We start from the raw sequence: 101,605 nt of genomic DNA, 5'->3' as shown, positions 1-101,605 counted from the left end.
GGCTTGTTTGACCATTGCAGCCAATACATCGATACCTTGCTCAGCATTAGCAGCAAGCCCTGATGTCAGGACTCTTTCGCATCCAAGTGTAATGATTTGTTCTAATGCTGCTTGGAAATCAGAGCTTTGATCGATGGCTCTGTGGAAGGTAATCCCAAGCTTTAACGAGTGCGCTTTGTCAGCCAGTTGTTGCATCTTTGGCATATCAATACTTCCGTTCGGCGCTAACACACCAAGTACGACCCCATCCAATCCTGCATTTGCGCAAGCTTCAATATCTTCAAGCATACAGAGCATATCGTCGTTATCGAAAATGAAGTCGCCTTGTCTTGGGCGTATCATAGCGTAGACCGGAACCGACGAAACTATTGCCGCTTGTTTCATCATTCCGAAGCTTGGAGTTAATCCGCCAAGTGCTAATGAAGAGCAAAGCTCAATTCGATTCGCGCCACCAGATAGTGCGGTATGAAGAGATTCTAAGTTATCGATACAGACTTCAATTTCGGTGTTCATCGTGTTTATCCGTTCAAAAAGATACTGATGAAATAATAGCAATCTAGGTGTGATTCTGAATAGATGGGGATAAGGGAAAATAGAGGTAAAGTTTAGGTTTATCGCTACCTCAATTATCTATTACAAGAGTCAGTCTAGGGGAGCGAGGAGAGGGAAAACAAAAAGCCCGAAGCGTTAACTTCGGGCTTTTAATAGGACTTTACTTCTTAACTGATTGGCGGTGCGCTTTGCGCTATTAGCTTATGCTTTATGTCTCTTTAAAGAGAATCTTCCAACCATTAACCCGCGTTGAGTTCGGGCTTAAGAGGTAATTACTTGCTTAGGTCGTCAGCGTGCTCAGATAGGAATGCTGCAACACCTTTTGGAGATGCGTCCATACCTGATTTGCCTTCTTCCCATTGTGCAGGACAAACTTCACCGTTCTTCTCGTGGAAGTTTAGTGCGTCTACCATGCGTAGCATTTCGTCGATGTTACGACCTAGTGGAAGATCGTTAACTACTTGGTGACGTACAAGACCGTCAGCGTCGATTAGGAAAGAACCACGGAAAGCAACGCCTGCTTCTGGGTGCTCAACATCGTATGCTTTGCAGATCTCGTGCTTAACGTCAGCAATTAGAGGGTATTTAACTTGACCGATACCGCCATCAGCGATAGCAGTGTTACGCCATGCGTTGTGAGAGAATTGAGAATCGATAGAAACACCGATTACTTCAACGCCTTTAGCTTGGAAATCTTCAAGACGGTTGTCGAAAGCGATTAGCTCTGAAGGACAAACGAAAGTGAAGTCTAGTGGGTAGAAGAAAACTACAGCTTTCTTACCTTTAGTGAATTCTGCGAAGTTGAAGTTATCAACGATCTCACCGTTACCTAGAACAGCTGCTGCAGTAAAGTCAGGGGCTTGACGACCTACTAGTACCATTTTGGAATCTCCTAAAAAATTAGTTGGCCCAACACATCTTTGTTTGGGCTCCGTTTCTACGGGACAAACTATAGTACAATCGGTACTATAGAAAAAAGCGAATTAAATAGATTAAGTTAATCGAAAAAAGCGATAAGCTTATTCTTTGTCCTGTCCTTAGGTCGAATGACCTTTACCTAACTTATCCTACTCATATTACAAAGTAATTTCATGAATAAATGGCCAAGTCTTAAGCAACTTCACTATCTTGTTACTCTTCACGAAACTCGTCATTTCAGTGATGCCGCAGATCGCTGTTTCGTCAGTCAATCTACGCTAAGTAAAGGCATTCAAAACCTAGAAGAGCTGATTGGTTGCCCGCTTTATGAGAAGAAAGATAAAAAGAGCCCGCTAGTTTTCACGCAAGCAGGTGAGCTAGTGGTCAAGCACGGTCGAGAGCTACTAGCGAAAGGACAAGATCTCGTAGAGCTTGGAAATCTATGTAACGGGGATGCGATGCAAGGGCAGCTGCGAGTCGGGTGTATTCCTACTATAGCGCCGTTCCTTTTGTGCGATTTGGTACAGGAAGCCAACCAGCGCTTTCCACAATTAAATTTGCTGTTACGTGAAGACACAACGACCAACCTATTGGCTGCGCTGCGTCATGGAGACTTAGATGTGCTGATTCTGGCTTTGCCTGTCGATATCGACAATATGGAAAGCCAAGTTGTTGGGCAAGACCCTTTCCGGATGGTGATCAGTCGCAATCAAGCTGATGGTATTCGCGTTCCGATTAAATACGATGACCTGCCAGACGAATCTGTATTTTTGTTGGAGAACGAGCATTGCTTAACCGAGCATGCTGTGTCGGCTTGTAAGTTAACGGATAAAGAGAAGATCAACCCGTTCACTGCGACGAGCCTTCACACATTGGTGCAAATGGTGGCCAATGGTTTAGGAACCACCTTTATTCCGCAAATGGCGATCGACCACGGTTTATTGGAAAACCAGAATCTCGTTGTGATCGATCCTCCTGGTCAGCAGGCCTACCGAGATATTGGCCTTGTCTGGCGACCAAGCTCTTCGCGTCGTGAGACATTCCATCAATTAGCGGATGTGGTATCTGAGCTTCTATAATAATCCGCTGCGACAACAATCCCTCTGAGCGGCTGAATTGGCCGCTCTTCTTTATATCAATTCCGAGCGTTACTCTACTTCCGCTTCTTCTGGCTCTACTTCTTCTTGCAGCTCCAGTAAATTGATCGCTATCGTGACAAAATCGCTGTCTGTAATAATGCCTACTAGTTCGTGGTTTTCTACGACAGGTAAACAGCCCACTTTATGTTTCTGCATGTAGATAGCCGATTCTTTTAATCCTGCACGCGGCTCTACCGACATAACACTTTTGTGCATGATGTCGTTGAGGGGAGTAGCAAGAGTAAAAGATTGAGCTTGTGGGATGTTTTGTAGGCTGGATTCTTGAGCGGCGAGAACGTCTCGCTGTGTGACGACACCTAGTAGTTGCCTGTCGGAATCGACGACCGGAATATGGCGGATATCAAGTGCTTCCATCATGTGCTTAGCATCGGCCAGTGAGTGTGAGCGCAATAGGGTATGAGGGTTGCGAGTCATCATATCTTCAACCTTGATCATACGAACCTCCTTCTTTTTTATTTGTTGCTATTACTATAGTTTTTTATCCAAAAAATAACTGAGATCTGACGCATTCTTGGGTGAGTTTTATGCAACTAATTCTTTAGCTTGAGGAGGTGAATCAGTCGCATTATTTTACGCCTCTTTACAATAATCCAGTGCTGTAAACCTTGCTATTGCGGCTCGTGTGCCTATACTAGCCCACTGCGAAATTTTTAGTCGTGTTTGCGATGTGTTTCTGGTAACGATTGACTTACCGTAACGATTATCCAGCAACTACGATTTATGATTCGTCAACGGCACAAATCTCATCAACTAAGACAAGACTAGACACATGCAAGTTTCAGATTTTCACTTTGACCTACCAGATGAACTTATTGCTCGTTACCCTCAAGAAGAGCGTACAGCAAGCCGCCTACTTAAATTAGACGGCAATAATGGCAACCTGACGGATGGTTCGTTTAAAGACGTTTTAGACTTGGTTGAGCCAGGCGATCTTGTTGTTTTCAATAACACTCGAGTGATTCCAGCTCGCGTGTTCGGTCGCAAGGCATCAGGCGGTAAGCTTGAAGTGCTGGTTGAACGTATGCTTGATGAGAAAAGCATTCTTGCGCATGTTCGTTGTTCTAAATCACCGAAGCCGGGTACCAAGTTGTTCCTTGGTGAGAACGATGAATATGAAGCTGAAATGGTGGCGCGTCACGATGCGTTATTCGAAATCCATTTCACATCTGATCAAAGCGTTTTAGAGATTCTTAACAGTGTTGGTCACATGCCACTGCCTCCTTACATCGATCGTCCTGATGAAGATGCAGATAAAGAGCGCTACCAGACTGTCTATAATGAAAAGCCCGGTGCGGTTGCAGCGCCAACAGCAGGCCTTCACTTTGATGACAAGCTAATGGCTGACATGAAAGAAAAAGGTGTTGAGTTTGCTTACGTGACGCTTCATGTTGGTGCTGGTACGTTCCAGCCAGTAAAAGTTGATAATATTAACGATCACCACATGCATGCTGAGTACGTTGAAGTGCCGCAAGAAGTGGTTGACGCCGTAGCTGCAGCAAAAGCCCGTGGCGGCCGTATTATTGCTGTTGGTACAACATCAGTACGCTCACTAGAAAGTGCAGCTCAAGATGCATTGAAGAAAGGCACTGAGTTCGTTCCTTTCTTTGGTGATACAGAAATCTTCATCTTCCCTGGCTATGAATACCAGTTGGTGGATTGCTTGATTACCAACTTCCACTTGCCAGAATCAACACTGATTATGTTGGTGAGTGCATTTGCAGGTTACGACAACGTGATGGGCGCATACGATCACGCAGTGAAGAGCGAATACCGTTTCTTCAGCTACGGCGATGCTATGTTCATCAATAAGAAAACGAGCTAATTTAAGCAGGTTTAAGCGATACAAAAATTTACGGGTGCTAGCAGTAAGCTAGGAGTCGGGCAGGGTGTCTGTCTAATCTCTCGCAAGGAATACGCGACCGCTCCTCATAGAACCCACTAGACTGAACTTTTGTTTGGCCTAAGGTTCTGAATTAACAGTCAGATTGTTTCTCTGGCATATTGGAGGCTTCGTGAAATTAAAATACGAACTTAAAAAAACTAATAGCGGCGCACGTCGTGGTCAACTTCAGTTTGAACGCGGTACCGTTGAAACCCCAGCATTCATGCCTGTAGGTACTTACGGTACTGTTAAAGGTATGACACCTGAAGAAGTAAAAGACACAGGTGCTGAAATCCTATTAGGTAACACATTCCACCTATGGCTACGTCCTGGTCAAGAAATCATGAAAATGCACGGTGACCTGCACGATTTCATGAACTGGCACGGTCCTATCCTGACTGATTCAGGCGGCTTCCAAGTATTCAGCCTAGGTGCAATGCGTAAAATCACTGAAGAGGGTGTTCATTTCCGTAACCCTGTAAACGGTGACAAGATCTTCATGGACGCTGAGAAGTCTATGGAAATCCAAAAAGATTTAGGTTCAGACATCGTAATGATCTTCGATGAGTGTACGCCTTACCCAGCGACACACAAAGAAGCAAAAGACTCCATGGAGATGTCTCTTCGTTGGGCTGAGCGTTCACGTAACCACTTCGACAAACTTGAAAACCCGAACTCACTGTTCGGTATCGTTCAAGGTGGCGTGTACGAAGACCTTCGTGATGTATCCGTTAAAGGCCTAACAGAAATTGGTTTTGACGGTTACGCAGTAGGTGGCCTAGCAGTAGGCGAACCAAAAGAAGATATGCACCGCATTCTTGAGCACACATGTCCTCAACTGCCAGAAGATAAGCCACGTTACCTAATGGGCGTAGGCAAACCGGAAGACTTGGTTGAAGGTGTTCGTCGCGGTATCGACATGTTTGACTGTGTAATGCCAACGCGAAATGCACGTAACGGCCACCTGTTTGTGACTGAAGGTGTGATCAAGATCCGTAATGCGAAGCATAAAACCGATACAACACCACTAGATTCAGAGTGTGACTGTTACACTTGTAAGAACTACAGCAAGTCGTACTTACACCATTTGGATCGTTGTAACGAAATCCTAGGTGCTCGACTGAACACGATTCATAACCTGCGTTTCTACCAACGAGTAATGTCAGACATTCGTCAGTCTATCGATGAAGACCGCTTTGAAGAGTTCGTTGCAGAGTTCTACGCAAGAATGGGGCGTGAAGTGCCACCACTAGGTAAAGAATCTTAGTATTTCTTTTTTGCGAGCCCTATCTCTCTTCCGAGTGATGGGGCTTGAAAATAAAGGGATGCAACCCAATTAGACAAACAATTACGAAAATATAAATAGAGGATGTTTTAAATGTTTATTTCTCAAGCTCACGCAGCAGCAGAAGGTGCACCAGCAGGCGGCGGTTTCGAAATGCTTATCATGCTAGGTATGTTCGCTGTGATCTTCTACTTCATGATCTACCGTCCACAAGCTAAGCGTGTTAAAGAGCACAAGAACCTTATGTCTTCTATGGGCAAAGGCGATGAAGTTCTTACAAGCGGCGGCCTAATCGGCAAGATCACTAAGATTGCAGAAGACAGTGACTACGTTGCTATCGAACTGAATGCAAACAACGAAGTAGTTATCAAGAAAGACTTCGTTACAGCAGTGCTACCAAAAGGTACTCTGAAATCTCTATAAACAGCTAGAGGATCCTCGCTGTGCTAAACCGTTACCCGTTATGGAAGTACCTGATGGTGGTGTTTACTATCGCCATCGCTGCGTTGTACGCACTTCCGAATATATACGGTGAAGATCCGGCAGTTCAAGTTACAGGGGCGCGCGGCGCCTCTGTAGATATGTCTACGCTGGATGCTGTCACCAATGCTCTTGAAGCTGAAAACCTTTCTACTAAATCCGTTGCTCTAGAAAACGGTTCCATTCTTGTTCGCTTTAACGATACAGACTCTCAAATCAGTGCCCGTGATGTCATCACTGAAGCATTAGATGAAGATGTAATCGTTGCTTTAAACTTAGCGGCTTCAACTCCTGATTGGCTTGAATCTATTGGTGCTGCACCAATGAAGCTTGGTCTTGACCTACGTGGTGGTGTTCACTTCTTGATGGAAGTGGATATGGACGCTGCGATGCAAAAGCTGGTTGGCCAACAAGAAGAAGCGTTCCGTAGTGAACTTCGTGAAGAGAAAATCCGTTACCGTGCAATTCGCCCGTCTGGTAAAGATGCGGTTGAAGTGATTCTACGTAACGCCGAGCAACTTGCTGAAGCTAAATCGCTACTGCAATCTAAGCACCAAGACATGACGTTTGTAGATTCTGAATCTAATGGTCGTTTTTCTTTGGTTGCTAGCTTCACAGAGACTCGTCTTCAAGAAATCCGCAACTATGCGGTAGAGCAAAACATTACCATTCTACGTAACCGTGTTAACGAACTTGGTGTTGCTGAACCTTTGGTTCAACGTCAAGGCTCTAGCCGTATCGTAGTGGAATTGCCTGGTGTTCAAGACACGGCTCGCGCTAAAGAAATTCTTGGTGCTACCGCGACGCTTGAGTTCCGTGAAGTGGATAGCAGTGCTGACTTAGCCGCTGCCGCTTCTGGTCGTGCCCCTGCGGGTAGCGAAATCAAGCAAGATCGTGATGGTCGTCCTGTGGTACTTAAGAAGCGCGTTATTCTAGGCGGCTCAAGTATTACTGATGCAAGCTCAAGTGTTGATGAATATGGTCGTCCTCAAGTTAACATCTCGCTAGACAGCGAAGGTGGTAGCAAGATGTCTGCATTCTCTCGTCAGAATATCGGTAAGCTAATGGCAACGGTATTTGCAGAGTACAAAGACAGCGGTCGTAAAACACCGGAAGGTCGAGTTATCTTGAGTAAGCACGAAGAAGTGATTAACCAAGCGACGATTCAATCTGCGCTAGGCCGTAACTTCCGTATTACTGGTATCGATTCAACGGCTGAAGCTCATAACTTGGCACTTCTACTGCGTGCTGGTGCATTGATTGCGCCTATCTCGATTGTAGAAGAACGTACCATTGGTCCATCTATGGGGCAGCAAAACATCGATATGGGTATCATGGCGATGGTTTGGGGTATGGCTGCTGTAATGCTGTTTACGCTGCTTTACTACCGTAGCTTTGGTCTGATTGCGAACGTTGCGCTAATGGCTAACTTGGTGTTGATTATCGGTGTTATGTCGATGATTCCGGGGGCTACCATGACCCTACCAGGTATTGCCGGTATCGTATTAACGGTTGGTATGGCGGTTGATGCGAACGTTCTGATCTTTGAGCGTATACGTGAAGAGCTTCGAGATGGACGCAGTCCACAACAAGCGATTCACCAAGGTTACGCGAACGCATTCAGCACAATCGCCGATGCCAACATCACCACACTACTAACAGCAATCATTCTATTTGCTGTGGGTACGGGTGCTATCAAAGGCTTCGCGGTAACGCTGTCTATCGGTATCTTGACTTCAATGTTTACAGCTATTATCGGAACACGTTGTATCGTGAACCTGATGTATGGCGGCAAACGCGTTAAAAAACTGTCGATCTAAGGCTAGGAATTAATATGTTTCAGATTCTAAAAGCAGACAAAATGATCGACTTTATGCGTTGGTCAAAGGTTGCCTTTGTTTTTTCTATCTTGATGATTGGTACTGCTATCTTCACCCTAACAACGAAATCGTTGAACTGGGGTCTAGATTTTACTGGCGGTACTCTGATTGAAGTTGGTTTTGAACAACCGGCACACCTTCCTGATATTCGTAGTGCACTAGAAGCCGAAGGCTTTGGTGATGCGACGGTACAGAACTTCGGTTCAGCTCGTGATGTGATGGTTCGTTTACGTCCACGTGATGGCGTAGCGGGCGAAACGCTTGGTAACCAAATCCTTTCTGCTATTGAGAATGGTACTGGTGAGCAAGTTGAAATGCGTCGTATCGAGTTCGTTGGTCCTAACGTGGGTGACGAATTAACAGAAGCGGGTGGCCTTGCTATCCTAGTTTCTCTTATCTGTATCTTGATCTACGTATCAGTGCGATTTGAATGGCGTTTGGCTGCGGGTGCAGTATTAGCACTGGCGCACGACGTTATCATCACTCTGGGTGTGTTCTCTCTAATGCAAATTGAGGTCGACCTTACCATCGTAGCAGCCTTGCTAACGGTCGTCGGTTACTCCCTCAACGATACCATTGTTGTATTCGACCGTATTCGTGAGAACTTCCGTAAGATGCGTAAGGGTGAAGCGCCTGAAGTACTGAACAGCTCAATCACACAAACATTGAGCCGTACATTGATCACTTCTGGTACCACGTTATTCGTAGTTATCGCACTGTTCGTTCAGGGCGGCGCTATGATCCACGGCTTCGCGACTGCACTTTTATTGGGTATTACGGTTGGTACTTACTCTTCTATCTACGTTGCATCTGCACTGGCTATGAAGTTAGGTATTACGCGTGAACACCTAATGCCACCACAAGTGGACAAAGAAGGTGAAGAGTTTGACGAGATGCCTTAGGCCTTGGCTTAATAAGTTTCGCTAAACCAAAAAAACCGCTAGGCAACTAGCGGTTTTTTTACGTCTGTATTCTAGGGAAGCTCAATACAATTTAGCGTTGAAGTATGTTGAACTTCATTTCACTAAGAGACATCCTGATCGTATCTCGTATCTCGTATCTCGTATCTCGTATCTCGTATCTCGTATCTCGTATCTCGTATCGCAGATACAAAAAAGCCTCGCTATAGCTATATAGCGAGGCTTTGGAATTTTTATGCGCCCTTAAAATAGGGAGCGTTAACGTAAGGTCTGAATTACTTCAGCATACCTTCGTTAGCGTTCTCACGAACGTGCTTAAGAATAGACTTAACACCACGTGCGCTTGAAGCAACAACATTACCAGAAGTCATGTAATCAGTACCGCCAGCAAAGTCAGTCATGATAGCACCAGCTTCACGAGCGATTAGATCGCCAGCTGCTAGATCCCATGGCTTAAGGCCAAGTTCTAGGTAACCATCAACACGGCCAGCTGCTAGGTAACATAGGTCAAGAGCAGGAGAACCTGTACGACGGAAATCAGCACAGTCGATGAATAGACCAGAGATGATCTTCATGAAAGATTCAGAGTGTTGTTTTTGCTTGAATGGGAAACCAGTCGCTAGAACAGTACCTTGAAGGTCTTTTAGTTGAGTAACACGCATACGAGCGTTGTTAAGTTGAGCGCCAGCGCCACGTTGAGCTGTGAATAGCTCGTTTAGCATTGGGTCATAAACACAAGCAACTTCTGTACGACCGTTCATGCGAACAGCGATAGATACAGAGAAGTGAGGGAAACCTTTTACAAAGTTGTTGGTGCCATCCAGTGGGTCAACGATCCATTGTACATCAGAGTCTTTACCTTCAGTCAGGCCTTTCTCTTCAGAAATAATGCTGTGCTCTGGGTAAGATGCTTTGATTGTCTCAATGATCATGTACTCAGCTTCTTGAGCAATGTTAGTAACGTAATCGTTGTTACCTTTTAGAGACGATTCGATCTTATCAGTTGTTTCTAGAGATTTAGCAATATGGTTGCCAGCTTTACGCGCAGCGCGTATCGCAATGTTTAGCATTGGATGCATATGGTTTTTCCCACAAGATGTTAAAGAACAATTTAAAGCGGCGGCGAGTATACCAAAGTTTTACCAAAAGGGAAGTGGTTATTTTTTGAACTCTTGGTTTCACATTACGCGAAGGGTCTGACCATTTTACTTTGCTATGTGTTAATATCTCGCGATTATTTTTAAAGTGGTGTCATATAGCATGTTAGACAATGTAAAAGTCGTTCTGGTTGGTACGTCTCATTCGGGAAATATCGGATCAGCAGCTCGCGCAATGAAAGTGATGGGTTTGAGTCAATTAGTTCTTGTAGACCCTCAATGTGAAGTTGACGAGCAGACCTTAGCACTGGCTGCGGGTGCAGGTGACATCGCAGAAAACGCGACCATCGTTTCTACATTAGACGAAGCCGTAAAAGACTGTGGTTTAGTGGTTGGTTCGAGTGCACGTTCACGTACGCTTGAATGGCCAATGCTTGAGCCTCGTGAGTGTGGACAAAAGTTTGCGATTGAAGGTCAAAAGCACCCAGTCGCATTAGTGTTCGGCCGTGAACGTACTGGCTTGACTAACGATGAGCTTCAGAAGTGCCACTTCCATGTATGTATCCCAGCTAACCCTGAATACAGCTCGCTAAACCTAGCAATGGCAGTGCAGACTCTGAGCTACGAAGTGCGTGTAGCTCACCTTGATATGGTCGCTAGCCAATATCAGCCACAGCAACAAGATGAGTACCCTCGTCACGAAGAACTAGAAATGTTCTATGAGCACCTTGAAAAAGTGATCATTGATACCCAATTTATCTCTAAGGATAAGCCAGGTCAGGTGATGAATAAACTACGTCGTCTGTTCAGTCGAGCTCGTCCAGAGTTGCAAGAGATCAACACTCTACGCGGCATTTTGACTTCAATTGAGAAGAGCAAAAACGACAAATAAAAACCACACAAACCCTAAGGGTGAATACTTGACTAAAATAGTCAACTAAATACTTGACCAATTTAGTCAGGTATGGGAAGATTCCAACCACATAAACAATGTGGATTCGGTGTGATATGAAACTTACATCTAAAGGAAGATATGCGGTAACAGCTATGCTAGATGTAGCACTGCATTCGCAAAAAAGCCCAGTTCCTCTGGCTGATATTTCAGAGCGACAGGGCATCTCATTATCTTACTTAGAACAGCTATTTTCTAAGTTACGTAAAGCTGGCTTAGTTGCTAGTGTTCGTGGTCCTGGCGGTGGTTACCGTTTAGGTGCTGAAGCGAGCGACATCGCTGTCGGAACTGTAATTGCTGCAGTAGACGAATCAGTTGATGCAACTAAGTGTCACGGTCGAGCAGATTGCCAAGGTGGTAGTCGTTGTTTAACTCACACTCTTTGGCGTGATTTAAGCTCCCGAATCAGCAGCTTCTTAAATGACATTACGCTCGGTGAGCTAATGAAAGATAACGAAGTTTTAGAGATTTCTGATCGTCAAGATATCGATCTTGCGGTTAATAATGGTTTTGCACATAAAAATACGAGCACTACAACGATTAGTGCAGCACCTCACGGTGTTAATGCCCGCTCTTAGCGGTCAGTTTTTACATTGGAGTAGAAAATGAAACTGCCTATTTACTTTGACTATTCAGCTACATGCCCAGTCGATCCACGTGTTGCTGAAAAAATGGTTCAGTGCATGACGATGGACGGTAACTTCGGTAACCCTGCATCTCGTTCACACCGTTACGGCTGGCAGGCAGAAGAATCAGTAGATAATGCTCGTGAGCAAATTGCTGACCTACTAAATGCAGACCCACGTGAGATTGTTTTCACGTCAGGTGCTACAGAGTCAGACAACCTTGCTATCAAAGGTGCAGCGCACTTTTACGAGAAGAAAGGTAAGCACGTAATCACGTGCAAAACAGAACATAAAGCGGTTCTTGATCCATGTCGCCAACTAGAGCGTGAAGGTTTTGAGGTTACATATCTTGAGCCAGAAGCTAACGGCATCATCGATCTAGACAAGCTACAAGCTGCAATGCGTGAAGACACTGTTCTAGTTTCTATTATGCACGTTAACAACGAGATTGGTGTAATCCAAGATATCTCTGCAATCGGCGAATTATGTCGTTCACGCAAGATCATCTTCCACGTTGATGCGGCTCAGTCTGCGGGTAAAATCCCACTAGATGTAAAAGAGATGAAAGTTGACCTTATCTCTCTTTCTGCACACAAAGCATACGGCCCTAAAGGCATTGGTGCTTTGTACGTTCGTCGTAAGCCACGTATTCGTCTTGAAGCACAGATGCACGGTGGAGGTCACGAACGTGGTTTCCGTTCTGGTACGCTTGCTACTCACCAAATCGTGGGTATGGGTGAAGCTTTTGCTGTCGCTAAACAAGACATGCAGAAAGATTATGACCACGCACTAGCACTTCGCGAGCGTCTATTGAAAGGGGTTCAAGATCTAGAAGCAGTAACGGTAAATGGCGACTTAGATCAACGTGTACCACATAACCTAAACGTGAGCTTTGCTTTCGTTGAAGGTGAATCTCTGCTTATGTCTTTAAAAGACTTAGCGGTATCATCAGGTTCTGCATGTACATCAGCAAGCTTAGAGCCATCGTACGTTCTACGCGCTCTTGGCTTAAACGATGAACTGGCACACAGCTCAGTACGTTTTTCATTCGGCCGTTTCACTACGGAAGAAGAAATCGACTACGCGATTGCACAAATCCGTGTAGCAGTAAATAAATTACGCGACATGTCTCCTCTATGGGATATGTATAAAGAAGGGATTGATTTGAACACTGTTGAGTGGGCTCATCACTAATCTCACGGAAATAGAGGATTCGAGGTAACTATCATGGCATATAGCGAAAAAGTAATTGATCACTACGAAAACCCACGTAACGTAGGTTCGTTTGATAAAGAAGATCCAAGTGTAGGTAGCGGCATGGTTGGCGCACCAGCTTGTGGTGACGTAATGAAACTGCAAATCAAAGTATCTGCAGAAGGTATTATTGAAGACGCAAAATTCAAGACTTACGGTTGCGGTAGCGCAATCGCTTCTAGCTCACTAGTCACTGAGTGGGTTAAAGGTAAAAGTATTGATGAAGCAGCTGCTATTAAAAACTCTGAAATCGCAGAAGAGCTAGAGTTGCCACCAGTGAAAGTTCACTGTTCAATTCTTGCTGAAGATGCAATCAAAGCAGCGGTTGCGGATTACAAAAAGAAGCACTAATCGTTTCTACAACGTAATCACTTCAAAAAAGTAATATTTGGGAGCACCCTTTGTGCTCCCCCTGAGTTCTCAATTTATATAAAACACAAGGTTGTAGTATGGCCATCACCATGACAGATACGGCAGCAAGCCGAGTTCAAGCTTTCCTAGATAACCGAGGTAAAGGTATCGGGTTGCGCTTAGCGGTAAAAACTACTGGCTGTTCGGGTATGGCGTATGTACTGGAATTCGTTGACGAGCTCAACGAAGAAGACGAAGTGTTCGAGCATTCAGGTGTTAAGGTCATCATTGATCCAAAGAGCCTAGTTTACCTAGACGGTACTGAGCTTGATTACGTAAAAGAAGGCCTAAACGAAGGTTTTGAATTCAACAACCCTAACGCGAAAGGCGAATGTGGTTGTGGTGAGAGCTTCAATGTATAAACGCCTCAATCGTTGAGCGTTTATAATGAGCGAAGAATAAAATTAGGCTCTAAGTAAAGAGCCTAAACTTAGGACCACCGTTACATGAATCATTTCGAATTATTTGGGCTACCACTTCAGTTTCAACTGGATGGTAGCCTTCTTTCTTCTCAGTTTAGAGATCTGCAACGCCAATTCCACCCTGATAAATTTGCCACGGCTTCTGAGCGAGATCGCTTGCTGGCTGTGCAAAAAGCTGCGCAAATCAATGATGCGTACCAGGTGTTGAAAAATCCAGTCAGCCGCGCTGAATACCTGTTAGTTCAACATGGTGAGGATATTCGTGGTGAGCAGCAGACTATGCAAGATCCTATGTTCCTGATGGAGCAAATGGAATTGCGTGAAGAGCTGGAAGATATCGCCGACAGTTCTGATCCTGAAGATGCTTTGTTTGCATTTGAAGGAAAGGTTAGCAAAATGTATAAACAACAATTAAGCGCTATCCAACAAGAACTCGACAGCGAAGCTTGGTTAGAAGCTGCAGACCGAGTAAGAAAGCTTAAGTTTATTGCAAAATTAAAGAATGAAATCGAGTTAGTTGAAGATCGTTTGATCGGCTAGTTCGTATAACAAGGACACATCCATGGCACTACTTCAGATTGCAGAACCAGGGCAAAGCGCCGCTCCTCACCAGCACAAGCTTGCAGTGGGTATTGATTTAGGTACAACAAACTCATTGGTTGCGTCAGTGCGCAGTGGTGAGGCAAGCACGCTTGTTGATCAACAAGGTCGCAGTATTCTCCCTTCCGTTGTTCACTATCAGTCAGAGTCGTACACCACTGGTGATGAAGCGCGTGTAAATGCACAAATTGATCCTAAAAATACCATTATCTCAGTTAAGCGATTAATCGGTCGTTCACTGTCAGATATTCAACAGCGATACCCATCTCTGCCATATCAGTTTGAAGAAAGTGATAATGGCCTGCCTGTGATTAACACAGCGCAAGGAAATAAGAACCCAATTCAAGTATCTGCAGATATTCTTCGTGCACTCGGTCAACGTGCTGAGTCGACGTTAGGTGGTGAATTGGCTGGTGCCGTGATTACCGTCCCTGCGTACTTTGATGATGCACAACGTGCAGGTACCAAAGACGCAGCGCAACTTGCTGGTCTTCATGTGTTACGTCTTCTTAATGAACCCACTGCAGCTGCGATTGCTTATGGCTTGGATTCAGGTAAAGAAGGGGTAATCGCTGTTTATGACTTAGGCGGTGGTACGTTTGATATCTCTATCCTACGCCTGTCTAAAGGTGTCTTCGAAGTTTTAGCAACCGGTGGTGACTCTGCATTAGGCGGCGATGACTTTGACCATTTAATTGCGGATCATTTCCAAGAGCAAATGGGCTTGTTAGAGCTGACAGCAGAACAGAACCGTATTCTTCTAGACGCAGCAACAGAAGCGAAGATTGGCTTATCTGAAGCTGAAAGCGTTAATGTTGAAGCACTAGGTTGGTCTGGCTCTTTAACTCGTGAAGAGTTCGAAGAGATCATCAAGCCACTAGTTAAGAAAACGCTGCTTTCGTGCCGCCGAGCACTGAAAGATGCGGAAGTTGACGCGGATGAAGTACTAGAAGTCGTGATGGTAGGTGGTTCAACTCGTACCTTACTTGTTCGTGAAATGGTCGGTGGCTTCTTTGGTCGTACTCCATTAACCAGTATTAACCCTGATGAAGTGGTTGCGATTGGCGCATCGATTCAAGCGGATATCTTAGTTGGCAACAAGCCTGACTCTGAGATGCTGCTATTGGATGTTATCCCTCTGTCACTGGGTATCGAAACCATGGGTGGCTTAGTCGAAAAGATCATCCCTCGTAATACCACGATCCCAGTTGCTCGTGCACAAGAGTTTACCACGTTCAAAGACGGTCAAACTGCAATGACAGTACACACCGTGCAAGGCGAGCGTGAGATGGTTGATGACTGTCGTTCACTGGCTCGATTTGCTCTGAAAGGCATCCCGCCGATGACTGCAGGTGCTGCTCATATTCGTGTTACTTACCAAGTGGATGCTGATGGCCTGCTATCGGTTACCGCAATGGAGAAGAGCACTGGCGTTCAAGCTGAAATCCAAGTTAAGCCTTCTTACGGTCTAAGCGACAACGAAGTGGCTAGCATGCTGAAAGATTCGATGACGTTTGCAAAAGAAGACATGCAAGCGCGTGCTCTTGCTGAGCAACGCGTAGAAGCGGATCGCGTTATCGAAGGCCTTATCGCTGCAATGCAAGCCGACGGTGACGAGCTACTTGATGAGCAAGGCAAACAACAACTTGTTCAAGCGATTGAAGCACTGATTGAAGTGCGTAATGGCGACAACGCTGATGCTATTGAACTAGAAATTAAGAATACCGACAAAGCGAGCCAAGACTTTGCTTCTCGTCGTATGGATAAATCAATTCGTGCTGCACTGTCAGGTCAGTCAGTCGATAATATTTAATAGTTAGAGAATAGATAAACATGCCAAAGATTATTGTTTTACCTCACGAAGATCTATGTCCAGAAGGCGCTGTTTTAGAAGCAAAAACTGGTGAGACGGTTCTTGATGTTGCACTGAAGGCCGGTATTGGTATTGAACACGCATGTGAGAAATCGTGCGCATGTACAACATGTCATGTTGTGATTCGTGAAGGTTTTGATTCTTTAGAAGAGAGTGATGATCTAGAAGACGACATGCTAGATAAAGCATGGGGCTTAGAGATGGAATCTCGCTTGGGTTGCCAAGCTAAAGTGGCTGATACGGATCTTGTTGTAGAGATTCCAAAGTACACATTGAACCTAGCGTCTGAAGATCACTAAGAACTTCTCTACAGTCATGGTGGTTTCGCCATGACTGAGATAACGGTTTAAAAAAACTGGCCTAGAATATAGAGCATAAAGGTGACCAAGCGTCGCTAATAAATATAAGGAAGTGTTATGAGCTTGAAGTGGATTGATTCGCGAGACATCGCAATTGAGCTATGTGATTTGTACCCTGATACTGATCCTAAAACGGTACGTTTTACCGATCTGCATCAATGGGTGCTAGACCTTGAAGAGTTCGACGACGAGCCTAACCACTCGAATGAGAAAATCTTAGAGGCTATTATTTTGTGCTGGATGGATGAGATGGATTAATCCTCTTGTCTAATGATTTGGTCGCGGGTTGGTATCAGTCCAATATAAAACGCAGCCAAGTTAACAATTCTTACTAAAAAAAGCGGACCTTATGGTCCGTTTTTTTATCAAAATGACATTTTCCTCCTACATAATGCTAACATCAGTGCGCTAATAAAAAATAATCAGAATCACACACTCACAGTGGTTCATGACAAGGAGAAATCATGTCTACACAGATGTCAGTATTTTTAAGTCAAGAAGCTGCCCAGCCTCAGTGGGGAGCAAGAGCTATTTTATCGTTCTCAGAAGCGGGAGCGACAATTCACATTGGTGAAGGCCACGATCTAGGCGCAGTTCAACGTGCGGGTCGTACGCTTGACGGACAAGGTATCGCATTCGTTTCACTTCGTGGTGAAGGTTGGGATCTAGAAAGCGTTTGGGCTTTCTACCAAGGCTACCGTGGACCAAAGAAAAAGAATGCATTGGAATGGGATGCACTTTCAGAAGCCGATCAAACTGAGCTTGAAGCTCGTATTCGCGCAACTGACTGGACGCGTGACATTATCAATAAAACCGCTGAAGAAGTGGCACCTCGTCAACTTGCGACAATGGCTGCAGAATACATCAAGTCAGTGGCACCAGCGGGCACTGTTAAAGCGAAGATTGTTAAAGACAAGGATCTACTAACCGAAGGTTGGGAAGGCATCTACGCGGTAGGTCGTGGCTCTGAGCGTACATCAGCAATGCTGCAACTGGACTTCAACCCAACAGGCGATGAAAACGCACCTGTATTTGCCTGTTTAGTCGGTAAAGGTATTACGTTCGATTCGGGCGGTTACAGTATCAAGCCAGGCCAATTCATGACAGCGATGAAAGCTGACATGGGTGGCGCAGCAACGATTACTGGTGGTTTAGGTCTTGCGATTGAACGCGGTCTTAACAAGCGCATCAAGCTTATTCTATGTTGCGCAGAGAACATGATCTCTGGTCGCGCATTGAAGCTTGGCGATATCATTACCTACAAAAACGGTAAAACAGTTGAGATCATGAACACTGATGCGGAAGGTCGCTTAGTGCTAGCTGATGGCCTGATGTACGCAAGTGCACAAAGCCCTGAGCTGATCATCGACTGTGCAACGCTAACAGGCGCGGCTAAAAACGCATTAGGTAACGACTACCACGCACTATTAAGCTTCGATGATGAGTTGTCTCACCAAGCGCTAACAGCGGCAAACCAAGAGAAAGAAGGCTTATGGCCACTGCCTCTTGCTGATTTCCACCGTGGTATGTTGCCTTCAAACTTTGCTGATCTTTCAAACATCAGCACAGGCGATTACACACCGGGTGCAAGTACAGCAGCGGCATTCCTTTCTTACTTTGTAGATGATTACAAAAAAGGTTGGATTCATATGGATTGCGCGGGTACTTACCGTAAGTCAGCAAGTGACAAGTGGGCGGCAGGCGCAACGGGTATGGGCGTTCGCACACTGGCTCGTCTTCTTATCGACCAAGCAAAATAATAATAAGGGTGAGCGGTATTTTGTGCCGCTCATTCATAAAGCTCAGATCGAAAGATCTCAGTAATTTCAGTATTTAATAACAAAAAAATGAAGTGAAGGAATCCCTATGGCTCTAGAAAGAACGTTCTCAATTGTTAAGCCGGATGCAGTTAAGCGTAACCTTGTTGGTGAAATCTACCACCGTATCGAAAAAGCAGGCCTAGAAATTATTGCTGCTAAAATGGTTCGTCTTACTGAAGAGCAAGCGAGTGGCTTCTACGCTGAACATGAAGGTAAAGAGTTCTTCCCAGCTCTTAAAGAGTTTATGACTTCTGGTCCTATCATGGTTCAAGTGCTTGAAGGCGAAAACGCTATCGCTCGTTACCGTGAGCTTATGGGTAAAACAAACCCAGAAGAAGCGGCATGCGGTACTATCCGTGCTGACTACGCAATCAGCATGCGTTACAACTCAGTTCACGGCAGCGACAGCCCTGAGTCTGCAGCTCGCGAAATCGAATTCTTCTTCCCAGAATCTGAAATTTGCCCACGCCCAGCTCAATAATCGGCACTGCAAATTATTCTAAAGGCTTCACCTCGGTGAGGCCTTTTTTGTAAGTGGATTTTACGCTCTCGATAATCAATTTAGTCGTCATTCTCGAAAGCGACGAAGGAGCGTAATCGGGAATCTGTTTTTGTTATTGGAGATTCCAGATACTTCGTTCCTCAGTTCTGGAATGACGGGGAACTTTGGAGCAACCATCTCGTGGTAAATATTATCGAGCAATTGGTGATTATTTACGTCATTCCCGAAAGCGACGAAGGAGTGTAATCGGGAATCTTTGTTTAAATTGGGTAATCTCAGGCCGATAAATACAATCGTTCAAATTTTAATCGCTTAAGTTTGAATGTCTTAATAAACACAGGGTTTTACAATGCTTGTTGAAGTTGCGTAAAGCCTGTACAATTCGCGCCCTTAATTATTGTTCCGTCATTGAGAGGCATCATGACCACAGCTAAAGTCAATCTACTCGATTTTGATCGTAAAGGTCTTCGTAAATTTTTCACAGAAGAACTGAATGAGAAAGCGTTTCGAGCAGAGCAAGTGATGAAGTGGATTTATCACTTCGGTGTCGATGACTTCGAACAAATGAATAACATCAACAAAAAGTTACGTGAGAAACTTCAACGTCGCTGTGAGATTGTTGCACCTGTTGTTTCTGAAGCTCAACACTCTTCAGATGGCACAATTAAATGGGCGATGAGCGTTGGCGACCAAGACGTTGAAACGGTATACATCCCAGATGGTGACCGTGCGACGCTATGTGTATCTTCACAGGTTGGTTGTGCACTTGAATGTAAGTTCTGTTCTACAGCTCAACAAGGCTTCAACCGTAACCTAAAAGTTTCAGAGATTGTTGGCCAAATCTGGCGCGCATCTCGCGAAATCGGCCTAGAAAAAGAAACCGGTCGTCGTCCAATTACTAACGTTGTAATGATGGGTATGGGTGAGCCTCTATTGAACATGAAGAACCTAATGCCATCATTAGAAATCATGCTTGATGATCTAGGTTTCGCACTGTCTAAGCGTCGTGTAACCGTATCAACTTCTGGTGTTGTTTCTGGCCTTGACCAAATGACAGACAACATCGATGTCGCATTGGCTATTTCTCTACATGCGCCAAACGATGCACTACGTAGCCAAATCATGCCGATCAACGACCGTTGGGATATCCAAGACTTCCTAGCATCTGTTCGTCGTTACATTGCATCTTCAAATGCTAACCGCGGTAAAGTAACGGTTGAGTACGTGTTATTGGATCATGTGAATGATGATATGGACCACGCACGTGAACTTGCTGAGCTAATGAAAGAGACGCCTTGTAAGATCAACTTGATTCCATTCAACCCTTACCCGGGGTCGCCTTATAAGAAGCCAAGCAACTCTCGTATTGATCGCTTCCAAAAAACGCTGATGGAATACAACTACACAGTAACCGTTCGTAAGACTCGTGGTGATGATATTGATGCCGCGTGTGGTCAGTTAGTCGGTGATGTGATTGATAGAACCAAGCGTACTAAAATGCTTAAAGCAGCCTCTGAAGCGAACTTGATTGCCGGTGGTGTGATTGAAGTAAAAGCGGTATAAAACGCGATTAGAACCTAAACAAGCCAGAAGTCTTACTTCTGGCTTGTTGCTTTTCTGGGGTGCAGTTTTTGATTTTTTGGACTTCTTGCCCACGCTTTCTTACATTTTTCGTCAAATTTTGGACAAAACCATGAGCTGACGGTAAATTTTGTTTAAAGTGTTTTTGCCTTGTAATGGCATTAGCTTATGATTAACTAATCTTAAATTAATTTAAGTGCTCGCTTGCTACTGATCATCAATATGTCTATTTAGGTTGGCTACTTGATAAACTAGCTTCCTGAGAAGGTCATCCATAACAAATGAATGATGTTCGCCTTTAAGGGTTGATGATTTAGATAGCAGGAAAAATTCCACATAACGTGGGTTGTTAGATTGAGCTTAAACGACAATAAGAAAACGCTCTCCTCAACCTGCGATAATACTTTAGAAGTTCACTCTCTATGAACACAGAACAAGATACACAAACGCAAGAAACCGTAGCTCCAGCTTTGGAAGCGGGAACGCTGCTTAAGAACAAACGAGAATCTCTTGGTTTAACGCAAAAGCAGATTTCTGATCGCTTGAAACTTCGCGTTACGCTGATCCAACAAATTGAAGAAAACCAATTCGAGTCAGATCAAGTGGCGACGTTTATGCGTGGCTATATTCGTTCATACGCGAAATACGTCAATCTTGACGAAAAAGTCGTATTGAGTGCGCTGCATCATGCCGGTGATGCTCAGCATCAAGAGCAAGAAATGTTGAGCTTTTCTCGTAAGACCAAAACCGAGAAGCACAACAGCCGTATTATGATCCTGACTTGGAGTATTTTTGCGGTCATTGCGGGTATCTCCTCACTTTGGTGGTGGCAGAACCAACAACAAGACACCCTATCTCAATCTTTAGCGAATACTGAAAGCTCAGAAGAGCTAGCGGTAGAAGAATCACTTGCCCCTGAATTCACCTCTTTAGAAGTGATTGAAGCTGAACAAAACGAAGCGGGTGCTTCTGTTGTTGAAGGTACTGAAGGCCTTGCTGCAATAAGCGACGCGGAAGATACTTCAGGTGCTGTTACTCCAGCTGACGAAACTCCTGCACAGCAAGCAACAGAGACTGAACCAACTGCTGAAGTTACTGCTAATGCAGAAGCGGTTGAAGCTAGCACGGCTCCTGAAGCTGTGGCTAACGAGCTAGTGATGCAGTTCACCGCTGATTGCTGGATCCAAGTAAAAGATGCAACGGGTAAAACCTTGTCGACTGGCATCAAAAAAGCAGGTCAGTCGTTAAATCTATCAGGAACTGCGCCATATAAAGTGATTCTAGGTGCGCCAGAAGGCGTATCAATGACATTTGCAAGTGAACCTGTCGACCTTTCTGGGTATACTTCAGGCAAAGTAGCTAGAATAACCTTACCTTAGAGTTAATATGCAACACGAATCTCCTATTATTCGTCGCAAATCAACCCGTATTTATGTGGGTGATGTGCCGATCGGTGATGGTGCACCAATTGCTGTGCAATCCATGACCAACACAAGAACAACAGATGTAGCCGCGACCGTTGCTCAAATTAGAGCTCTGGAAAAAGTTGGCGCTGATATCGTTCGCGTATCTGTACCGACTATGGATGCAGCTGAAGCCTTTAAGCTAATCAAGCAGCAGGTCTCTGTTCCTTTGGTTGCTGATATTCACTTCGACTACCGTATCGCACTTAAAGTGGCGGAATACGGCGTTGACTGTCTGCGTATCAACCCAGGTAACATCGGTAACGAAAGCCGTATCCGCTCAGTTGTTGATTGTGCACGTGATATGAATATTCCGATTCGTATTGGTGTTAACGGCGGTTCTCTTGAGAAAGAGATCCAAGAGAAATACACAGAACCTACAGCAGAAGCGCTTGTTGAATCAGCAATGCGTCATGTAGATATCCTAGACCGTCTGAACTTTGATCAATTCAAAGTCAGCGTGAAGGCTTCTGATGTATTCCTTGCTGTCGGTTCTTACCGTTTGCTGGCTAAGCAGATTGATCAACCTCTCCACCTTGGTATTACCGAAGCGGGTGGTGCGCGTGCAGGCTCTGTGAAGTCAGCGGTAGGTTTAGGTATGCTTCTTTCTGAAGGTATCGGCGATACGCTACGTATATCGCTAGCGGCTGATCCGGTTGAAGAGATCAAAGTTGGCTTTGATATTCTTAAATCTTTGCGCATTCGTTCGCGTGGCATCAACTTCATTGCGTGTCCGAGCTGTTCTCGTCAAGAGTTCGATGTTATTAACACCGTTAATGCCCTTGAAGAGCGCCTAGAAGACGTGATCACTCCAATGGACGTATCTATCATCGGTTGTGTGGTTAACGGCCCTGGTGAAGCTGAAGTGTCTCACTTAGGTTTAGCTGGTAGTGCACGTAAGAGTGCCTTCTACGAAGATGGTAAGCGTCAGAAAGAGCGCTTCGACAACGATGACCTTGTCGACAAACTTGAAGCTAAGATTCGTGCAAAAGCGTCAGTGCTTGATAAAGCAAATCGCATTGATGTAGAAAACTTAGAAGATTAATACAACGCGATGGGGTGTGATTGTCTATTCGCACTAACACCTGGTCGTGAGAAATTACGGAATAAATACTGTGGCTAAAAATATTCAAGCAATTCGAGGCATGAACGACTGCCTTCCAACTCAATCACCACTGTGGCAGAAAGTAGAAAGCGCAGTTAAAAACGTGGTGAGTGCATACGGTTACAACGAAGTACGTATGCCTATCGTTGAAGAAACAAACCTATTTAGCCGTGCAGTTGGTGAAGAGACAGACGTTGTTTCTAAAGAGATGTACACCTTTGACGACCGCAATGGCGATAGCCTAACGCTGCGTCCAGAAGGCACAGCAGGTTGTGTTCGTTCATGTATTCAAAATAGCCTTATCAACCGTGATGAACAGCGCCTATGGTACATGGGCCCTATGTTCCGTCACGAGCGTCCTCAAAAAGGTCGTTACCGTCAATTCCACCAATGTGGTGTTGAAGTGTTTGGTCTAGACGGTCCAGACGTTGACGCAGAACTTATCATGATGACAGCACGTCTATGGCGTGAGCTAGGTATCGATAAGCACGTTCGCCTAGAGCTGAACTCAATCGGTTCTCAAGAAGATCGCGTAAGCTACCGCACTGCGTTAGTGGCTTTCCTTGAGCAACATATTGATGTGCTTGACGAAGACTGCAAACGTCGCATGCACACTAACCCTCTACGTGTACTTGATACTAAGAACCCTGATGTTCAAGCTATCTTAGGTGACGCACCTCGACTATCTGAATATCTAGGTGAAGAATCGAAGCAACATTTTGCTGGTTTGTGTGAACTTCTTGACGCTGTTGGTATCGAATACCAAGTTAATGAGCGTCTAGTACGTGGCCTAGATTACTACAACCGCACCGTATTTGAGTGGATCACAGACAGCCTTGGTGCTCAAGGTACAGTATGTGGCGGCGGTCGTTACGATGGTCTTGTTGAGCAACTAGGCGGCAAAGCAACCAATGCAGTTGGCTTCGCAATGGGTCTAGAGCGTCTGGTTCTGATGATGGAAACGCTAGAGCTAACAGAAGTTCGTCGTAGCGTTGATGTATACGTAGTTGCTGCTGGCGAAGGTACTATGATCGCGGGCATGCAGTTAGCGAATCAATTACGCGACACCGTTGAAGGCGTGCGTGTAATGAACCACTTCGGTGGTGGTAACTTCAAGAAGCAATTCAAACGTGCTGACAAAGTAGGTGCTGTTGTGGCGCTGGTACTTGGTGAGAACGAAGTTGCTGACAATACAGTTGTGCTAAAAGATCTGGTTGGCGGCGAGCAAGAAACCGTGTCTCAAACGGAAGTTGCAGAGAAAGTTGCTGCGCTAATCTAATTAGCCATTGAGCAAACGCTCATAATGAATACTAACGTCAGCACTATGCTGGCGTTTAAAGAATTAAAGAGGACAGGAAGTGGAACTTTACGATAGCGAAGAGCAACAAGTTGAAGCCATTAAAGATTGGTGGAAAGAGAACGGTAAAGCCGTAATCTTTGGTGCGGTTATTGGTTTAGGTGGTCTATTTGGCTGGCGCTATTACCAAGATTCAGTAGTTGAAGCGCGTGAAGCAGCTTCAGAAAGCTACACCTCTGTAATTTCAGCTCTTGATGTTAAGGGTGTTGATGCTCAATCTGATATTCAAGCTTTCATCGACGCAAACAAAGATGCTGAGTACTCAGTACTTGCTGCTATGCAACTAGCAAAAGTACAAGTACAAGCAGGCGATCTAGCGGCGGCACTTGAACAGCTCGAGTGGGCAAAATCGGCAACTAAGGACGCGGCACTTGCGCCACTACTTACTTACCGTGTTGCACGTATTAAAGCTGAGCAAGGTGAATTTGACGCAGCACTGACTGATCTTGCTGCTATGACAGATGAATCTTGGAAAGGCCGTGTTGCTGAACTGCGTGGTGATATCTCACTTCGTAAAGGCGACACAGACGCAGCATACAGTGCTTACACAGAAGCACAGCAAGCTGTTGACGCTAGCCAAACGCTTAAAATCAAACTTGACGACCTAGCTAAATAAGGCGCTTTGAATGAAGAAGATGTTTCCAAAAGCGGCGTTGTGTGCGATTGCTCTTGGCCTACTAGCTGGCTGTGCGGGTGAAGAAGACACCGTAATCATGGCTCCAGTACCAACGGTAAACAGCGAGTTCACTCCTAGTCAGGAATGGTCTACGTCGGTTGGTGATGGTGTTGGTCACTACTTTTCAAAACTAACGCCAGAATTGGCTTACGACAAAGTGTTTGTTGCAAGCCGTGAAGGTATGGTTAAAGCGCTTGATCCTGATACAGGTAAAGCGCTGTGGAAAGTCGATCTTGAGAAAGACGTATTGGCTCGTTTATCGGGTGGCTTAACGGCGGCTTACGGTAAAGTTTTTGTTGGTTCTGAAAATGGCGAAGTGATCGCACTGGAAGAATCGACCGGTGAAGAGCTGTGGCGTGTATCAGTCAATGGCGAGGTGCTTGCATCCCCAGCAACTGATAGCAACATGGTCATTGTTCATACCAGTCGCGGTATGTTGATCGCGTTAGATCAAGCAAGCGGTGAACAAAAATGGACCATCAGTACGGAAGTACCAAGCCTAACACTGCGTGGCGATAGCTCGCCTGTTGCAGTTTCTGGTGGTGTATTCTGGGGTACAGCAAATGGTCGTCTAGCTGCGGCTATCGTTGATCGTGGTCAGCTTATTTGGCAACAGCCAGTAGGCACACCAAAAGGTGCAACGGAAATTGATCGTTTGGTTGATGTTGATGCATCTCCAATTGTTCTTGGTGGCACCCTGTATACCGTAGGTATCAATGGTCAGCTGATTGCTATCGACCTTCGTTCTGGTAAGCCAATTTGGAAACGTAACTACTCATCAGCGATTGATTTAGCAAGTGATGGTAGGCGTTTGTTCGTTGTTACCGACAAAGACCATGTGGTTGCGGTTGATGCGCGTAGTGGTACTGAACTGTGGAGCACTCCATTGTTAGAAAACCGCTTACTGACAGCACCTGCTATTATTAATGGTTATGTAGTCGTGGGTGATACTGAAGGTTATCTGCACTGGTTGGATCGTTCATCGGGTGAGTTTGTTGCTCAACAGCTTGTCGATGATAGCGGCTTTGCGGTTGCACCAATTGAACTGCCTGAAGGCTACTTAGTGACGACTCGCAATGGCGATGTAAAGAAACTAACGATTAGCCAATAAAAGCGTGATATAATTCACAGTCGGCTCCTGGTTGGTAACAGCCAGGAGCCGTTTTGTTGTTAAAAATTAATAAACCGTGTGGTTATAGGTAAGAGTTTAAACTTGCGAACAAGTGCTTACCTATAACTACATTTAGAGAAGAAATTGTAGAGGTTGTTATGGTACCTGTTGTTGCTCTAGTAGGGCGTCCGAACGTAGGTAAATCTACGTTATTTAACCGATTGACTCGAACTCGTGATGCATTGGTTGCGGATTTCCCTGGCTTAACGCGTGACCGTAAATACGGTCATGCTCATTTTAGCGAGCATGACTTTATTGTTATTGACACTGGCGGTATCGACGGTACTGAAGAAGGTGTTGAAACTAAAATGGCTGAACAGTCGCTAGCGGCGATTGATGAAGCTGATGTCGTTCTATTTATGGTAGATGGCCGTGCGGGTCTAACACCTTCAGACGTGGCGATTGCTAAGCACCTACGTCAACTAGAAAAGCCTTCAATGCTAGTAGTAAACAAGGTTGATGGTATCGACCCTGATGCTGCAAGTGCTGACTTCTGGCAACTAGGTGTAGAAGACATGTACCAAATCGCTGCGGCGCATGGTCGTGGTGTTACTGCACTTATTGACCTTGCTCTTAACCCATTCGCAGAAGCGCTAAAAGCTGAGAATGGCGAAGTAAGCGACTTAACTGAGTTTGAAGACGAAGAAGAAGAGCAGGTTGAATTTACAGAAGAAGAAGCTGAAGCAGAATTCAAGCGTCTTCAAGATCAACCGATCAAACTAGCGATCATTGGCCGTCCTAACGTAGGTAAATCAACGCTAACGAACCGTATTCTTGGTGAAGAGCGTGTGGTTGTTTACGATATGCCAGGTACGACTCGTGACTCTATCTATATCCCAATGCAGCGTGACGAGCGTGAATACGTTCTAATCGATACTGCGGGTGTTCGTCGTCGTAAAAACATCAACGAAACGGTAGAGAAGTTCTCAGTGGTTAAAACACTGAAAGCGATTGAAGATGCTAACGTTGTATTGCTGCTTATCGATGCTCGCGAAAACATCTCTGATCAAGATCTAAGCTTGCTAGGCTTTGCGTTGAACGCTGGTCGTTCAATTGTTATTGCCGTAAACAAGTGGGATGGCCTAGATAACGACGTTAAAGAACGCGTTAAGAAAGAGCTAGACCGTCGCTTAGGCTTCGTTGATTTCGCACGTATTCACTTTATCTCTGCACTTCACGGTACAGGTGTTGGTCACTTGTTTGAGTCTGTACAAGAAGCTTACAAATCAGCGACTACTCGTGTTGGTACTTCTGTGCTAACTCGTATCATGAAGATGGCGACTGATGATCACCAACCGCCTATGGTTCGTGGCCGTCGTGTGAAACTGAAATACGCGCACGCTGGTGGCTACAACCCACCGATTATCGTTATCCACGGCAACCAAGTTCGTAACTTGCCAGATTCATACAAACGATTCTTGATGAACTACTACCGTCGTTCACTAGAAATCATGGGTACACCTATTCGCATTCAATTCCAGAACAGCGAGAACCCATTTGAAGCTAAGACAAACAAGCTGACAATTTCTCAAGAACGTAAACGTAAGCGTATGATGAGCATGGTTAAAGGTCGTAAGTAAACCTTTCCAATAGATTTGATACCCGAGCCTGTCTCGGGTATTTTTTTAAGCAAAATTCACGTTAAGCCATAACAATACGTTTTTATCATCATGGCTCAACGAATCAGACTAGATTCCAGAAGAAGAACGATATGACTACTAGCGATTTGATTACACCTGTGTCAGCAATCACACCAACCATCACTCAATTTTGTCATCAGGCTTGGCAGCTCAATGCTAAAGCGCAGTACGTTGAAAGCGATGACAGCAAAACTTACCTGATCACCGACGTGACACCCTTCCACCCAGTGAGTCACATTTGGCCAGATCACCCTGCAGACCAAGGCTTTGTGAGTGTTGGTGACGTGCTATATCCAGTTGAAGACTGCCTTGTTGGTGCTATAGAACAATCTACTGGCAAGCTTCATATCGCAGCAGATATCCCTGTTAAGCGTGATACGGAAGGGTGGGCGTTTGTTGTTGTCCACCAGCTACCTACATCTGCTTCTATGATTAAGGTTAACGACGAAGTCGTGTTGTCGGTTGATAAAGAGTACCAAGCCAGTTTGAGCCGTGGTCACAGTGCTGGCCACATCGCTTTCCTAGCTTTGAATAAAGTATTGGCTGAGCGCTACTGGCGTAAAGATGCGGATAGAAAAGATCCGCTTGGCAGTTACGACTTCAATAGCTACGCACAAGTGACGAGCTTTGTGACTCCAGAGCTGTGTTCCGATAAGTATCGTTTAGGCAAAACCCTCAAGAAGCGCGGTTTGAACGTTGCAGACATGCTAGCAAATCTTGATGACATCGAAGCTGATATCAACCAGATGATTGCGGGCTGGCTTGCAGAGCCGACGCCAGTTGCAATGCGACTGGAAGGCGAAGCATTAACAGACTCTCGTTATTGGGAATGGCAGTTGGATGCCGACACTTTAGTGTCTATTCCGTGTGGTGGTACTCACATTGAGAACACCTCAGAGCTTAAGGCATTGTCCGTTAAGTTAACCCAGTTAGATGACCAGCATATTGAAATGCTGACGCATGTAATTCGATGATTTAGACTACAGATCGAAATGGCCTGTGCTGTTTATTTTGTTTTTACATGTAACTTTTAATATAAATGACTATTTAAAATTGAAATGCAGCACATGTAACTTATGCTTTCGGTATGTGGTGATATAAATATTCTTTTTGGGGTAGATCGCTGATCAAAATAGATAAAGCGAAAGATCAACCTATGATCTTCGATTGTGTGTCGTGGTAATTAAGTGTGTTATTATTAATCAATAACAGGCTTGCATAAGAACAGACTGTACCCGATTAAATAATTGAAAGCTTTAGTGAATGGAACAACAATTTTTATTAGAAGGCCACCGAGCAGTCAATAGGTTGCTTCGGAAGCTTGCCCTTGGGATGGATCGCAAGGACTTAAACCGCAAGATCATAGAGCTCACAGAGCAGCTTTTTGGTCAGCGTATGGCTTCAATTTTACTGCTCAACGCTGAGTCTCAGACTTTGCACCTCGAATATGCTCCGAATTTGCCTGATTTCTATAATCAACAGATAGAGGGCGTTGGTATCGGTGTTGGAATTGGTTCGTGTGGTGAGGCTGCTGCGCTTAAAAAAGCAGTGATGGTCTCAGACATCAATACCCACCCTAACTGGGCACCTTTCTTGGCGTTAACAAACCAGGCTAACCTGCATGCCTGTTGGTCGGTCCCCATTATCTCGTCGCGCGGTAATGTGTTGGGTACCTTCGCTATTTATAGTCAGTACATCTCTGAACCACATGAATTTGAGCTCGAGATCTTAGAACTACTGGCTTCCCTGTATTCGGTAGCACTAGAAAAGTTCGAGTTGGAGAATCAGCTTAACTTTTTCGCCAATCGAGATTCTCTAACCCATTGCTTGAATCGTCGTGCACTGTTCAATGAAGCTGAAAAAGTGTTGGCTAAGCGATGTTTTTCAGAAAAGGTGATGGCGTGTCTGTTTGTGGATGTCGATAAGTTCAAATCAATAAATGATACCTATGGCCATAGTTTCGGTGACGATGTGTTGCTGGCGGTTGCCGAAGTTCTTGATGAGGCAACCACAGCATGTGCCAAGATAGGGCGTTATGGTGGTGATGAGTTTGTGGTGTTCTCATGTTTTGATGATCAAGAAAGCGTTGTTAGCTTCTACCACAGCTTAGAGAAAGCACTGCAACAAGCGCTTTATATCAATGATGTGCAATTCTCGGTGAGTGTCGGGCTTTCTTGTGACAAAGATCCTCAAGGATTAGACCAGTTGATCGCACAAGCTGATAAGAACATGTATCAAATCAAGCAAGCCAAGTCTCAGCAGTAGTAGATTGTAAAAATAGTAGTAAATTAGGAAATGCTAATGAGTGAAAATATCTGCCCTAAATGCCAGTCTGAGCTAGCTTGGGATGGCAAGTATCACTGTGAAAGTTGTCAGGCTCACTTTACTAAAGTTGGGTTTTGTCCTGAGTGCAGCAGCCAACTTGAGAAGCTTCAAGCCTGTGGTGCGGCGAGCTATTTTTGCAACGGTGATTGCAACGAGTTGAAATCTAAGTCGAGAGTAAAATTCGAATTTAAACCAGCGGAATAGCCTTAAACTCATGGTTTGAACGACCATCGGTGATGTTATACCAGAGACTCAATACTAAAGTGTTGGGTCTTTTTTGTATCTGAAGAACAGGAATGTGTCATCTTGGTTCATTCTCACCGTCACTGCACCAGTATGAAACATAGTTACATGATTGCTATGCACTCTATTGGTGTGAGTTTCTTTTAAATTCTATTAATACAATTACTTATAAATAATTTCGTTGGTTTATAAGTTTGGCACTCTTCTTGTAACTCTGTAATTGAATAACAAAAATACAATTATGGAGTAATATCATGAACAAGGTGTTCAATTTATCGCTAGCTGCACTGTGTACAACACTTTCATTTTCTTCTGCAACAGTGTTTGCTGCTGATGAGACCATCAAGGTCGGTGTTCTACACTCACTCTCTGGCACCATGGCGATCAGTGAGACAACGCTAAAAGATACCGTGCTAATGCTCATCGAAGAGCAGAACAAAAAGGGCGGTTTGCTTGGTAAGAAGCTAGAGCCTGTCGTGGTTGACCCTGCGTCAAACTGGCCGCTATTTGCTGAGAAAGCGCGTGAGCTTATCGAAAAAGAGAAAGTGGATGTGGTGTTCGGTGGTTGGACATCGGTATCACGTAAATCCATGCTGCCAGTTTTTGAAGAGCTAAACAGCATCCTTTTCTACCCAGTACAGTATGAAGGCGAAGAGTCCTCTAAAAACGTTTTCTACACCGGTGCTGCGCCAAACCAACAAGCGATTCCTGCCGTTGATTACTTAATGGATGAACTTGAAGTGGAACGTTGGGTGCTTGCAGGTACCGATTACGTTTATCCACGTACCACCAATAAGATCTTAGAGGCCTACCTAAAAAGTAAAGGTGTCGCAGAAGAAGACATCATGATCAACTACACACCGTTTGGTCATTCTGATTGGCAATCTATTGTTTCAGATATCAAGAAGTTTGGTGAAGCTGGTAAGAAAACCGCCGTTGTATCTACTGTGAATGGCGATGCAAACGTACCTTTCTATAAAGAGCTTGGTGCTCAAGGTGTTTCATCTGAAGACATTCCAGTGATTGCATTCTCGGTTGGCGAAGAAGAGCTATCGGGCATGGATACTGAACCTCTAGTGGGTCACTTAGCGGCATGGAACTATTTCATGAGCGTCGATACCGAAGTCAATGAAGAGTTCGTTGAAACATGGCAGTCATTCATTAAGAGTGACAAACGTGTAACGAATGACCCGATGGAAGCACACTATATTGGTTTCAATATGTGGGCTCAAGCTGTGACTAATGCGGGCACAACCGATGCTGAAGCGGTGCAAGATGCATTGATTGGTGTGTCTGTTCCAAACCTATCTGGTGGCTACTCAACCATGCTACCAAACCACCACATAACTAAACCTGTATTGATTGGTGAGATTCAAGATGATGGCCAGTTTGACATCGTTTGGGAAACCACAGGCCTTGTTGCAGGTGATGCTTGGTCTAACTACTTACCTGAATCAGCAAAACTATTCTCTAGTTGGTCTAAGCCATTCTCATGTGGTGCGTTCAACGTTGAAACTAAAAAGTGTTCTGGTGGTAACTAGAGTTATTCGCTCTTAGCTGATAACTAGTTACTGGTTATCAGCTTTCGTTACTGGGTGTTACCTATTACCGGTAACTACTAGCTATGAATATTGAGCCTTCTCTTTAGGGAAGAGTGCTTCTGCATGGAGGCGCAACGAAAGAGAAGGCTCAAATTAGTTTCAAGTCACAACAACTATCCAAACATCCACCAAGTAAAAAATAACAATATCTAACTTGTTGGTTAAGGAAGCAGGGATGAAGAACGTATTAAACGTATTTAAGGCGCTGTTGCTCATGGCTATCAGTGCTCAGTTGGCTTTTGCTGGAATAACGGATGAAGCTAGCTTTACCAAGGCGCTAGTTGGTAAAAAAACATCGGATAAAGAGCTAGCCATCGATTGGATCATTGAGACACAAACGGAAGACGTGTCGAAGGCTATTTTATATGGATGGTTAAACGGCAATCTCTATTACTTCAATGATAAAAAAAACGAACATTATAAACAGCTCTATCTCATTCAAAACACCAAAACAGCCACTTCAGCTCAGTCTGTATGGGATGAATCAACTCTCAATATCGACAATGCTAAGCTGTTTAAAAAGGTGCGCGTAAACAACAAACTTCGCGGGATCTTACGGGGTGAAATTGCCTCTATTGGATTAAATAGCAGTAACCCAGATGTGCGTTATCAAGCGGTTCTCGATCTACTGGGAACTAAGGATGCCACTATCATCGATCGTTTATCCGAACTTAGAGAAAATGAGACCGATGGTAAAGTCGCTGAACTAATGGATTTGTCATTAGCTATTTTTACCTCGCTTGATAACAGTGCAACAACTGAAGCTCGAGTAACATCGATTGAACGAGTGGGCGACTTTAAGCATTCAGTCGTTCTAAAAACACTGAACCAACTACTTAACGGTGAGCAAGAACCAAGCATTACCGCTGCAGCAGAACGTGCGATGGATAGCTATCAACAAAGCCAAGCACTCTATTCGGGTGTAGAAACCGTATTCTTCGGTTTGAGCTTAGGCTCGGTATTGGTACTGGCAGGCATTGGCTTAGCGATTACCTTTGGTGTGATGGGCGTTATCAACATGGCTCATGGCGAGCTGATCATGATTGGCGCTTACACCACCTACGTATTGCAGTTGTTGATGCCGAATCATATTGGCCTAGCGCTGATACTTTCCATTCCAGCGGCATTCATTGTTTCTGGCTTAGTGGGCATTGCGATTGAGCGAAGTGTGATTCGTCATCTTTATGGTCGCCCATTGGAAACCTTACTCGCGACCTTTGGTATTAGCTTAATCTTGCAGCAGGCTGTTCGCTCGATTTTCTCTCCTTTGAACCGCTCAGTGAGCACGCCTGAATGGATGTCTGGCGCACTTCAATTGAACCCAATGTTGTCCCTGACTTACAACCGACTTTATATCATTCTCTTCTGTGGTTTGGTATTTATGGGCTTATTAATGGTTCTGAAAAAGACACCACTAGGTTTGCAGGTTCGTGCGGTTTCTCAAAACCGTGGCATGGCTCGTGCGATGGGTATTCGTTCAGAGCGAGTTGATGCGATGACCTTCGGTTTAGGCTCTGGCGTTGCGGGTGTTGCAGGCGTGGCACTGTCTCAACTGACCAACGTTGGCCCTAATATGGGACAGGCGTACATCATCGACTCATTCATGGTGGTGGTATTCGGCGGTGTTGGCAACCTATGGGGCACGCTAGTCGCAGGCTTAAGCCTTGGTCTGTTCAATAAAATTTTAGAACCATGGGCTGGTGCGGTTCTCGCCAAGATTCTGGTACTGGTTTTCATCATTCTATTTATTCAAAAACGCCCACGCGGACTCTTCCCGCAACGTGGTCGTGCGGCTGAAGGTTAAGGACAACATCATGCAGTCAAAATCATTTGTACTTTCGGCAATGCGTGGTGACAAAGGTGGCCAACTGACCATCCTTGCCATTCTAGCGGCCGTTATTCTTATCCCACTGGCTAACACCATGTTACCAAGTGGGCACCCGCTCCATGTAGAGACTTTTACTATCTCGCTGATGGGCAAATATCTGAGCTACGCAATGTTGGCGTTGGCGCTCGATCTGGTGTGGGGCTATCTCGGAATCTTGAGCCTTGGCCACGGTGCTTTCTTTGCGCTTGGTGGTTATGCGATGGGCATGTACTTGATGCGTCAGATTGGTGACCGTGGGGTTTATGGTGATCCAGTCCTACCTGACTTTATGGTGTTCCTTGATTGGTCTGCGTTGCCGTGGTTCTGGCAGGGTTTTGATCAGTTCTGGTTCGCCTGCTTGATGGTGGTGCTAGTGCCGGGCGCGTTGGCTTACTTGTTTGGTTATCTGGCTTTTCGCTCTCGTGTGTCAGGGGTTTACCTTTCTATCATGACTCAGGCATTAACTTACGCATTGATGCTGGCATTTTTCCGCAACGAAATGGGCTTTGGTGGCAACAACGGACTGACGGATTTCAAAGACATCATCGGTCTGAGTTTGCAGAGTGATGCGGTCAAGATAGGTCTGTTTGTCGCGACTGGTATTGCGCTTATTCTCAGCTACATAGCTTGTCGCATGGTGGTGACCAGTCGATTAGGTCGTGTGGCATTAGCGATTCGTGATACGGAATCACGCACTCGCTTTATGGGCTATGACGTCGATGGCATCAAGCTGTGGGTCTTCGTTCTTTCTGCGATTATCGCCGGTATTGCCGGGGCTTTATATGTCCCTCAAGTGGGTATTATCAATCCGGGAGAATTTGCTCCTCTTAACTCGATTGAGATTGTGGTTTGGGTAGCCTTAGGCGGTCGTGCCACTCTGTTTGGTGCCATTGTCGGTGCATTGATCATCAACTACGCCAAGAGTTGGTTTACGGTTGAGTTCCCGGAGGTGTGGCTGTTTGCTCTGGGTGGACTATTCGTACTCTCAACCATGTACTTCCCACAAGGTGTGATTGGCTTTGTCAGTGAAAAGTGGCAGCAGCTGCGCAAGGCATCAAATGGGAAAAACCAAGATAAAGATAAGGATGATCAGCACAAGGCCAAGGAGGTGATCGCATGACCACATTTAATAGCGTAAAGGAATCGGTTCAGGCGTTCACTCGTCGAGACGAAGTCTTTGATTACCTCAAACCCGATATTCATCCTGCCATCGATACTCGACATAACGTGCTGTTGTATGTCGAAGGCGTCAACAAAAGCTTCGATGGTTTCCAAGCGATAAACGACCTCAACCTCTACATCAAAGAGGGAGAGCTACGCTGTATCATAGGTCCTAATGGCGCAGGTAAAACCACCATGATGGACATTATCACAGGTAAAACTAAGCCAGACACCGGCGAGGTGTGGTTGGGTTCGAACATCAACTTATTGAAGATGAACGAAGCCGAAATCGCCAATGCAGGCGTTGGGCGTAAATTCCAAAAACCGACCGTGATTGAGTGTTTAACTGTGTGGCAGAACCTTGAATTAGCCATGGCCGGTGACCGCTCAGTGTGGGCGACGTTCACCGCTGTGATGTCTGGTGAACAGAAAGACAAATTGACCTCGGTACTTGAGCTGATTCATTTAAAAGACGAAGCGGCGAATTTGGCAGGTAACCTGTCTCACGGACAAAAGCAGTGGTTAGAGATCGGCATGCTATTGATGCAAAACCCTAAGCTGTTGCTGGTGGATGAACCCGTGGCAGGTATGACTCACCAAGAAATGGATCGCACCTCTGAGTTACTTAACTCACTGGCAGGTAAGCACTCGGTTGTGGTCGTTGAACATGATATGGATTTCGTTCGTTCTATCGCCAGCCATGTCACCGTGCTTCATCAAGGTCATGTGTTGGCTGAAGGCACCATGGATCAAGTGCAGGCTCACCCTGAAGTTAAACAAGTTTATCTCGGAGAATAGGATGCTAGAGGTTAAATCAGTTAATCAATATTACGGTGAGAGCCACACGCTGTGGGATTTGGATATGCAGATCCCAGAAGGTAAATGCACGGTGCTAATGGGGCGAAATGGTGTCGGTAAAACCACCTTACTGCAATGCATTATGGGGTTGGTGAAGGTTGAAAGCGGTGACATCTCCTTATCGGGTGAGTCACTTTTGAAAACCGATGCCGAGGACCGTCCACGCCAAGGGATCGGCTATGTACCGCAAGGTCGCCAGATCTTCCCAATGCTCACTGTTCAAGAAAATCTAGAGGTCGGTTTACCGATTCGTAAAAAGGGTGACCGCAAGATCCCTGAATTCATCTTCGATATTTTCCCAGTGTTAAAAGAGATGCTACATCGTCGCGGTGGTGATTTATCGGGTGGCCAGCAGCAACAGCTAGCGATTGGGCGTGCGCTGGTGGTTAATCCAAAGCTATTGATCTTGGATGAGCCGACGGAGGGTATTCAACCCAATATTGTGCAAGAGATTGGCGACATCATTCGCATGCTCAACGAGAAAATGGGGCTCACGGTTCTGTTGGTTGAACAGAAGCTGCCGTTTGCAAGAAAGGTCGGTGACCGTTTTTGCATTATCGACCGTGGACGCCAAGTGGCAGAAGGTGAAATGACAGGGCTCGATGAGTCCTTGATAAAGGAGTACCTAACCGTATGAATTCTCTCTTTTCTCCGAATGAAGTAAGCAAGGCTTCTTTAGTAGAAGCTTTATCTTTGAATGAGACCATCGAACAAGATATTCGTGATGGTTGGCAAGCGAGTTTAAACCTCACTTTTGTCGACCGCAGTGATAAAACCGTATTAAAGAATCGTCAGCAGTCTGGTCCGCTTGCGGTGCAACGCCCCCTGTATCCTGATGGGGAAACGTGTCACACCTATTTACTCCATCCCCCCGGCGGAGTGGTAGGTGGTGACACTCTCAATATTGAAGCGACCATCGAAAGCGGTGCGCATGCGTTGATCACCACACCCGGTGCGACCAAGTTTTATCGCTCAAACAACAAGTACGCCAAGCAGAAGCAGACCCTACGAGTGAAGAAAGATGCACGCTTGGAATGGATGCCGCAAGAGAACATCTTTTTCCCCAATGCACACGTTCGTTTAGATACTGAAATTCGCCTAGAAAAGGGTGCACAGTTTTGGGGTTGGGAGATGCACTGTTTTGGACGCCCTGCACAGAATGAGGGATTCGAGCATGGTCATCTCGTTGGGAAAACAGAAATCTATCTTGATAATCAAAGGCTTCTGACTGAAGGCTTTAATTTTCATGGTGGAGATAAGTTAATGATAAATATGGGGTTACTTGATTATTCAATGATGGGAACCTTTTATATCACCTCAAATGAGAAGCAAGATCTAGAGTTGGTACAGAGCTTGCTCATATCTATTACACAGCAAGCTTCACAGCAATCAGTTACATCAAAAACGTCGAGTGAACCCACATTAATATTGGGTGCTACTCAGATAGAAGGATTGATTGTGGTGCGAGCCTTGGGTAATTGGAGTGAAGATATTCTCCAAGCCTTTGGTCAGATTTGGCAAGCAACTCGCTCTCATTTATGTGGTACGACTCCTGATTTACCAAGGATTTGGGCGACTTAGCGATTAGCCCTTTTTGTACCTAGGGTGACTTCCGACCCTAGGTACATTTTTTCAAGCTTGCTGTGATTGAATCCCACTTACTGCTCATGCGTTTTTGAGCAATAAGAAAACAACACTAACAGCGGGCGGCTAAATGGAATTAACACCAAGAGAAAAAGATAAGCTACTTATCTTCTGCGCAGGAATGCTGGCACAGCAGCGCAAACAAAAAGGCTTAAAGCTCAACTACCCAGAATCTATCGCACTGATCAGCAGTGCCATTCTCGAAGGTGCCCGCGAGGGTAAAACCGTTTCAGAATTAATGGATTTTGGACGCACACTTCTTACTGTCGATGACGTTATGGAGGGGATCCCTTCCATGATCCCTGATGTACAAGTCGAAGCCACTTTTCCTGATGGCACCAAGCTGGTGACCGTTCATGAACCTATCGTGTAGGGAGAAGTAATATGGCTGGTTCCACAAAACAATACTCAGGATTCGTTCCCGGAAAAGTAGAAACCGCACCGGGTGACATCACTCTCAATGAAGGCCGAGACACAACGTCCGTTAAGGTGCAAAACATTGGCGATCGTCCTGTCCAAATTGGCTCTCATTACCACTTCTATGAAGCAAACCCTTCGCTGATCTTTAACCGAGAAGTCACTAAAGGCTTTCGACTCAATATTCCTGCGGGTACTGCAACCCGCTTTGAGCCGGGTCAGTCGCGCAGCGTCGAGTTAGTGCGTTACGCCGGTAACTTAGAGATCTATGGCTTCCAAGGAAAGGTGATGGGCAAGCTCTAAGCGCTCCCACGGAATAATGAAAATAACAAAGGATTGAACATGGCGACGATATCCAGACAGGCTTATGCCGAAATGTTTGGGCCAACAGTCGGTGACCGAGTGCGTCTTGCTGACACTGATTTATGGCTAGAAGTTGAAAAAGATTACACCGTATACGGCGACGAAGTGAAGTTCGGCGGAGGTAAAGTGATTCGCGATGGGCAAGGACAAAGCCAACGTCCAAGTGCCGAAACGCCAGACTTGGTGATCACCAACGCGATTGTGTTGGACTACTGGGGCATCGTAAAAGCCGATGTCGCCATCAAAGATGGTCGAGTTCAGGCATTGGGTAAAGCGGGCAACCCAGATGTTCAGCCGGGCGTTGATATTGTGATTGGTCCGGGTACGGAAATTTTGGCCGGCGAAGGTTCGATTCTCACTGCGGGTGGCATCGACTCTCACATCCACTTTATCTGTCCGCAACAGATTGAAGAAGCTTTGGCGTCGGGTGTGACGACCATGATAGGCGGTGGCACGGGGCCAAACACAGGGACTAACGCAACCACATGTACACCGGGTCCGTGGAACATGCATCGTATGTTGGAATCACTCGATCAATTCCCAATGAACTTTGGTTTGTTAGGAAAGGGCAATGCGAGCCAGCCTGAAGCACTGCGTGAGCAAGTAGCAGCGGGTGCTGTTGGCTTGAAGTTGCACGAAGACTGGGGAACAACACCCGCGTCAATTGATACTTGCTTAAGTGTTGCCGATGAGATGGACGTACAAGTTGCGATTCATACCGACACTCTGAATGAATCTGGTTTTGTTGAATCGACACTTGGCGCAATCGGCGACCGCGTGATTCATACCTATCACACCGAAGGTGCGGGCGGTGGTCATGCTCCCGATATTATTCGTGCTGCAGGTGAGCCGAACGTTTTGCCTTCCTCAACCAATCCAACACGCCCTTACACCATCAATACCGTCGATGAGCACTTAGACATGTTGATGGTGTGTCATCACCTTTCACCATCAATTGCAGAAGATGTCGCGTTTGCAGAGTCACGTATCCGCCGTGAAACCATTGCCGCAGAAGACATTCTTCATGACTTAGGTGCCTTTTCGATGATCGCTTCGGACTCACAAGCAATGGGACGTGTAGGCGAGGTGATCACTCGAACTTGGCAAACTGCGCACAAGATGAAAGTTCAGCGCGGCAGCCTAAAAGAAGATTCAGACTACAGCGATAACTTCCGATTAAGACGCTATGTCGCTAAGTACACCATCAACCCAGCGATCACTCATGGTATGTCTCATGAAATCGGTTCTATCGAAGCAGGGAAATTAGCAGACTTAGTGTTGTGGAAGCCCGCTTTCTTTGGTGTGAAACCTAGTGTGATTTTGAAAGGCGGCATGATCGCCATGGCGCCGATGGGTGACCCAAATGCTTCAATCCCAACACCTCAGCCAGTCCATTACCGTTCAATGTTTGGTAGCTACGGCAAGGCATGTCAAAACACATCAATGTTGTTTGTTTCTAAGGAAGCCAAGGCGCAGAACATTGATAAGCAATTGGGTTTGCAGAGCTTGATTGGTGTTGTGAGCAACTGCCGAAATATCAGCAAAGCCGACATGAAGCTCAACGATTGGATGCCAAAAATTGAGGTCGACTCTCAGACGTATCAAGTACGCGCCGATGGTGAATTGCTAACTTGTGAGCCTGCTGAAGAACTACCAATGGCACAACGGTATTTTCTATTTTAAGAGCTCGGCTGAAGGCTTTTATTTTAGCGCTGAGCTGAAGGCTCTTGTTCTAGCTCTTAGCTAAGGGCTTTTAGGCTGAAGGCTCCTAATTTAAACGTTATAAATCTCACAAGGAGATTGAGGTAATAGCATGATTGAACTGACTCAACTGAATACTCAAATACAAAATGCACCGGACGGCTACTTAAGCCTGCCGATCGATAGCCGCATTAAGAGCCGTCTTAAGGTGATGCTCGATGACGGGCGCAATGCCGGACTGTTTCTACCACGAGGTCATATCTTGCGTGGTGGCGAACAACTCTCAAGTAAATGCGGTTTAGTCGTAGAAGTGAAAGCGGCACCAGAAACCGTTTCGACTGTTTACTGTGAAGACTTGCTCCTGTTAACGCGAGTGGCGTATCACCTTGGTAACCGTCATGTTCCGCTGCAAGTGGAAGCGGGTTGGGTTCGTTATCAACACGACCATGTTTTAGATGAAATGGTTGAAGGCTTAGGCGCGAAAGTGACCACTGAGAAACAACCGTTTGAACCAGAAGGCGGTGCTTATGGCGGTCGCTCTGGTGGACATCATCACCATCATTAATCGAGTCATTTGAGACCCACCCATTTATAGATACAACCACGATATTAATAATTATAAACGCAAGGAACTCGCGATGAACTTTAAAACAGCTGCTGGCTTATGTACTTTCACAATAGCTTCTCTAACAACATCAACATTGGCTTTCGCTCACCCAGGACATGGAGCGCACTCAGTTCATGAGTCTCACTCATTTATGTCTGGCTTAACTCACCCTGTGACAGGTATGGATCACCTGATCATGTTGATCGCTTTTGGTCTGTTAATTGGCGCACTTTTATTCTCCACCAAGACAAAAGCCGCTCTGATTGGCGGCGGATTGGTGTCTTTGGTGGTAGGGCTTATCGCAGGCCAAGCCCTAGGCTTCTCTGTGATTGTTGAACCTGCAATCATCGCTTCTCTATTCGTTGTCAGCTTATGTTTATGGCACGTGTTCTCACCATCGACTAAGCGAGTGAACAGTGTATTAGCGGCTTCGATTGGTATGTTGTTTTTCCATGGTTACGCACACGGCGTTGAAGCCGCGAGCAACCTGACTCAGTTCGCAACAGGCATGAGTATCAGTGCTTTGGCTCTGATGGTTATCGGTACTTTTGTTGGTCGCGCGGTTTACTCTAAATGGTTGTCAGTCGGCGTGGCTTCAGCAAGCGCACTATTGCTGTTAGGCGCGTAGGCTCTCGAACTTATTTGATTCTGGAAGACTGAGGGCACGATTATGACCACAGCAGAAAATGTAGCCGTCTATCGTCTGTTTCAATTGATCAGTCCATCGTTGCCGATTGGTGGGTTCACTTATTCGCAAGGCTTAGAGTTAGCGGTTGAAGCGGGGTGGGTGACCGATCGCAACAGCATGGAACAGTGGCTTAATACCATCGTCAGTTCCAGTGTCGCAACTTTGGAATTACCTATCTTAGAGCGTCTTTATCACGCGCTAGAAAAGGGTGAAATCGATGAGATTGAGCATTGGTGTAACTACTTATACTCAAGCCGTGAAACCAGTGAATTGCGAGCGGAAGAAAAGCAGCGTGGGCATGCATTGAACACCTTGTTGAAGCGCTTGGATATCGATATTTCGCTGGTGGATTCTGTTGATAGTCATCCAAACCAATTGTTGGGCATGTGTATGGCGGCTCAGCATTGGGGTATTGATTTAGAGAGCCTCAAGCAGGGTTATTTATGGAGTTGGCTTGAAAACATCGTTACCGCAGGGGTCAAGTTAGTGCCTTTAGGTCAAACCGATGGTCAGTTGGCATTGATTAATATCACCAACACCTTTCCTGAGGTGATCGAAAAGGCCCGCACGATAGAAGATTGGATGATAGGCAGCTTTTCGCCTTCGATGGCATTAGCGAGTTCATTGCACGAAACACAATACACACGACTATTTCGTTCGTAGCGGTTAGCGCGAACGATGTAGCAAAAAGAATATAAGGAAGTAGACAATGGAAAGTTATAAGCAACCACTTCGAATTGGTATTGGCGGCCCGGTAGGGTCTGGTAAAACAGCGCTATTAGAAGTGCTTTGTAAAGCGATTCGCGACAAGCTCAATATCGCAGTGGTAACCAACGACATCTACACTCAAGAAGATGCCAAGATACTTACGCGAGCAGAGGCTCTAGAACCAGATCGTATTATTGGTGTTGAAACGGGTGGCTGTCCGCACACGGCGATCCGTGAAGATGCGTCGATGAACTTAGCTGCGGTAGAAGAGCTTGCCAAGCTGCATAAGAACCTCGATGTGGTATTCGTCGAAAGTGGCGGTGATAACTTGAGTGCGACGTTCAGCCCTGAATTAGCCGACCTTACTATCTACGTGATTGATGTAGCGGAGGGGGAGAAGATCCCACGTAAAGGTGGCCCGGGTATTACACGATCCGATCTGTTAGTCATCAACAAGATCGATTTAGCACCGTATGTTGGTGCGTCACTTGAGGTGATGGAGCAAGACACTCAACGCATGCGACCAACTAAGCCATACGTGTTCACCAACCTAAAAGAGAGCCAAGGTTTAGATTTCATCATCAACTTTATTGTGACGGAAGGGATGCTGACCATGAAGGAGCCTTCTACGACGGAGTCGTGAGTAAGGTTTGAATCAGGTTGTTTTCTTTTACAGCCAGTAGATATACAAAAGCCCTGTCGATTATCGATAGGGCTTTCTGGTTTTAAATGATTTTCAACGTTCTAGTCGAACCTAAAGCTCACTCTTAGCGACTCTTGTTGTCACTTGCGATTCAATCACACCGTCTTCAACTTGAGTGGTGATCACTTCACCGACTTCGACATCGTTAATCGATGATACCGTCTTGCTCGATTCTGAATGAGTAATGCTGTAGCCACGCTTTAGGGTTGCCAGTGGACTAACGGTCTCTAACTTCTCTGCAGCCATAGCGAGCTGGTGGCGAGTGGTTAGTAATGTCTTGTCCATTGCATCCAATAGCTTTTGCTCTGAACGTTGCAGATGCAGTTTCTGTTCGCCAAGGCGTTTGACTGGCGAGTTCAATTGAAGCTGGTGCTGTTTACGTTCAACACGCTGTGCATGCTGTTTTAGGTATTGAGTCATACCACGACGCAAACGCATATCTAGGTCATCAAGCTGCTGACTCTGCTTTTGAAGTTGGTAGCTAGGGTGTTGCTTCTCTAAGCGGTATTTCAACGTTTGAGTTGATTGCGCCTGTTTGATTAACACATGACGAATCGCACTGACTAAGCGAGCACGTTTAGACGCGAAAGCTTGTTCTTTATGACTGTTATCACGGCTAACCAATTCTGCGGCAGCTGATGGCGTTGGGGCACGCATATCGGCAACGAAATCAGCGATAGTGACATCCACTTCGTGGCCAACGGCGCTGATAATCGGGATTTGGCTTGCTGCGATTGTGCGAGCTACGATCTCGTTATTGAAGCACCATAGGTCTTCCAGTGAGCCGCCACCACGGCCGACGATTAACACATCACATTCATTGCGTTCGTTAGCGCGTCCAATCGCTTGGGCAATCTGAATCGCCGCCTCTTCGCCTTGAACCATGGTCGGGTAAACCACAACCGGTAGCGAAGGATCGCGCCTTTTTAGTACATCAAGAATATCAAACAGCGCTGCACCGGTTTTAGATGTGATAACGCCAACACGTTTTGGGTGTTCAGGAAGAGCTTGCTTACTTGATTGAGCAAACAGTCCTTCTGCGGCAAGGTTCATCTTCAGCTTTTCAAATTCTTGCTGAAGTTTACCGTCACCCTCTGGCTGCATGCTTTCGATGATCAGTTGGTAGTCACCGCGTGGCTCGTAAAGAGATAGGCGAGCTTTGACTAAAACTTGATTGCCGTTCTGAGGCTTAAAGGTCACACGGCGGTTATTGCCACGAAACATGGCGCATTTAACTTGAGCGCGAGAGTCTTTTAGCGTGAGGTACCAGTGACCAGAGACAGGTGCAGAGAAGTTTGAGATTTCACCAACGAGCCAGACTATTCCCATTTCGTTTTCTAATAGGAGACGAACCTCTGAGTTGAGGCGAGAAACAGTAAAGATGTTTGGATTAGTCATAGAAGCACTATCTTTCCTTGAAGGAAGGTCTTTCTTGGAATCTCACAGGGCGTGAGTATGGAAGATAGCGGCAATATAATACATAGCAAGGGGGTAAATGCAAATTAAAAATACAAAAATGTGTAGCCAAGCGATTTCGCCGTGCGTATAATCCGTCTGCAATATCAAATCCAAATCACTTTATTATGCGAAACGATAAAGTTGGGTTTACTCCTTTTAACACCTTTGTTGTGAGATATTGCAAATGCTACGAATCGCAAAAGAAGCTTTAACTTTTGATGACGTTTTACTCGTCCCAGCACACTCAACCGTTCTTCCGAACACAGCTGATCTTCGCACTCAGTTAACGAAAAACATTTCTTTAAACATCCCAATGATCTCTGCATCGATGGATACTGTTACGGAAGCACGCCTAGCAATTGCCCTTGCGCAAGAAGGTGGTATTGGCTTTATTCATAAGAATATGTCAATCGAGCAGCAAGCTGAAATGGTTCGCCAGGTTAAAATTTACGAAGCTGGTGTGGTTTCTCACCCAGTAACTGTAAGCCCTGACGCGACAATCGCTGATGTTGTAGCCCTTACTCAAAAACACGGCTTCGCCGGTTTCCCTGTTGTTACTGAAACAAACGAATTGGTTGGTATCATTACTGGCCGTGACGTTCGCTTTGTTACTGACCTTTCTAAGAAAGTTGATGTAGTAATGACGCCTAAAGCTCGCCTTGCTTCTGTTAAAGAAGGTGCAACTCGTGAAGAAGTTCAAGAGAAAATGCACGAAGCGCGTGTTGAAAAAGTTCTTGTTGTAAATGATGACTTCCAACTGACTGGAATGATCACTGCAAAAGATTTCCACAAAGCAGAACGTAAACCAAACGCATGTAAAGATGAGCGCGGCAGCCTACGTGTAGGTGCAGCTGTTGGTGCTGGTGCTGGTAACGAAGAGCGTGTTGCTGCTCTAGTTGAAGCTGGCGTAGACGTTCTACTTATCGACTCTTCACACGGTCACTCTGAAGGCGTACTTAACCGTATCCGCGAAACTCGCGCTGCATACCCTGATCTACAAATCATCGGTGGTAACGTAGCAACTGGCGCTGGCGCTCGTGCTCTTATCGAAGCGGGTGTTAGTGCGGTTAAAGTAGGTATCGGCCCGGGTTCAATCTGTACGACTCGTATCGTTACTGGTGTTGGTGTTCCTCAAGTAACAGCAATCGCAGACGCAGCTGAAGTAGCTAACGAATACGGTATTCCAGTAATCGCAGATGGCGGTATCCGCTTCTCTGGCGATATCTGTAAAGCTATCGTTGCTGGCGCATCTTGTGTGATGGTTGGTTCAATGTTCGCGGGTACTGAAGAAGCACCGGGTGAAGTTATTCTTTACAACGGTCGTTCTTACAAGTCTTACCGTGGTATGGGTTCTCTTGGCGCTATGTCTCAAGGTTCTTCTGACCGTTACTTCCAATCTGACAACGCTGCAGACAAGCTTGTTCCAGAAGGTATTGAAGGTCGTATCGCATACAAAGGTCGTCTAAAAGAGATCGTTCACCAACAGATGGGCGGTCTACGCTCAAGCATGGGCCTAACGGGTTCTGCAACTGTTGAAGATATGCGTACTAAAGCTGAGTTTGTTCGTATCTCTGGTGCGGGCATGAAAGAATCTCACGTACACGATGTTCAAATCACGAAAGAAGCACCTAACTACCGTTTAGGTTAATAATACGTCCAAACGTTTGAATAATGTGCTGATTTAGTCGGCACATTAATATACCAATCGTAGTAAATAACTGGTCATCCTAGCTTGTTAAAAACCTCGATAACTTCGTTAGAATTTTTGATTGTAGAATAACTACTTATCAGAAAACCCTGCCTCGTTCTCAGGCTTTTTTCCTACGCTATTCCTGAACACTTACTTACTGTGATTGGTATTATATCTACCGCCTGTTTTGTTAAAAGTCCGATTGTCTCAAAACACGTGGTTAAAGATATCTAACGAAAACGTTTGCTTTATTTCTTGAAGAGTTAATCAGAGGTGAGTAAACTCACCTCCGTTTTATCACATAGCCAATAAGACTGCTTACAATGACTAAAAATATTCATGACCAACGTATTCTAATTCTGGACTTCGGTTCTCAATACACACAGCTAGTAGCTCGTCGTATTCGTGAGATCGGTGTTTACTGTGAACTTTGGAGCTGGGACGTAGAAGAAGCGGATATTCGTGAATTCAATCCAGACGGTATCATCCTATCTGGTGGCCCTGAAAGTGTAACGGAAGAGAACTCTCCACGTGCACCTCAGTACGTATTTGATTCAGGTGTTCCTGTATTCGGTATCTGCTACGGCATGCAAACTATGGCTGAGCAACTTGGCGGTAAAGTAGCAACGTCTACTGAACGCGAGTTCGGCTACGCTGCTGTACAAGTAACTGGTGAATCTGCACTTTTCGCTGACCTTGAGTCTACTCAAGATGTTTGGATGAGCCACGGCGACAAAGTAGTTGAGATTCCAGCTGATTTCACAAAGATCGCTGAAACAGACACTTGCCCATACGCTGCAATGGCAAACGAAGAGAAGAAGTACTTCGGTGTTCAATTCCACCCAGAAGTAACACACACTAAAAACGGCCTGAAAATGCTTGAGAACTTCGTTCTTAACGTATGTGGTTGTGAAGGTCTGTGGACTTCAGCGTCTATCATTGAAGATGCAGTTGCACGTATTAAAGAACAAGTAGGTGACGACGAAGTTATCCTTGGTCTTTCTGGTGGTGTTGATTCATCTGTAGTTGCGATGCTTGCTCACCGCGCTATCGGCGACAAACTAACATGTGTATTTGTTGATAACGGCCTTCTTCGTCTAAACGAAGCTGAGCAAGTTATGGATATGTTTGGTGACCAGTTCGGCCTAAACATCATCAAAGTCGATGCAGAAGATCGTTTCCTTAAAGCTCTGGAAGGCGAAGCTGAACCAGAAGCTAAGCGTAAAATCATCGGTCACGTATTCGTAGATATCTTCGATGAAGAGTCTAAGAAACTATCTAATGCTAAATGGCTTGCTCAGGGTACTATCTACCCAGACGTAATCGAGTCTGCAGCATCTAAGACAGGTAAAGCACACGTAATCAAATCTCACCACAACGTTGGTGGCCTTCCTGATGATATGGAAATGGGTCTTGTTGAACCTCTACGTGAGCTGTTTAAAGATGAAGTACGTAAGATCGGCCTTGAGCTTGGTCTTCCATACAACATGCTTTACCGCCACCCATTCCCGGGTCCTGGTCTAGGTGTTCGTGTTCTTGGCGAAATCAAGAAAGAGTACTGTGATCTACTGCGTCGCGCAGATGCTATTTTCATTGAAGAGCTTCACGCTGCTGACCTTTACCACAAAGTATCTCAAGCATTCACGGTATTCCTACCAGTACGTTCAGTTGGCGTAATGGGCGATGGCCGTAAGTACGATTGGGTTGTATCTCTACGTGCCGTAGAAACTATCGACTTCATGACTGCTCACTGGGCACACCTACCATACGACTTCCTAGGTAAGGTTTCTAACCGTATTATCAACGAAGTTAACGGCATTTCACGTGTTGTTTACGATATTTCTGGTAAGCCACCAGCAACTATCGAGTGGGAATAATCTCTTAGAGATTTAACCAGCTTTGATTAAGATCTTAAGCCTCGAACTCAGTTCGGGGCTTTTTTCTTTTCGATTGATTATATTGATTCATTACATTAAAGGCTTATGAGCAATACCTCGAAATCAAATGAACAATAACTAGAAACCAAATGAGTTGGAAACTAGATATCAGCTCAAGAAACCATGAGACGCTTTGTTGTGCTGAGCCATGTATCAAAAAGATCACTCGCACTTTTTATAAATTCACACAGCTACAGCTAGGCCATTCCACATGTGAAGCATACTCTTTGATGGACTTATTAAGGACAGATAAGAGAATCCATCATGTTAAAAATCAAATATTTGGCGACAGTACTGGGCTGCACATTAGCAGCGCAAAGTCATGCGTCTTTGAAAATTCAACCTGATCCGCAAAACCCGAATGGTTACCTTGTTGAAAAGTCGGCTCTACAAGCTGCTGAACAAGCGAAAACATCCGATCCTATGTATGCGATCTGGTCACAGGCCCTTCAAACTCGCCCGAATACAATCGTTGAAGCGATTGAACCCGGTTCCCCCTCGAATCCTGAAAACATAAAGCGTGTAGAGCGCGTGTTCCCTCAATCTGAATGGGACTTCCTCACTCAGATGGCAGCGCCAGAATACACCTACACTCGCTTCTTACGTGCGATCGGTAAATTCCCAGCGTTCTGTGGAGAGTACACCGATGGCCGTGACTCCGATGCCATCTGTAAGAAATCCATCATCACGGCCTTTGCTCACTTTTCACAAGAGACGGGTGGGCACATCGCGATAGGCAACACCTCTGATAATCCATTAGCTCTAGAAGAGTGGCAGCAAGCGCTGGTGCATGTTCGCGAAATGGGTTGGTCTGAAGGCCAAGAAGGTTACACCACAGGTTGTGGTCAGAATGATTGGCAGAATGCCCGTTGGCCATGTGCTGCGGGGCAGGGTTACTTCGGACGTGGTGCTAAACAGCTTTCTTACCATTTTAATTACGGCGCGTTCTCTGAAGTGATGTTCGATGGCGATGCGACGGTGCTTCTCAACAATCCGGGCTTAGTGGCGGATTCTTGGTTGAACTTAGCGTCTGCTATCTGGTTCTTTTTAACACCACAAGCGCCTAAACCGGCAATGCTGCATGTAATTGACCGAACATGGACACCATCTCAACGTGAATTGGATGCGGGTATTGGCTATGGCTTTGGTACCACAATCAACGTGATCAATGGTGGTATTGAATGTGGCGAGCAGAACAAAGACAAAGGCCAACCCGTTAACCGTATTCGTTACTGGGAAGGGTTAGCCGCGCACTATCAAATTCCTGTAGAAGCCGATGAAGCCAATACATGTTGGCAGCAAACGCCTTACGGAAGCTTGAATCTCAACGGAGCAACGGATGTGTTGTACACCAACTGGGATGGTAACTGGAAATACTACGCAGACCGCCCAGAAGGGTATTCATTTGAGTGTGAGCTAGTGGGCTTTCAAACTGCTTATTCCGCACTGGTGGCTGGCGATTACGAGAAGTGTGTGACCAACTTTTATGGTTCTCATGCGAGTTGGCCTGAAGTGAAAGTAGTCGATAAGCTGGATCCGGTAGATCCTGGTACTGATCCGGGTGGTAATGGTTGGAGTGCGACCAAGGTTTACAACGCGGGTGACCAAGTGACTCACAACGGTGCAACCTATGAAGCGAAATGGTGGACACAAGGGGATGACCCTGCCAATGGTGGCCCTTGGAAACTAGTAGCGGGCGAGCCAACACCACCAGTTGTGACAGATCCAACGCCTGTTGATCCTGCCCCTGTCGATCCAGAACCAGTAGACCCAGCACCCGTTGAACCACCTGTGACAGAACCGCCAGTGTTTGTCGATCCATCTGAATTTATTACGTGGCAAGCCGGTGTTAGCCAAGTGAGTAATGGCGATAAAGTGACGCATAACGGTAAGTGCTTCGTGGCTAAAAACGGCCCAGGTGTTTGGGAAAGCCCAGTTCAATCGAATTGGTTCTGGGATGAAATCAGCTGTAATTGATAGTCTGAATACTGAAGAGGTGGCCTAAGTTACGAGCTCAGTAGTACGACCATAGCGATATAAATAATCAAAAGCCGAAAGTTTCTACTTTCGGCTTTTTTCCGTTTCGAACTTGGCTATTTAAGCAGGGTGATTGGTCTATTTGGCTATGTTGAAGCGCATTTAAAGACTAATTATCCAGTTAGAGGATAAAGTTCTGTACAAATGATGTTTGTGAATTTATATTCAAAATTAATTTATATTTATTCTCTTATTTTAGGGTTAAGGTGTACCTATGGAACAGACAGATATCACGTCACTCATCCCCATTGTGATTACTTTGGTGTTGTCATTGGCGACAAGGAATGTGGTGATAGGCCTTTTTGCTGGTGTGCTGAGTGGTGTTGCAATGCTGACTGGCATGTTTAGCGAACTTAACCCGCTTGATACGTTTGGTACCATGGTGAAAGGTTACCTAGTTCCTCAACTTACCGACAGCTATAACGCTGGTGTGATCATGCTGTTGGTATTCATCGGTGGCTTTGTCGCATTGATGGAAAAGTCCGGTGGTGGCGTCGCGTTTGCAAAGCGAGTGACTCAGTGGGTAAGCAATAAATGCCAAGCTCAATTGTCAGCATGGTTGGGTGGAATCGTTATATTTTTCTCAGACTTAGGCACCCCTTTAATTGTTGGCCCTGTTTTTCGTCCCCTTTTCGATAAACTGAAACTTTCTAGACAGAAGCTAGCATTCATCATTGACTCTACATCATCACCCGTCGCTATTCTTATCCCTTTCATTGGATGGGGTGTTTACATCATGAGCCTTATTCAGAAAGAGTTCACGGCGTTGAATGTCAACATGTCCGATTGGGATGCCTTCATCGGTGCGATTCCTTTTCAGTTCTACGCATTTCTTGCGATTTTCATCGTTCCGCTTGTGTCCGTTAAAGGTTTAGACTTTGGGCCAATGGCAAAAGCCGAGCGTGATTGCCAGGCGGGAATTAACTCTGGCGTGAATAACGAATCACTAAATCCGTTCTCGCATAAAAATGCAAAGGCATCTTTTGTCTGGGCACCATTGTTAGTGATGCTGGTGGTGTTGTGTGCCATGTTGGTTCCACAAGGCTTCCCGTTCCAAAAGGTCGCAGGTTCATCATTTAGAGCGGCGTTATCATCGGCTTATTTCTTTGCGGCGATTACATTAATTTCGTTAATGGCTTACTACGGTGTAAGAAAGTTGTCTGATGGTGTTTCTGTGTACTTAAAAGGCATGGGAAACATGATGCCAGTCGCGATCATCTTGGTATTGGCTTGGGCATTAAGCACCGTTGGTAAAGAGTTGGGTGCGGCAGCTTATATTGCTGAGCAAGCACAGAGCGGCTTTCCATATTGGTTAGTACCTGCGGTCGCGTTTTTATTATCGGCTATCATTTCATTCGCAACGGGATCGTCGTGGGGAACCTTCGCGATAATGATGCCATTGGTTATTCCAACCGCGATTGCGATAGATGCTCCGCTTCTCGTCGCAATTGGCGCTGTGTTGTCTGGTGGCTTGTTTGGTGACCATTGCTCACCGATTTCTGAAACCACGATTCTTTCTTCAACCGGGGCTGGGTGTGATCAGTTTGAACACTTTAAGACGCAGCTTCCTTACGCATTGATGAACGGCTCTATTGCTCTGATTAGTTTTGTAGTCGCAGGCTTTACGGGAAGTACATGGGTTGTGCTAGGAGCTCTGATTGCTCAGCTTATCCTTGTGACTCTGTTAGCCAAGTGCGATGCGAGTAAAAACACTTCTTCAGAAGTTCAACCTCAAGTGTCTAAATCTAAAACACAACAAGCGTAATTTAAGATTACAGAAGAGGGCGAGATTCCAGATATCTCGTCCCTCGATTCTGGAATGACGATCCAATGAGTAGATACGGGATGCGAGTAAACGAGTAACGAAAAGCTCGCCACCTGTTGCCTACGTTTGCTATTAAGGGGGCGCTTACTCAAATCTAAAGACTCTTTTCGCATCCCCATCTCTTTTATCGTACCTAAAAAAACCTCGTCATTCCCCACAGTAAGTAACGAACGTGACAGAGGGCTCTTGTGTGCCGCAAGTGCTCATATCGAAGAGTAGATTCCAGATATCCCGTCCCTCGATTCTAGAGTGACGTAGCACCAGGCTTTGTCTCATTGCCTCAACACTTACCTCACTCGTCATTCCTTACAGTGAGGAACGAACGTGATAGGGAATCTGTTTATTGATAGTTTCGGTGAATTGAATAGGTTCATTATGAAACCTATTTTCCATAAGATCATTTGTACAATCTTAGTTTTCGATAACTGGATTACCTCGTTGTACGGTTTATAGATTAAAATTTTCTGATAATTTTTATCGCTTTTTTTTAATCAACCACTTTAATAAGGTAAATTCGTAATGTCGACCAAACTAGCTAACCCAGCGCCACTAGGCTTAATGGGTTTCGGTATGACCACTATTCTTCTTAATATCCACAACGCAGGTTTCTTTCCAATCGATTCAATGATTCTTGCTATGGGTATTTTTTACGGTGGTTTGAGCCAAGTTATCGTGGGCACAATGTGTTTCAAACGTGGTGACACGTTCGGTACAACTGCGTTTACTTCTTACGGCCTATTCTGGTTGTCTTTGGTTGGTTTAATCGTGATGCCTTACATGGGCCTACCTGCAAGCCCTGCAGCATTCATGGGTTGGTACCTACTACTATGGGGCATCTTCACAGGCTTCATGTTCATCGGCTCTCTATGCTACCCAGTGGCGAAGCAAGTAGTATTCGGTTCACTAACTATCTTGTTCTTCCTACTTGCAGCTCGTGATTTCACTGGCAGTCAACTAATCGGCACTATCGCTGGTTTTGAAGGTATCTTCTGTGGCGCTTCAGCTATTTACTTTGCAATGGCACAAGTAATCAACAACGAATACGGCCGCACAGTACTGCCTATCGGTGAGAAGAAAGCACCTCAAATGGCAACACAAGAAATCGCTGCTTAATACTCTAACTCGGGAACAGTTAGTTTGTTATAAGCCATTTATTGGTTATGAATAAAACAAAAGGGGTTAGCCGAAATGGCTAACCCCTTTTTTATGCGTTATTAATAGCACTATTTGTTAAAGCGATCTATTTGCTAAGGAAAGCTTAAGCTGAAGGTTGCTCTACAGGTTTAGTGTCTGCAGTTTCAGCTTCTGGAGACTTGCCTGTTTTACGCTTGTACTTCTCTTCCCAGTAGGTAGCACCTTTAATGCCTAGTTTTACAGGGTTGAACGTGTACTCAGTGACGCCTTGTTTCTGCTGTTCTTCGTAGTCAGCTAGAGCTTTAAGCGCAGGCTTAGACATGAAGAAGATGATCAGAATACCAACGATGTTTAACCATGCCATCAAGCCAACACCAACATCACCCATTGCCCATGCAAGGTTCGCTGTTTTAACTGTGCCATAGAAAACGGCAGTGATAAGAACAAGCTTAAGTACGAACATCATGCCAGGGATCTTGATGGTACGACGTAGGTAAGCAATATTCGTTTCTGCGATGTAGTAGTAAGCAAGAATCGTTGTAAATGCGAAGAAGAACAGAGCAAATGCGATGAATGGCTTACCAATGCCTGGTAGTGCACTTTCAATAGCAAGCTGTGTAAATACAGGACCATTCGCACCGATGTTTGCTGCTAGGTTCTGAACAAGGAACACACCCTCAGCGCCGCCGTGAACGTTGTAAGCACCAGTGATGATGATCATGAACGCTGTAGCAGAACATACTAGAAGAGTATCGATGTAGATAGAGAAAGCTTGTACCAAACCTTGCTGAGCTGGGTGATCAACACTTGCAGCCGCAGCCGCGTGAGGACCTGTACCTTGACCCGCTTCGTTTGAGTAAACACCACGCTTAACACCCCAACCAATTGCAGCACCGAAGCCTGCCATAGGTGTGAATGCATCGCCAACAATCATTGCGAAAACCGTTGGCACTTGGCCGATGTTTAGCAGAATGATAACGAACGCGATGATGATGTAAGCCAGTGCCATGAATGGAACAACGATTTGTGTGAAGTTCGCAATACGTTTAACACCACCAAAGATGATGAACGCTAGGATAATAGCAACTACAGTACCAGTGAAAATTTTAGCGAAACTGAATGTACCGATAGCTGTTTCAATCATGTCACCTGAGCCAAATGCAGCTTCTACAGCATTACCAATACTGTTTGACTGAACACCTGGAAGCAAAATACCACATGCAAAAATAGTCGCGATTGCGAAGATCCATGCGTACCACTTCTGACCCATTGCTTTTTCAATGTAGTAAGCCGGACCACCACGGAACTGGCCTTCGTCTTCTTCTTTGTAGATTTGCGCTAGCGTAGATTCTGCATAAGCAGTCGCGGCGCCAAAGAAGGCTACAACCCACATCCAGAATACGGCACCTGGGCCGCCGAAACCGATAGCGGCAGCAACACCAGCAATGTTACCTGTACCGACACGGCCAGATAGCGAAACGGCTAGAGCTTGGAAAGACGAGATGCCTTTTGATGAGCTTTTACCCGATAGTAGCAAGCGCCACATTTCAAAGAAGTGACGGATTTGAACAAATCGAGTCATGACGGAGTAGAACAAACCTGCACCTAAACATAGGTAGATAAGCACTGGACTCCAGATAATTCCATTCAAAAAATCAACGAATGACTGCATGAGTATTTTCCCTGTTAGTTTTACTTATGATTGTTTTTCGAACAACACAATACTTCACTTGTAACCTGAGTGTTAAATTATTTAACTACGCATTGGGATTACTGTGACATAAAGCATGTTACAGGGGCTAATTGTTAACGCTTAGTGCTATTTAGGAAATCGTTTCATTTAAACGCAAGTGCAACTAGTTGCTTTGTTTTGTATTTTTCAAAGTGAATAAATAGTGATTAATACAAACAAGTAAGTTCCGCGGTCGGTAACTAAGACAGGGTGGTGTTAAAATAGACGAATCGACCATTTAGCATGAACGGCTGCTATAGTGAGTTTGTTACGGAAAAGTTAGAATATATCACTTGCTCAGAATAGGTAGGCAGTTTTAGAGCGCTATCATTTTTTGAGGGGATAAAATGATAGTTTTTATCTTTACGGTAGGAAAAGTGCCTAATTAGACACTTGTTTCAAACGACCTTGAATCCTTGTTTTAGCAGCTCTTGAGCGAATTCAGACTGAGTGTTTGGTTCGCCATGAATCAAATGCACCTCTTTCGGTGGCGTCGCGATGCCTTCTATAAATTGGTAGAGGTCCCCTTTATCAGCATGGGCAGAATAGCCAGACATGCCATGAATTTGAGCATTAACCTCAACGTCTTTGTTATCAATATAAACCTGCATTTCCCCTTGTTGCAGCTCTCGTCCGAGCGTTCCGTGCGCTTGATAGCCAGCTAAAATTACATCGGTTCGTTTATCGGGAAGCAAGGCGGATAAGTAGTTCATTATCCTGCCACCCTGACACATCCCAGAAGCTGCGACCACAATCGCAGGTTCACCTGTCGACTTGAGGCGATTCACGATTTTCTTGTGCATTCTATGTCCATCAACGGTAATGCACTGCTCAAAAGCGAGTGGGTGGCGTTTCAGTTCAAGACGCTGCTTTGCTTCTTGTCCCCACAACTCTTTAAAACGTCGGTATGAACGCGTCACTTTTTGAGCCATCGGAGAATCGAGAATAATAGGAATATCGCTACTGAGTTGATGCTCAAAGATCAGGTGTTCGATATCAAAAAGCAATTCCTGCGTTCTGCCGATACTAAATGCCGGAATTAGAATAACGCCACCGTCGAGCAGTGAACGATCAATGATTGCTTTGAGACGCTCAGCTCGCGTAGCGATATCATCATGTGTACTGGTGCCATAAGTGGATTCGATAAACAGATAGTCGGCTTGTCGTGGTGGCTTAGGATCGGGCAGTAGTGGTGTGTTACTTGGGCCTAAATCGCCAGAGAAGACTACCACCTCTTGGTTGGGTAACTTAATCTCGATATAGGCAGAACCTAAGATGTGCCCCGCAGGTTGAAAGCGAGCATACAGAGTATTTGGCCTATCATGATCCTTTCCGTTGTTTTGCTGTTTAGACGTGATTGGAAACCATTCCCCGTAAGGCTTGGGAGCAATTAACGAATGAATCTTTTTGAGTATCAGCTTCGACTGTTTATTGCTGAGCCCTTGCAGTTTTAAGCCATCCTCAATCATTAAAGGAGCGAGTTCAGCGGTGGCTTGCGTGCAATAAATCGGTTGGTTAAACCCACTGGCGAGTAACCAAGGTAATCGGCCAATATGATCAATGTGAGTATGGGTCAGCAGCAGAGCGTTGAGGTGGGATGTTTCAAATTCAATATCAAGAGGGCGAGTGTCCGCACCTTGAAGCTTTTTACCTTGAAGATCTAAACCTTGAAAAAGGCCACAATCGATGAGCACCGCTTGGCCTGAATCTCTTAGCTCGTGACAAGATCCTGTGACAGTATGTTTGCCACCATGGTGAATCACTTCCATCGTTTGCTCCCATTGCTCTATAAAGCCGTTAACGCCTGTTTTTATTTTGCGGATAAGCGCCAGCAAGTAAAACAAGAACAATGAGAGTTGCGATCGTTGAGTGTCTTTTTAAGTAACTGAGCGATGACTCAGTGGTTTCGTTGCGAGTTAGTTCGTAGAAGAACGATCTGAATCCAACTCTGTTTTTTGCTGCGCCTCTAAACGAGCCACTTCGGCATCAAGCTCTGCTATTTTCTCTGCCATGAGTGCGTGACAGCGATTGGCCAACTCTCTCGCATCGCTAAGCTTGTATCCGGATACATCGATAGGTTCCAGCATCTCGGTGATCACAATGCCATTATTGGCTCGATTCAAGTCGATCTTATTGTGCGTGGTGCTGGTACACATCGGGGTGATAGGCACACCAGCTTCGATTGCTATTCGGAAAGCGCCCGTTTTGAATGGCAATAGTCCACGCCCTTTACTACGGGTTCCTTCCGGGTAAACCCAAACAGACAGATCTCTCTGATGAATCGCTTCCGCCACTTGCTTGATGGTATCGCGTGCTTTGGACTTATCTTCGCGGTTAATCATGATGTTACCGGTGATCCAATACAGCAGGCCAAAGAAAGGCACGTACAACAAATCGCGTTTGCCCAATGAAACAGTGCGTGGTCTTAGCATTCCTGGATCGGTCACAAAATCCAATATGCTTTGGTGGTTAGAGATGTAGACGCTGTTTTCTGGTGTCGGGGCATTGTCTAGGCCGCGTTGCACCAGTTTTACACCGATGATCTTTTGGAGTTGGTTGAACCAACGACAGAAAACGTACACATGCTTGGGGTTCTTGGGGCTAAACAAGCAGTAAACAAAAGCACATAGAGTGGTGAAAATAATAAACACCGTAGCCAAAATAATACGAAGAACAGCAAGCACAATTCACTCCTTACTCACCGCAGATGGCAGTGATTAAATAGTTTTAGATGCTTGAAGTTTTCACTCTATTTAACCGAATTGCAACAATTAACTGTTATAGGGTTCTGTTTTTAGATCTTTATATAAAACAAGGACTAACAATGGGTGTTTGACACGATTATCGAGCTTACACGTGTTCACCAGTAGCGAGGCATGTTCACCAATACTGTTTATTTGGATCCAACTCTTCTACCCATTCAGGATCTTGACGCGACTCTAAATAGAGTTGTAGGCCGTTATAGGACATGAAAGCTGCAGGGCCGCCGAGGTGCTCGAAATAGTCAAAATACTCATCTTCGAGAGCACAAAGGTGGGCTAAATCTTTAACCTTGTTAGCCAGCGCCCACTGAATGGCAAATACAGGCGCTATTGAGCCTGAAATATTCACCTCTTCGACGTTTGGGTTAAACATTGAATTAGCTTGCTCAAGCAGTATCTCTTCTTGTTCAGACTCTTGTTGTAGTACCTCTTCGACGATCTCCGAGCGCTTGGTATTAGAGACATTCTTGTTCAGCTTGGTGATTCGCAGTGCGTAGCTAAATCGGTCTGATGAAACGATGTCGACAAGCTGCGACAACAGCTCTTTGTCTACGCCTGCTGCCTTGGTGAAATAGTCGATACATGAATTGATTGAGGCATAACGAGTACCGTCAAACTCAAAGCCACTGGTTTCGTCGTATACCTCAAGTGGGATGTCATCAACCGACAAAGGCCAGCCTTTATAATCGACGCGTTGTTTGGCGATTTGATACATCTTCCAAGCGCTGCGCCCAAACCCACCGAGCGTCGAACCCGAGAAATCAGAATCAATAAGCTCTTGCTCCGTCCAGTTCTCACCGATGCCAAGGTGCTTAGCGTACTTGTCTATCAGAGTGTGTTTTATCTGATCGCGCACAGACCAAATTGAGGTCAGATTCTTTGAATAGTTAATTCTCGCACACTCATTACAAGCCGGCAGTGCGATCGGTGAATGGCCTATCTTGGCAACTGCCTGCGCTGTCTTAGGAAATTCAACAACGTTACTTGAAGGTTCACCACAAAACCAACAGGTGTGGCGCAGGTTGAATGGGGTATCTATGTGTGAGTATGTGTTCATTAGTTTTCTATCGGTTTGGTGCTTGAGGCGAGTTAATCATCTTCAAACAATTATCTCTGTTCGCACGTCAGCTTGCACCTTGTTTGTTTTTGTTTTGCTGACGAGACTGATTCGCCTGATGCACTCATTAGGTGGATATTGATATAAAACAGTCACTAACGATAAATATTGCTCGGTGTGGCTGAACTTGCATGAGCTGCTAGCAATCGCCTAAGCTCCCCATTACTATTGAGATAGACTCCTTACTCCAATAGCGCATATGTCCTCATCGATTCCTTTTTACGATAAAAATGCTCACACACTTTGCCAGCAGTACAACTCAGTGACCTTCGAGACGGTGCATAAAAGCTGGCAAGCTTACTGGCCTTTAGTGGGCGATAAAGTACTCGATGTCGGTGCTGGATGCGGTCGTGATGCGCTATGGATGCACAAGACAGGATCTGATGTTATTGCGATAGAACCAAGTGCTTCATTACGCGAACAAGGCTCGAAATATACAGGCCCAAGTGTTACCTGGATTGATGATTCACTTCCCTCGCTTAGCCGCACTGAAAACCTCGGAATGCGTTTTGACTTGATATTGGTCAGTGCGGTTTGGATGCATCTCGCTCCGTCTCATCGAGAGCGCGCATTTAGAAAGTTGTCTAACTTGCTAGCTCCAAATGGCAAGTTGGTGATCACTCTGCGTCATGGGGAGTTTCAAGACAGTCGACAAGGCTATGAAGTCTCGGTTGAAGAGCTCGAGCGTTTATCAAAAAACAGCGCCTTGTTGGTTCGTCATGTTGATGATAGCCAAGATACATTGAACCGCAGTGAGGTGTGGTGGCAAACCGTGGTGATGACACTACCAGACGATGGCTCCGGTGACTTGAACAAGGTGCGCCACATTATTGTGAATGACAACAAGTCGGCCACATACAAGTTGGCTTTGTTGAGAACTCTACTGAGAATTGCTGATGCGCATTCAGGCGCTGTGATTGATCGAACTGATGGGAAAATTTCTCTACCAGTGGGCTTGGTTGCTCTGTATTGGGTTAGGCAGTTTAAGCGACTGATTGATATCGACATAGAAGGCGCTGGGATTCAGCAAAATAGCAACACAACGAAGGGACTTGGGTTTGTAAAAGAGGATGGTTGGAATAAACTCAAACACTTAAGTGCTGATGATCTAGCGATAGGCGCTATGTTTCTCGGCGATGAAGCCAAGGCTCTACAAAAGCTATTTTCACAAACGATCAGTACCATTAAATCAGGACCTGTGACTTTCATTTATCAAGGCTCGAAAGACAACCGACTATTCGATATATACCCACCTCACAAACGACGGAAGAGCCGAGAATCACTGGTCATTGATAGTGAGTTCTTAGAAAGTTTTGGTTATTTTACTCTCGATGAAAGCCTGTGGGAGTGCTTTAGAATCTACCACTCGTGGATTGAACCGCTGGTGGTGAATCAATGGGTCATGGAGATGCAGCGTTTCGAGTTGAACCGACAGCGAAGCATTTCACTACAGACTTATCACGACTGCTTGGTATGGATCGATCAAAACCATGATACTCGCGATGTGCGTAAACGTGTCGAGCAACTTAGATCTGATCGTGCCGACATTGTCAGCGTGTGGAGTGGAAAATCATTAAAAAATGAGTATCACGTTGATCACTGTTTGCCTTTCGCTTACTGGCCAAACAACGATAAGTGGAACCTCTTTCCTACTACAAGCAAAGAGAACTTAAGTAAAAGTGATAAAGTTCCTACGGCTGAAAAGCTGCGCTCGTCTAAGTCGAGGATTCTAGAGTGGTGGCAACTCGCTTGGAACGATTCGGCTCATTTTGAACAACAATTCTTTTCAGAAGCCGCGCTTTCGTTACCTAGCATCCCTGCGCAGTGTCGAGACTTTGAAGAGGTGTTCGATGCAATGGGCTTGCAGGTACGTGGTGTAAAAAGCAGACTGCTGATTAGTGAGTGGCACTGATCATTAAGTGGGCTAGTTATCCCAAATAACCCTCAACAAACTAATCATCGAGAACATAATGAAATACATCGGAATTGATGGCTGCAAGTCGGGTTGGATCGCTTGGATTGTCTCTGACAATGAGATACCTGCGTTTAAAGTGGTAAACACCCTCGATGAGCTAGCGAGTGATCTTATCGGTTCAACGGCGCTTATCGATATGCCTATTGGTTTTAGTGATGCACAAACTCCAGATCGCTTGTGTGACAAAGCAGCAAGGCGTTTTCTAACCAGCAAACGTGGTTCTTCGGTGTTTCCGGTTCCGTGTCGTGAGGCGGTTTACCAAACCGATTACATTGCGGCGTGCAGTGCCAATGTGGAGCAGCTTGATAAGAAGTTTTCTAAACAGACTTGGGGAATTGTGCCCAAGATTCGCGAGCTTGATGAGCTCATTGAAACTCATCCCAATCTTTCTATCAGGGAATCACATCCTGAAGTGGTGTTTGCAGCATTGAAAGACGAACCGCTGACGTTTTCAAAACGAACGCAAGAAGGCAAAGAGGAACGGCTTTCTATTATTCAGCAGCTATCCCCTCAATGGTGTGACCGCTTGTCGTTGGCCATTTCAAATACCAAACGTAAAGACGCCGCGATAGACGATATTTACGATGCGTTCGTACTTATGTTAGTTGCCTATTACGCTCCGCAATTATCGACCTTACCTGAACTTTCTGATGTTGGTGGAGAAGCTGACAAGGATCAGAACGGACGAGTTAGAGAGATTGTTTACTGGAACAAAACACGCTAACAAAGCGTGCGCTCAACTTGGCTTAATATGCTATTTTCCAACTTCTGCTACTTTTCACTCTTACTATTTTGAGTTTTTGATATGAAACGTTTTATTGTCGGCTGTCTGGCCACTGTGCTCAGTGCAGTGAGTTATGCCCAAGTCGCTCCTATATCTCAATGGCAATGCGACATGATGAAAAAGAACAATGTCTTGAGTAGTGGTGCGCCCGTTGGTTGTGAGCGACTATCCAAAGTGGATTTCGATTTCATTAGTTTCAAAGGGGAAACGCAACAGGGCAATATGATCGTGCTTGATGTTATTGCGCCTGCTGTTGAACAAATCTTTTCAGAGCTCAAACAGCGCAATTTTCCTCTTCATTCCGCTCGCCTAATGCGTGAATTCAGAGGTGATGATAGCGCCTCAATGGATGCGAACAACAGCAGCGCCTTTAACGCTCGTCCTATTACAGGCGGAGGAGGTTGGTCGAAACATGCCTATGGTGTGGCAATCGACATCAACCCAGTTCAAAACCCTTTCTTAGAGTTTGATAGCAACGGAAGAATCACGGTAAAGCCTTCACAATCTGCGACAAGCTATGTGAACCGTACTCGCTTTCGTGCGCGTGATGAAATAGAACGCAGCGGCATGGCAGAAGATGTGGTTGAGCTGTTTGCCCATCACGGATTTATGATCTGGGGAGGGGATTGGAATAGCCCAATCGATACTCAGCATTTTGAGGTTGGATCAAGAAAGTTCGTTAACCAACTGCTCTCTAAACCACAACCTGAAGCCGAGGTGTTATTTGAGCGCTACGTCAAATCTTATCGACAGTGCTATCTCAAAAATAAAGGTGAGGACGCAGAAAAAGCTCGAGCTATCTGTGCAAAGAAAACAGTCGGGACTTTTTAGTGCTATGTTTATCTAGAACCGTTTGTGTTTTAGCAAGTTAAACTCGCTTCAGGTGTGTTTTGAATAGCTAAGGTCAGCGCTCGTCGTTGGCCTTTTTTGTATTCATTTCTTCAATAGAACACCGAGCATTGAAAAGGTTATTGGGTATCCATTAGTCAATAATCGATAAGCGAATGCAGCGCAAAGTCATCGGTTTGTCATTTAAAAACTCATAGCGTTAACGTTATGTGAGAACCATTGCTGGTGGGGGAAATCTTCGCGCAAACGCCAGTATTATTAGTGAACTGATCACAACGGACCAACTAATGAAAAAGATACCTTTGGCTCTAACTCTTTTAAGCACTCTACTTTTTTCACAATACACTTTGGCTACTGATACTTCACATACCACTCAAAATCCCACTTACGAACTCGATGGTAAGTCGGTACTAGGTCGCACTGAGAACGTGTACCTATCTAGCGTTAAAGGGCTAAAAGACGTTCCTTTCATTGGTAAAATTGATACCGGTGCAGAAACCACTTCTATGCATGCTGAAGACATTCATGTGAAGAGCTCTAATCCCGATTACCTAAATCTCAAAGACCAAGAGTTGATGGCGGCGTTAACCGAAGACCTGTTGAACAATTCCGATGTTGATTACGATGATTGGGATGGCAGTACCTTTGCGAAATATGAGGCTGTGGTGTCTTTTAAGGTTCAAAACCCGCGGACGGGAGACATGGTATTAATCGAAGCGCCTTTAGAGCGTGTCAGCATGATACGCAGCCGCACCAGCAGCACGCCTTTGCATCGCCCTACCGTAAAAATGTCGCTCACCATTGCAGACCAAGAGCTAAAAACCGACGTTAACCTGACCGACAGAAGCCACTTCTCTGCGCCAGTGCTGATTGGTAAAACCTTCCTTGCGGATAACGCGCTGGTGTTTGCAGGTTATGACTATTTACAAGAGCAAGAGAACGCGACCGTTGTTGGCCGAAAAGAGGTGGTGTCTATCTCTGGAATGGCGATGAACGCGACCTTCTCATTAAAAAATCGCTACAGCATCCTTCATGCAAAAGACATCGATATAGATAAGAAGAACAGTGAAGTGACGTTTGATATGTTCGACAACGACGGTAAGCAAAAAGAGATGACATTGCCGTTGGTTCGTATGTTAAGCGTGAGCGGTAAGAAGAGACCTTTGGTGTATGTGCCTGTTCAACTCGATGAAAACACAACTAAAGACGTTCTGGTGTACCTACGTGAGCGCTCGAGTAGTGAGTCGCAGTTGAGATTTGGAACCAGCACAGCCAGTGAGCTCTTCATGATTGATACCAATGCAGAAAATATTCTTTCTGAAGGTTCAGAGAGCTTTAGCGATGTGGCGGAGGCTGGTGAGCCTTTAATTATCTCACCAGAAGAAGACATTACGATTGATAACTTCCCGCTTAAGGCCGTGGCTTCTTTCACCGTCAATACGCCTTTGTTGAAGGTTGATAGCTTTGAGATTATCGGTAAGGGCAAAGAGACGTCGGTTGAGTTCTACTTAACTGACGTGAATGGCGAACAGCAAAAAGTCACCAAGCCCGTGATTAAGAAATTAAGAGTCGGGGATGATACTCGTCCGGTAGTGAGTGGTGAGTTTGCGGTCTCTGGAAAAGTGCGTACGCAAGAGTTTGCCATCGACGTGCTCAATACAAATGAGAAAGAAGCGTACTTTATTTTAGGCAAGAAGATGGCAAAAGAGGGCGTTTACGTTAATACGCGTTCTGATTACCTTCTGAAAGCCGAACCACTGTTTAAAGTTGGGCATATTGAAGTAGTAGAAGTGAACGGCATGAAGTTCCCGGCCAAGCTCGACACTGGTGCGGATGTAAGCTCAATGAACGCAGTCAACATCAAACGATTTAAGAAAGATGGCCAAGACATGGTGAGCTTTACCTATCAAAACAACCAAGGCGATAAGCAAGATTTCACCAAGCCAGTGATTGATGTAATGCGTATCAAAGCCAAGAAAGGCGAGAAGGTGAACATTCGCCCTGTGGTAGAAATGAAGGTTAAGCTCGGAGACCTAGAGAAAGAGGTGAGGGTAAACCTTCAAGACCGTTCTCGCTTCGAATACAGCATGATCCTAGGTAAGAACTTCTTGAAGCACGGCGCAGTAGTGAGCAGCGATGAAGATTACTTGTTAGGTGATATGGAGTAACCCCTAAACTTATCTAAGTTCGTAGCAGAACAGATCTAAACAGCCACACATTTCAGTATTGGGATGTGTGGCTTTTTGTTGAGTGTCTGGTTTTACTATTGATGTGCTAATGGTAACTCATTGTTAATAATGTGATTTTTCATATTATGGCAAGTAAAATAAAGATAAAAAAAGGGCCAACTCTTTCGAGTTGGCCCTTTCCAAACGTTTGGGCTGGCGTAAGTTGAACTTGTTTTTTAAGTTTTTGATTTTTTAAGGTGATCATCGGTTTGGTTTTTATTATGGTTACTACTTTGGTTCCTAAATCTGTTATGATAAGAAGAGCTTTGGCCATTTTAATCTGTATTGCTTAAAGTATATCGTCGAGAGTATCTGCAGGTTAAAGCTCAATGCTCAGTAGCTCGTTATCGATCAACTCCTTTAGCTTCGCCTTGATCTGGCTTTTAGACTGACTACCTGCAATTTGGCTAAGTTTGGCCCAGTCAGCTTCACTAAATGTTAGCGTTTTTTCTTCTTTGCTGGTTTTAGTGTCTTTGCTTTGATTGAGCTCTCTTTCCTTTCTGCCAAATCTCTCAGTTAGTCTTGCTTCCAGCTTTGTAAATTGGTTTGGCTCTGTGGTAGCGCAAAGCACATCAAAGATACACAAAATGGTTTGCTTTTGCTTATCGGTGTTCTCTGTTACAGAGAGGCCGAGTGCCGGGAAATCTTTGGTTAAACTACGGTAATACCAGCTGATTAAATTACTATTGCTTGTCTGAAAGACATTTTTATTCGTGTTTATTTTTTTATAAACCGTATTATAAAGTTTTTCTAAATCCTGAAGTAGATCATATGTTCTATCACGCTCCCTTGAGCTGATTGATGTGACTATGAACTCTAGAGTATTTACTATTTTATTGTAAGTTGAGGGGGTTTTATTTGGGCATATATTTATTAAAGGATTAAGGTGTTTGGTTTTGCTTAATAAATCACCCATATCTTCTATGATTTTTAAACTATTTGTGCTTTGTTTTATATCTGTATCTGAAGGCTTTTTAGCTTCTTTAAAAGAAAAGTCAATTACAGGGTAACAAATATGGTTCGAATCGTTTTTACATATTGCACGAATCATTACAAGGAAAAAGTAAATAGCTCTAGGTTGTTCATGTAACCAGCCAATATAATCATCAAGATCATTCTTTATACTTTTCGATAGTGAAAAAATATCATCAATAAAATTACCTAGTTCTTCTATTTCGTCTCTATTTAAATTTCCAGAATCTAAAGTTTCCCTATCTATATTTAATATTTCAGAAATATATTCCTTTAATAAGAATTCTAGTTGAGTTTTGTCTCGCTCACTTAAATCTTTCGTTTTCCCATTAGTCTTAGGGCTGGCTTCGATAATGGTTATATATTTTTTTAGATCTTCCAATGTCGATTTTTTTATTAGTTCTCGGTAGCGATTGTGGACCATTTCTTACTCTCAGTGCAGTTTTTTTGTTGTCATATAGTAGGTAACATATCATATTTAGGAGAGTTTTTTTGCGCTATTGGGTTGGTTTTTTGTTGGTTTTGGGTGGTTTTTGAGTTGGTTTTGTGACCTGGGTAGAGCTTGAACACTTATGTTGTAGAGTTGAGCTAAGAAAAATCAACTAAGATAAGTTGACATTATCCTAGCCTGTTTAATTTTACTTTTAAAGTGTTTTTTAAGTAACCTAGAAATTGATAGTTATATGTTATTAATTTCCCCCTCTAATAGTGACACTGTCTTGGTCTTTAGGTGGAAATAATTGGACAGAGCTTCAGAAGCGTTTATGGCTTGATAAGGCCCTGAAGCCTCTAGCCTGATGCTGTTTATCGTGGCTCTTAAACTGTCGGTATATATTTATATATGTTTACATTCTTAACTAGTATTAATAACCAATTAATTATTACTGAGATAACTAACCTATGAGATAGTTAATCGAATAGGTATAAGAATGAATAGAAAGAAAAGGGTACGGGAACCGAAGGTTTATCAAGGGGTGTACTTTTACGATATAGAGTTGAATAAAAAAAGAGAATACTATGAACCCTATCTGATAAGGTCGAAAGAACTTCTTGATTATGTTACAAGTGAACATAACAGAGTTCTTTCTTTTAGTCTTATCTTACGGTTTCCTCAAGATTTTAAGCAGGATAGGGGTGTATCATATATATCAAAATTTATAAGGATATTTCAGAGGAAAGTTGATCTTACTTTAGAAGAGAGAAAAAAGAGAAAGGCTAGGGTTTATCATATGAAGAAGGGAAATAAGGTTTTCAATATATGGTGTAGAGAAAGGAATAGTAGTAATAATGACCACTATCATATGTTTATTCTACTGAGTTATGAAAACTTCCGAACTCTAGGTCACTACTCTACCAGTCTTGAGCCAAAAAAAAGCTTAGCGATACTAGTTCAAGAAGCGTGGTCTGACACTTTAGGGATTTCATATTGTGATATGAAAGGCTTAGTTCAGTTTCCCTCTAAGAATAATCATTTCAGAGTCGTACAAAATAGGCCTGATACCAAGAGTAACTATGACAATCTACTTTCCCGAATATATTATTTAGCTAAAAGAGAAACAAAAAACTTTGGAGAAGGGATACGTTCATTTGGATGTAGCAGGATCAAGAGGAGTTAAGACCTTAAGCTCTTATCGCGTGCCAATCGTCGTAGTCTTGAGGGTATCGCTGTGGTGGTGTGTGGAGTGGTTGGAATCTGACATCGCTGAGTGGATGAAATCTCGATTAGCAAAGCTTGGTGAATATTAGGTGATTTGAGTTGATATGTAGTGAGGCTAGAGGAACTAGCCCTTGATGCGATGAAGAGCAACGACAAAACATCTGATATGGAGTGCAAGAGCCTGACCTGGATGGTTGAGAAAGATGATTTTCTTATCCTTTGTGACGATGCCTTAAGTCCCACACGCGCCAATGACTGGCTTTAATGTGCGCATGAGCGTCACGTTTAAGCTGAGTTAATGTAAATGTGTTTGAGAAGATGTCACCACTTAGACAGTGGCTACAGAACTGATGGCAGTTTTCATTTAGCAGGGAATAGTCTGTTTGTACACCAAGCATAGCGCCTGCTATTTGAGCAGTAGACTCATTGCCAACGGCTCTACCTTGGGTATTGCAGCTTACGTAAATCGAAAGGGCTGTGGTATCTGCTAGAAACTGACGAATAGATGCAGCTTCGATAAGGCCTTTGCTATTACGATGGATGATACGTCCATTTCCCATGTACACACCTGAATGTTCAGCATATCCAAACGCGAGATCGCAATACACAATGCTCCCTCTAACTGGACCGTCGGTTTTCCAGAATAAATTTTGGATTAAGCTTTTCGATAAGCTGCCTACAACAAAGCTCCCTATTGCGTGATATGGATTCATGTTATTTACTCTCAAATGTGATGATAACGAAACTCAAAAGGGCTCTGAGCTTAATGTTTATAAGGGATTAGCGGTCCCGCCCCCTGAGTAAATGATTAGGTTTAAAGTTCAAGAGAAACGAAGTCCTTATCAACCTCATCTTGAGTAATACCGATGTAGCGAAGCGTGACGCCCTCAGATGTGTGACGAAGCATTTTCATGACACGTCCTATATCTTTTGTTGATTGGTAAAGAAAGTAACCTCGCGTCTTTCTCATCGAATGAGTACCTAAAGCGATATTCAGTTCTTGACCTACTTGTTGAAATGCCATGGACATGGCGCGTCGCGAGATTGGCTGGGGTGGTTTGTTTTTCAACTGTTGGCATCGGTGGGCTTGAAACAAATAGATGTGGTCGGGATGTTGCTCTCTCAATCTAGCAATGTGCTGCTGCGCTTTGGTATTGAGTTGAATGTTGGCGAGCTTGCTTGTTTTACTCTCACGAATAATGACTCGGTCGCCATGAATGTCTTCAAAGCGGATCGATAATAAATCAGAAATCCGTAGTGCCAGGTTTAATCCGATATGCCACACATCGGCCATTTGTGGATTACAGCGAATACTCAACAGATGACCAACTAGGCGTATGGTGTCATCGTCTTTGACTGCTTGGACTTCAGCCATAATCTGCTTCCTTTTTTGTCTGTACAAGGGTGTTTTGGGAAGCACAGAGCCGATGATATTAAAGAACCCTTACTGTATAAGGGATGGAAGCTTCCCGTTTTAACAATATGGGAAGCAGCCTCGTTTTAGCTCTGTGCTAGTGTTTGTGTTGACTGTTTGTGATATGAAGTGGAGCTGGACGATCAGTGGATAGGGTTGTTACGAGTGATGATTAACTGTACTTAACCTGAACTTGGTCGTAGGCGTTCATTTCTACAAAAGCTAGAAAGTTGCACTCCCACATCCCATATAGCTCGGTTGTCTCTTGCAGGTACATACCAAGCCATCCGCTGAAACGAGCGAAAGCGACGTCGTTAGCAAAATCAAAAGCCAAGTCAGGAACGAGTTCTGGTGTACCTGTTTCTTCATAAATAAGGTCAGTGATTTCCATAAGAGCGATATGGCTATCTTTGACCTCCACCGTAATAGAGACCGGGTGAAAGCCTCCGCCTTTCGGATGGTAGCTTGAGTCTTGAAAACGGATGGTCATTTTTCCTCGGTAATTAACATCACCAATAGAGCGTTTAACTAACTCGATAAGTTGATGTGAGGGCTTAGCTCGCTTGCACGCGAACATAGCCAGATTGGCAGCTTGATTCATAGAGACCTCTTTGAAGGTAGTTAGGATTAACGAACGGATGTGATGTTGATTGAGATTGCAGATTGAGTGGTTAGAGTGTGAGTAATTGCTTTGAGCCAGCTAGCAAGCAAGGTTTGTACTTCTGGCCGTTGTAAGTGGCACTGCTTAATCTCTGGGTGATAGAACCAACACCCTGCGAAGTTGAAATACAGGGATAACTCTTTTTGTGGTGTACCTGTGACTATCACATCAAAGGTGGCAATAAAGCGGAGTTGCCAAGGTGCTTGGCTTGATGCTCGCTCTAATTGAATTTCGATTGGTTGAAAACGGCTATTCATATCTTTAGAGCGTATGTTTAACGCTATCCGCTTGACTGTACTTGGGATGACGTTTTCAGACATTAGCGCATCGAGAAAACAATGCATGGGACGAACGAGTTCTTCGTTAACACCGGAAATGGCGAATCTATTCATACCCACCCCTTTTCTGCAAATGACACACAATCCTCACCCACAACGATGTGGTCCAATACTCTGATATCTACCAGCTTTAGCGCATCCACCAGCCTCTGTGTAATACGCCTATCAGCTTGAGAGGGCTCCGCAATACCTGACGGGTGGTTGTGAGCAAAAACTACCGCGGCGGCGTTGTAGTTTAGCGCTGCCTTGACCACCTCGCGCGGGTAGATAGATGCAGCATCAATAGTGCCAAAGAACAACTCTTCAAATTCTATTAACTGATGTTGGTTATCAAGAAACATCACAGCAAACACTTCGCGGTCGTGAGCCCCTAACTTGAGCTTTAAGAACTCTTTCACATTAGTGGGATTAGTAAAAGTGCCTTCTCGTTTGTATTTTGCAGCCAGTGCTTCGGCTGCACGTTCTAGCAGTTCATTTAACTCTGAAGTTTTGAACGGGTAATCGTGTTGGTTGTTGGAGTTACGCATAAGAGCTCCTCAGATCATCTGTTTGGTTATGCGTACTGATGAAATATATCTGAAAGGGCTTTAAATCAGCTTGCTAGGTATGGAGGATTGAAAGTAATCGCTCTCAGGGACAGGTAAAAAATAACTTACTTGCCGTTGCTATGTAGTAATCGTAATTAAGTGACGAATGAACAATCAACATAATTGGCTGGTGCAAAGGATGTATCGGCTGTTTAGTCTCTGGAGAGTATAAAAATGAATAAAGAAATTTATGTAGAAGCAGCAATCGTAGAGAAACGAAGAGGCCGTCCCGTTGGTGGCGTTGGGCTGATTATATTCGATGCAAGTGGAACTATGGCTCATGAAGACTGGCTGCCCTTTGACAGTATTATAGATCGTCATTATCTAGATTTATCAGCACTTGCGTTTGGGCTTGAACATGCCGGAGACGGTGACATTGTTTATAGCAGCAGTGACTACTGCGTTTCAGGCTTTAATGAGTGGTTAGATGCCTGGAAACGTCGAAATTGGCGTAAGGCAAATAAAAAGCCTGTAACTAATCAAGCTCTTTGGGAGCTAGTGGATAAACGAAGTGCAGATAAGCAAGTTGAGGTGAGGAAAGTCGCCGCTTGCTCCGCAGGAAAAGATGCCGCTTATAGATACGCTCTTGCAGCAGCGAATCGTCAATTGTAATAAGAATGAATCACTTGCTGGCATAGCCAGCAGGTGTTTTTTTGTTGTTACTGGGTTTGAAGGTGGCATGGAACACCACAAGGTACAAAACGGTATTTTTCTACATGCCAAGTAATCCCATGGGAACCAATAACATAGGAGGACGTCCCATGAGATTTCTAAAACTAAAAGAAGTAATGCAAAAGACCGCACTTAGCCGTTCAGCGATTTACAGAAAGATGGATGAAGGGAGTTTTCCTAAATCAGTTAGCTTGGGTGATAGGGCTGTAGCTTGGATTGAAAGTGAAGTGGAAGAGTGGATGGAGTTGATTCTGTCTGCCCGCACCAGTGGCTAAAGTCCAGTAGCCGTTTAGTTAATATGCGCGCCAATTACGGTTCTCGCTCAAGGTAATTTAAAAAATTTGACTTCGAATTTATGTACCTATGTACTAGGTAAATTCTGATACTGAATGTAAAATGCAGTACATCTGCAGGTACTTAGGGATACGAAAATGGCTACTACCAAAACTGCAACGTTGACCATACGAGTTGAACCAAATTTAAAGGAAGCGTTGCGTACAGCGGCTCAAGCTGAACATCGCTCCATCGCCAATATGATTGAAGTGATGATTCGCGAGCATTGTGAAAAAAACGGTATAGCTATAGATAACGCCCAAGAAATAGATCAGCGTCAGGAGCTTAAGAAATGATTAAAACGGTTAAACAGGCATGTAGTTTCAACCCTGTGATTCAGGATTACAGGATGAGCCAAGGGATTGAAAACCTGGCTGATCTAATTACTGATGAAGGTGATGGTAGTGAGTTCTTTTCACGCAACTTCGTTACTCACGGTATGGAACAGCTATTCCGAGAGGGCATGCTTCGTTTGTCTGGCAAATCGGATCAAGCCGTTTTCGAACTAACTCAAGCGATGGGTGGTGGTAAAACTCACATGATGATCGCTCTGGGCTTACTTGCTAAACATGCTCACCTGAGACCAGCTGTGTTACCTGAAAGCCTCAGTAGTCGCTTAGATTTCGGTAACGCTCGTATTGCTGCTTTCAATGGGCGAAACAACCCTAGTAATTATATCTGGGGTGATATCTGTACACAGCTAGGTGCTGAAGAAGAAATTAAAGAGCACTGGGTTAATGGGCCTAAACCTGTCGATCAGCAGAAATGGAAAGACATCATCGGAGACACACCAACTCTGATTATGATTGATGAGCTACCACCTTATTTGAACGTTGCAAGTACACACGTTTTAGGTACAGGTACGTTAGCAGATATGGTGGTGTATAGCCTAAGTACGTTAATGAGTGCGGCTTTAGAACTACCAAATTGCTGTATCGTTATGGCGAACCTTTCAGGCAGCTATAAGGCTCAGACAAAAGCGCTTGCAGACTCAATCTCTAACCTGCAACAAGAAACTCGTCGCCAATCTATGACCATTACCCCAGTGCAATTATCGGGTAATGAAATCTATGAGATTTTGAAAAAGCGTCTTGTTGATCAAATGCCTGATGAGCAAGTAATCAATGACATTGCGGAAGAGTACGCCCAGCAAATTAAAAAAGCGGAAGACGGTGGCTACATCATTGCTTCAAGCATTGAGCAGATTGCTGACCAGATTCGAGAGACTTACCCGTTCCACCCTTCTTTTAAGCACCTAGTTGCTTTGTTTAAAGAAAATGAAGGCTTTCGTCAAACGCGTGGTTTAATGCAGTTTACTGCTCGACTTCTGAAAAGTGTTGAACAGCGGAAAACTGATGATGTGTTCCTTATTGGTACTCAGCACCTAGATTTAAATGACGAGCAAGTTAAAGATGAAATCGAGAGGATCTCTCCAAAGCTTGTACCAGCCATAACGCGAGATATTGCAGACAAAGGTGATGCAATTTCAGAGATTATCGATGCAGAGCAAAGTAACGATGCTTCAGTTCAGCTAATGACTTTATTATTAGCTTCGTCTCTTTCTCGTGCAGTGGGTGGCCGTATCGGTTTATCTGAAAGCGAAATTATAGAGTTTTTAGCGGCCCCAAACCGAAAAGCAGATGAGTTCCTAGAAGCCATCCAAAAGCTACGTGAACAAGCTTGGTATCTGCATCGTGAAGATGAGCGCTTCTTTATTAAGGAAACAGAAAACTTATCTCGACAGATAGAGCGAAGTGCGAAGGAAATCCCACAACCTAAAATTGACCAAGCGTTGATTAACCGTTTGAAAGGGATCTTGCAACCAAACACTCGCAATACATATCAAGATGTTCAAATTTTGCCTCGAATGGATGAGCTCAAGCTAAGTGGTCCTCGTACCCTTATCGTTATAAAACCTGACGGTAAAGTGCCACCAAGTGAGTTAATGAACTTCTTTGAATTCCAGCAGGAGAAAAACAACCTTTTAGTGCTAACGGGGCAAGACAGCATCATGGCGGATGCGGTTGAAGAGAGGTTACGTGAGCTATATGCAATCGAGTTAATTAACAAAAAGCTGAAATCTGGTGACACCTTATTCGAAGAAGCTAGAGATCGACTAGAAGAAGCAGAGGGTCGTTTTTCTAAGGCTCTATCTGCGTCATACAACACCATTTTATTTCCTGGAGTAGACCCTATAGATGGTGCTGAGCACTTGTTAAAGGTCACTATCGATAATGGACTAAAAATTGGCGATGGCGATCAGTCTGCTGAAGTGCAAATCGATAAGTTAATGTCTGACCCTCGTGCCAACTATAAATTAGCAGCTGATCTAAAAGACGATTTTGCCCAGTATTTTGCAATGGCAGAAGCGGAGCTTTGGCCTTCAGGCGCAGGAAATAGACGTACTCCATGGAAAGATGTGGTAAGCAAAGCCAAGTGTAATCCAGGTTGGCCTTGGATGCCTGGTAACGGTGGTATGGATACGCTAAAAGCAGAAGCGCTCAAGCAAGGTCGTTGGCGTCAAGGTGAAGATGGTTACGTTGAAAAAGGACCATTCCCTAAAGAGAAAACCAGCGTGAACGTATCTTTACTAAGTACACATCCAGATACTGGAGAGTCAGTACTTAGCCTAACGCCGAGAAATGCTGGTGACAGTCCTGTAATTCATTATTCAACAAGGCCTGAGGTTTTAGAAACGGATGCACAAGTTGAAGATAGTGAAAGCTTTAGTACAACTGAAAGTACGCTTTACTTCCTAGTGAGAGATCCTAGTGGTAAATATGAAACAGGTGCGGCTACTCGTTGGGTTGCAGACCTTAAGATAAGACATCAGGTAGAGGCGTTGGCAGATAAACGAAAAATCACTCTGCAATGCACACCAAATGCTGACATGTTTTACACATTGGATGGCTCTAACCCTAAAGATGGCTCAGCTTATGACAAGCCATTCGATATTGGTTCGGATGCAACACTGTTATTAGTTTATGCCAAATCAGGTGAAGCATCTAAGACAGCGGAGTTTTCTATTCCACATGTTGGCGATAAAACTGTAAAAATTGACGACACTAAACCAGCAAGAATCAATAGTGCAAAGCGTGTATCACTTGATACTACCGATAAGGTTTTCTCAGTTATCAATCGATTTAAAGACCAGGCTTCAACTCAATTCAAAGGAGTTAGGATCGAAATTGGTGAAGGTGAAAACACCGTTGGTATTCGCTTTGGTGAGCGCCAAGTTACAGCAGCCATGATCGAAAAAACAGTGAACAGCCTAAGAGAGCTACTCAATGAGGCAGATGCAGCGGTCACAGTTAACGTGAGAGATGGCATCGAGTTTGAAAATGGTTTTGAAGCAAAAGAGTTTGCTAAGTTAGCAGGTATTGAGCTTCGCCCTGGTGATGTAGCGCAGGAAGAATAGTCCTGTATGTATAAAGTAAACAGTGATGAGGAGAAATAGATGTCAAAGGTAACAGCAAAACAAAATGCGCCTAAGTATTCGACGCTTGGTTTTGGGGTACCAGCGTCCAGTGACCCTCATCACTTTAAAGTTATCATTCCAAAAGCGAATAGTGGCAAAGTTGAAATTAGTGAGCATTTGGGCATGCAAGCTCAGAGCGAAGAGTTATCGGTTATTGAGCGTGTGGTTCTAGACCGTCCTTGTTGGACAGCAATACGTGCAGAGGTGCAGCGAGCGTTTAATGCTCGATTGAAAAGCTATGATCTAAAGCCAAGCTCTTGGAAAGTCGGTGAGAATGTTGTCGACCGTTTGCTAGGTAAAGAGCTTTGTGTACTTGCCTGGGCTATAGAGGGTATGGATGTTGAAAATATCTCTGTCGCTGTTCGCAACTGGTTAGCGCTTCGTCCTGAAGAGCGCTGGTGGTTATTTGGTATGACAGCAATGAGCACAGGCCACAAGGATGACCGTGATGTAGGTTGGCGTGTTGCGCTGCGCCACGCTCTTGGTGACATTGTACAAACAGAGTCGCTGGAAAAAGGCAGACAAGTTCGTGAAGTGTCACCAAGTTACTCATTGGTTCAAGCTGATATTGAAGGCAACCTACAATCATCTAATGAAAATTCACAGAAGGCTGCTGAAAGTTTAGCTGAGTTGCCAGCTGGCAACTCAAATCCAATAATCCAAAATGAGGAAACTCCATTGTCCGTTAGTGAGCCTAAAGAGGAGAGTTCATTGGCGGAGGATGTGCTATTCCTATTTGAAGCTAAGAAGGCTAAAGCTGGTGGCCACCCAGTTGGTGACATGAGTAAGCCAGAATTTGTTGTTGGAAAAGGCTCGACGGCAAACGTAGCTGTGGCGAAATCGTTACGACCTGCTATTCGAGAATTACGCCAGAAGCTTCTAGATGAAGGTGTTCTTGTGGAGGACGGAGAGGTTTATTCTTTTACACGAGAATACACGTTTAAAAGTCCAAGCTTGGCGGCTTGTGTGATTGCAGGTAATCCTCGTAGTGGTATGGATGCTTGGCGGGATTTAAAAGGCCGCAGCCTTAAAGAGTTGGGTTACGGTAAAAAACTAACTAATTCCGCAACAGGGTGACGAGAAAGCTCCGTCCCTAAATACACCGGAAATAAATATAGAGCGATTTCCTAACATATCGCTCTTTTTGGAGATAATACTAAATGGCACAACTAACGCCTTTTACATTAAAAGACGCCCCTGCTCTTATCGAAGCAGTCTTTCCCGCACAAAAAGTTTCCTTTGAAGCTCAAAAAGAAAGAAAAGCAAACCTTGGACAGACACTAACAGGTTTAGGTTCATACTGGAAAGGTCGTAAACCTCTGATTCTGGTGCGTTCAGTGGTACTTGGTAGCTTGTTGCCACAAACAAATGATACTGAGAAAGACTTAGAAATCTTCGAAATGCTGATGGCATTCGATAATCAAAGCCTCGCCAAAAGAGCTTTAGTTCAAAACGCCATTAAGCCTAAAGACATAGCAGAGAAAGTAAGCCTTCATAATCCGTGGGATTATTTTTCTCACAATGTAAAAGTAGATAATGTGCGCTTTAAAGAGGTTGATGCTTTGAGTTTTCCTCAATCTCCAGATGAGCTGGGCTTAAAACTGCGATGGCGACGCGATATCGAAGAGAAAGATAAAATCAGTTTATTAGCTCTATATCTCGATACTATTGAAGGCTACGAAGAGAAATCACTGCTATGTAAACGTCCTGAAGAAGTTGACCAAGATTGGTTAACACAACACGTATGGACAAAAGTAAATAGCCATTATAAAGATTTAGGCATAGAGGCTAATTCTCATCAGGAACTTGTTGAACAACTAGGTATATTAAAGTACGGGCGTAAGCCAAGAGTAGCTGACACTTTTAGCGGTGGTGGCTCGATACCATTTGAAGCGGCTCGCCTGGGTTGCGATGTGTATGCTTCAGACCTTAACCCAATAGCTCTAATGCTAACTTGGGGAGCGCTAAACATTATTGGAGCGTCTCCGGAAAGAAAGGCTGAAATTGAGAGCAAACAGAAAGAAGTTGCGAAGGCAGTAGATGATGAAATTACGGCTTTAGGGATAGAGCATGATGATCATGGCAACCGAGCAAAAGCCTACCTTTACTGCTTAGAAACAAAATGTCCTGAGACAGGCTGGCTTGTGCCCATGTCTCCTACCTGGGTGATCTCTAAACAAAAAAATGTCATAGCTAGGTTGATCCCTAACCATGAGTCTAAGCGTTTCGATATAGAAGTTGTCAGCAATGTATCAGCTTCTGAGATGAAGCAAGCAAATAAAGGTACTGTAAGAGAGGGCGCCTTAGTTTATGAACTTGATGGTAAAACTTACCGTACACCAGTAAAAACTTTGCGAGGCGACTATAAAGACTCTGATGGAACTAACAAGAATCGATTAAGAAAGTGGGAAAAAGAAGATTTTGCTCCTCGCGAAGATGATATTTTTCAAGAACGTTTATATGCAATTCACTGGATAACGAAAGACACTTTAGATCAATCGAGACAAGAAACATTCTTTACAGGTGTATCACAAGAGGATATCCAACGAGAACAAAAAGTTAATCAGATCGTTTCTGACAATATAGTCAAATGGCAGCAAGAGGGGCTCGTTCCTGATATGGCTATTGAGTCTGGTTACAATACAGATCAACCAATTCGAGAGAGAGGTTGGACACACTGGCATCATTTATTCAATGCTCGACATTTGTTGATGTACGCTCTTTACTTTAAGAACAATACGCCAGAAGACTACATATTTAACGCTAAGTCATTGGATTGGAACTCTAGAATTGCAAACTGGATGATTCACTGGGAAAAAACGAACAATGTTTTCTATAACCAAGCACTAAATACTTTCTATAACTACGGAACTCGTTGTTTTACTAGTCATGAAGCAGGTCGCTCTTTCGGTTTTGCTAACAGTCCGATTTCTGATATTGATATTCAATTAAAAAACCATGAAGCGGATAAAGTAGACGTTGTTAATGATATTTATGTGACAGATCCACCATATGCTGATGCTGTACATTATCATGAAATAACAGAGTATTTTATTGCATGGCTACGCAAAAACCCACCAGCCCCATTCGATGAGTGGACCTGGGATTCTAGACGAGCCCTTGCTATTAAGGGAGCAGGTGATGACTTCCGTAAAGGTATGGTTAATGCGTACAAAGCCATGGCAGATCATATGCCAGATAATGGTATGCAATGTGTGATGTTTACGCACCAAGATACCGGAGTTTGGTCTGATATGGTTGGCATATTCTGGGCCGCTGGGCTGCAAGTAGTAGGCGCTTGGTATATCGCAACCGAAACAAGTACGGAATTGAAAAAAGGCGGCTATGTTCAAGGGACTGTGATTTTGATGCTACGTAAACGTCCAGCAGGTGAAAATTCCGGTTTCAAACAGCGCTTATTACCTGCGGTTCGAGCTGAAGTGAAAAATCAGATCGAAACCATGATGCATCTAAATGATGAAGTGAAAGATAAGATGGGTGAGCCAGTCTTTAATGATTCTGACTTACAGATGGCAGGTTATGCCGCGGCTCTTAAAGTTCTGACGTCATATACTCATATTGGTGGTGAAGACGTAACAGCATTTGCACTGCGCCCACGCACGAAAGGTGAAGTAACAGTCGTTGATGAAATCGTCCAACAAGCGGCAGAGGCTGCAAATAGTCTTTTAGTACCCGAAGGATTAAGTGCCGATACATGGCAGAAACTAAGCGGTATTCAACGTTTTTATTTAAGAATGATGGATATTGAAACGACTGGGGCAGGTAAACTCGATAACTATCAAAACTTTGCTAAAGCATTCCGCGTTGAAGATTACACTCGTGTAATGGGAAGTATGGCTGCCAACAAAGCTCAATTGAAACGAATTCCTGAATTTGTTTCTCGTGAGTTAACAGAAAGTAACGAGATAGGGTCAACTTGGTTGGGTCAGTTAATTATCGGTTTACAACAACTACTGGCCGAAGCTGACCCTCAAATTGTGATTAGTCACCTCCAGGAAGAACTTCCTGACTTTATGGAAGTTCGACCAGTTTTGATTGATGTGCTTAAGTTCGTTGAAAACAAAGCACCGGAGCAAGCGACACGAGATGTTGCGGAAGTGCTAGGTGCCCGTCTACGCAATATGCGTGCTTTGGGAAATTAAGCAATCAATGATGAGCTACTTATGGATTTGGGGGAAATAATATATGGCGATCAGGCGGTTTTCTTCACGTACTCATCGGCTTGATAGCAGCTTTTTACTTGAGCACTTAAAAGGGGCCCGCAGCTATAAACGTATAGCGGGTTACTTTACCAGTTCTTTGTTTGAAGTTGCTCATGAGCTCATTGAGGCTATCCCTGACGTAAAAATCGTCTGTAATGTCGATATTCACCCTGATGATTTGAAAGTGGCTCAGCTTAGAGAATCTAAGATGATTGGTCGTTGGAATGAGCAAGATATAGAGACAGAAGCTCTGCTTAATCGTGACCGTTATCGAAGGCTTGATAGCTTTCTAGCTAAGCACGGGCAAGTCATTCGTGTTGCACCTGACAGTGTTTGTGGCTTTTTACATGGTAAAGCCGGAGTCATAGAGTGTGCGGATGGTCGAAAACTGGGCTTCATGGGTTCAATGAATGAAACAAGTAGTGGCTGGCAAAGGCACTATGAGATCCTTTGGGAGGATGATTCTCCTGAGGGGGTAGCATGGATAGAAGAAGAGTTTGAATACTTATGGAACGCCGCTCGTCAGCTACCAGATGCTGTAATACGCGAGGTTAAGCGCCGTGGATATCGGCGTGAAATCGTATTTGATGAGATTGATGATGAAGATGATGTAGCACCTGCAGCATTGATTGAATCACCGCTCTATCGGCAGGGTTTTTCACTAAGGCCCTGGCAACAGGGTTTTGTTACCGAGTGTATTCGTCATTATCGTAATCATGGCATTGTACGCTTGCTTATTGCTGATGAGGTTGGGTTAGGTAAAACTTTATCAATGGCGACAGCCGCATTGAGTCTTTGTCTTCTTAGTGATAAAGAAAACAAAAAGCGTAAACCCGTAATTATTTTTGCACCAGCCACACTCTGTGAGCAGTGGCAAACAGAGATGATAGACAAGCTAGGTATTCCTTGTGCTAGATGGCATACACAAAAAAAAGCTTGGATAGATTCGGATGAGCGAGTGATATCGCCTTCTGGTCGGGAGTTTATCGCCAAGTGCCCTCTGCGTATTGGCATTGTCTCTACTGGGTTGATGATGCAAGAGTCTTTAGAGAAAGAACATCTCTTGGGTTTAAGGTTTGGTCTTACGATTCTTGATGAGGCTCATAAAGCCCGAAGTAGACAAGGGTTCGGAAAGGAAGCGGGTACCCCCAATAACTTACTTGCTTTTATGTGTGATGTTGCTGCGCGTTCCGATCATGTACTCTTGGGTACTGCGACCCCCATTCAAACTCGTTCAGAAGACCTTTGGGACCTTATGGGCATATTGCATCAAGGTGACGGCAATTTTGTGCTAGGGAATGATTTAGCCAAGTGGCATCGCCCCAAAGAGGTACTACCTATTTTGTCAGGTGAGCAGCATGTAAGCTCACCTAGTTTTGCATGGGAGCTGTTACGTTCACCGCTCCCTATGGTTGATTCTAGCAACGAGAAGCATTCGCGGAAACTGATTCGCTCTATTCGCGAAGATCTTGATCTACTAAATAATCGAAAGTCAGATATTAGAAACCCATTAACAGATCTATCTGAGGACTCCAGGGACTACCTAGAAGACGAGCTAGATCGTGATATTGCTGGAGCTAGTTTTTTCCAGCGAGAGAATCCATTTGTTCGTCATATCGTTTTACGTAAACGTGTGACATTAGAGGACGCAAATCTACTTCCTCGTATTGGTGTTCATGTTCACCCCGATAGACAGCTAGCTAAAGAAGAGCATAAGTTTGGCAGTTTATTTACGGGTAAGGCGCTAATTACTAGTGAAGAGTTTCGCCAGGCTTACACAGAAGCTCGACATTTTGGCAAAGCGCTTTCGCAAAGCGGTAAAGGTGGTGGCTTCATGAAAAACCTCATGGAGCAGCGTATTTGTTCAAGTATTGTTGCCGGGTTAAATACAGCCAAAATGCTGCTTGAGGGACGAACCGTTCAAGAAGAAAGTGATGAGCAGTTGTTTGAACTAAAAGCGGAAAGCCCAGAAGAGATAGCGGTTCTTGAACAAATGATTGCTAGTTTGGAAAGTGTTGAAGAAGACCCAAAACTACGTGCTGTATTACATTACTTGGAGCAGGAAGGCTGGCTCAAGCATGGGGTTATTATTTTCAGCCAGTACTACGACACTGCAAAATGGGTTGCGGACTCTTTAGCCGAGCGGTACCAAAATCAAGCTGTAGGTTTATATGCTGGAGCAGGGAGAAGTCGTCTATACCAAAAAGGTGATAGCGTTAATATTGAGCGTGAGACCTTAAAGAAAATGGTCTCAGAGCATCAATTAGAAATAATGGTTGCTACAGATGCGGCCTGTGAAGGCTTGAATCTACAAACATTAGGTACACTCATAAATGTTGATCTCCCATGGAATCCAACCAAGTTGGAACAAAGAATAGGTCGGATCAAACGCTTTGGACAAGTTCGAGAGCAAGTGGACATGCTTAATTTGGTCAATGAACAGACTGTTGATGAAAAGGTTTATGACAAGCTCTCTGAGCGTATGCAGGATCGTTACAACTTGTTTGGTGCATTGCCAGATACTATTAAAGATGAATGGATAGAAGACATTGAAACGATGGGCGAAAAAATGGATGAGTACATTGATGCGCAAAAAAAAGCCAATGGTTTTGATCTTCGCTATACAAGTACCATGGAGCCTTCGGATAAGGATTGGCGAGATTGCTCTAGCGTTTTATCAAGAAGAGACTTTAGTGAGTTAATGGCATCAGGGTGGAGTGATAATAAATAGCATACCCACTCCCCCTCGACCATCCAGTATAGTACGGCTAATTACTCGGCGTAGGTAAGTCGTACTAGATAACTTTTAATTGCTTAGTTCCAGTTACAGAGAGGCTGCCTTTGGCGGCCTCTTCTATATGTCCGCTCCACCAGTTCATCATTGGTCGGCGGCGTTCAAGGTAGTCAGTACGGTTGTAAGCACTACGTACTTGGTTGTCATCAACGTGGGCCAATGATGCTTCGATTAAGTCACGGTCAAAGCCTTGTTCATTGAGTGTGGTGCTCGCTAGCGAGCGTAAACCGTGGCTAACCAATCTTCCCGCAAACCCCATACGTTTTAGAGCCATATTTGCCGTTTGGCTATTGCATGGCTTCTTGGGATCTCGGTCAGAAGGAAAAATAAACTCTCTGTGTCCGCTAATCGGCTTCATCACTTCTAGCAGCTCTAGCATTTGTTCAGTAAGTGGGATGCGGTGCTCTCTTCTTTTTTTCATTCTCTCTGCAGGAATGGTCCAAACTCCCTCTCCCAAATCAATTTCGTCCCATCTAGATCCAGACGCTTCAGAGGGGCGAGTCATTGTGTGAAGTTGCCACTCTAATAAGCAGCGAGTCGTGAGTTTTATTTGTGCATTGGCAATGGCTTTGATCAACTCTGGTAACTCTGCTGGTTTCAGCGCTGCCATATTTTCTTTTTTTGGTTTTTTGAACGCTGCTTTGATACCAGTTAGCGGGTTTGCTTGAATTAGTCCACAGTTGGTAGCGAAATTCATGACTTCATTGAGGCGTTGAGAAAGGCGTTTGACAGTCTCTAAACTACCTTTGGCTTCTATTGGTTTTAAAAGCTCAATGATTAATGGTGCAGTAATATCTTTAATTGGAGTACCGGCTAGGTGGGGGAGTACATGGAGTTCTAGAGAACGCCAGATGTCGGTCGCGTAGTCTGGAGTGACCGAATCTTTCTTAATTTCAAACCATTCCTTTGATATTTTTACAAAGGTATGCTCATGAACTTCTTTATACTCTCGCTGTCTTTTCTTTTGGTCTTCTTGAGGGTCTATATCTTGTGCGATCAGCGCTTTTGCTTCTAAGACACTCTTTCTTGCTTGAGCAAGTGATACCTCTGGATATCGCCCTAGATTGAGGTTTGCACGTTTTTTACTTATAGGTCGATAGTAATTAAGCTGCCATTGCTTAGAACCACTGGGTAGAATTCTTAGTTTCAGCCCTTGGCCATCAAAGAGATTGTATTCTTTCTCTTTGGGTTTTGCGTTTTTTACTTCCGTCGCACTAAGAGGTATCGTTGGTCTAGGCATCTTTAGGAACCAAAAGTTAGGAACATAAAACAAAGGTTCCTACATTGGTTCCTAAATGTCAAAGATTCAGTGGAATCTCTTGAAACCTTGTGGGTATGTAAGTCGTTGATTTTTCATTGTTACAGATACAAAAAAAGACGTCCTGGAACGTCTTTAAATGTAGAATTGGTGGAGCTGGCGGGAGTTGAACCCGCGTCCAAAAATCATTCATCATTGGTACTACATGCTTAGTCGATCTTTAATTTCACCAGCAACCTGCGAACCGACACGCTAGTTAAAGGCTAACCTGAATTATAATTCGCGCTTTTCCTCTCAGGTGGGAGAAGCCACGCTAGCTAGTTTGGGTTTGATCTCTTATTGGTCCCCGTCTTACGAGCGGAAGCTAGGGTAAGAGAGCTCTGAGCAGGTTATTAAGCTGCTAGTGCGTAGTTTTCGTCGTTTGCGACTATTTTTTTGCGGCTTTTAACGTGGCCAACCGCCCCACGGCATGCACCTCAGACTTCAAAATTCCTGTCGAATCCTAAATCAGCCCCAAGTGTTATTTGCATAGTACCAGAAAAGCTTACCCTGTCTAGCACTGTGCGTTTAAGTGCTTAAAATTAACGCAAATTACTCTTCATAATTCGTGCTTTATCTCTCGCCCAATCTTTTTCTTTCATATCAGTACGTTTATCGTGCAGCTTTTTACCTTTCGCTACGCCAACTTTAATCTTCGCCCAAGAGCGAGACCAGTAAAGTGCGGTTGCGACAAGCGTCATGCCTTCACGGTTAATACGACCGATAAGGTTGTCGAGTTCTTTTCTCGACATTAATAGTTTACGGATACGTGTTGGGTTCGCCACGATATGAGTACTCGCTTGAGTTAGCGGAGTAATCGTCATACCACTGATGAATGCTTCGCCATCTCGGATGTATACGTAGCTTTCTGCGATATTGGTTTTGCCTTCACGTAGGGATTTTACTTCCCAGCCTTGTAGCTCAAGCCCCGCTTCTATCTCATCATCGATGAAATATTCGTGGCGAGCTTTCTTATTAAGCGCAATGGTATTACTACCGGCTTTTGATTTTGATTTATTCTTTGCCATAATGGCCTCATTATACGGAATGCGCCCTAGATGGGGAATCCTTTTTATTTGCGCTCTGGCCCAATACAATTAAAATTGCAGTTTGTGTTAATGTAACGCTGTCTTTAACAGGAGTCTATATGCCAAAGGTTACTCGTTCAGCATTAGTGTCTTTTAGTGCCGACCAGATGTTCAGCTTGGTCAATGATGTTGCTCGTTATCCTGAGTTTTTGCCAGGATGTTCTGGTTCTCGTGTGATCGAATCTTCAGATTCCGCGATGGTGGCTTCGGTTGATGTCTCTAAAGCTGGTATCAGTAAAACATTCACTACGTCGAATCGAATGGCGGATGGTGCTGAAATTTTAATGGAGCTGGTGGACGGCCCGTTCAAAAAGCTGCAGGGTGGTTGGTACTTTACTCCGCTCGACGAGCAAGCTTGTAAGGTTGAACTTAAGCTAGAGTTTGAGTTCTCTAGCCGAATGATTGAAATGGCATTTGGCAAGATTTTCAATGAACTGACAAGCAATATGGTCAGTGCTTTTACTCAACGAGCGAAACAGGTTTACTAAGCCATGACTATTGAATCAGATATGATCCACGTAGAAGTTGTGTTTGCGCTTCCACATGAGCAGCGTGTATTTACCTTAGTGGTAAATAAGAACGCGACCGTTGAAGAGATTATTGCGCAGTCTGGTGTTTTAGAGTTGTATCCAGAAATCGACTTGGCGAAAAATAAAGTTGGCGTATACAGCCGCAACGTTAAGTTAGATGCAACCGTTCGAGATAAAGATCGTATCGAAATTTATCGAGCACTGTTAGCCGATCCAAAAGAAATTCGCCGTAAGCGTGCTGAACAAGCGAAAGCGGCGGCTGCTAAATCGTAATGCTAAACAAGTTTGACTAAGAAGAGAGCTCGCTATATTGGCGAGCTTTTTTGTGCCTGCGGATTAGACAACGGACCTAATTTGTTAGCAGATATTAAAAAGCCTGCTCATTGAGCAGGCTTTTGCGATTCTGGCTCTGTCGACTGATAGCTTTATCGGCTGAGAGCTTTGTTGACTGGAAAGCTTTGTTGGTAGAAAGCTAGCGAAGGCTTTCGAAGAACTCATCACTGGCTTCAAAATCACCATTGATCGTTACTAGAGTGCCAGTGGCATCAAAGTTCACGACTAGGTTTTTTTGAATCGAGTCTTCATGGCCTTTTGTGTGGTGGTAAATGTAGTACCACGTATCTGGGTAGCCATTTTCGATAAGCATAGGTGAGCCCATAACGTAACGAACTTGTGTTTTTGTCATGCCAAACTTGAGCTGATCGACAGCTTCCTGTTCAACATAGTTACCCTGATTGATGTCAATTCGATAAACCAACTTCTCTAATAGAGAGCAACCGGTCAACATTGTTAGTGCAAGTGGAACTGCAACTAACCACTTTTTAATTCGCATAGTTTAAGATCTTTCTTCGCTAAAATACTGCCTGATAATAAACAAGCTCCAGCAAGAAGTAAAAAGCTCCTTGCGCTTTGAGCTTGTTATGACTGGCAATTTTGAATTAAGTTGCAAAATTGCCAAGAATTTTCGGTAAATTATCAGAAAGTTGCTGAATATGTAACCTATGCTGCGATTAATAACTCTTTTGCATTGGCAAGCGTCGATTCGGTAATCTGGCTGCCACCAAGCAGTCGAGCAAGCTCTGAAACGCGTTGTTGCTCATCAAGCGTGTGCATTTGAGTCTCGGTTTTACCTGATTTCGTGTTCTTCGCTACAAAAAGTTGTTGGTGACCGCAACCGGCAACTTGAGGTAAGTGAGTCACGCACATAACTTGTGTCGATTCGCCCAACTTACGTAGCATTTTTCCGACAACCGCAGCGGTTGGTCCACTGATACCCACATCGACTTCATCGAAAATCAGGCTTGGTGTATCCACTTTTTGCGCTGTGATCACCTGAATCGCCAGTGAGATTCGTGATAACTCACCACCAGAGGCCACTTTCGCAATCGGCTGCATCGGTTGGCCTGGGTTGGTCGAAACAATGAAGGTCACGTTATCCATACCCAATGGAGAAGGGTGTGTGTTGGTGTTGTTCACTTCAATGGCAAACTGCGCTTTTTCCATGCTCAGTTCGTGCATGCTTTGCGTGATCAGTTTGTTGAGCTCTTTTGCATAACGAGTTCGAGATTTATGAAGCTTCTCTGATTTGGCAACGAACGACTGGTATTGGTTTTCTACCTCGTTTGCTAATTCTTCGAGTTTTTCATCCGAGCAATCAAGTGCTTCAACCTGTTGTAATAAGTCTTGATGGTGCTTGTAAAGCTCTTCTGGTAATACGTGGTGCTTACGAGACATCGACATCATTTTTGAAAAGCGTTCCTCAACGTAAGCCATACGACCGGGGTCGACATCAATGCTGTCTAGGTATGTTCTTAACTCGTTGTTGGTCTCTTCGATCTGAATAATGGCTTCAGACAATAAGTTCGGTAACTCAGCCAATCTTTCATCTAGCTCTGCTAACTGAATTAAGGAGTTATTGGCCGATTGCAAAATACCAAGCGCATTAACTTCTTCGCCTTCATAAATAAGCTCGATAGCTTGTTGGCAGGTTGTGGCCAATTCTCCGCTATTGGAGAGGCGCTTATGCTCTTGTTCGAGGTCTTCATATTCTTCCTCCCCAATAGACAGCTCATTTAACTCTTTGATTTGGTATTCAAGAAGTTGTTTTTGAGCTTGGTTTTGCTGGCTATTTTCACGTAACTCTTTTAAGTGGTTATCGGCTTGTCGCCAGGCTTGGTAAGCATTACGTGTCGATTTCAATAGGTTCAAGTGACCTGCGTATTGATCAAGCATGGCCATTTGGTAGTCGCTTTTCATCAATTGATGGTGCGCGTGTTGACCATGAATGTTGATCAACAGTTGTCCAAGTGATTTCAATTGCGAAAGAGGGACAGGGCTACCGTTGATGAATGCACGAGAACGACCTTCTTTTGAGATGGTTCTGCGCAGGATGCACTCACTGCCATCAAGCAATTCGTTGTCTTCTAACCAGCGGGTTGCATGCAGATTGTTCTCAAGTAAAAAAGCGGCACTGACTTCGGTTTTTTCTTCACCTTGTCGAACCATTCCTGCATCGGATCTTCCCCCAAGACATAAGCCTAAAGCATCGATAGCGATAGATTTACCCGCACCAGTTTCCCCGGTGATTGTTGTCATGCCTTTAGATAGTTCTAGCTGTAAAGACTTAACAATAGCGAAATTATTAACACTTAAATGAGCCAGCATTTTTATTTACCTGTATAACTGAACAATACTGTATATAAGTTCAGTATATACTGTTTCTTTATACAGTAAAGTCGACAGGTGAAAATTTTTTGCGACCGTTATCAGAATTGAGGTTGTTCGTAGATCACTGAAACCGCTATAGATTCCCAACTCAGTCGTTCCTCCCTCTTGGGAGTGGAGGTATAAGGAACTGCAGAGAAGCTAGAGCCGACGGGCTTTTACTGGCAATAAAAAGGCTGACGAATGTCGTCAGCCTTTTAAAATCGTTCGCTTTTCACTTAGAACAGCTTACTCGACCAGCCTAGCTTGTTACGTAGAACGTGGTAGTAGTTGTAGTCTTTAGGGTGGATCAGTTTGAGCACATTTGGGCTTTGGTAAATGTGGATCTCATCACCAGGAGAAACAGGCAGTGAGATTTGACCATCGCAGCTCACCTCCTGAGTTCCACGGTTATCAGGCGATACGATAAGCTTAATACGACGCTTGCCATCCACCACTAATGGGCGGCTTGAAAGGGTATGCGGGAACATTGGCACGAGTGAGATAGCATTTAGGCTTGATGACAGGATAGGGCCGCCGCCGGAAAGCGAGTAGGCGGTAGAACCTGTCGGTGTTGAGACGATTAAGCCATCAGAGCGCTGTGAGAAGGCGAAGCTATCATCGATATACACTTCGAACTCGATCATGTGCGCCACTTGTCCGGGGTGCAGTACTGCCTCATTAAGTGCCGCATTGTGGCTTTTTACCTGGCCGTGACGATGAATTTCCGTTTCAAGTAAGAAGCGCTCTTCTTCCATGAACTCGCCTTTGAGTACATCAGTAAGCGCACTCTGGAAGTTTTCAGGGTTGAGATCGGTTAGGAAACCAAGATTGCCTCGGTTAACACCAATCACTGAAATGTCGAAACGTGACAAAATTCTAGCCGCACCGAGCATATTTCCATCACCACCCACAACAATTGCGAGATCGGCACGTTTACCCAATTCAATCAGGCTAGAAAAATGTTCTTGTGGGATATCGTCCAAAATGCTGGAGAGCCTATCATCAACAAACACTTGATAACCCTCAGTACTTAACCACTGATAGAGCTCTCTATGAGTCTGAATTGCTTGCTGATCTCGAGGTTTACCAATAATTGCGATGACTTCAAATGGCTTTTTCATAACGTTTCCAAACGAATTAGGCTTGAATCAAAATTCTTCATCCCCATAATAAAGGCAAGTTGAACGTCTATGCGAGTGTTTTATATCAATTTGAGGCGCAAACACGCCTGTCACTGGCATTGAAAACGAATTCTGGAGATATCATGAGCAACGAAGAAAACAAAGTAACCGAAGAAGAACTAGATCAGATCATTGCTGAAGCTGAGAAAGTTGAAGAAGCTGAACTGAATGAAGACGCGGCTGATGAGCAGGAATCAAAAATTGCTCAACTAGAAGCCGCACTGCTTTCTAGTGAGTCTAAAGTGAAAGAGCAGCAAGATTCTGTTCTTCGCGCAAAGGCTGAAGTTGAGAATATGCGTCGTCGTACTGAGCAAGAAGTGGATAAAGCACGTAAATACGCGCTAAACAAATTCGCTGAAGGCCTACTACCTGTTATCGATAACCTAGAGCGTGCAGTACAAGCTGCAGATGCTGAGAACGAAGCGGTTAAGCCGATTCTTGAAGGTGTTGAGCTAACTCACAAAACGTTCGTAGATACAGTGGCTAAATTTGGTCTTACAGAGATCAACCCTGAAGGTGAAGCATTCAACCCTGAATTCCACCAAGCCATGTCTATTCAAGAAAGCCCAGACCACGAGTCAAACACTGTGATGTTTGTTATGCAGAAAGGCTACGAGCTTAACGGCCGTGTTATTCGCCCTGCAATGGTAATGGTTGCTAAGTAATTGAGTGGCCGCTTGCTAAGCAGTTGATTATTGCAGTTGTGAAGTAAGACAATAGCGGCGACAAAACAATTCACTGGTTAACGTGAAATGAAAAGAGAGGCATATGCCTCTCTTTTTTTATGCCTGTAACTTGAGAGTCCACGTGAATAGTCACCAAAATCGCATTAAGAATGTCGTTCTTTTTATTTTATCCAGAACAGTAATTTAGAGTTTTATATTATGAAACTGGTTGTTAATGAAGAAATGTTTTGATGTCACACTTGTAATGTTTTTGTAAATAAATGCTTTTAATTGTTACCTTTGTATGTAAAATCCACTGCAATATAGCGATTTGGGTCGCATATATAACTATAAAAGTACAATTTTTAAACACAACAAACTGGAGAAGAACGATGGATAAATCGCTCTCAAGTAAGATTTTTGTAGGCTTGTTTGCCGGCCTTATTATTGGTACTGCTATTCAGTACCTATTCAGCGGCATTGCTATTTTTGATACGTACCTACTCGGCGCAGCTGAAGGTGCTGGTGGTATGTTCGTATCACTTATCAAGTTGCTTGTAGTACCTCTTGTATACGTATCTATTGTTTGCGGTATCGTTGAGCTAAAAGATATTCGTTCATTCGGTCGTCTTGGTGGTAAAACCTTTGGTCTTTACATTATTAACACCATCATCGCGATTTCAGCAGCGCTAACGATTGGTCTTATTTTCCAACCAGGTGCAGGTGCGAACCTTGCGGGTACGGTTTCTGAGACAATTGCGCTTACAACAACTGAAACACCAGATATCTTCTCTCTTGTTGTTAACATCGTTCCTAGCAACCCTGTAGAAGCGTTCGCAAGCGGCGACATGCTGCAAATCATCTTCATGGCAATTTTGACAGGTCTTGCTATTCAAGCGCTTGATTCTCGTGGTGGCCCAGCTATCAAGACATTCAAGATGGCTAACGAAATCATGATGAAGCTTATCGGCCTAGTAATGAGCTTGGCGCCTTACGGTGTATTTGCTCTGATGATTCAACTGGGCGCAACACTGGATGCAGACACGCTAATGTCAGTTGCTGGCTATGTGGCGCTTGTGGTTGCAATGCTTGTGTTCTGGATTTTCTTCTTCTATCCAATGATGGTTGGTTCATTCACTGGTATTTCTCCAAAGCAGTTCCTACGTGCAACTCGTGAGCAAGTTCTATTCTCACTATCTACAGCAAGTTCGAACGCAACAATCCCAGTAACAATGCGTACTCTTACTGACAAACTAAACGTATCTAAGTCAGTGGCAGGTTTCGGTGTACCACTAGGTGCAACAATGAACATGTCTGGTGTATCTATCTACATCGCACTAGCAACTATGTTCGTAGCAAACGCATTCGGTCAGCCAATCAACACTGCTGATATCTTTACTCTAGGTCTAACTATCTTGCTACTTTCTATCGGTGCTGGTGGTGTTCCTGGTGGTGGTGTGGTTATGGTCGGTGTTCTATTGCACCAACTAGGTTTGCCACCAGAAGGTCTAGCGATTGTTGCTGCTGTTGACCGTATCTGTGACATGTTCTGTACTTCTTCTAACGTTGTTGGTGATACTGCGGTTAACACTATCGTAGCGAAATCTGAAAACGAAATCGGCGTTGAAGCTAACGAAGAAGCTGAGCTAAAGAAAGCAGAAGCATAATTCTTAATTAAGATTCGATAATTAGAAGCCCCGCTCAATGAGAGCGGGGTTTTTTGTTTCTGATGATAAGTGCTTTGGGTTATCTGATAACTTAGCTAAAAAGATCTTTGATTGGTGTTAAGTCTCATTTTTTCTTTTTACTCGTGCCGAATTGGCCATCAGTTTTCAATCTTTAATATAGATCACATATAATAATACAATATTATTTTATTGTTCTGACAACCTACATTATGACGACATAAAGGAAACCCAATAATGAAGCTGTCTTACCTTAGCCTACTGACTGCCAGCCTTTTAGCTGCTCCCGCTCTTGCTTCTAATCACGATATTGGTCAACAGTTCAATCTTGACCCTGCAAAAGCACCAGCACAAAACTTCGATTTATCTAAATGGAAAATTAACTTACCGGAGCTGACGACTGAAGGGTCTAGAAAAGGCAAAACGCTGGAGATTGGTAAAAAGGAACTGTCGAATGTAGACACGCCTTACGTTCACCCTAAATGGTTCTACACGGATGCCGAGTCTGGTGCGATGGTGTTTGTGGCTCCGAATACAGCTCCAACGACGCCAAACAGTAAAAACACGCGTAGTGAGCTAAGAGCGATGCTAGCGGATAGCTACTCTGCGCCGAGCAACAACTTCGCGATTTCAAGCCATAAGAACGCGGAAGAGTTTGGCTCTATCGGTGGCCAGATGACGGCAACACTTTCTGTTGATCAGGTGAGTACCAGTGGTAACTACAATAAAACAGGCGCATTTTCAGTCGTCATCGGGCAAATTCACGGCTCGGACAATGAACCTCTTAAAATTGTTTACCGTAAACTACCAGAGCATGAGCATGGTTCATTAACATGGAACTACGAGCTCAACCCGCCGAAAGAATTGAAAAACGCGAAAGATGAAAATGGAAAGAAACTTCGTAAAGACATTCGCCATGATGTATTTGGTCAATACAATTTGAAAAAGGGCAGTTCTGACCCTAGCGATGGCATTAAGTTAGGTGAAGTTTTTTCATATGATGTAAATATTAAAGATAACATCATGCACTTGACGTTTACTAAGAATCCAAACTCGTCGGATCCAATTGTGAAGACATATGATGTTGATCTGGCGAAAGGTAAATATCAAGGACACGACGTTGATCTTGGCTATGGTCAAGATTGGATGTACTTCAAAGCGGGTGCATACAATCAATGTAACACTAAGAAGTCGAGTTCGGCATGTGAGTGGCGTGGTATGGAAGCGGGTGACTACACACAAGCGAGCTTCTACCAGTTAATTCTCAATCAATAATATTGCGAATCCTTAACTAACTGAACAAGCGTTATTTGAAAAAGACCTTCCTAGTGAAGGTCTTTTTTTATGTGAAATAGAATAGGGCGACTATTTTATTGCTGAAGGTGAACGCATGAATGTGTCAACTTTGGCGCCTTAAACCGTAAGGGATGAGCTACTTTTTCTTCTTAAGCAGAAAGATAGGGAAAAAATCAGATTTTTTTTACTTTTTCCCTTGAAAACCAGTTTGCAGCCCTTATCTATGGTGCATACGAAAGCAAATTACATTTGCACTTTAATTTTGTGTATTAGGGTTGATTCCCTGATTACCACCCCCACATATGTGGGTATAGCAAAAACTTAATAGAAAATATTTCGGAGATGGCCTGATGGGTAAAATCATTGGTATTGATTTAGGTACTACTAACTCTTGTGTTGCTGTTCTTGACGGCGACAAACCACGCGTAATTGAAAATGCTGAAGGCGAACGCACAACAGCATCAGTAATCGCATACACAGAAGGCGAAACGCTAGTTGGTCAACCTGCAAAACGTCAAGCTGTTACTAACCCTCAAAACACACTGTTCGCTATCAAGCGTCTAATCGGTCGTCGTTTTGAAGATGAAGAAGTTCAACGCGATATCGAAATCATGCCTTTCAACATTGTTAAGGCTGACAACGGTGATGCATGGGTTGAAGCGCAAGGCCAAAAAATGGCTGCTCCTCAAGTATCTGCTGAAGTTCTTAAGAAAATGAAGAAAACAGCTGAAGACTTCCTAGGCGAAGAAGTAACTGGCGCAGTAGTAACTGTTCCTGCTTACTTCAACGATGCTCAACGTCAAGCAACGAAAGATGCTGGCCGTATCGCTGGTCTAGATGTTAAACGTATCATCAACGAACCAACTGCTGCTGCTCTAGCTTACGGCCTAGACAAGCAAGGTGGTGATCGCACTATCGCTGTATACGACCTTGGTGGTGGTACATTCGATATCTCTATCATCGAAATCGATGAAGTAGAAGGCGAGAAGACTTTCGAAGTTCTTTCAACTAACGGTGACACTCACCTTGGTGGTGAAGATTTCGATAACCGCATGATCAACTACCTAGTAGATGAGTTCAAGAAAGAGCAAGGTATCGACCTTAAAGCTGATCCACTAGCAATGCAGCGTGTTAAAGAAGCAGCAGAAAAAGCGAAAATCGAGCTTTCTTCTACTACTCAAACTGACGTAAACCTACCTTACGTTACTGCTGATGCGACTGGTCCTAAGCACATGAACATCAAAGTGACTCGTGCGAAGCTTGAGTCTCTAGTTGAAGACCTAGTTCAACGTTCTCTTGAGCCACTAAAAGTAGCTCTAGCAGATGCTGACCTATCTGTAGGCGAAATCACTGACGTTATCCTAGTTGGTGGTCAGACTCGTATGCCTATGGTTCAAGCTAAAGTAACTGAATTCTTCGGTAAAGAGCCACGTAAAGACGTGAACCCTGACGAAGCTGTTGCAATGGGTGCTGCTGTTCAAGGTGGTGTACTAGCTGGTGACGTTAAAGACGTTCTACTACTAGACGTTACTCCTCTATCTTTCGGTATCGAAACGATGGGTGGCGTAATGACTAAGCTTATCGAGAAAAACACAACTATCCCTACTAAAGCGGATCAAGTGTTCTCTACAGCTGAAGACAACCAAAACGCAGTAACTATTCACGTTCTTCAAGGTGAGCGTAAACAAGCGACTTACAACAAGTCTCTTGGTCAGTTCAACCTAGAAGGTATCCAACCAGCACCACGTGGCATGCCACAAATCGAAGTAACATTCGACCTAGATGCTGATGGTATCCTGAACGTATCTGCTAAAGATAAAGCAACAGGTAAAGAGCAAAAGATCACTATCCAAGCATCAGGCGGTTTGTCTGAGGAAGAGATCGAAGCGATGGTACAAGAAGCAGAAGCTAACAAAGAAGCGGACAAAAAGTTCGAAGAGTTAGTTACTACACGTAACCAAGCTGACCAAATGATCCACGGCACTAAGAAGCAAGTAGAAGAAGCTGGTGAAGCTCTACCTGCTGACGAGAAAGAGAAGATCGAAGCGGCTATCACGGCACTAGAAGAAGTTAAGTCTGGTAACGACAAAGAAGCTATCGACGCTAAAGTTCAAGAACTTATGCAAGCTGCTCAAAAGCTAATGGAAATTGCTCAACAGAAAGCTCAAGCTGAACAAGCAGGTGCTGACGCTGGTGAACAATCTAAGCAAGACGACGATGTTGTTGACGCGGAGTTTGAAGAAGTTAAAGACGACAAAAAATAATTTTTCGTCGCTATAACACGTGATTTCTGCGTCGAAGGTACTCACTTACACTTACCTTTTGGTTGGTTAAGAAAGTCCGTGCCTTCTCCTTGAACTGACGTGTTTTAGCTTAGAAAAAGTCGTTTTTCGATTTCTAAATATACGGGCGTCAGAGGTAACTCTCACGCCCGTAAATTTGTATTTAGACTTGTCTATCTAGATAATAGCTTTATTCGGTATTTCAGCCGACAGAACTTTTATCTAGATTGATACACAGACTACTGAAGTGATCATTCGGTAGTAGCAATTATTTTGGTGACCTAGAACATGTCAAAACGTGATTTTTACGAAGTATTAGGCGTAAGCCGCGATGCATCAGAGCGCGATATTAAAAAAGCGTACAAACGCTTAGCGATGAAGTTTCACCCGGATCGTAACCAAGGTGACGATACTGCGCCAGAGAAGTTTAAAGAAGTAAAAGTAGCGTACGAGATCCTGACCGATCCACAAAAGAAAGCAGCTTATGACCAATACGGTCATGCCGCTTTTGAACAAGGCGGTATGGGCGGCGGCGGCGGTTTCGGCGGCGGTGGTCAAGGTGATTTCGGCGATATTTTCGGTGATGTATTTGGCGATATCTTCGGCGGCGGTCGTCGTGGTGGTGGCCAAGCGCGTGCACAACGTGGTTCAGATTTACGTTACAACATGGAGCTTTCTCTAGAAGAAGCGGTTCGTGGTGTTTCTAAAGAAATCGAAGTACCAACACTTGTAGAGTGTGATACTTGTGACGGCAGCGGCGCGAAAGCGGGTTCTTCTGCACAAACGTGTGGTACTTGTCATGGCCACGGCCAGGTACAAATGCGCCAAGGTTTCTTTGCGGTTCAACAGACTTGTCCTACTTGTAACGGTAAAGGCAAGATCATCAAAGACCCATGTAACTCATGTCATGGTCAAGGTCGCAAACAGAAGACGAAAACACTTAACGTTAAGATCCCTGCTGGTGTTGATACTGGCGATCGTATTCGTCTATCAGGCGAAGGCGAAGCGGGAGAGCACGGCGCTCCAGCTGGCGATCTGTACGTACAAGTACACGTAAAAGAGCACAACATCTTCGAACGTGACGGCAACAACCTTTACTGCGAAGTACCAGTAAGCTTCTCTATGGCTGCTCTAGGCGGTGAAGTTGAAGTTCCAACACTGGATGGTCGTGTAAACCTTAAGGTACCAGAAGAGACACAAACGGGCCGTATGTTCCGTATGCGTGGCAAGGGCGTGAAAGGCGTTCGTGGTGGCGGTGTGGGTGATCTAATCGTTAAGCTAGTGGTTGAGACTCCAGTTAAGCTAAGCGCTCGCCAGAAAGAATTACTGCGTGAATTCGAAGAAACCTGTGGTGGTGAAGCGGCAAGCAAGCATAAGCCAAAGTCTGAAGGTTTCTTTAGCGGCGTTAAAAACTTCTTCGATGACCTAACTAAGTAATCAATTTATTGATGTCTTAGGTTATTGATGCCTTGAGTTTTTAATGATTTAAGTTATTGATAAAGTTGGAAAAGCCTGCTCGTTTAGCAGGCTTTTTTGTATCTGTAGATCAGGGAAAAAGAAGCTCGAGAAGAAAGAGTCGAGATTTATCAGATAAATTCTAGAGCCCTTTGGTGGTTGCTCTTGTTACTTCCAACACGTTTCTGGCTCCGAAATGCCCGAGTGGTGCAATTCCAACTTATCGGTATTCGAGTCAAAACATTCATCATTTACTTGCTGCGAAAGCGGTTCCGCTTGAATTGAATAGGTGGTGCTACTCGCAGAGATCGCTAGCGTGTATCGGCTAGTATCGGTATCGCAAAACAAGCATGTCCCTCCTGAAATAATATTCTCCGCTGCCGACGCATAGTTCCCTGTGTATAGAGTTTCTATCTCCAGTTGCATCTTGGTTAAGTCGGCCATCGCTGTAACTCGATGTGCCTTGATAACATGGTTGGTATAACTTGGATACGCAATGGCGCCGAGTATCCCCACGATGGCGACAGCGATCAATAATTCGATCAATGTCATCCCTTTCATGCTTATGTTGTTGCTGTTGCATATATTTTTTCGAATCATCGCGAGTAGTTTCCTTTCATAACCCAGTACATTCTTCTCCGGTGGTAGCATCGCTGCAAGATTAAATGCAGTTGCGCATTGAGTTACATAGGAATTTGGGAAATGACTCGCGGGTTTACTTTATTAGAGCTGTTAGTAACGGTATCGGTGCTGTCGATACTGATAGCTGCGGCTGCCCCGAGTTTTAGTTCGGTTACTGAAACCGTCAAGATGCAGCGACTCGCCGGAGAGTTGAATGGTTTTCTCATTCAGGCCAAGTCTGAATCGGTCAAAAGGAATCAAGATCTGTGGGTACATTTCTCTATGGATAAAAATGAGGTGCAATCAACCGGAGAGTGGACTGTAAGGTTAAAGCCTACTGAAGACCTTTCTGGTGAAACGTTACTGATGTTGTCGGGTAAACCATTTCGAGATTTATCGTTTTCCCATAACTACACCGGCGCAAGAATCAGCTTTGAGAGTGTTAGAGGAAGGCCTTCCAGGGGGACAATTTATCTATTCCCTAATGGTACTTCCACTGATCGACTTTTGATCAAGCTATCTAGCCCGCCAGGACGAATTAAGGTATGCGGCGAGTCGAGCGCCCAGTATGGCTATTATGCGTGTTAAGCCGATAGTGGCAGCGCCTAACAAGCAACGAGGAACATCACTGATTGAATTGATGGTGGCCTCTGTGATTGGTGTGTTCGCGATTTCTATTATTGGCAGTGTGTTTATTACGGGGCAGAGAATCGCCAAAGATAAAGGCATCGAGCTATTACTGCTACAAAATCTAACCAGCACCATGCAGGTGATGAAAGAGGATATCCAACGAGCAGGCTACGATGGTTCAAACGGCGATTCCATAAAGCTATCCGGTGCGAGTAATACTATCCAAGTGAGTGGCGCTATTGCGGTTGGTTTTGTTTACTTCCGAGAGGGCTCAAGCGCAAGTAAAGAACATCGAAATATCGTTTACAGAAAAAATGGAACCAAACTGCAAATATGTGAGAAGGGCACCACTGTATCGGAGGCAATTCCTACATTTCATGAGGTTACTGGATGTTACTCACTGTTCGATGACAACCTCATTGATGTTGATGAGTTCAGCATTAATTCCCAAGTATTGGAGCAGAATTCTATCAAGAGCACGCTCACTGATATCAGTATTACAGCGTCAATCCCAACCGCAGGTGTTTCCAAATCTGTTTCGGTTTCCGTTAAGCAGAGGAACTGGCAATGATGATATTTAAAAAGCAGCGTGGTGTGGTGACGTTATTGATTACGTCAGTGCTTTTAATTGGTGCTTTAGTGGTGACATTAGGCACGTATCGCAGTGTATTCCATCAAATTAAAGTCGCACAGAATGAAGTGCAGGGCAGACAAGAACACTGGCGATCGGAAGGAGGCTTGGAGTGTGGCTTCACTTACATCGCTGAAAATGATCTGACAGCTATTCCCAATGATTTAATGGATTATTGTCAGCAGTCGAAAGTCGTTACGTTGGGATCAGAAGCACTCACGCCAAATATATTGGTGTCGAGTTCTGAGTCTTTATCGCTGAACAAAGAGATTAGTTTTGTAGACGCTTCGGGATTAGGAGTAATGCAAACCAATTCGAGTTTAGAATTTATTTCTGATCACAATATCGATATTAATCCTGATATTGCTCTTACTGCTGTTGATGGTATTAACGAGTGTGTATCGGTTCGATTTTTAGATAGTGTTATCTATAAGCAAAAGGGAGGAGGACGTTTGAAGACCATTACTCCAGAGTCACCTCCTTTTTCTACGTTTGAGTCTTGCCAACAAACCACCAATATTAGCAATGATGCAACCATCGACTCCGTTGGGGCGCTGCCTTCAAACTCTTTTCAATCAGATTTCAAATTCGATCCGGATATCGATACGTTCTCTAATTATTTTGGCGTGCCAAAGACGTCAGAGAACATTGACCAAATTAAGCTTGATTATCATGTTATAGACCTTATTGATCGGACAGTTGTCCCCCCTAAGCATATTGACTTGGTTGATGGTGAATATGAAGGAAATAAGTGTAGCAAAGCCATTAATGATGCCTTTTCAAGTGGGGAGAATAAGGTATGGGTTATAGGTGATTGCGTCGTTTATTCACCTGCGATTAATGTAGTTGAACCTATCCCAGGGGTTATTACGCCTCGCTCTTTAGTGATTCAGGACGGCATCGTTGCGAATGGTAACGCGAGCGTATTTGACGGGGCTTTTTATCATCTAAATGATATGACCGTATTCGATAACACTAACTCTCCCGATACTGATACCGACCTACTGAGTGGTTTGTGGGCTAAAGTTCCAGATACAATTCCTATTACTGATTTAGTACAGAGTAATTCGGTTTATATTGGATTTGCTTCTTTTTTCCCTAAAGGAGGGATGTTCTTTGATTCCGTTGGTGGGTTATCGACAATTCAGGGTTCAATCAATTTGGATTATACCGGTGAATACAACCCTCATAGCACTCCTTTAAAAGCGAAGTGGAAGCGAGGATCATGGAATGATTTCTAAGAACTCAGGTTTTAGCTTGATAGAGGTTCTTATCTCTTTTCTGTTGATTGGCGTTGCCTCACTAGGGCTGGTTAAATTACAGGTCTACGCTGAACAAAAATCGGATTTTGCGCTCCACAGCGTAGAGGCGCTGCATTTTGCTGAAAGGCAGATGGAGTATTATCGAACTCGGGCGTCTAATGCGAGTGGGGCGGTAGGTTTAATTCCTTTTTCAGAACTAAACCAGGCGAGTCATTGTCTCAATACAGCAAGTTCAGATCCTTTATCCGGTTTGTCGGGGTCTGCCTATGCCATGACTTGTGAAGTGACTAATGCAAACGGTGCTCTGTCTAGCGCATTAAAAAGCATTACTGTCACAATTGCATGGCAAGATCGTATGAACCACGCACAAAGTATTTACCTCGAAACTATGCTCTCCAAATACAGTGAGTTTGATTGACCCTCAAGCAAACGTTTACTGCATGCCAAGGCTCATGCTACCCCTTTTACTGATAATTTTCACTCCTCGGACATTGTTTACGTGCTAGTTAAAACTCTGTATATGGAATGGTGTTTTTTATGTTTTTATATTGTTGTGGTTGTATGGTATTTTTGCAAAATATGTCTCCATTTATGGAAAATTAGGTGGAATCTTGTGCTTTTTAACAACGACTTTAATAGAATATGTGCTGTACCAATAGGCCGTGGTCAAAACTTATATTAGGCCTAAACAAAACAACATCACATATGGAGTTACAATGAGTAACCAAGCCGTAAAAAAAGCACCATCGACTGAGAAGATCAGTGGTATGGACCGCTTTCTAAACTTCATTGAACGCGCCGGCAACAAAATTCCAGATCCAGCAATCCTGTTCTTCTGGGCTCTAGTTATTGTATGGGTAGCATCTGCACTTTTATCGAATCTTTCATTCGACTTAATCAACCCTCAAACGGGTGCTGCTCTTGAAGTAAACAACCTACTAACTGGTGAAGCGCTTGCTAGCTTCCTAGCGAATATGGTTACCACGTTCACAGGCTTCGCACCTCTAGGCATCGTACTTGTTGCTATGCTAGGTGTTGGCGTTGCAGACTCTTCAGGCTTCATTACGACTGGCCTTAAGAAGATGCTTAACTTCACGCCAGCTAAGCTACTAACGCCGATGCTAATCTTGGTTGCTATCGTGTCTCACACAGCAGCTGATGCAGGTTACGTTCTAGTAATCCCTCTTGGCGGTATCATCTTCCACGCTGCGGGTCGTCACCCTCTAGCGGGTATTGCAGCAGCGTTTGCTGGTGTATCAGGTGGTTTCTCAGCGAACTTTATCCCTTCAGGTATTGATCCGCTACTAGCTGGTTTCACTCAAACAGCGGCAAACGTTCTTGACCCTGCATATGTGATCAACCCTCTAGCGAACATCTTCTTTACTGGTTTGTCTTCAATTCTAATTGTGGCAATTGGTTGGTACGTTACAGAGAAAATTATCGAGCCTCGTCTTGCTAATACGCCTGTAGATGAAGATGCAGAACAAGCACCTGATCTAGGTACGTTCACAGCCATTGAATCTAAAGCATTCAAATTCGCTGGTTGGGCAATGGTTGCCGGTATTGGTCTGCTTATCGCGGCTCTAATGCCTGAAAACTCAGCACTTCGTTCACCTGAAGGCGAATTAACGGCGTTCTCAGCACCAGTAATGAAGTCTATCGTTCCTCTGATCTTCATCCTGTTTATTATTCCGGGTATCGTCTACGGCCGTGTAGCGGGTACATTCAAGAATAGTAATGATGTTATCAAAGCAATGTCTGAGACGATGGCAACGATGGGCGCATACATTGTAATGTCGTTCTTCTGTGCTCAGTTCCTATCTGCATTCGCTCAATCAAACATCGGTACTATGCTGGCACTTTACGGTGCTGAAGGCTTGAAAGCGATGGACCTTCCAGGTGAAGCAACGGTTGTTGGTATGATTCTACTAACGGCTGCAGTTAACCTTCTTGTTGGTTCTGCTTCAGCTAAGTGGGCACTGATTGGTCCTATCCTAGTTCCAATGCTAATGGTTGTGGGTATCTCTCCTGAGCTATCTCAAGCGGCTTACCGTGTAGGTGACTCAGTGTCTAACATCATCTCTCCACTAATGGTGTTCTTCCCACTGGTTGTTGTTTACTGTCAGCGCTATGTTAAGTCGACAGGTATCGGTACTCTAGCTTCTCTAATGATGCCATTCTCGATTGCGATGTTAATCGGTTGGTCTATCTTCTTGCTAGCTTACTGGGCTCTTGGTATCCCACTAGGTATCCAAGCACCTTACACTTACACAATGTAAGATTGAACTAAGCAAAACTAAGCTTTATTCATTGCTAAGCCCGCACCGAAATGTGCGGGCTTTTTTTCGCTATTTTTTCCGTTTTTTATATCCAAGGTTTTTATATCCAAAACTTTCTATATCCAAAAATTTTTATATTCAAAATAATGGCACTCAGCTTATACTCCGGATTACGGCTAATTGTTGGCCGGTAAATTTAGGAAATCCAAGCCACATGAAAATTCTGCTTTTAGTAGGGTTAATTGTTTTAAATGGTCTGTTTGCCATGTCTGAGATTGCATTGGTAGCAGCAAAAAATAGTCGGCTGAAACGCTTAGCCGAAAAACACCGCTCCGCTCAGGTTGCTCTTGATCTCAAAGAAAACCCAACCCGCTTCCTCTCTACAATCCAAATCGGTATCACGGTAATCGGCCTACTCAGCGGGATTGTGGGTGAGGCGACGCTATCGGCTCCACTAGCCGCTCAACT

91 protein-coding genes and 1 other RNA gene are annotated in these 101,605 nt (G+C 44.4%); 70 read left to right on the top strand and 22 right to left on the bottom strand.

All coding sequences use genetic code 11. From position 1 onward, the window contains the following. Together A136_RS11260 and A136_RS11255 are read right to left on the bottom strand one after the other, a co-directional pair. The coding region (locus A136_RS11260) for a copper homeostasis protein CutC (protein WP_017062840.1) at positions 1–513 on the bottom strand (513 nt) is incomplete at its 3' end. A 311-nt stretch (positions 514–824) separates the two neighbouring features. Continuing rightward, positions 825–1,433 (bottom strand): peroxiredoxin C, encoded by a 609-nt coding sequence (locus tag A136_RS11255; RefSeq protein WP_017062526.1) that lies wholly within the window; start codon positions 1,431–1,433, stop codon positions 825–827. Between the two features lie 210 nt (positions 1,434–1,643). On the opposite strand from A136_RS11255, the gene A136_RS11250 reads away from it, so the two are divergent. Further along, positions 1,644–2,549 carry a hydrogen peroxide-inducible genes activator gene (locus A136_RS11250; RefSeq protein ID WP_017062525.1) on the top strand — a complete coding sequence of 302 codons (906 nt, stop codon included), beginning with the start codon at positions 1,644–1,646 and terminating at the stop codon, positions 2,547–2,549. 69 nt (positions 2,550–2,618) lie between these two features. On the opposite strand, the gene A136_RS11245 is transcribed toward A136_RS11250, so the two are convergent. Then, on the bottom strand, positions 2,619–3,065 hold the full coding sequence (locus A136_RS11245; RefSeq protein WP_017062524.1) for a CBS domain-containing protein: 447 nt from the start codon (positions 3,063–3,065) through the stop codon (positions 2,619–2,621). A 334-nt stretch (positions 3,066–3,399) separates the two neighbouring features. Here A136_RS11245 and queA point away from each other — a divergent pair, with 334 nt between their 5' ends. From queA to secF, 5 genes are all read left to right on the top strand, one after another. Continuing rightward, entirely contained in the window at positions 3,400–4,452 is a 1,053-nt protein-coding gene (gene queA, locus A136_RS11240; RefSeq protein WP_017062839.1) for a tRNA preQ1(34) S-adenosylmethionine ribosyltransferase-isomerase QueA, read from the top strand. A 190-nt stretch (positions 4,453–4,642) separates the two neighbouring features. Next, the gene (gene tgt, locus A136_RS11235; protein WP_017056177.1) at positions 4,643–5,779 is read left to right on the top strand and encodes a tRNA guanosine(34) transglycosylase Tgt; all 1,137 of its coding nucleotides are present in this window, start codon (positions 4,643–4,645) and stop codon (positions 5,777–5,779) included. 111 nt (positions 5,780–5,890) lie between these two features. After that, positions 5,891–6,220: a preprotein translocase subunit YajC gene (yajC, locus tag A136_RS11230; RefSeq protein WP_010440492.1), complete on the top strand. Its 330-nt coding sequence runs from the start codon at positions 5,891–5,893 to the stop codon at positions 6,218–6,220. A gap of 20 nt (positions 6,221–6,240) precedes the next feature. After that, on the top strand, positions 6,241–8,097 hold the full coding sequence (gene secD, locus A136_RS11225) for a protein translocase subunit SecD (RefSeq protein WP_081326292.1): 1,857 nt from the start codon (positions 6,241–6,243) through the stop codon (positions 8,095–8,097). A gap of 14 nt (positions 8,098–8,111) precedes the next feature. Beyond that, positions 8,112–9,059: a protein translocase subunit SecF gene (secF, locus tag A136_RS11220; protein WP_017062837.1), complete on the top strand. Its 948-nt coding sequence runs from the start codon at positions 8,112–8,114 to the stop codon at positions 9,057–9,059. Between the two features lie 293 nt (positions 9,060–9,352). Here secF and suhB read toward each other — a convergent pair whose 3' ends face one another. Then, positions 9,353–10,156, bottom strand: coding sequence for an inositol-1-monophosphatase (suhB, locus tag A136_RS11215; protein WP_017062836.1), 804 nt, complete (start codon positions 10,154–10,156; stop codon positions 9,353–9,355). A gap of 181 nt (positions 10,157–10,337) precedes the next feature. Here suhB and trmJ point away from each other — a divergent pair, with 181 nt between their 5' ends. The 34 genes from trmJ to ureG all read left to right on the top strand — a co-directional run bounded on the left by trmJ (position 10,338) and on the right by ureG (position 42,812). Continuing rightward, positions 10,338–11,066, top strand: coding sequence for a tRNA (cytosine(32)/uridine(32)-2'-O)-methyltransferase TrmJ (gene trmJ / locus A136_RS11210; protein ID WP_017062835.1), 729 nt, complete (start codon positions 10,338–10,340; stop codon positions 11,064–11,066). A 116-nt stretch (positions 11,067–11,182) separates the two neighbouring features. After that, complete coding sequence (gene iscR / locus A136_RS11205) at positions 11,183–11,704, top strand: Fe-S cluster assembly transcriptional regulator IscR (RefSeq protein WP_010440512.1); 522 nt, start codon at positions 11,183–11,185, stop codon at positions 11,702–11,704. 27 nt (positions 11,705–11,731) lie between these two features. Next, positions 11,732–12,946 carry an IscS subfamily cysteine desulfurase gene (locus tag A136_RS11200; protein ID WP_010440514.1) on the top strand — a complete coding sequence of 405 codons (1,215 nt, stop codon included), beginning with the start codon at positions 11,732–11,734 and terminating at the stop codon, positions 12,944–12,946. Positions 12,947–12,979: 33 nt separating this feature from the next. Next, positions 12,980–13,357: a Fe-S cluster assembly scaffold IscU gene (gene iscU / locus A136_RS11195; RefSeq protein ID WP_004735094.1), complete on the top strand. Its 378-nt coding sequence runs from the start codon at positions 12,980–12,982 to the stop codon at positions 13,355–13,357. A 98-nt stretch (positions 13,358–13,455) separates the two neighbouring features. Continuing rightward, entirely contained in the window at positions 13,456–13,779 is a 324-nt protein-coding gene (gene iscA, locus A136_RS11190) for an iron-sulfur cluster assembly protein IscA (protein ID WP_010440519.1), read from the top strand. Positions 13,780–13,863: 84 nt separating this feature from the next. Further along, the gene (gene hscB, locus A136_RS11185) at positions 13,864–14,379 is read left to right on the top strand and encodes a co-chaperone HscB (RefSeq protein WP_010440522.1); all 516 of its coding nucleotides are present in this window, start codon (positions 13,864–13,866) and stop codon (positions 14,377–14,379) included. Between the two features lie 22 nt (positions 14,380–14,401). Further along, a complete protein-coding gene (gene hscA / locus A136_RS11180; RefSeq protein WP_017062834.1) occupies positions 14,402–16,252 on the top strand; it encodes a Fe-S protein assembly chaperone HscA in 1,851 nt (616 codons plus the stop codon). A gap of 20 nt (positions 16,253–16,272) precedes the next feature. Further along, positions 16,273–16,611, top strand: a complete 339-nt coding sequence (gene fdx / locus A136_RS11175) for an ISC system 2Fe-2S type ferredoxin (protein WP_010440525.1) — start codon at positions 16,273–16,275, stop codon at positions 16,609–16,611. Between the two features lie 117 nt (positions 16,612–16,728). Continuing rightward, complete coding sequence (iscX, locus tag A136_RS11170) at positions 16,729–16,929, top strand: Fe-S cluster assembly protein IscX (protein WP_004740335.1); 201 nt, start codon at positions 16,729–16,731, stop codon at positions 16,927–16,929. 206 nt (positions 16,930–17,135) lie between these two features. Continuing rightward, entirely contained in the window at positions 17,136–18,431 is a 1,296-nt protein-coding gene (pepB, locus tag A136_RS11165; RefSeq protein WP_017062517.1) for an aminopeptidase PepB, read from the top strand. A gap of 106 nt (positions 18,432–18,537) precedes the next feature. After that, on the top strand, positions 18,538–18,972 hold the full coding sequence (gene ndk / locus A136_RS11160; RefSeq protein WP_016797173.1) for a nucleoside-diphosphate kinase: 435 nt from the start codon (positions 18,538–18,540) through the stop codon (positions 18,970–18,972). Positions 18,973–19,413: 441 nt separating this feature from the next. Further along, on the top strand, positions 19,414–20,556 hold the full coding sequence (locus A136_RS11155; RefSeq protein WP_017062516.1) for a bifunctional tRNA (adenosine(37)-C2)-methyltransferase TrmG/ribosomal RNA large subunit methyltransferase RlmN: 1,143 nt from the start codon (positions 19,414–19,416) through the stop codon (positions 20,554–20,556). 440 nt (positions 20,557–20,996) lie between these two features. Beyond that, positions 20,997–21,953, top strand: coding sequence for a cytoskeleton protein RodZ (gene rodZ, locus A136_RS11150; RefSeq protein ID WP_017062833.1), 957 nt, complete (start codon positions 20,997–20,999; stop codon positions 21,951–21,953). A 7-nt stretch (positions 21,954–21,960) separates the two neighbouring features. Next, complete coding sequence (gene ispG / locus A136_RS11145; RefSeq protein ID WP_009848294.1) at positions 21,961–23,082, top strand: flavodoxin-dependent (E)-4-hydroxy-3-methylbut-2-enyl-diphosphate synthase; 1,122 nt, start codon at positions 21,961–21,963, stop codon at positions 23,080–23,082. Between the two features lie 70 nt (positions 23,083–23,152). Then, the gene (gene hisS, locus A136_RS11140) at positions 23,153–24,421 is read left to right on the top strand and encodes a histidine--tRNA ligase (protein WP_017062514.1); all 1,269 of its coding nucleotides are present in this window, start codon (positions 23,153–23,155) and stop codon (positions 24,419–24,421) included. Between the two features lie 79 nt (positions 24,422–24,500). Continuing rightward, on the top strand, positions 24,501–25,115 hold the full coding sequence (locus A136_RS11135) for a YfgM family protein (protein ID WP_017062832.1): 615 nt from the start codon (positions 24,501–24,503) through the stop codon (positions 25,113–25,115). Between the two features lie 10 nt (positions 25,116–25,125). Beyond that, positions 25,126–26,286, top strand: a complete 1,161-nt coding sequence (gene bamB / locus A136_RS11130; protein WP_017062831.1) for an outer membrane protein assembly factor BamB — start codon at positions 25,126–25,128, stop codon at positions 26,284–26,286. Between the two features lie 158 nt (positions 26,287–26,444). Then, positions 26,445–27,926, top strand: coding sequence for a ribosome biogenesis GTPase Der (gene der / locus A136_RS11125; protein WP_017062511.1), 1,482 nt, complete (start codon positions 26,445–26,447; stop codon positions 27,924–27,926). A gap of 131 nt (positions 27,927–28,057) precedes the next feature. Continuing rightward, positions 28,058–28,960, top strand: coding sequence for a metal-dependent hydrolase (locus A136_RS11120; RefSeq protein WP_017062510.1), 903 nt, complete (start codon positions 28,058–28,060; stop codon positions 28,958–28,960). 289 nt (positions 28,961–29,249) lie between these two features. Beyond that, positions 29,250–30,251 (top strand): GGDEF domain-containing protein, encoded by a 1,002-nt coding sequence (locus tag A136_RS11115; protein ID WP_029235084.1) that lies wholly within the window; start codon positions 29,250–29,252, stop codon positions 30,249–30,251. 36 nt (positions 30,252–30,287) lie between these two features. Then, entirely contained in the window at positions 30,288–30,515 is a 228-nt protein-coding gene (locus A136_RS11110) for a zinc ribbon domain-containing protein (RefSeq protein ID WP_017062829.1), read from the top strand. Positions 30,516–30,808: 293 nt separating this feature from the next. Beyond that, a complete protein-coding gene (urtA, locus tag A136_RS11105) occupies positions 30,809–32,095 on the top strand; it encodes an urea ABC transporter substrate-binding protein (RefSeq protein ID WP_017062828.1) in 1,287 nt (428 codons plus the stop codon). A gap of 235 nt (positions 32,096–32,330) precedes the next feature. Further along, complete coding sequence (gene urtB / locus A136_RS11100; RefSeq protein WP_017062827.1) at positions 32,331–33,959, top strand: urea ABC transporter permease subunit UrtB; 1,629 nt, start codon at positions 32,331–32,333, stop codon at positions 33,957–33,959. Positions 33,960–33,969: 10 nt separating this feature from the next. Next, positions 33,970–35,142: an urea ABC transporter permease subunit UrtC gene (gene urtC, locus A136_RS11095; protein WP_017062826.1), complete on the top strand. Its 1,173-nt coding sequence runs from the start codon at positions 33,970–33,972 to the stop codon at positions 35,140–35,142. Further along, entirely contained in the window at positions 35,139–35,981 is an 843-nt protein-coding gene (urtD, locus tag A136_RS11090; RefSeq protein WP_017062506.1) for an urea ABC transporter ATP-binding protein UrtD, read from the top strand. Before urtC ends, urtD begins: the two co-directional genes overlap by 4 nt. 1 nt (position 35,982) lies before the next feature. Further along, positions 35,983–36,678 carry an urea ABC transporter ATP-binding subunit UrtE gene (gene urtE / locus A136_RS11085; RefSeq protein WP_017062505.1) on the top strand — a complete coding sequence of 232 codons (696 nt, stop codon included), beginning with the start codon at positions 35,983–35,985 and terminating at the stop codon, positions 36,676–36,678. Next, positions 36,675–37,622, top strand: a complete 948-nt coding sequence (locus A136_RS11080; RefSeq protein ID WP_017062825.1) for an urease accessory protein UreD — start codon at positions 36,675–36,677, stop codon at positions 37,620–37,622. The genes urtE and A136_RS11080 overlap by 4 nt, the downstream gene beginning before the upstream one ends. Before the next feature lie 133 nt (positions 37,623–37,755). After that, the gene (gene ureA / locus A136_RS11075) at positions 37,756–38,058 is read left to right on the top strand and encodes an urease subunit gamma (RefSeq protein WP_004735119.1); all 303 of its coding nucleotides are present in this window, start codon (positions 37,756–37,758) and stop codon (positions 38,056–38,058) included. Between the two features lie 11 nt (positions 38,059–38,069). Continuing rightward, positions 38,070–38,405, top strand: coding sequence for an urease subunit beta (locus A136_RS11070; RefSeq protein WP_017062824.1), 336 nt, complete (start codon positions 38,070–38,072; stop codon positions 38,403–38,405). 39 nt (positions 38,406–38,444) lie between these two features. Continuing rightward, positions 38,445–40,148, top strand: coding sequence for an urease subunit alpha (ureC, locus tag A136_RS11065; protein WP_010440581.1), 1,704 nt, complete (start codon positions 38,445–38,447; stop codon positions 40,146–40,148). Positions 40,149–40,278: 130 nt separating this feature from the next. After that, the gene (ureE, locus tag A136_RS11060) at positions 40,279–40,731 is read left to right on the top strand and encodes an urease accessory protein UreE (RefSeq protein ID WP_017062501.1); all 453 of its coding nucleotides are present in this window, start codon (positions 40,279–40,281) and stop codon (positions 40,729–40,731) included. Between the two features lie 73 nt (positions 40,732–40,804). Then, on the top strand, positions 40,805–41,401 hold the full coding sequence (locus A136_RS11055; protein ID WP_017062823.1) for a HupE/UreJ family protein: 597 nt from the start codon (positions 40,805–40,807) through the stop codon (positions 41,399–41,401). Positions 41,402–41,443: 42 nt separating this feature from the next. Further along, a complete protein-coding gene (locus tag A136_RS11050) occupies positions 41,444–42,124 on the top strand; it encodes an urease accessory protein UreF (protein WP_017062822.1) in 681 nt (226 codons plus the stop codon). Positions 42,125–42,170: 46 nt separating this feature from the next. Next, positions 42,171–42,812, top strand: coding sequence for an urease accessory protein UreG (gene ureG, locus A136_RS11045; RefSeq protein WP_004735125.1), 642 nt, complete (start codon positions 42,171–42,173; stop codon positions 42,810–42,812). A 111-nt stretch (positions 42,813–42,923) separates the two neighbouring features. Here the strand turns inward: ureG and xseA are convergent, their stop codons facing one another. After that, complete coding sequence (gene xseA / locus A136_RS11040; RefSeq protein WP_017062821.1) at positions 42,924–44,270, bottom strand: exodeoxyribonuclease VII large subunit; 1,347 nt, start codon at positions 44,268–44,270, stop codon at positions 42,924–42,926. 244 nt (positions 44,271–44,514) lie between these two features. Between xseA and guaB the strand changes: the two genes are divergently transcribed. The 5 genes from guaB (at position 44,515) to A136_RS11015 (ending at position 52,932) form a co-directional block, all read left to right on the top strand. Continuing rightward, entirely contained in the window at positions 44,515–45,978 is a 1,464-nt protein-coding gene (guaB, locus tag A136_RS11035) for an IMP dehydrogenase (protein WP_017062496.1), read from the top strand. A 365-nt stretch (positions 45,979–46,343) separates the two neighbouring features. Next, positions 46,344–47,897: a glutamine-hydrolyzing GMP synthase gene (guaA, locus tag A136_RS11030; RefSeq protein WP_017059729.1), complete on the top strand. Its 1,554-nt coding sequence runs from the start codon at positions 46,344–46,346 to the stop codon at positions 47,895–47,897. A 324-nt stretch (positions 47,898–48,221) separates the two neighbouring features. Beyond that, positions 48,222–49,934, top strand: a complete 1,713-nt coding sequence (locus tag A136_RS11025; protein ID WP_017062820.1) for a chitinase — start codon at positions 48,222–48,224, stop codon at positions 49,932–49,934. A 274-nt stretch (positions 49,935–50,208) separates the two neighbouring features. Beyond that, the gene (locus A136_RS11020) at positions 50,209–51,759 is read left to right on the top strand and encodes a Na+/H+ antiporter NhaC family protein (protein ID WP_017062819.1); all 1,551 of its coding nucleotides are present in this window, start codon (positions 50,209–50,211) and stop codon (positions 51,757–51,759) included. A gap of 579 nt (positions 51,760–52,338) precedes the next feature. Further along, the gene (locus A136_RS11015; RefSeq protein WP_017062818.1) at positions 52,339–52,932 is read left to right on the top strand and encodes an acetate uptake transporter; all 594 of its coding nucleotides are present in this window, start codon (positions 52,339–52,341) and stop codon (positions 52,930–52,932) included. 145 nt (positions 52,933–53,077) lie between these two features. Here the strand turns inward: A136_RS11015 and A136_RS11010 are convergent, their stop codons facing one another. The 4 genes from A136_RS11010 to A136_RS10995 all read right to left on the bottom strand — a co-directional run bounded on the left by A136_RS11010 (position 53,078) and on the right by A136_RS10995 (position 58,504). Beyond that, positions 53,078–54,625: an alanine/glycine:cation symporter family protein gene (locus tag A136_RS11010; RefSeq protein ID WP_017062817.1), complete on the bottom strand. Its 1,548-nt coding sequence runs from the start codon at positions 54,623–54,625 to the stop codon at positions 53,078–53,080. A 458-nt stretch (positions 54,626–55,083) separates the two neighbouring features. Beyond that, positions 55,084–56,454 carry an MBL fold metallo-hydrolase gene (locus A136_RS11005; protein ID WP_017062816.1) on the bottom strand — a complete coding sequence of 457 codons (1,371 nt, stop codon included), beginning with the start codon at positions 56,452–56,454 and terminating at the stop codon, positions 55,084–55,086. A gap of 147 nt (positions 56,455–56,601) precedes the next feature. Beyond that, on the bottom strand, positions 56,602–57,369 hold the full coding sequence (locus A136_RS11000; protein WP_017062815.1) for a 1-acylglycerol-3-phosphate O-acyltransferase: 768 nt from the start codon (positions 57,367–57,369) through the stop codon (positions 56,602–56,604). 196 nt (positions 57,370–57,565) lie between these two features. After that, positions 57,566–58,504 carry a hypothetical protein gene (locus tag A136_RS10995; protein ID WP_017062814.1) on the bottom strand — a complete coding sequence of 313 codons (939 nt, stop codon included), beginning with the start codon at positions 58,502–58,504 and terminating at the stop codon, positions 57,566–57,568. A 259-nt stretch (positions 58,505–58,763) separates the two neighbouring features. On the opposite strand from A136_RS10995, the gene A136_RS10990 reads away from it, so the two are divergent. The 4 genes from A136_RS10990 (at position 58,764) to A136_RS10975 (ending at position 64,340) form a co-directional block, all read left to right on the top strand. Next, positions 58,764–60,476 carry a class I SAM-dependent methyltransferase gene (locus tag A136_RS10990; protein WP_017062813.1) on the top strand — a complete coding sequence of 571 codons (1,713 nt, stop codon included), beginning with the start codon at positions 58,764–58,766 and terminating at the stop codon, positions 60,474–60,476. Between the two features lie 58 nt (positions 60,477–60,534). After that, positions 60,535–61,263 (top strand): DUF429 domain-containing protein, encoded by a 729-nt coding sequence (locus A136_RS10985; RefSeq protein ID WP_017062812.1) that lies wholly within the window; start codon positions 60,535–60,537, stop codon positions 61,261–61,263. A gap of 81 nt (positions 61,264–61,344) precedes the next feature. After that, on the top strand, positions 61,345–62,154 hold the full coding sequence (locus A136_RS10980) for a M15 family metallopeptidase (RefSeq protein ID WP_029235083.1): 810 nt from the start codon (positions 61,345–61,347) through the stop codon (positions 62,152–62,154). 305 nt (positions 62,155–62,459) lie between these two features. Beyond that, on the top strand, positions 62,460–64,340 hold the full coding sequence (locus A136_RS10975; RefSeq protein WP_017062810.1) for an ATP-dependent zinc protease family protein: 1,881 nt from the start codon (positions 62,460–62,462) through the stop codon (positions 64,338–64,340). Positions 64,341–64,719: 379 nt separating this feature from the next. Here the strand turns inward: A136_RS10975 and A136_RS10965 are convergent, their stop codons facing one another. Beyond that, entirely contained in the window at positions 64,720–65,796 is a 1,077-nt protein-coding gene (locus tag A136_RS10965; protein ID WP_017062808.1) for a hypothetical protein, read from the bottom strand. Between the two features lie 505 nt (positions 65,797–66,301). Between A136_RS10965 and A136_RS10960 the strand changes: the two genes are divergently transcribed. Beyond that, entirely contained in the window at positions 66,302–66,988 is a 687-nt protein-coding gene (locus A136_RS10960) for a YagK/YfjJ domain-containing protein (protein ID WP_017062807.1), read from the top strand. A gap of 253 nt (positions 66,989–67,241) precedes the next feature. Here A136_RS10960 and A136_RS10955 read toward each other — a convergent pair whose 3' ends face one another. From A136_RS10955 to radC, 5 genes are all read right to left on the bottom strand, one after another. Next, complete coding sequence (locus A136_RS10955) at positions 67,242–67,742, bottom strand: lecithin retinol acyltransferase family protein (RefSeq protein WP_017062806.1); 501 nt, start codon at positions 67,740–67,742, stop codon at positions 67,242–67,244. Positions 67,743–67,843: 101 nt separating this feature from the next. Beyond that, entirely contained in the window at positions 67,844–68,404 is a 561-nt protein-coding gene (locus tag A136_RS10950) for a tyrosine-type recombinase/integrase (RefSeq protein WP_017062805.1), read from the bottom strand. A 211-nt stretch (positions 68,405–68,615) separates the two neighbouring features. Beyond that, positions 68,616–69,044, bottom strand: coding sequence for a DUF2787 family protein (locus tag A136_RS10945; protein WP_017062804.1), 429 nt, complete (start codon positions 69,042–69,044; stop codon positions 68,616–68,618). 26 nt (positions 69,045–69,070) lie between these two features. After that, positions 69,071–69,496: a DUF2787 family protein gene (locus A136_RS10940; protein ID WP_017062803.1), complete on the bottom strand. Its 426-nt coding sequence runs from the start codon at positions 69,494–69,496 to the stop codon at positions 69,071–69,073. Next, positions 69,493–69,969: a RadC family protein gene (gene radC, locus A136_RS10935; protein WP_017062802.1), complete on the bottom strand. Its 477-nt coding sequence runs from the start codon at positions 69,967–69,969 to the stop codon at positions 69,493–69,495. The genes A136_RS10940 and radC overlap by 4 nt, the downstream gene beginning before the upstream one ends. A gap of 234 nt (positions 69,970–70,203) precedes the next feature. On the opposite strand from radC, the gene A136_RS10930 reads away from it, so the two are divergent. The 7 genes from A136_RS10930 (at position 70,204) to A136_RS10900 (ending at position 81,466) form a co-directional block, all read left to right on the top strand. Continuing rightward, positions 70,204–70,641, top strand: a complete 438-nt coding sequence (locus A136_RS10930; protein ID WP_017062801.1) for an RNase H family protein — start codon at positions 70,204–70,206, stop codon at positions 70,639–70,641. 119 nt (positions 70,642–70,760) lie between these two features. Next, entirely contained in the window at positions 70,761–70,976 is a 216-nt protein-coding gene (locus A136_RS10925; protein WP_081326294.1) for an AlpA family transcriptional regulator, read from the top strand. A 156-nt stretch (positions 70,977–71,132) separates the two neighbouring features. Further along, a complete protein-coding gene (locus A136_RS10920; protein WP_017062799.1) occupies positions 71,133–71,330 on the top strand; it encodes a ribbon-helix-helix protein, CopG family in 198 nt (65 codons plus the stop codon). Continuing rightward, a complete protein-coding gene (locus A136_RS10915; protein ID WP_017062798.1) occupies positions 71,327–74,452 on the top strand; it encodes an anti-phage-associated DUF499 domain-containing protein in 3,126 nt (1,041 codons plus the stop codon). Before A136_RS10920 ends, A136_RS10915 begins: the two co-directional genes overlap by 4 nt. A gap of 39 nt (positions 74,453–74,491) precedes the next feature. Further along, positions 74,492–75,589, top strand: coding sequence for an anti-phage-associated DUF3780 domain-containing protein (locus tag A136_RS10910; RefSeq protein ID WP_017062797.1), 1,098 nt, complete (start codon positions 74,492–74,494; stop codon positions 75,587–75,589). Between the two features lie 83 nt (positions 75,590–75,672). Beyond that, a complete protein-coding gene (locus A136_RS10905; protein ID WP_017062796.1) occupies positions 75,673–78,675 on the top strand; it encodes an anti-phage-associated DUF1156 domain-containing protein in 3,003 nt (1,000 codons plus the stop codon). Positions 78,676–78,718: 43 nt separating this feature from the next. Beyond that, positions 78,719–81,466: a phospholipase D-like domain-containing anti-phage protein gene (locus A136_RS10900; protein WP_017062795.1), complete on the top strand. Its 2,748-nt coding sequence runs from the start codon at positions 78,719–78,721 to the stop codon at positions 81,464–81,466. Positions 81,467–81,530: 64 nt separating this feature from the next. Here A136_RS10900 and A136_RS10895 read toward each other — a convergent pair whose 3' ends face one another. The 3 genes from A136_RS10895 to smpB all read right to left on the bottom strand — a co-directional run bounded on the left by A136_RS10895 (position 81,531) and on the right by smpB (position 83,854). After that, positions 81,531–82,769 carry an integrase domain-containing protein gene (locus A136_RS10895; RefSeq protein ID WP_017062794.1) on the bottom strand — a complete coding sequence of 413 codons (1,239 nt, stop codon included), beginning with the start codon at positions 82,767–82,769 and terminating at the stop codon, positions 81,531–81,533. Positions 82,770–82,935: 166 nt separating this feature from the next. Further along, positions 82,936–83,302, bottom strand: a transfer-messenger RNA (tmRNA) gene (gene ssrA, locus A136_RS10890). A 66-nt stretch (positions 83,303–83,368) separates the two neighbouring features. Next, the gene (gene smpB, locus A136_RS10885; RefSeq protein WP_004735156.1) at positions 83,369–83,854 is read right to left on the bottom strand and encodes an SsrA-binding protein SmpB; all 486 of its coding nucleotides are present in this window, start codon (positions 83,852–83,854) and stop codon (positions 83,369–83,371) included. Between the two features lie 119 nt (positions 83,855–83,973). Here smpB and A136_RS10880 point away from each other — a divergent pair, with 119 nt between their 5' ends. Next, entirely contained in the window at positions 83,974–84,402 is a 429-nt protein-coding gene (locus tag A136_RS10880) for an SRPBCC family protein (protein ID WP_017062793.1), read from the top strand. A 3-nt stretch (positions 84,403–84,405) separates the two neighbouring features. After that, the gene (locus A136_RS10875) at positions 84,406–84,717 is read left to right on the top strand and encodes an RnfH family protein (protein WP_010438916.1); all 312 of its coding nucleotides are present in this window, start codon (positions 84,406–84,408) and stop codon (positions 84,715–84,717) included. Between the two features lie 199 nt (positions 84,718–84,916). On the opposite strand, the gene bamE is transcribed toward A136_RS10875, so the two are convergent. The 3 genes from bamE to nadK all read right to left on the bottom strand — a co-directional run bounded on the left by bamE (position 84,917) and on the right by nadK (position 88,271). Then, the gene (bamE, locus tag A136_RS10870; protein WP_010438918.1) at positions 84,917–85,276 is read right to left on the bottom strand and encodes an outer membrane protein assembly factor BamE; all 360 of its coding nucleotides are present in this window, start codon (positions 85,274–85,276) and stop codon (positions 84,917–84,919) included. Positions 85,277–85,443: 167 nt separating this feature from the next. Next, entirely contained in the window at positions 85,444–87,108 is a 1,665-nt protein-coding gene (recN, locus tag A136_RS10865) for a DNA repair protein RecN (RefSeq protein ID WP_017062792.1), read from the bottom strand. Positions 87,109–87,386: 278 nt separating this feature from the next. Continuing rightward, positions 87,387–88,271: an NAD(+) kinase gene (gene nadK / locus A136_RS10860; RefSeq protein WP_017059863.1), complete on the bottom strand. Its 885-nt coding sequence runs from the start codon at positions 88,269–88,271 to the stop codon at positions 87,387–87,389. Positions 88,272–88,414: 143 nt separating this feature from the next. Between nadK and grpE the strand changes: the two genes are divergently transcribed. The 5 genes from grpE to dnaJ all read left to right on the top strand — a co-directional run bounded on the left by grpE (position 88,415) and on the right by dnaJ (position 95,696). After that, positions 88,415–88,996, top strand: coding sequence for a nucleotide exchange factor GrpE (gene grpE, locus A136_RS10855; RefSeq protein ID WP_017059864.1), 582 nt, complete (start codon positions 88,415–88,417; stop codon positions 88,994–88,996). A 392-nt stretch (positions 88,997–89,388) separates the two neighbouring features. Next, positions 89,389–90,663 carry a dicarboxylate/amino acid:cation symporter gene (locus A136_RS10850; RefSeq protein ID WP_017062791.1) on the top strand — a complete coding sequence of 425 codons (1,275 nt, stop codon included), beginning with the start codon at positions 89,389–89,391 and terminating at the stop codon, positions 90,661–90,663. Positions 90,664–90,918: 255 nt separating this feature from the next. Next, positions 90,919–91,956: a polysaccharide lyase family 7 protein gene (locus A136_RS10845; protein ID WP_017062790.1), complete on the top strand. Its 1,038-nt coding sequence runs from the start codon at positions 90,919–90,921 to the stop codon at positions 91,954–91,956. A gap of 371 nt (positions 91,957–92,327) precedes the next feature. Continuing rightward, entirely contained in the window at positions 92,328–94,241 is a 1,914-nt protein-coding gene (gene dnaK, locus A136_RS10840; protein WP_017062789.1) for a molecular chaperone DnaK, read from the top strand. Between the two features lie 306 nt (positions 94,242–94,547). Then, complete coding sequence (gene dnaJ / locus A136_RS10835) at positions 94,548–95,696, top strand: molecular chaperone DnaJ (RefSeq protein WP_017062788.1); 1,149 nt, start codon at positions 94,548–94,550, stop codon at positions 95,694–95,696. 186 nt (positions 95,697–95,882) lie between these two features. Here the strand turns inward: dnaJ and A136_RS10830 are convergent, their stop codons facing one another. Next, entirely contained in the window at positions 95,883–96,314 is a 432-nt protein-coding gene (locus tag A136_RS10830; RefSeq protein ID WP_017062787.1) for a type IV pilin protein, read from the bottom strand. A gap of 102 nt (positions 96,315–96,416) precedes the next feature. Here A136_RS10830 and A136_RS10825 point away from each other — a divergent pair, with 102 nt between their 5' ends. The 6 genes from A136_RS10825 to A136_RS10800 form a co-directional block, all read left to right on the top strand. Next, positions 96,417–96,923: a GspH/FimT family pseudopilin gene (locus A136_RS10825; RefSeq protein ID WP_017062786.1), complete on the top strand. Its 507-nt coding sequence runs from the start codon at positions 96,417–96,419 to the stop codon at positions 96,921–96,923. Further along, the gene (locus tag A136_RS10820; protein WP_029235082.1) at positions 96,904–97,536 is read left to right on the top strand and encodes a PilW family protein; all 633 of its coding nucleotides are present in this window, start codon (positions 96,904–96,906) and stop codon (positions 97,534–97,536) included. The genes A136_RS10825 and A136_RS10820 overlap by 20 nt, the downstream gene beginning before the upstream one ends. Continuing rightward, positions 97,533–98,837 carry a hypothetical protein gene (locus A136_RS10815; RefSeq protein ID WP_017062784.1) on the top strand — a complete coding sequence of 435 codons (1,305 nt, stop codon included), beginning with the start codon at positions 97,533–97,535 and terminating at the stop codon, positions 98,835–98,837. Before A136_RS10820 ends, A136_RS10815 begins: the two co-directional genes overlap by 4 nt. Next, the gene (locus A136_RS10810; RefSeq protein WP_017062783.1) at positions 98,827–99,276 is read left to right on the top strand and encodes a type IV pilus modification PilV family protein; all 450 of its coding nucleotides are present in this window, start codon (positions 98,827–98,829) and stop codon (positions 99,274–99,276) included. Before A136_RS10815 ends, A136_RS10810 begins: the two co-directional genes overlap by 11 nt. Before the next feature lie 298 nt (positions 99,277–99,574). After that, positions 99,575–101,137 (top strand): AbgT family transporter, encoded by a 1,563-nt coding sequence (locus tag A136_RS10805; protein WP_017059875.1) that lies wholly within the window; start codon positions 99,575–99,577, stop codon positions 101,135–101,137. Between the two features lie 214 nt (positions 101,138–101,351). After that, on the top strand, positions 101,352–101,605 hold a 254-nt coding region (locus tag A136_RS10800), incomplete at its 3' end, for a CNNM domain-containing protein (protein WP_032546743.1).

Origin of the sequence: Vibrio crassostreae 9ZC13, assembly GCF_000272045.2 — a bacterium.
Taxonomy (GTDB): domain Bacteria; phylum Pseudomonadota; class Gammaproteobacteria; order Enterobacterales; family Vibrionaceae; genus Vibrio; species Vibrio crassostreae_C.
Note: the sequence above shows the minus strand (reverse complement) of the source record. Positions and strands in the feature narration are given on the sequence as shown.

Coding starts and splice junctions, on each gene's coding strand:
- urtB (WP_017062827.1), top strand. CDS start 32,331: ATGAAGAACGTATTAAACGTATTTAAGGCGCTGTTGCTCATGGCTATC.
- A136_RS11025 (WP_017062820.1), top strand. CDS start 48,222: ATGTTAAAAATCAAATATTTGGCGACAGTACTGGGCTGCACATTAGCA.
- A136_RS10975 (WP_017062810.1), top strand. CDS start 62,460: ATGAAAAAGATACCTTTGGCTCTAACTCTTTTAAGCACTCTACTTTTT.
- A136_RS10955 (WP_017062806.1), bottom strand. CDS start 67,742: ATGAATCCATATCACGCAATAGGGAGCTTTGTTGTAGGCAGCTTATCG.
- A136_RS10910 (WP_017062797.1), top strand. CDS start 74,492: ATGTCAAAGGTAACAGCAAAACAAAATGCGCCTAAGTATTCGACGCTT.
- A136_RS11200 (WP_010440514.1), top strand. CDS start 11,732: ATGAAACTGCCTATTTACTTTGACTATTCAGCTACATGCCCAGTCGAT.
- iscA (WP_010440519.1), top strand. CDS start 13,456: ATGGCCATCACCATGACAGATACGGCAGCAAGCCGAGTTCAAGCTTTC.
- A136_RS10980 (WP_029235083.1), top strand. CDS start 61,345: ATGAAACGTTTTATTGTCGGCTGTCTGGCCACTGTGCTCAGTGCAGTG.
- dnaK (WP_017062789.1), top strand. CDS start 92,328: ATGGGTAAAATCATTGGTATTGATTTAGGTACTACTAACTCTTGTGTT.
- yajC (WP_010440492.1), top strand. CDS start 5,891: ATGTTTATTTCTCAAGCTCACGCAGCAGCAGAAGGTGCACCAGCAGGC.
- nadK (WP_017059863.1), bottom strand. CDS start 88,271: ATGAAAAAGCCATTTGAAGTCATCGCAATTATTGGTAAACCTCGAGAT.
- smpB (WP_004735156.1), bottom strand. CDS start 83,854: ATGGCAAAGAATAAATCAAAATCAAAAGCCGGTAGTAATACCATTGCG.
- A136_RS10820 (WP_029235082.1), top strand. CDS start 96,904: ATGGCTATTATGCGTGTTAAGCCGATAGTGGCAGCGCCTAACAAGCAA.
- A136_RS10875 (WP_010438916.1), top strand. CDS start 84,406: ATGACTATTGAATCAGATATGATCCACGTAGAAGTTGTGTTTGCGCTT.
- A136_RS11255 (WP_017062526.1), bottom strand. CDS start 1,433: ATGGTACTAGTAGGTCGTCAAGCCCCTGACTTTACTGCAGCAGCTGTT.
- A136_RS10845 (WP_017062790.1), top strand. CDS start 90,919: ATGAAGCTGTCTTACCTTAGCCTACTGACTGCCAGCCTTTTAGCTGCT.
- fdx (WP_010440525.1), top strand. CDS start 16,273: ATGCCAAAGATTATTGTTTTACCTCACGAAGATCTATGTCCAGAAGGC.
- A136_RS10990 (WP_017062813.1), top strand. CDS start 58,764: ATGTCCTCATCGATTCCTTTTTACGATAAAAATGCTCACACACTTTGC.
- A136_RS10825 (WP_017062786.1), top strand. CDS start 96,417: ATGACTCGCGGGTTTACTTTATTAGAGCTGTTAGTAACGGTATCGGTG.
- A136_RS11055 (WP_017062823.1), top strand. CDS start 40,805: ATGAACTTTAAAACAGCTGCTGGCTTATGTACTTTCACAATAGCTTCT.
- A136_RS10930 (WP_017062801.1), top strand. CDS start 70,204: ATGAATAAAGAAATTTATGTAGAAGCAGCAATCGTAGAGAAACGAAGA.
- A136_RS11120 (WP_017062510.1), top strand. CDS start 28,058: ATGACTACTAGCGATTTGATTACACCTGTGTCAGCAATCACACCAACC.
- ureG (WP_004735125.1), top strand. CDS start 42,171: ATGGAAAGTTATAAGCAACCACTTCGAATTGGTATTGGCGGCCCGGTA.
- A136_RS10985 (WP_017062812.1), top strand. CDS start 60,535: ATGAAATACATCGGAATTGATGGCTGCAAGTCGGGTTGGATCGCTTGG.
- A136_RS11115 (WP_029235084.1), top strand. CDS start 29,250: ATGGAACAACAATTTTTATTAGAAGGCCACCGAGCAGTCAATAGGTTG.
- urtA (WP_017062828.1), top strand. CDS start 30,809: ATGAACAAGGTGTTCAATTTATCGCTAGCTGCACTGTGTACAACACTT.
- pepB (WP_017062517.1), top strand. CDS start 17,136: ATGTCTACACAGATGTCAGTATTTTTAAGTCAAGAAGCTGCCCAGCCT.
- A136_RS11250 (WP_017062525.1), top strand. CDS start 1,644: ATGAATAAATGGCCAAGTCTTAAGCAACTTCACTATCTTGTTACTCTT.
- A136_RS11245 (WP_017062524.1), bottom strand. CDS start 3,065: ATGATCAAGGTTGAAGATATGATGACTCGCAACCCTCATACCCTATTG.
- iscU (WP_004735094.1), top strand. CDS start 12,980: ATGGCATATAGCGAAAAAGTAATTGATCACTACGAAAACCCACGTAAC.
- A136_RS10900 (WP_017062795.1), top strand. CDS start 78,719: ATGGCGATCAGGCGGTTTTCTTCACGTACTCATCGGCTTGATAGCAGC.
- A136_RS10905 (WP_017062796.1), top strand. CDS start 75,673: ATGGCACAACTAACGCCTTTTACATTAAAAGACGCCCCTGCTCTTATC.
- guaB (WP_017062496.1), top strand. CDS start 44,515: ATGCTACGAATCGCAAAAGAAGCTTTAACTTTTGATGACGTTTTACTC.
- grpE (WP_017059864.1), top strand. CDS start 88,415: ATGAGCAACGAAGAAAACAAAGTAACCGAAGAAGAACTAGATCAGATC.
- recN (WP_017062792.1), bottom strand. CDS start 87,108: ATGCTGGCTCATTTAAGTGTTAATAATTTCGCTATTGTTAAGTCTTTA.
- A136_RS10925 (WP_081326294.1), top strand. CDS start 70,761: ATGGGAACCAATAACATAGGAGGACGTCCCATGAGATTTCTAAAACTA.
- A136_RS10915 (WP_017062798.1), top strand. CDS start 71,327: ATGATTAAAACGGTTAAACAGGCATGTAGTTTCAACCCTGTGATTCAG.
- bamB (WP_017062831.1), top strand. CDS start 25,126: ATGAAGAAGATGTTTCCAAAAGCGGCGTTGTGTGCGATTGCTCTTGGC.
- A136_RS11005 (WP_017062816.1), bottom strand. CDS start 56,454: ATGGAAGTGATTCACCATGGTGGCAAACATACTGTCACAGGATCTTGT.
- der (WP_017062511.1), top strand. CDS start 26,445: ATGGTACCTGTTGTTGCTCTAGTAGGGCGTCCGAACGTAGGTAAATCT.
- A136_RS10995 (WP_017062814.1), bottom strand. CDS start 58,504: ATGAACACATACTCACACATAGATACCCCATTCAACCTGCGCCACACC.
- ispG (WP_009848294.1), top strand. CDS start 21,961: ATGCAACACGAATCTCCTATTATTCGTCGCAAATCAACCCGTATTTAT.
- xseA (WP_017062821.1), bottom strand. CDS start 44,270: ATGACTAATCCAAACATCTTTACTGTTTCTCGCCTCAACTCAGAGGTT.
- suhB (WP_017062836.1), bottom strand. CDS start 10,156: ATGCATCCAATGCTAAACATTGCGATACGCGCTGCGCGTAAAGCTGGC.
- bamE (WP_010438918.1), bottom strand. CDS start 85,276: ATGCGAATTAAAAAGTGGTTAGTTGCAGTTCCACTTGCACTAACAATG.
- A136_RS11155 (WP_017062516.1), top strand. CDS start 19,414: ATGACCACAGCTAAAGTCAATCTACTCGATTTTGATCGTAAAGGTCTT.
- A136_RS10830 (WP_017062787.1), bottom strand. CDS start 96,314: ATGATTCGAAAAAATATATGCAACAGCAACAACATAAGCATGAAAGGG.
- A136_RS11020 (WP_017062819.1), top strand. CDS start 50,209: ATGGAACAGACAGATATCACGTCACTCATCCCCATTGTGATTACTTTG.
- A136_RS10880 (WP_017062793.1), top strand. CDS start 83,974: ATGCCAAAGGTTACTCGTTCAGCATTAGTGTCTTTTAGTGCCGACCAG.
- ndk (WP_016797173.1), top strand. CDS start 18,538: ATGGCTCTAGAAAGAACGTTCTCAATTGTTAAGCCGGATGCAGTTAAG.
- ureE (WP_017062501.1), top strand. CDS start 40,279: ATGATTGAACTGACTCAACTGAATACTCAAATACAAAATGCACCGGAC.
- A136_RS11110 (WP_017062829.1), top strand. CDS start 30,288: ATGAGTGAAAATATCTGCCCTAAATGCCAGTCTGAGCTAGCTTGGGAT.
- radC (WP_017062802.1), bottom strand. CDS start 69,969: ATGCGTAACTCCAACAACCAACACGATTACCCGTTCAAAACTTCAGAG.
- A136_RS11080 (WP_017062825.1), top strand. CDS start 36,675: ATGAATTCTCTCTTTTCTCCGAATGAAGTAAGCAAGGCTTCTTTAGTA.
- hscA (WP_017062834.1), top strand. CDS start 14,402: ATGGCACTACTTCAGATTGCAGAACCAGGGCAAAGCGCCGCTCCTCAC.
- guaA (WP_017059729.1), top strand. CDS start 46,344: ATGACTAAAAATATTCATGACCAACGTATTCTAATTCTGGACTTCGGT.
- hscB (WP_010440522.1), top strand. CDS start 13,864: ATGAATCATTTCGAATTATTTGGGCTACCACTTCAGTTTCAACTGGAT.
- trmJ (WP_017062835.1), top strand. CDS start 10,338: ATGTTAGACAATGTAAAAGTCGTTCTGGTTGGTACGTCTCATTCGGGA.
- A136_RS10940 (WP_017062803.1), bottom strand. CDS start 69,496: ATGAATAGATTCGCCATTTCCGGTGTTAACGAAGAACTCGTTCGTCCC.
- secF (WP_017062837.1), top strand. CDS start 8,112: ATGTTTCAGATTCTAAAAGCAGACAAAATGATCGACTTTATGCGTTGG.
- ureC (WP_010440581.1), top strand. CDS start 38,445: ATGGCGACGATATCCAGACAGGCTTATGCCGAAATGTTTGGGCCAACA.
- rodZ (WP_017062833.1), top strand. CDS start 20,997: ATGAACACAGAACAAGATACACAAACGCAAGAAACCGTAGCTCCAGCT.
- A136_RS10950 (WP_017062805.1), bottom strand. CDS start 68,404: ATGGCTGAAGTCCAAGCAGTCAAAGACGATGACACCATACGCCTAGTT.
- dnaJ (WP_017062788.1), top strand. CDS start 94,548: ATGTCAAAACGTGATTTTTACGAAGTATTAGGCGTAAGCCGCGATGCA.
- urtC (WP_017062826.1), top strand. CDS start 33,970: ATGCAGTCAAAATCATTTGTACTTTCGGCAATGCGTGGTGACAAAGGT.
- A136_RS11010 (WP_017062817.1), bottom strand. CDS start 54,625: ATGCAGTCATTCGTTGATTTTTTGAATGGAATTATCTGGAGTCCAGTG.
- iscR (WP_010440512.1), top strand. CDS start 11,183: ATGAAACTTACATCTAAAGGAAGATATGCGGTAACAGCTATGCTAGAT.
- A136_RS10945 (WP_017062804.1), bottom strand. CDS start 69,044: ATGAATCAAGCTGCCAATCTGGCTATGTTCGCGTGCAAGCGAGCTAAG.
- A136_RS10810 (WP_017062783.1), top strand. CDS start 98,827: ATGATTTCTAAGAACTCAGGTTTTAGCTTGATAGAGGTTCTTATCTCT.
- A136_RS10965 (WP_017062808.1), bottom strand. CDS start 65,796: ATGGTCCACAATCGCTACCGAGAACTAATAAAAAAATCGACATTGGAA.
- iscX (WP_004740335.1), top strand. CDS start 16,729: ATGAGCTTGAAGTGGATTGATTCGCGAGACATCGCAATTGAGCTATGT.
- A136_RS10920 (WP_017062799.1), top strand. CDS start 71,133: ATGGCTACTACCAAAACTGCAACGTTGACCATACGAGTTGAACCAAAT.
- A136_RS11050 (WP_017062822.1), top strand. CDS start 41,444: ATGACCACAGCAGAAAATGTAGCCGTCTATCGTCTGTTTCAATTGATC.
- ureA (WP_004735119.1), top strand. CDS start 37,756: ATGGAATTAACACCAAGAGAAAAAGATAAGCTACTTATCTTCTGCGCA.
- A136_RS10895 (WP_017062794.1), bottom strand. CDS start 82,769: ATGCCTAGACCAACGATACCTCTTAGTGCGACGGAAGTAAAAAACGCA.
- A136_RS11070 (WP_017062824.1), top strand. CDS start 38,070: ATGGCTGGTTCCACAAAACAATACTCAGGATTCGTTCCCGGAAAAGTA.
- A136_RS10850 (WP_017062791.1), top strand. CDS start 89,389: ATGGATAAATCGCTCTCAAGTAAGATTTTTGTAGGCTTGTTTGCCGGC.
- urtE (WP_017062505.1), top strand. CDS start 35,983: ATGCTAGAGGTTAAATCAGTTAATCAATATTACGGTGAGAGCCACACG.
- queA (WP_017062839.1), top strand. CDS start 3,400: ATGCAAGTTTCAGATTTTCACTTTGACCTACCAGATGAACTTATTGCT.
- A136_RS10805 (WP_017059875.1), top strand. CDS start 99,575: ATGAGTAACCAAGCCGTAAAAAAAGCACCATCGACTGAGAAGATCAGT.
- A136_RS10960 (WP_017062807.1), top strand. CDS start 66,302: ATGAATAGAAAGAAAAGGGTACGGGAACCGAAGGTTTATCAAGGGGTG.
- urtD (WP_017062506.1), top strand. CDS start 35,139: ATGACCACATTTAATAGCGTAAAGGAATCGGTTCAGGCGTTCACTCGT.
- A136_RS10815 (WP_017062784.1), top strand. CDS start 97,533: ATGATGATATTTAAAAAGCAGCGTGGTGTGGTGACGTTATTGATTACG.
- A136_RS11015 (WP_017062818.1), top strand. CDS start 52,339: ATGTCGACCAAACTAGCTAACCCAGCGCCACTAGGCTTAATGGGTTTC.